This is a genomic window from Lactobacillus sp. M0403, assembly GCF_016101265.1.
GTDB classification, from domain to species: domain Bacteria; phylum Bacillota; class Bacilli; order Lactobacillales; family Lactobacillaceae; genus Lactobacillus; species Lactobacillus apis.
The window spans coordinates 66,828-182,170 of the sequence record NZ_JACFQV010000001.1 but is presented as its reverse complement, the minus strand read 5'-3'; the positions used below and the strand labels follow the sequence as shown (position 1 = coordinate 182,170).

The 115,343-nt window shown below is 36.9% G+C and carries 96 protein-coding genes, 2 tRNA genes and 1 riboswitch (2 of these 99 cut by a window edge); of the genes, 85 read left to right on the top strand and 13 right to left on the bottom strand.

From position 1 onward, the window contains the following. From H3T48_RS00760 to H3T48_RS00700, 13 genes are all read left to right on the top strand, one after another. Positions 1-859, top strand: the 3' portion of a protein-coding gene (locus H3T48_RS00760) for an ROK family protein (RefSeq protein WP_198187762.1). It extends 26 nt beyond the left edge of the window; only the last 859 of its 885 coding nucleotides appear in the window; its start codon lies beyond the left edge, outside the window; it ends in the stop codon at positions 857-859. Further along, positions 846-1,829 carry a LacI family DNA-binding transcriptional regulator gene (locus H3T48_RS00755; protein ID WP_187158374.1) on the top strand — a complete coding sequence of 328 codons (984 nt, stop codon included), beginning with the start codon at positions 846-848 and terminating at the stop codon, positions 1,827-1,829. The genes H3T48_RS00760 and H3T48_RS00755 overlap by 14 nt, the downstream gene beginning before the upstream one ends. Further along, complete coding sequence (locus H3T48_RS00750; RefSeq protein WP_198187759.1) at positions 1,822-3,147, top strand: alpha-L-fucosidase; 1,326 nt, start codon at positions 1,822-1,824, stop codon at positions 3,145-3,147. The genes H3T48_RS00755 and H3T48_RS00750 overlap by 8 nt, the downstream gene beginning before the upstream one ends. Before the next feature lie 138 nt (positions 3,148-3,285). Beyond that, the gene (locus H3T48_RS00745) at positions 3,286-4,614 is read left to right on the top strand and encodes a PTS sugar transporter subunit IIC (protein ID WP_198187757.1); all 1,329 of its coding nucleotides are present in this window, start codon (positions 3,286-3,288) and stop codon (positions 4,612-4,614) included. Between the two features lie 301 nt (positions 4,615-4,915). Continuing rightward, positions 4,916-6,271 (top strand): PTS sugar transporter subunit IIC, encoded by a 1,356-nt coding sequence (locus H3T48_RS00740; protein ID WP_074425821.1) that lies wholly within the window; start codon positions 4,916-4,918, stop codon positions 6,269-6,271. Positions 6,272-6,297: 26 nt separating this feature from the next. Then, the gene (locus tag H3T48_RS00735) at positions 6,298-7,398 is read left to right on the top strand and encodes a DUF871 domain-containing protein (protein WP_198187755.1); all 1,101 of its coding nucleotides are present in this window, start codon (positions 6,298-6,300) and stop codon (positions 7,396-7,398) included. 118 nt (positions 7,399-7,516) lie between these two features. Next, a complete protein-coding gene (locus H3T48_RS00730) occupies positions 7,517-8,566 on the top strand; it encodes a MupG family TIM beta-alpha barrel fold protein (protein WP_198187753.1) in 1,050 nt (349 codons plus the stop codon). A 100-nt stretch (positions 8,567-8,666) separates the two neighbouring features. After that, a complete protein-coding gene (locus tag H3T48_RS00725; protein ID WP_074425818.1) occupies positions 8,667-9,140 on the top strand; it encodes an isochorismatase family cysteine hydrolase in 474 nt (157 codons plus the stop codon). A gap of 108 nt (positions 9,141-9,248) precedes the next feature. Continuing rightward, positions 9,249-11,222: a glucose PTS transporter subunit IIA gene (locus tag H3T48_RS00720; RefSeq protein WP_198187750.1), complete on the top strand. Its 1,974-nt coding sequence runs from the start codon at positions 9,249-9,251 to the stop codon at positions 11,220-11,222. Positions 11,223-11,231: 9 nt separating this feature from the next. After that, a complete protein-coding gene (murQ, locus tag H3T48_RS00715; RefSeq protein ID WP_198187748.1) occupies positions 11,232-12,128 on the top strand; it encodes an N-acetylmuramic acid 6-phosphate etherase in 897 nt (298 codons plus the stop codon). 164 nt (positions 12,129-12,292) lie between these two features. Next, positions 12,293-13,264 (top strand): ribose-phosphate diphosphokinase, encoded by a 972-nt coding sequence (locus H3T48_RS00710; RefSeq protein WP_046307695.1) that lies wholly within the window; start codon positions 12,293-12,295, stop codon positions 13,262-13,264. Between the two features lie 188 nt (positions 13,265-13,452). Then, a complete protein-coding gene (locus H3T48_RS00705) occupies positions 13,453-15,042 on the top strand; it encodes an ABC transporter ATP-binding protein (protein ID WP_198187746.1) in 1,590 nt (529 codons plus the stop codon). Between the two features lie 2 nt (positions 15,043-15,044). Further along, entirely contained in the window at positions 15,045-16,637 is a 1,593-nt protein-coding gene (locus H3T48_RS00700) for an ABC transporter ATP-binding protein (protein ID WP_198187744.1), read from the top strand. A gap of 51 nt (positions 16,638-16,688) precedes the next feature. On the opposite strand, the gene H3T48_RS08925 is transcribed toward H3T48_RS00700, so the two are convergent. Further along, positions 16,689-17,396, bottom strand: a complete 708-nt coding sequence (locus tag H3T48_RS08925) for a GntR family transcriptional regulator (protein ID WP_122035921.1) — start codon at positions 17,394-17,396, stop codon at positions 16,689-16,691. 344 nt (positions 17,397-17,740) lie between these two features. Here H3T48_RS08925 and H3T48_RS00690 point away from each other — a divergent pair, with 344 nt between their 5' ends. Genes H3T48_RS00690 through H3T48_RS00665 form a run of 6 tightly spaced genes read left to right on the top strand, consistent with a single transcriptional unit; the run spans position 17,741 to position 21,976 of the window. Further along, the gene (locus H3T48_RS00690) at positions 17,741-18,145 is read left to right on the top strand and encodes a PTS sugar transporter subunit IIA (RefSeq protein WP_187158384.1); all 405 of its coding nucleotides are present in this window, start codon (positions 17,741-17,743) and stop codon (positions 18,143-18,145) included. Continuing rightward, positions 18,142-18,630, top strand: coding sequence for a PTS sugar transporter subunit IIB (locus tag H3T48_RS00685; RefSeq protein ID WP_198187742.1), 489 nt, complete (start codon positions 18,142-18,144; stop codon positions 18,628-18,630). Before H3T48_RS00690 ends, H3T48_RS00685 begins: the two co-directional genes overlap by 4 nt. 18 nt (positions 18,631-18,648) lie before the next feature. Then, positions 18,649-19,395 (top strand): PTS sugar transporter subunit IIC, encoded by a 747-nt coding sequence (locus tag H3T48_RS00680; protein ID WP_122035915.1) that lies wholly within the window; start codon positions 18,649-18,651, stop codon positions 19,393-19,395. Then, positions 19,395-20,225, top strand: coding sequence for a PTS system mannose/fructose/sorbose family transporter subunit IID (locus H3T48_RS00675; protein WP_122035913.1), 831 nt, complete (start codon positions 19,395-19,397; stop codon positions 20,223-20,225). Before H3T48_RS00680 ends, H3T48_RS00675 begins: the two co-directional genes overlap by 1 nt. A gap of 13 nt (positions 20,226-20,238) precedes the next feature. After that, entirely contained in the window at positions 20,239-20,910 is a 672-nt protein-coding gene (locus H3T48_RS00670; protein ID WP_187158387.1) for a hypothetical protein, read from the top strand. Beyond that, entirely contained in the window at positions 20,879-21,976 is a 1,098-nt protein-coding gene (locus H3T48_RS00665) for an SIS domain-containing protein (protein WP_198187740.1), read from the top strand. The genes H3T48_RS00670 and H3T48_RS00665 overlap by 32 nt, the downstream gene beginning before the upstream one ends. A gap of 56 nt (positions 21,977-22,032) precedes the next feature. On the opposite strand, the gene H3T48_RS00660 is transcribed toward H3T48_RS00665, so the two are convergent. Beyond that, positions 22,033-23,400: an HD domain-containing protein gene (locus H3T48_RS00660; protein WP_109715811.1), complete on the bottom strand. Its 1,368-nt coding sequence runs from the start codon at positions 23,398-23,400 to the stop codon at positions 22,033-22,035. Positions 23,401-23,582: 182 nt separating this feature from the next. On the opposite strand from H3T48_RS00660, the gene H3T48_RS00655 reads away from it, so the two are divergent. From H3T48_RS00655 to H3T48_RS00635, 5 genes are all read left to right on the top strand, one after another. Continuing rightward, positions 23,583-24,422, top strand: a complete 840-nt coding sequence (locus tag H3T48_RS00655; RefSeq protein WP_198187738.1) for a helix-turn-helix domain-containing protein — start codon at positions 23,583-23,585, stop codon at positions 24,420-24,422. A 512-nt stretch (positions 24,423-24,934) separates the two neighbouring features. After that, a complete protein-coding gene (locus H3T48_RS00650; protein WP_198187736.1) occupies positions 24,935-25,339 on the top strand; it encodes a DUF1934 domain-containing protein in 405 nt (134 codons plus the stop codon). Between the two features lie 46 nt (positions 25,340-25,385). After that, the gene (rpoE, locus tag H3T48_RS00645; protein WP_198187734.1) at positions 25,386-25,931 is read left to right on the top strand and encodes a DNA-directed RNA polymerase subunit delta; all 546 of its coding nucleotides are present in this window, start codon (positions 25,386-25,388) and stop codon (positions 25,929-25,931) included. A gap of 118 nt (positions 25,932-26,049) precedes the next feature. Further along, positions 26,050-27,669, top strand: a complete 1,620-nt coding sequence (locus H3T48_RS00640) for a CTP synthase (protein ID WP_198187732.1) — start codon at positions 26,050-26,052, stop codon at positions 27,667-27,669. Between the two features lie 130 nt (positions 27,670-27,799). After that, complete coding sequence (locus H3T48_RS00635; protein WP_074425808.1) at positions 27,800-29,074, top strand: UDP-N-acetylglucosamine 1-carboxyvinyltransferase; 1,275 nt, start codon at positions 27,800-27,802, stop codon at positions 29,072-29,074. 495 nt (positions 29,075-29,569) lie between these two features. Here the strand turns inward: H3T48_RS00635 and H3T48_RS00630 are convergent, their stop codons facing one another. Continuing rightward, positions 29,570-30,475, bottom strand: coding sequence for a peptidylprolyl isomerase PrsA (locus tag H3T48_RS00630; protein WP_198187730.1), 906 nt, complete (start codon positions 30,473-30,475; stop codon positions 29,570-29,572). Positions 30,476-30,767: 292 nt separating this feature from the next. Here H3T48_RS00630 and H3T48_RS00625 point away from each other — a divergent pair, with 292 nt between their 5' ends. From H3T48_RS00625 to scrK, 11 genes are all read left to right on the top strand, one after another. Then, the gene (locus H3T48_RS00625; protein ID WP_198187728.1) at positions 30,768-36,743 is read left to right on the top strand and encodes a S8 family serine peptidase; all 5,976 of its coding nucleotides are present in this window, start codon (positions 30,768-30,770) and stop codon (positions 36,741-36,743) included. A gap of 217 nt (positions 36,744-36,960) precedes the next feature. After that, positions 36,961-37,251 carry a type II toxin-antitoxin system MqsR family toxin gene (locus tag H3T48_RS00620; RefSeq protein WP_045927268.1) on the top strand — a complete coding sequence of 97 codons (291 nt, stop codon included), beginning with the start codon at positions 36,961-36,963 and terminating at the stop codon, positions 37,249-37,251. 13 nt (positions 37,252-37,264) lie between these two features. Next, positions 37,265-38,188 carry a type II toxin-antitoxin system antitoxin SocA domain-containing protein gene (locus tag H3T48_RS00615; RefSeq protein ID WP_198187726.1) on the top strand — a complete coding sequence of 308 codons (924 nt, stop codon included), beginning with the start codon at positions 37,265-37,267 and terminating at the stop codon, positions 38,186-38,188. A 559-nt stretch (positions 38,189-38,747) separates the two neighbouring features. Further along, positions 38,748-39,134 (top strand): hypothetical protein, encoded by a 387-nt coding sequence (locus tag H3T48_RS00610; RefSeq protein WP_198187724.1) that lies wholly within the window; start codon positions 38,748-38,750, stop codon positions 39,132-39,134. 391 nt (positions 39,135-39,525) lie between these two features. Further along, positions 39,526-42,261: a sigma 54-interacting transcriptional regulator gene (locus tag H3T48_RS00605; RefSeq protein ID WP_198187722.1), complete on the top strand. Its 2,736-nt coding sequence runs from the start codon at positions 39,526-39,528 to the stop codon at positions 42,259-42,261. A gap of 153 nt (positions 42,262-42,414) precedes the next feature. Next, positions 42,415-43,191, top strand: a complete 777-nt coding sequence (locus H3T48_RS00600; protein WP_122035892.1) for a PTS sugar transporter subunit IIC — start codon at positions 42,415-42,417, stop codon at positions 43,189-43,191. Next, entirely contained in the window at positions 43,178-43,978 is an 801-nt protein-coding gene (locus H3T48_RS00595; protein WP_122035890.1) for a PTS system mannose/fructose/sorbose family transporter subunit IID, read from the top strand. The genes H3T48_RS00600 and H3T48_RS00595 overlap by 14 nt, the downstream gene beginning before the upstream one ends. Before the next feature lie 26 nt (positions 43,979-44,004). Beyond that, positions 44,005-44,481 carry a PTS sugar transporter subunit IIB gene (locus tag H3T48_RS00590; protein ID WP_122035888.1) on the top strand — a complete coding sequence of 159 codons (477 nt, stop codon included), beginning with the start codon at positions 44,005-44,007 and terminating at the stop codon, positions 44,479-44,481. Positions 44,482-44,500: 19 nt separating this feature from the next. Next, entirely contained in the window at positions 44,501-44,917 is a 417-nt protein-coding gene (locus tag H3T48_RS00585; RefSeq protein WP_122035887.1) for a PTS sugar transporter subunit IIA, read from the top strand. A 60-nt stretch (positions 44,918-44,977) separates the two neighbouring features. Next, positions 44,978-46,336, top strand: coding sequence for a hypothetical protein (locus H3T48_RS00580; protein ID WP_198187720.1), 1,359 nt, complete (start codon positions 44,978-44,980; stop codon positions 46,334-46,336). A gap of 14 nt (positions 46,337-46,350) precedes the next feature. Then, a complete protein-coding gene (scrK, locus tag H3T48_RS00575) occupies positions 46,351-47,223 on the top strand; it encodes a fructokinase ScrK (RefSeq protein ID WP_198187718.1) in 873 nt (290 codons plus the stop codon). A gap of 127 nt (positions 47,224-47,350) precedes the next feature. Here the strand turns inward: scrK and H3T48_RS00570 are convergent, their stop codons facing one another. Continuing rightward, positions 47,351-48,766, bottom strand: coding sequence for a C69 family dipeptidase (locus tag H3T48_RS00570; protein ID WP_074425793.1), 1,416 nt, complete (start codon positions 48,764-48,766; stop codon positions 47,351-47,353). A gap of 147 nt (positions 48,767-48,913) precedes the next feature. Here H3T48_RS00570 and H3T48_RS08920 point away from each other — a divergent pair, with 147 nt between their 5' ends. Further along, positions 48,914-49,234 carry a helix-turn-helix transcriptional regulator gene (locus H3T48_RS08920; RefSeq protein WP_370567498.1) on the top strand — a complete coding sequence of 107 codons (321 nt, stop codon included), beginning with the start codon at positions 48,914-48,916 and terminating at the stop codon, positions 49,232-49,234. A gap of 70 nt (positions 49,235-49,304) precedes the next feature. Continuing rightward, positions 49,305-50,183: a phosphotransferase gene (locus tag H3T48_RS00560; RefSeq protein WP_198187714.1), complete on the top strand. Its 879-nt coding sequence runs from the start codon at positions 49,305-49,307 to the stop codon at positions 50,181-50,183. A 119-nt stretch (positions 50,184-50,302) separates the two neighbouring features. On the opposite strand, the gene H3T48_RS00555 is transcribed toward H3T48_RS00560, so the two are convergent. After that, complete coding sequence (locus H3T48_RS00555; protein WP_198187712.1) at positions 50,303-51,589, bottom strand: nucleobase:cation symporter-2 family protein; 1,287 nt, start codon at positions 51,587-51,589, stop codon at positions 50,303-50,305. Then, on the bottom strand, positions 51,589-52,167 hold the full coding sequence (locus H3T48_RS00550; RefSeq protein WP_122035869.1) for a xanthine phosphoribosyltransferase: 579 nt from the start codon (positions 52,165-52,167) through the stop codon (positions 51,589-51,591). The genes H3T48_RS00555 and H3T48_RS00550 overlap by 1 nt, the downstream gene beginning before the upstream one ends. A gap of 80 nt (positions 52,168-52,247) precedes the next feature. After that, a riboswitch (purine riboswitch) is annotated at positions 52,248-52,345 on the bottom strand. Positions 52,346-52,513: 168 nt separating this feature from the next. Here H3T48_RS00550 and guaA point away from each other — a divergent pair. The 3 genes from guaA (at position 52,514) to budA (ending at position 55,911) form a co-directional block, all read left to right on the top strand. Beyond that, positions 52,514-54,070 carry a glutamine-hydrolyzing GMP synthase gene (gene guaA, locus H3T48_RS00545; RefSeq protein ID WP_370567511.1) on the top strand — a complete coding sequence of 519 codons (1,557 nt, stop codon included), beginning with the start codon at positions 52,514-52,516 and terminating at the stop codon, positions 54,068-54,070. 156 nt (positions 54,071-54,226) lie between these two features. Next, a complete protein-coding gene (locus H3T48_RS00540) occupies positions 54,227-55,171 on the top strand; it encodes a hypothetical protein (RefSeq protein WP_198187710.1) in 945 nt (314 codons plus the stop codon). Positions 55,172-55,200: 29 nt separating this feature from the next. Then, entirely contained in the window at positions 55,201-55,911 is a 711-nt protein-coding gene (budA, locus tag H3T48_RS00535; protein WP_198187707.1) for an acetolactate decarboxylase, read from the top strand. 216 nt (positions 55,912-56,127) lie between these two features. Here the strand turns inward: budA and H3T48_RS00530 are convergent, their stop codons facing one another. Beyond that, complete coding sequence (locus H3T48_RS00530) at positions 56,128-57,207, bottom strand: GntR family transcriptional regulator (protein WP_198187705.1); 1,080 nt, start codon at positions 57,205-57,207, stop codon at positions 56,128-56,130. A gap of 378 nt (positions 57,208-57,585) precedes the next feature. Between H3T48_RS00530 and H3T48_RS00525 the strand changes: the two genes are divergently transcribed. From H3T48_RS00525 to H3T48_RS00475, 11 genes are all read left to right on the top strand, one after another. Next, positions 57,586-59,190 carry a xylulokinase gene (locus H3T48_RS00525; RefSeq protein ID WP_198187702.1) on the top strand — a complete coding sequence of 535 codons (1,605 nt, stop codon included), beginning with the start codon at positions 57,586-57,588 and terminating at the stop codon, positions 59,188-59,190. Further along, positions 59,191-59,919, top strand: coding sequence for an L-ribulose-5-phosphate 4-epimerase (locus tag H3T48_RS00520; RefSeq protein WP_198187700.1), 729 nt, complete (start codon positions 59,191-59,193; stop codon positions 59,917-59,919). Positions 59,920-59,943: 24 nt separating this feature from the next. Beyond that, positions 59,944-60,915, top strand: a complete 972-nt coding sequence (locus tag H3T48_RS00515) for a family 43 glycosylhydrolase (RefSeq protein ID WP_198187698.1) — start codon at positions 59,944-59,946, stop codon at positions 60,913-60,915. Positions 60,916-60,929: 14 nt separating this feature from the next. Beyond that, a complete protein-coding gene (locus tag H3T48_RS00510) occupies positions 60,930-62,216 on the top strand; it encodes an oligosaccharide MFS transporter (RefSeq protein ID WP_198187696.1) in 1,287 nt (428 codons plus the stop codon). Between the two features lie 8 nt (positions 62,217-62,224). Continuing rightward, positions 62,225-63,373 (top strand): sialidase family protein, encoded by a 1,149-nt coding sequence (locus H3T48_RS00505; RefSeq protein ID WP_198187694.1) that lies wholly within the window; start codon positions 62,225-62,227, stop codon positions 63,371-63,373. Positions 63,374-63,415: 42 nt separating this feature from the next. Then, positions 63,416-64,840 (top strand): L-arabinose isomerase, encoded by a 1,425-nt coding sequence (gene araA, locus H3T48_RS00500; RefSeq protein ID WP_198187692.1) that lies wholly within the window; start codon positions 63,416-63,418, stop codon positions 64,838-64,840. A 131-nt stretch (positions 64,841-64,971) separates the two neighbouring features. Further along, positions 64,972-66,009 carry an aldose epimerase family protein gene (locus H3T48_RS00495; protein ID WP_198187690.1) on the top strand — a complete coding sequence of 346 codons (1,038 nt, stop codon included), beginning with the start codon at positions 64,972-64,974 and terminating at the stop codon, positions 66,007-66,009. 380 nt (positions 66,010-66,389) lie between these two features. Then, positions 66,390-67,244: an ABC transporter ATP-binding protein gene (locus tag H3T48_RS00490; protein ID WP_198187688.1), complete on the top strand. Its 855-nt coding sequence runs from the start codon at positions 66,390-66,392 to the stop codon at positions 67,242-67,244. After that, entirely contained in the window at positions 67,245-68,090 is an 846-nt protein-coding gene (locus H3T48_RS00485) for an ABC transporter permease (protein ID WP_198187686.1), read from the top strand. A gap of 31 nt (positions 68,091-68,121) precedes the next feature. After that, the gene (locus H3T48_RS00480) at positions 68,122-68,544 is read left to right on the top strand and encodes a LytTR family DNA-binding domain-containing protein (protein ID WP_232349825.1); all 423 of its coding nucleotides are present in this window, start codon (positions 68,122-68,124) and stop codon (positions 68,542-68,544) included. Between the two features lies 1 nt (position 68,545). Further along, a complete protein-coding gene (locus H3T48_RS00475) occupies positions 68,546-68,938 on the top strand; it encodes a DUF3021 family protein (RefSeq protein WP_198187682.1) in 393 nt (130 codons plus the stop codon). A gap of 85 nt (positions 68,939-69,023) precedes the next feature. Here the strand turns inward: H3T48_RS00475 and H3T48_RS00470 are convergent, their stop codons facing one another. Continuing rightward, a complete protein-coding gene (locus H3T48_RS00470; RefSeq protein ID WP_198187680.1) occupies positions 69,024-70,478 on the bottom strand; it encodes an FAD-dependent oxidoreductase in 1,455 nt (484 codons plus the stop codon). A 107-nt stretch (positions 70,479-70,585) separates the two neighbouring features. On the opposite strand from H3T48_RS00470, the gene H3T48_RS00465 reads away from it, so the two are divergent. After that, positions 70,586-71,506, top strand: a complete 921-nt coding sequence (locus tag H3T48_RS00465; protein WP_198187678.1) for a LysR family transcriptional regulator — start codon at positions 70,586-70,588, stop codon at positions 71,504-71,506. 29 nt (positions 71,507-71,535) lie between these two features. Here H3T48_RS00465 and H3T48_RS00460 read toward each other — a convergent pair whose 3' ends face one another. Next, positions 71,536-72,843: an APC family permease gene (locus H3T48_RS00460; RefSeq protein WP_198187676.1), complete on the bottom strand. Its 1,308-nt coding sequence runs from the start codon at positions 72,841-72,843 to the stop codon at positions 71,536-71,538. 231 nt (positions 72,844-73,074) lie between these two features. Here H3T48_RS00460 and rbsK point away from each other — a divergent pair, with 231 nt between their 5' ends. From rbsK to alr, 11 genes are all read left to right on the top strand, one after another. Further along, the gene (gene rbsK / locus H3T48_RS00455) at positions 73,075-73,989 is read left to right on the top strand and encodes a ribokinase (RefSeq protein WP_198187674.1); all 915 of its coding nucleotides are present in this window, start codon (positions 73,075-73,077) and stop codon (positions 73,987-73,989) included. 119 nt (positions 73,990-74,108) lie between these two features. After that, positions 74,109-75,017 carry an L-lactate dehydrogenase gene (locus H3T48_RS00450; RefSeq protein WP_198187672.1) on the top strand — a complete coding sequence of 303 codons (909 nt, stop codon included), beginning with the start codon at positions 74,109-74,111 and terminating at the stop codon, positions 75,015-75,017. A gap of 387 nt (positions 75,018-75,404) precedes the next feature. Next, the gene (locus H3T48_RS00445; protein WP_109715778.1) at positions 75,405-76,064 is read left to right on the top strand and encodes an amino acid ABC transporter permease; all 660 of its coding nucleotides are present in this window, start codon (positions 75,405-75,407) and stop codon (positions 76,062-76,064) included. Continuing rightward, positions 76,045-76,722, top strand: a complete 678-nt coding sequence (locus H3T48_RS00440; RefSeq protein WP_122035837.1) for an amino acid ABC transporter permease — start codon at positions 76,045-76,047, stop codon at positions 76,720-76,722. The genes H3T48_RS00445 and H3T48_RS00440 overlap by 20 nt, the downstream gene beginning before the upstream one ends. 5 nt (positions 76,723-76,727) lie before the next feature. Then, positions 76,728-77,468: an amino acid ABC transporter ATP-binding protein gene (locus H3T48_RS00435; RefSeq protein ID WP_198187670.1), complete on the top strand. Its 741-nt coding sequence runs from the start codon at positions 76,728-76,730 to the stop codon at positions 77,466-77,468. A 9-nt stretch (positions 77,469-77,477) separates the two neighbouring features. After that, a complete protein-coding gene (locus H3T48_RS00430) occupies positions 77,478-78,323 on the top strand; it encodes a transporter substrate-binding domain-containing protein (RefSeq protein ID WP_198187668.1) in 846 nt (281 codons plus the stop codon). 115 nt (positions 78,324-78,438) lie between these two features. Continuing rightward, positions 78,439-78,684 carry a type B 50S ribosomal protein L31 gene (locus H3T48_RS00425; RefSeq protein WP_046307648.1) on the top strand — a complete coding sequence of 82 codons (246 nt, stop codon included), beginning with the start codon at positions 78,439-78,441 and terminating at the stop codon, positions 78,682-78,684. 130 nt (positions 78,685-78,814) lie between these two features. Continuing rightward, the gene (gene murF / locus H3T48_RS00420) at positions 78,815-80,182 is read left to right on the top strand and encodes a UDP-N-acetylmuramoyl-tripeptide--D-alanyl-D-alanine ligase (RefSeq protein ID WP_187158419.1); all 1,368 of its coding nucleotides are present in this window, start codon (positions 78,815-78,817) and stop codon (positions 80,180-80,182) included. Positions 80,183-80,192: 10 nt separating this feature from the next. Next, positions 80,193-81,725 (top strand): DEAD/DEAH box helicase, encoded by a 1,533-nt coding sequence (locus H3T48_RS00415; protein ID WP_198187666.1) that lies wholly within the window; start codon positions 80,193-80,195, stop codon positions 81,723-81,725. A 78-nt stretch (positions 81,726-81,803) separates the two neighbouring features. Beyond that, complete coding sequence (acpS, locus tag H3T48_RS00410) at positions 81,804-82,157, top strand: holo-ACP synthase (protein WP_074425773.1); 354 nt, start codon at positions 81,804-81,806, stop codon at positions 82,155-82,157. 2 nt (positions 82,158-82,159) lie between these two features. After that, positions 82,160-83,290, top strand: a complete 1,131-nt coding sequence (gene alr / locus H3T48_RS00405; protein ID WP_198187664.1) for an alanine racemase — start codon at positions 82,160-82,162, stop codon at positions 83,288-83,290. A gap of 55 nt (positions 83,291-83,345) precedes the next feature. Here the strand turns inward: alr and cbpA are convergent, their stop codons facing one another. Next, a complete protein-coding gene (gene cbpA, locus H3T48_RS00400) occupies positions 83,346-84,053 on the bottom strand; it encodes a cyclic di-AMP binding protein CbpA (protein WP_046307639.1) in 708 nt (235 codons plus the stop codon). Positions 84,054-84,276: 223 nt separating this feature from the next. On the opposite strand from cbpA, the gene pth reads away from it, so the two are divergent. The 11 genes from pth to lysS all read left to right on the top strand — a co-directional run bounded on the left by pth (position 84,277) and on the right by lysS (position 97,325). Next, positions 84,277-84,843 (top strand): aminoacyl-tRNA hydrolase, encoded by a 567-nt coding sequence (gene pth, locus H3T48_RS00395; protein WP_046307637.1) that lies wholly within the window; start codon positions 84,277-84,279, stop codon positions 84,841-84,843. A gap of 1 nt (position 84,844) precedes the next feature. Then, entirely contained in the window at positions 84,845-88,336 is a 3,492-nt protein-coding gene (gene mfd, locus H3T48_RS00390; protein WP_198187662.1) for a transcription-repair coupling factor, read from the top strand. 11 nt (positions 88,337-88,347) lie between these two features. Next, the gene (locus tag H3T48_RS00385) at positions 88,348-88,590 is read left to right on the top strand and encodes an RNA-binding S4 domain-containing protein (RefSeq protein ID WP_046307633.1); all 243 of its coding nucleotides are present in this window, start codon (positions 88,348-88,350) and stop codon (positions 88,588-88,590) included. A 76-nt stretch (positions 88,591-88,666) separates the two neighbouring features. Next, positions 88,667-89,044: a septum formation initiator family protein gene (locus H3T48_RS00380; RefSeq protein ID WP_101138680.1), complete on the top strand. Its 378-nt coding sequence runs from the start codon at positions 88,667-88,669 to the stop codon at positions 89,042-89,044. Then, entirely contained in the window at positions 89,041-89,409 is a 369-nt protein-coding gene (locus tag H3T48_RS00375; protein WP_198187660.1) for a S1 RNA-binding domain-containing protein, read from the top strand. Before H3T48_RS00380 ends, H3T48_RS00375 begins: the two co-directional genes overlap by 4 nt. After that, a complete protein-coding gene (tilS, locus tag H3T48_RS00370; protein WP_198187658.1) occupies positions 89,399-90,658 on the top strand; it encodes a tRNA lysidine(34) synthetase TilS in 1,260 nt (419 codons plus the stop codon). Before H3T48_RS00375 ends, tilS begins: the two co-directional genes overlap by 11 nt. Positions 90,659-90,745: 87 nt before the next feature. Then, positions 90,746-92,974 (top strand): ATP-dependent zinc metalloprotease FtsH, encoded by a 2,229-nt coding sequence (gene ftsH, locus H3T48_RS00365; protein ID WP_198187656.1) that lies wholly within the window; start codon positions 90,746-90,748, stop codon positions 92,972-92,974. A gap of 48 nt (positions 92,975-93,022) precedes the next feature. Beyond that, the gene (hslO, locus tag H3T48_RS00360) at positions 93,023-93,895 is read left to right on the top strand and encodes an Hsp33 family molecular chaperone HslO (RefSeq protein WP_187158430.1); all 873 of its coding nucleotides are present in this window, start codon (positions 93,023-93,025) and stop codon (positions 93,893-93,895) included. Between the two features lie 113 nt (positions 93,896-94,008). Then, the gene (locus H3T48_RS00355) at positions 94,009-94,641 is read left to right on the top strand and encodes a histidine phosphatase family protein (protein ID WP_187158431.1); all 633 of its coding nucleotides are present in this window, start codon (positions 94,009-94,011) and stop codon (positions 94,639-94,641) included. Between the two features lie 99 nt (positions 94,642-94,740). Continuing rightward, positions 94,741-95,751, top strand: coding sequence for a tRNA dihydrouridine synthase DusB (gene dusB, locus H3T48_RS00350; RefSeq protein ID WP_198187654.1), 1,011 nt, complete (start codon positions 94,741-94,743; stop codon positions 95,749-95,751). 26 nt (positions 95,752-95,777) lie between these two features. Further along, entirely contained in the window at positions 95,778-97,325 is a 1,548-nt protein-coding gene (gene lysS / locus H3T48_RS00345) for a lysine--tRNA ligase (RefSeq protein ID WP_122035804.1), read from the top strand. Between the two features lie 81 nt (positions 97,326-97,406). On the opposite strand, the gene H3T48_RS00340 is transcribed toward lysS, so the two are convergent. Then, the gene (locus H3T48_RS00340; protein WP_198187652.1) at positions 97,407-98,228 is read right to left on the bottom strand and encodes a DUF2785 domain-containing protein; all 822 of its coding nucleotides are present in this window, start codon (positions 98,226-98,228) and stop codon (positions 97,407-97,409) included. A gap of 127 nt (positions 98,229-98,355) precedes the next feature. Between H3T48_RS00340 and H3T48_RS00335 the strand changes: the two genes are divergently transcribed. The 6 genes from H3T48_RS00335 (at position 98,356) to rpoC (ending at position 109,838) form a co-directional block, all read left to right on the top strand. Then, positions 98,356-98,430: transfer RNA gene (locus tag H3T48_RS00335), tRNA-Gly, on the top strand. A gap of 46 nt (positions 98,431-98,476) precedes the next feature. Next, a tRNA-Pro gene (locus H3T48_RS00330) sits at positions 98,477-98,550 on the top strand. Positions 98,551-98,850: 300 nt separating this feature from the next. Then, on the top strand, positions 98,851-99,435 hold the full coding sequence (locus H3T48_RS00325; RefSeq protein ID WP_198187651.1) for a hypothetical protein: 585 nt from the start codon (positions 98,851-98,853) through the stop codon (positions 99,433-99,435). Positions 99,436-99,813: 378 nt separating this feature from the next. Further along, positions 99,814-102,318, top strand: a complete 2,505-nt coding sequence (locus H3T48_RS00320) for an ATP-dependent Clp protease ATP-binding subunit (RefSeq protein ID WP_198187650.1) — start codon at positions 99,814-99,816, stop codon at positions 102,316-102,318. Between the two features lie 211 nt (positions 102,319-102,529). Next, positions 102,530-106,162, top strand: coding sequence for a DNA-directed RNA polymerase subunit beta (rpoB, locus tag H3T48_RS00315; protein ID WP_122035770.1), 3,633 nt, complete (start codon positions 102,530-102,532; stop codon positions 106,160-106,162). Between the two features lie 16 nt (positions 106,163-106,178). Further along, positions 106,179-109,838, top strand: coding sequence for a DNA-directed RNA polymerase subunit beta' (rpoC, locus tag H3T48_RS00310; protein ID WP_198187649.1), 3,660 nt, complete (start codon positions 106,179-106,181; stop codon positions 109,836-109,838). Positions 109,839-109,907: 69 nt separating this feature from the next. Here the strand turns inward: rpoC and H3T48_RS00305 are convergent, their stop codons facing one another. Beyond that, positions 109,908-110,279, bottom strand: a complete 372-nt coding sequence (locus H3T48_RS00305; RefSeq protein WP_232349824.1) for a DUF3021 family protein — start codon at positions 110,277-110,279, stop codon at positions 109,908-109,910. Between the two features lie 141 nt (positions 110,280-110,420). Next, positions 110,421-111,110: an A24 family peptidase gene (locus tag H3T48_RS00300; RefSeq protein ID WP_198187648.1), complete on the bottom strand. Its 690-nt coding sequence runs from the start codon at positions 111,108-111,110 to the stop codon at positions 110,421-110,423. A 180-nt stretch (positions 111,111-111,290) separates the two neighbouring features. Here H3T48_RS00300 and rpsL point away from each other — a divergent pair, with 180 nt between their 5' ends. The 5 genes from rpsL to rplC form a co-directional block, all read left to right on the top strand. Beyond that, on the top strand, positions 111,291-111,698 hold the full coding sequence (rpsL, locus tag H3T48_RS00295; RefSeq protein WP_046307589.1) for a 30S ribosomal protein S12: 408 nt from the start codon (positions 111,291-111,293) through the stop codon (positions 111,696-111,698). A 15-nt stretch (positions 111,699-111,713) separates the two neighbouring features. Further along, on the top strand, positions 111,714-112,184 hold the full coding sequence (gene rpsG / locus H3T48_RS00290; RefSeq protein ID WP_046307588.1) for a 30S ribosomal protein S7: 471 nt from the start codon (positions 111,714-111,716) through the stop codon (positions 112,182-112,184). A 23-nt stretch (positions 112,185-112,207) separates the two neighbouring features. Then, positions 112,208-114,310, top strand: a complete 2,103-nt coding sequence (gene fusA, locus H3T48_RS00285; RefSeq protein ID WP_074425752.1) for an elongation factor G — start codon at positions 112,208-112,210, stop codon at positions 114,308-114,310. 388 nt (positions 114,311-114,698) lie between these two features. Then, entirely contained in the window at positions 114,699-115,007 is a 309-nt protein-coding gene (gene rpsJ / locus H3T48_RS00280; RefSeq protein WP_046307586.1) for a 30S ribosomal protein S10, read from the top strand. Positions 115,008-115,032: 25 nt separating this feature from the next. Continuing rightward, positions 115,033-115,343, top strand: the 5' end (the start) of a protein-coding gene (gene rplC, locus H3T48_RS00275) for a 50S ribosomal protein L3 (RefSeq protein WP_046307583.1). Its footprint extends 319 nt past the window's final position; only the first 311 of its 630 coding nucleotides appear in the window; the start codon lies at positions 115,033-115,035; the stop codon falls past the right edge of the window.

Here is a 115,343-nt window from a genome sequence, read left to right as displayed (position 1 = left end):
TGGCACCAATCTTAAATGTGGATATTTCGGTGACGATTATAACATTACGTGTCAAAAAAAGTATGAAACACCTAAAACATTCAAAGGACTGGTAAAACAGATGCATCGCTATCTTGATACACTACTGGATATAGATGGGATTGCTATCAGTGCTCCAGGAGCAGTTGATGACACAAAGGGTGAAATTGATGGTATCAGTTCAGTACCCTATATTCATAATCGGCCAATTTTTCATGAGCTTGAAGCAGAATTTGGGCTGCCAGTAACTATTGAGAATGATGCTAATTGTGCTGGCATCTGCGAAGTTAATATTGGTGCAGGTAAAAACTTTACCAATGTAGCTTTTGTTGTAGTTGGTACTGGAGTCGGTGGTGCAGTTTTTATAAACAGAAAATTATACAAAGGTAGTCATCTGTTTGGAGGCGAGTTTGGTTTAATGTCGACTGCCGATGGCTCAATCTTGAGTATGCAAGCGACAATTGTTAAGGCAGCAGCCAAGTATGTTGCTCAAACAGAAGCCGATGATGTAGACGGAGAAAAACTGTTTTTATTAGCTGATCAAGGTGATAAGTTGGCAAATGAGCTGATTGACGAAGTGTATGATTGTTTAGCTATGGGACTTTATAACATTCAAGTTTCGTTCGATTTTGATGCAATTATTATCGGTGGTGGTGTTTCAGCGCGTAGCAGTTTTAGTGCTGAAGTAGCCAAGCGTCTAGAGGCACAACTTGTGGAAAAGAAAGTTGAAAAGATCATGCCTGTTGTTGAAACGTGTCAATACCATAATGACGCTAATTTATATGGTGCAGCCTATAATTTTATTGAAAAACAAAAAAGAGGTAAAAATGGTCACGATTAAAGATATTGCCAATAAGTCAGGTGTGTCTGTTGGGTCTATTTCACGCTATTTGAATGGTGTTCATTTAAAAAAAGCAAATGAGGAAAAGATTCAGCAAGCAATCAAAGAACTGCATTATATCCCAAATCAAACGGCAAAAGCGCTGAAGATGAATAAATCATTTTCAATTGGGATCTTAGTTGATAATATGGATAACTTTTATAGCTCTCAGCTGCTGGCAGCATTAGAACAACTATTTGATCAAGCTGGTTACTTTTTGCTTTTAACTAGTCACCGAAACGACAAGGAAACTTTTGAATACAAGCTGAAAAAACTGATTGAACGGTCAGTAGATGCATTAATTATTTTGAAAGCTGAAACTAAGTGGGATGCATTTCAAGAAGTAGGACAGGTTGGGATTCCTGTAATCTCAGTTGAAGCATCTTTGGCAGACAAATCAGTTCCAGAAATATTGAGTGCCGATCAACAAGCGTCTCAAGAAGTTGTGGAACGAATGTTGAAAAAGCGAAAGAAAACAGCATTCATCATTCCAACTGAAAGCGATTATGTACTTCAACAACGATTAGCAGGAATTAATGCGGCATGTAAAAAAATGTCAGTTGAAATTTCATCTGATCAAATAATTTATGTTGACTATGGAACTACTGAAGCGTATGAAGCTGTATCTGAACTAATAAAAAACGGCTTTGATTCAATTTTTGTTACCAATTATACGAATGCAATTCAGGTTGTAGAAGGAATTCGTGATGCTGGTATGGAAGTTGGAACACAGATTGCAGTTGCTGGATTTGGTTACTCTCACCTACTCCAAAACATGAAGTTACCGATTACATTGATTAAGCAGCCTGTGGATAAAATTGCGGAAAAAGTGGCAGACTCAACTTTAAAACTTCTCGACAATCAAGAAGTGGATAAGCAAGTATTTATTCAGGATAAGATTTTTTGGCAAAAGGAGCTAGAAAATGAGTGAAAACAAGAAACGACAGGATATTATTGAAAACAAAGCAGCTCAGCAAGAAGCATATCAGGATTTGCCAACTGAAATTATTGATAAGCTTGAGTGGTTCCAAGATCAAAAGCTTGGCATTATTTTTCACTGGGGCCTATATTCACAAGCAGGAATAGTTGAGTCGTGGCAATTATCTAAAGAAGATGACTGGGCTCGCAAGCATGGTGCTTGGAGATCAGATTTAACCACATTAAGGCATGACTACTGGAATTTGAATAGGGAATTCAATCCAGTTAAATTTAATCCGAATGATTGGGCAAAAGCAGCTAAAGATGCGGGTTTTAAGTATATGTTATTTACAACTAAGCACCACGATGGCTTTAATATGTACGACACAAGCTATAGTGACTACAAAATAACGGCAGCAGATTCTGTGTTTCATACTAATCCACAAGCCGATCTTTTAAAGTATGTGAATAATGCGTTTCGCAAAGAAGGGATTGCGACAGGTGCATATTATTCCAAGGCTGACTGGCATAGTCCTTTTTATTGGGAGCCTAACTCAGACCCGCAAGGTCGATATGCTAGTTACGACCCTGAAGAGAAACCAGAATTGTGGCATCAATTTCAGCAGTTCGTTGAAAATCAGCTATTAGAAATTTGTCAAAATTATGGTCCAATTGATATTTTATGGCTTGATGCTGGTTGGGTTAATAGTATGCATCATGAGCAACTACCAATGGATGAAATTGCACAAAAGATTTTGCAGATTAAGCCAGATACTTTAATTGTTGATCGAACAATTGGTGGGAAATATGAAAATTATGTTACCCCGGAGCAAAAAATTCCAACAGTACCACCGAAAAAAGTTTGGGAAAGCAATCTTACTTTGGCCAAAAACTGGGGCTATGTTCCTAACGACCAGTATAAGAGCTTTGACGAAATTTTAAGTAGTATCGTAAAGATTATTAGCTTAGGCGGGAATGTGATTTTAGGTGTTGGGCCTAAGCCAGATGGGACCTTACCAGAACCCGCACTAGCTCTAATGAAGCAACTGGGTGAATGGCTAAAAGTGTTTGGGGAAGCGGTCTATAGTACACGTGGTTGTCCCGATTATGCAAAAAATCAGCTATATCTAACTAAGAAAGATGGTAATCATTATCTGTTTTACGAGCAACAACAGGGTGGTGAACAAAAATCTCTTGCTAATTTAGCTTTTTCTTATAAATCTATTGAGAACTTAGAAACAAACGAAAACATCCAGCCTGCTGGTTCTAAGATTAGTTTGCCAGAAACTGCATTTCCTTTTGGGGTACTAAAATTTAAAGCGGATAAGTAATTAAACTAAGGTAATCTGTAAAAGCTTTCATTTTTATATTGAAACGTTTCCAAAAACATTGTATAATACTATTATTGAAACGTTTCAATAATTGAATCCTTTAAGTTAGAAATTTCAAAAATAGTTAAGGGAGTAAAAATGAATATTTCTGAAAAAATTAATAAGCTTGTTTTACCTTTAGCAAATAAAATTGGTAATCAGCGACATTTAGTGGCTATTCGAGATGCCTTTGTTGACATTACGCCAATAATTATGGTTAACTCGCTTTTCCTATTATTAAACTCGCTAGTTCTAAATCAACCTGCGGTTTTAAAGGCATTTCCTTATGCAGCTAAATTGACTGAAATGGGAACGATGGTAAACAACGGTACTATGGGCTTTATGACCATATTTGTAACGTTTATAATTGGCTACCGGTTGCTTAATTCTTATATTGCTGACGGTAGAATTGGTACGAACGATATTAGTCCAATTCATGCGGGAATCTTAAGTGTAGCTACTGCCTTAATTATGTTTCCGTTGAATAATCCTGCAATGATAACTGGTACGGTCAAAACAGTCACAGTTGCTGGGGTCTACGCACAATCTCTAACTTCATCTGGTGGGATGTTTGTGGGCCTGATTGCGGCAGTTCTAAGCACAGAACTATTGTTGTTTTTCTACAAAGCGAAAAAGTTAAGAATTAAAATGCCAGACGGGGTACCGCCTGCAGTTGCGCAGTCTTTTAATTCGCTGATACCTGAGTCACTTGTAGTTATCGTTTTTGCGGTTATTACTTTTGCTTATGTCCAAATTTTCCACCAAGGAATAACCGACTTAGTTCAAGCAGTAATTTCCCAACCTTTGCAAGCAGCAATGGAGTCATGGATTGGTTGCTTCGTTATTCAGTTTGTGACACAGTTCTTGTGGTTCTTTGGTTTGCACGGACAGAATATCGTTGCATCAGTAACTTCGCCACCAATGATAGCAGCAATTCAGCAAAATATGGCTGCCTTTGCTGCCCACAAAGCCGTTCCGAATATCGTTACAAATCCTTGGATTGGTATGTACACTTTGTTTGGCGGAACTGGTGCGATTTTGCCGTTCTTAATAGCAATCTTTATTGCTTCCAAACGTAAGGAATATCGTGATGTAGCCAAATTAGGCTTGCTTCCAAGTATCTTTAATGTTTCTGAACCAATTATGTTTGGGATTCCAATTGTAATGAATCCTTACTTTGTAATTCCATTTATCTTTGTTCCACTGATTAACCTTGCAATTGCATATCCGCTAACCTTATTAGGGGTAGTGGCAAAAAGCGTTGTTATTCCTGCTTGGACAATTCCTCCTATTTTAACTACATGGGTGACAACCGCAGGAGATATACCGGCAACGCTCCTCTCACTCCTACTGTTCATTTTGGATATTTTCCTATATTTACCATTTGTTTTGGCAAGTAATAAAGGTGCCAAGTTAGAAGAAAAATAAAGCTAGTAACAGTTATGAAAATAACTAAAGGACTAATTTTTAATTAGTCCTTTTTTGGTATTATTAAAAATTATGAAAGGCAAAAAATGATAATGTTTTTCGTATAATACTGTTATTTAATAATTCTGAATAAGCTGTTTTCCGAAATTAAAAGCTAGTATTTATGGTTTTATACATCTAAAACTATACATAAACCCTATTAAATACTATTATTTAATGCGTTTTTTTCACTTTTTCTAAAGCGATTTCATCTACTATGGTATAATACAAGTGTAGTTAAAAATAGTAGGAGGAAATTAAAATGAATGCTTTAATTAACTGGTTAAATAAGCATGTCGTTCCCGTTGCTGCAAAGATAGGTTCGGTTCGCTGGCTTGTAGCCTTGCGTGATGCTTTCATTTCTATCATGCCATTGATTATGGCAGGTTCTGTAGCTAATGTTATTAATGCGTTAGTAAGAGATCTACCAAATCAATTCGGCTGGACCGGCTTTGTAAATTCAATGCAATGGCTAATTGCCATTAATGCATTAGTCTGGACAGGTACAACCGCTGTTCTAGGTTTGCTATTTGCATTTACATTTGGTTACCAAATGTGTGTTCAATACAAAGTTGAACCAATTGCTGGTGGTTTAGTTACCTTAGGTACTTTTATCATGGGACTGCCACAGAGCTTCTCACTTGATTTAAAAGCTGCTTTAACAAAGGGAGATGTTAAAGCTATCACTGACGCTGGTGCAGCTGTAGCTGGTAAAAACGTTAGTGCATGGGGTTACTTCAACTTTAACAAGTACTTTGGTGCTTACGGTTTCTTCACAGTAATGATCATGGGCGGTATTGCTATTGCCGTATACATCATGTTGATGAAGAAACATATTACAATCAAGATGCCTGCTAGTGTTCCACCAGCAGTTTCTAACGCATTTACTGGAATTATTCCTGCTGTTGCAGGTTTGTATGTTGTCGGTATTATTAACTATCTATTCCAACTCAACAACACAACTGTTATTGACTTTATCTCAAAGACAATTCAAGAGCCTTTGATGAAAGTCAGTCAAGGTTACTGGTCAGTATTATTGATTACCTTCTTGGTTCAATTATTCTGGTTCTTCGGTATTCACGGTACCAACGTTCTTGCACCAGTTACCGAAAGTATTTGGACTACTGCGTTGATTGCTAACGTTAATGCCTACCACAACGGTAAAACATTACCTTACATGTGGACAAGAACAGATTTTGACCTTTATGTTTGGATTGGTGGTGCAGGTTCTACCTTACTATTGCTATTAGCAATCTTGATTTTCTCAAAACGTGAAGATCAACGTGCTGTTGCAAAAGTTTCATTAGTTCCTGGTATCTTCAACATTAACGAACCTGTAATGTTTGGTATGCCTGTTGTTTTGAATCCAATCTACTTCATTCCATTTGTTCTTGCACCATTAGTTATGGTTTCAATTTCATATGCTGCTTTGAAGTTTGGCTTGGTTAACCCAGTTAGAGCACAAATAACTTGGGCAATGCCACCATTCCTCAACGCATTTTTAGGAACAATGGATTGGCGTTCAATTGTGTTACAGGCTGTTAACATGGTTATAGGTTTCTTTATCTATGTACCATTCGTTATCGCTGCTAACAATATGAAACCTGAAGCAGAATAGTCCTAGTTTAAGGAGTAATAAAAATTATGAAGCAATTAGGTATATCACTTTATCCAGAGCAAAGTACTTTTGAACAAGATCAAAAGTATATGGATTTGGCTCATAAATATGGTTATAAGCGCATTTTTACATCGCTATTACAATTAAAAAGCGATGATGGCGAAGATTTATTAGCTAAGTTGAAAAAAGATGTTGCTTATGCAAATAAGCTAGGCTTTACGACCGTTGTTGATATTAATCCAGGCTTATTCAAGGAATTAAACATTGACTACAATAATTTAGTCTTTTTCCATGACTTAGGCGTTTGGGGCCTGCGCTTAGACGAAGGCTTCAGCGGGATGGAAGAAGCAGCAATGACTCATAATCCATACGGATTAAAGATTGAGCTAAATATGAGTCGTGGTACGAATTACCTTGATAGCATTATGTCTTATGATCCAGAGCCTGATAACTTAATTGGGTGTCATAATTTCTATCCACAGGAATATACTGGTTTGAGTGAAGACATTTTTATGGAATATTCACTTAAATATCGTGAGTATGGTTTACACACCGCTGCATTTATTTCTTCAAAGAATGCACAATTTGGTCCATGGCCTGTTCATGAAGGCTTACCAACAATGGAAAGTGATCGTCAAAGAAACATTGCTAGCCAAGTGACACACTTACGCTTAAGCAAAATGATTGATGACATTATCATTGGTAATGCGTTTGCTAGTGAGGAAGAACTTGCCGCAGCTGCTGAAGCCTTCAATAGTCCATTTCCAGTTTTAGGAATTGATTTTGAAGAAGGTGTTCTACCAATTGAACAAACAATTTGTTTAAAAGATAAACATCTATACCGTGGTGACGCTTCTGAATACTTATTACGTGACACAATGCCACGTGTGGTTTATTCCGATGAGGACATTCCTGCTCATAATAATGAAAAGTCTACCTTTGATTTTGGCGATGTTGTAGTTGTAAATGACAAGTATCCTCGCTATAAGGGCGAGTTACAAATTGTTTTAACTCCATTTAAAAATGATGGTAGGCGTAATCTGGTTGGCCACTTGAGAGAGGATGATCTTGATTTACTTGATCTAGTGGAACCATGGAGTACATTTGTACTTGAAGAAAATAACTAAAACTAGTTTTCTGCAAAAGAAAAGGCTATAGGTAAAACTATAGCCTTTTTTATTTTGATATCGCTTTCAAAAAAATAGTATAATAGAAATAACAGTTTTTAGTGAAGGAAAGAGAAAAATGCTTGGATTTTCAATTTATCTGGATCATGACCTAACAGCCGCTGATTATAACTACTTATTGGCAATGCGTAATGCTGGTTTAACGACAATTTTTACTTCTCTAAATATTCCTGAAGATGATGATAAACTAGTTTTAAAGCGCTTGGGGGAATTAACTAAGTGGTGTAGTAATCTGGATATAGATTTAATTGCGGATGTTTCTAAGGCTGGCTTAGAGAAATTAGGTGTAGCAATTACCGATATTGATCAGGTTAAAAAGTTGCATTTAACAGGATTAAGGATAGATTCAGGAGTTGATTACAGCACAATTGCAAAGCTATCAAAAGAGATGCCGATAGCACTAAATGCAAGCACGATTGAAAAAGAGGATGTTACTGCATTGCGAAGTTATTGTGCTGACTTTACCCATTTACAAGCTTGGCATAATTATTATCCACGACCAGAGACTGGTTTATCCACAAATTGGTTAGCTGCCAAAAATGCTTGGCTGCATGAAATGAACTTGCAGACGATGGCTTTTGTTGCGGGAGATGCAAAAAAGCGAGGACCAATTAATGAGGGCTTGCCGACAGTAGAACAGCAACGAAAAGAAAATCCATTGGCAGCGATGCTTGAATTGAAAGAGCTTGGCTGTGATCATGTTTTTATCGGTGACGCAGACTTATCTCAGGCATCGCTGCGAAGCTTTAAAAACTACATTAAAGAGAATGCAATTACGTTGCGAATAAACAAAGATGTACCAGAGCTATTTAGTTGCGAATGGCACAATCGAAGGGATTGTGCAGAAAAAGTTATTCGTTTAGCTGAAGGACGTGAACGGCAGCTCTTTGGAACAACTCCTAATAGCGAAGTTCTGGCACGTCCTAAAGGAACGATTACCTGTGATAATAGCTTATATATGCGCTATCAAGGTGAGTTACAAATCACAAAATGTGATTTGCCAGCTGATAAACGGGTTAACGTTTTAGCGCAGGTGATACAGGAAGATTTGCCATTATTAAATCAAATAGAAGCGGGTAAAAAGCTACTCTTTACATCGGATGAGTAATTTATCTTACAGCGAGTAATAAAGTTTAGGTTGAATATCAACAATATAGCGTTATAATAAAAACGGTTTCAAAGAAATATTTTTAGTTGAGAGGATAATTATGTCAGCCGATAATTTATTGTTAGTAGTTGATGTTCAGGAACAAGCGATGCACTTTTCGAGCAAGAAGACAAAGTTGCTTGAACGGATTAACCGTGTCATTAAAAAGTTTGAAGAAAATAATGATCCAGTTATTTACGTCAAGCAGGAAAACCTTGGTGACTTTTCTTCTAAGTTGAAGGTCGAGAGCTCGGCACCAGTTTTCACTAAGAACGAACCAAGTCCGTTTACGCAAACAAACTTTGCTCAGAAGGTACATGATCTTAATCCTAAAAATGTTGTTGTGGTAGGGTTAATGAATCATACCTGTGTTCAGGCAACAGTAAAGAGTGCATTGAGTCGCGACTACTCAGTTACATTAATTTCGGACGGATATGATTCTTCTATTAAACCAGTAACGAATCATTATAATCACTTATTAACTAAATTAGGTGCTCATCGGTTAACGACGGATGAATTTTTATTAGTTCAATAATTTATGTGAGCCACGGATATACTGAAAAAGTATCTCCGTGGTTTTTGTGTTCTAAAAGCAGTAATATTTTGGTAACTAGCAAGTTATTTTTTTAGCAGGGAGGCTTAAATGAGTATAGACAAGTATACAGATTTGGGACAAAAAATTTATGACCAGATCGGTGGAATCGAAAATGTTAAATCGTTGTATCATTGCATGACAAGGGTACGAATTTCAATAAGAGACAGAAATAAGGTTGACTTAGCCGGACTTAAGAAAATAGACGGTGTCATTGGAGTTGTTGACGGTGAAACTTTAGAAATTGTTTTAGGCCCAGGGGTGAATACTAAAGTCGCTCAAAGCATGGTTGATGCTGCCGGTGTAAAAGAGAATGATCCTTTCCCAGCTACCGCACCAAGTTCGTCAAGTACCGAGACATATCAACAAGATAAATCAGAGGTAATACAAAAAGCAAAAACGGTTCATGATGCGCAAAAAGCTGGTTTAAAGCAAACCTGGTGGAGAGCAATTTTACAACATATTTCTGCTATCTTCATTCCACTTATACCAGCCTTTGTTGGTGCCGGACTGATTTCTGGTGTGGCTGGGATGCTGAGGAACTTGATGACAGCTAAAATATTGCCACCAAGCTGGAATCTGGGCATAACTGTTTTAGGTGTAATTTCTTCTGGTTTATTTGCCTATCTAAACATTTATGTTGGTATTAATGCTGCCAAAGAATTTGGTGCTACACCAGGTTTAGGAGGCATTATTGGTGGAATTATTATGTTGCCAAATGTATTACCGCCAGTTACTATTCCGAACGTGTTTGACGGCAAACCACTTGCTGCAGGACAGGGTGGTATCATTGGAGTTTTAATATCTGTATGGCTACTTTCTTACGTAGAAAAGTTTTTCCACAAGCATATAGCCGATTCTGTGGATATTATTTTCACACCATTTTTAACGCTCTTAATAATGGGTTTAGCTACTATCTTTATTGTCATGCCTTTTGCGGGTTGGATCTCAAATTCACTAGTTAACAGTATTAATTGGGTACTTAAAGTTGGTGGTCCAATTGCCGGTTTTATTTTAGGTGCAGTATTTTTACCAATGGTTCTTTTTGGAATCCACCAAATTTTGACGCCGATTCATATTCAAATGATTCAAAAAATGGGCTATACTCCACTTCTACCGATTTTAGCTATGGCTGGTGCAGGCCAAGTGGGTGCGGCAATAGCTTTATGGATTAAATGCCGCAAAAATAAAGCGTTAACTAAGTTAATAAAAGGGGCATTGCCAGTTGGAATTTTAGGTGTTGGTGAGCCCTTGATTTATGGGGTTTCGCTCCCGCTTGGACGCCCATTCATTACTGCCTGTCTTGGCGGTGGTATTGGTGGTGCAGTCTTAGGTGCTTTTGGTAATGTAGGATCAACGGCAATTGGTACCTCAGGAGTTGCGCTGATACCATTAATTGCGAATAACAAGGCTCTATATTACTGCATTGGCTTATTAGCAGCTTACCTTGGTGGATTTGTTTTAACTTATTTATGGGGCGTTCCTCAAGATGCAATGTTAGCCAAAAATGAAGATGGCACTTTAGCAAACCAAGTTGAGGAAACAAATGAAGTGAAAAATAGTGTTTCAGTATCTTTAGCTAGTCCAGTTAGTGGTCAACTTGAAGCGTTAACTGCCGTACCTGATGATGTGTTTTCGCAAAAAATGTTGGGTGATGGTTTTGCTGTTATTCCAGATAGTGATGAGATTGTTGCACCAGTTGATGGGCGAATTTTAACAATAATGGATACCAAACATGCGATTACGATGGAGTCAGCAGAAGGACCACTCGAAATAGTTCTGCATTTTGGAATAGATACGGTTGAACTTAAAGGTGAGCCATTTGAAATTAATGTAAAAAGTGGTCAGCATGTAAAACAAGGAGACTTAATTGCCAAAATGGATGTTGCAGCAGTTAAAGCGGCCAATAAGCCTACAGATGTGATGACCATTGTTAATAATATGGACGATGTAGCTCAAATTAGTCCTATTTCTACTAAACAGGTGAAGGCTGACCAAATTGTTACAACTGTTACAACAAAGTAGAGGATCAAAATGGAAATTAAAGAGTTAAAAACTGAAGAGCGTAATCCTGCAACTAGTGAAATTGATAGAATGTCAACACTAGAAATGGTTAAGACGATTAATCAAGAAGATCAGAAAGTTGCTCAAGCAGTGAGACAGGAAAATGAGCAAATTGCCCATGCAATTGATGCAGCAGCTAAAAATTATTCTAATGGCGGTCGTTTAATCTATCTTGGTGCTGGAACTAGTGGACGGCTTGGCGTATTAGATGCTGCAGAGCTAGTGCCGACTTATGGCATTAAGCCCGAAAGAGCAGTTGGACTAATTGCTGGCGGAAAAAGTGCAATGTTTTCAGCTGTAGAAGGCGCCGAAGATTCGGCAGAACTGGGTGAAAAGGACATAAGTGATTTGGCTTTAACTCAAAATGATGTTGTACTTGGCTTAGCTGCAAGTGGCCGAACACCATATGTGATTGGCGGATTAGACTATGCCAAAAAGCAAGGTGCTTTAACAATTGCAATTGCCTGTGTAGCAGATTCTGTTATTGGTCAGCATGCAGATATTGCTATTGAAGCGGTGGTTGGTCCTGAAGTAGTCACTGGTTCAACTAGGATGAAGGCCGGCACAGCTCAAAAAATGATTTTAAATATGATTTCCACAGGCGTGATGATTAAGCAGGGAAAAGTATATTCAAATATGATGATTGATGTACAGCCGACTAATGAAAAGTTGGTTGATCGAGCATGTCGCATCATTAGTGCAACTGCCGATATTGACACTAAAAAGGCACTACAGCTCTTAGAAAAGGCCAACAAAAATGTGGCTCAAGCAATTGTGATGGCTAAAACTGGAAAGACTGAACATGAAGCTGCCGCAGTACTAAAGAAATATCATGGTAATATTCGTAGTGTCTTAGATCATGAATAAAAATTTCTTTTAAAATAAGTGGAAAACTTACGCATTATCTGTGCATTCTAGCATTCGGGGCTTGAATGTCGTCCGCTAAAGTTGAATAATAGTATAGGAAAAAGCTTTTTCGGACAACTTTTGGTAAAATAATAAGTTGTTAACATTTTAATACGGAGGAAATTATGTCTTATAAAGACAATATGATGTTGTTTGCCCTCAATTCGAATTTGCCGCTAGCACAAAAAATTGCGGACCGCGTTGGGATTCCACTTAGTGAATCTAGTGTACAACGCTTTAGCGATGGGGAAATTCAAATTAATATAGACGAATCTGTTCGTGGTAAGGACGTATATTTAATTCAATCAACGAGTGTACCAGTCAATGATAATTTGATGGAATTGTTGATTATGATTGATGCTGTTCGCCGCGCAAGTGCACAGACGATAAATATTGTAATTCCATATTATGGCTATGCTCGTCAGGATCGCAAGACTCGTCCACGTGAACCAATTACAGCCAAATTAGTTGCTGATATGTTGCAAGAAGCAGGTGCCACTAGACTATTATCACTAGATTTACATGCACCTCAAATTCAAGGCTTCTTCGATATACCTGTAGATAATTTAATGGGTGCACCATTACTTGCAGATTACTTCTTAAGAAATAATCTGGAAAAGGATGCAGTTGTAGTTTCACCAGATCATGGTGGTGTTACTCGTGCTAGAAAGCTTGCAGAATTCCTAGGCACTTCAATTGCGATTGTTGATAAGCGTCGACCACGTGCTAATGTTGCCGAGGTAATGAACATCATTGGTGACGTTAAAGGTAAGCGAGCAATCATTATTGATGATATGATCGACACTGCTGGAACTATCACATTAGCTGCACAAGCATTGATTGATGCAGGTGCAACTGAAGTTTATGCCAGTGCTACACATGCTGTTTTATCTGGTCCAGCCATTAAACGTTTAAATGATTCTCCGATTAAAAGCTTGGTATTAACAGATTCAATTAACCAGCCTGCAGAGAAGAAGTTGGATAAGACTTCACTTGTTTCAGTGGGACCGTTAATTGGGGATGCAATTAAGTGTATTCAAAAGAATGAACCACTTAGTCCTTTGTTTAATACCAGATATGAAAAAGATAAGCATTAAAATTTAAAATGACACGTAATAAAACCCTGAAACCAAACTGATTTCAGGGTTTTTCTATGTACTAAATTATCTTACTAATAAAATATGTGTCACTTAGTTGGAAAAAATGACCACTTAATTGAATCATATTGAATTTAAAATAAAATTAGACTTTAATAAGAAATATGAATTAAGGAGGCTTGAGACCATTGACACTAAAGCAATTATTAAAGACTAGCATACCAAGAACAATTTTAATTTTATTAGTTTTCTTGGCTTATGCATTAAGTGGTACTGCAACAACATATTTTTTCAAATACATAACTAATGATCTTAGTAATGGAAACTGGAGCGGGTTTGCTTTTTGGATAGTTTTAGAACTTATCATTTCAATTTTTACTATTCTTCTACTACCACTAGGAACATTTTTGTTTAACAAGCAGATTCAAGAATATTTGCACGAAATTCGCGCCAAAATAATGAAACACTATTATGCCGCCGAACCAACTAAGGTTGCAGATATGCAGAATCAATTGGGAAATAATCTCAAAGTTTTGTCCGACGATTATGCGACACCATGGATAAAAATCTGGATTAATTTATTAAGCATCATTATGGCAATAGGAACACTATTAACATTGCATTGGTCATTAATTTTGATTGTGACCGTAGTAACGATTATTGTTCTTTGCTTACCTCAAATCATGACCAAAAAATTGTCCAGTTCAACTGCTAAAGCAGCTCAGAAGAATGCGCAATTTTTAAATACAATTGAGAACTGGTTTTCTGGTCTAGGAGAATTACGACGTTATGGTGCTGGTGGCCGTTTAGCCAAAGCGCTTGGTCAAGATAACCAGAAACTTACAGATGCCAATGTAAATAGTAATAAAATGAAGTCTATTGCAATTGCAATTAATGGCGTGGGCAACTCAATCGGTCAAGTGGGAACAGGTCTCTGGGCTGGTCTACTATTTTTCAGACATATAATATCTCTGGGTGACTGGGCCATCGCTGGTGGTTTTGCTTCAACTATTTTTAATGGCTTATGGGAAATCATTAGTGCAATTACCCAAATTCGTTCAACAAAGGAATTGCGTGCTGATGTTACTAAACTCATTCAGCCGTTACCTGAAAGAAAGCCTAAGACTGCAGTATATGGTTTAAAATGTTGCAACCTAGAGGTTCAATATCAAAATGGCGAAAGTATCACTTATCCTGATTTCACTATTAATCAAGGCGATAAAGTTCTACTAACAGGTGATTCTGGCACTGGAAAGTCAACACTTTTCAAGGTCCTATTGGGTAAAATTGAGCCCCAAAACGGTGAGGTCTATTTTATTGATCAAGCTGGTAACAAATTGCTACCTAAGCAAGCTGAATTAGGTTATGTGGCTCAAGACGCTACGCTTTTCCCAGATACGGTTGCTAATAATATTACGATGTTTAACCAAAAACTAAGTTCTAGATTAAGTGGAGCCGTTCAAAATGTACAGCTAGCTTCAGACATAGCAAGCTTTCCACAACAAATTGACACTAATGTTGATTTAGATCAAGAAAACTTATCTGGAGGGCAAAGACAGAAAGTTGTTTTAGCAAGAGCTGAAATACATGACAAACCATTTCTTTTATTGGATGAGGCAACAAGTGCAGTTGATAGCAAGACAACTAATAAAATCATTAGTGAACTGCTGCAAACAGATAAAACAGTCTTGCTAATTGCACATAATTTTAGTCCTGATTTAATGGAAAAATTTGATTATCAAATCTGCTTAAAAGCAAAGAAAAAGGAGGTCAAGTAGAAATGACTATTAAAGGTTTTTTTAAGCAAAACCCATTACGCTTTGTAGTGATAATGGTAGTGCTAATTAGCTTTTATGCACTTATGATTGTTAACTCATTAATTGTAATGATTGAAACTACAGCAATTCAGCAAGGTAATTTTAGAACTTTCATGGTTATGGTTCTTGCTAGTTTTGTATGCATCCTGATCGATTATTTATTGCAAGGACTGCTAGGTTATCTTCAATCTAAACAAGAGGAACAATATAAATCTGTTATTCGTCAAAAAACAATTGACCATTTTTATAAAGATCAAAAGGAGCACCCTGTAGCCCAGGTCCAGAATGGATTAACTAATGACTTAGTTCAAAGCCAAGAAAATTACTTAGAACCCTTTTTCAATTTGCTCGGTGGTGTAGCAATTATCGTGTCTGTTGTTGCGTTATTAATTTCATTACACTGGAGTTTACTTTTAGTGGTCACTTTGATGGTGATTATTTCGTTAACTGTGCCTAAGTTGCTTGAAAAACCGTTACAGCAAGCAATAACTCACATTTCTGAAAGCAATCAAAAGTATTTGGATTGCTTAGACAAGTGGCTTAGTGGCTTAGAAGAAATACAACGCTATTTTGCCGGTGAAAAGTTATTTGCGATAACAGATAAGGCAGCCAAAGACTTAGAGGATGCAAATGTTAAACAAAATGGGGTCATGCAACTGCTGTCTATTGTTAATGGGTTAATTTCAGTTTGCTTTCAAACAATCTTATTTTTATTAGCTGGCTACTTATTTCAGCAAAAACTAGTTGCTTTTGGTGTCATTATCGGTGTTGGAAACTGTCAATATTATCTAAGAATGGGCGTTGAAGAAATCATTAATTCATACGGCCAGATGAAGGGTGCCCAAGCTTTAAATAAAAAAATTGCTGAGGAAACTAAAAGTGTTGAACAGCCTAAACTAGAACAAGTCTCAGCACCTGCGGAACTGAGTGTTCGTGACCTTAGCCTACAATTTCCAAATGGTGAGAGTCTAAAATTCCCTGATATTGATATTAAAGCAGGTGAAAAAATACTATTAACTGGGGATTCAGGTGCAGGTAAATCAACTTTATTTAAACTTATTCTAGAACAGCTTAAGCCGACTACGGGAAAAATTGTTTTCAAGAATAAAAATGGCGCGCCAATTAATCCTGATATGGAGAAAATTGGTTATATCCCTCAAGATCCTGTTCTCTTTCCAGCAAGTATCGCTGACAATATGACGATGTTTGCTGATAAACTAAAAAGTGCTTTACCTTCGCTTGTAGAAAAAGTTCAGCTTAATGGAGATATTGCTAAGTTTGACCAAGGACTGAATCAGCAAATCGATTTGAATAAGTTAAATATTTCTGGCGGACAAAGGCAAAAAATTGTTTTAGTACGTGCATTAGTTCATCACAGTGAATTGATTCTAATTGATGAGGGAACTAGTGCAATTGATCAACAAGCTACGATGGAAATTTTGCGTGAAGTAACTGCAACCTCTGCATCGGTAATCTTTATAGCTCATAACTTTAATGAACAAATGAAGCAGTTATTTGATCGTGAAATTCATATAGTTAAAAATACAACAAAATAAGTAAATAAAAAGCACTCAATCTCATAGTATCAAGAGATTGGGTGTTTTTTACTAAGATTCGTTAAATCTGTAGGTGTAAAGATCTGGGTTGTAATAAGAAACAAATACACCTAATGGGACACGCTGATTATCAGAGGTTATGGTATCAGTGTTTGCCAAGGTCATTAACAAAAAATCTACGTCTAATTTGAGTGCTTTTTGCTGTTCCTTAGTTGCTTTAACAGCCTTAATTTCAACGAAATTTTGGATGACAGGCAATTTTAACTTTTTTAGGTAGGAATAAAGAGATGTTGTTAACAAATTAAAATCAATCTTTTTAATTAGTTTGGCACTTATATAGTCTTCAGTTAATGCGATCGGATTACCGTCTCCAGTCCTGAGCCTTTTCGTGTGATGGAATTTCTCAATTGGAGAGGAGAATTCATTGGCTGAAGGTACTTCATTTTGATTTTCTAAATTATAAGAAATCAGAGTTGAGCCTGGGGTCATTCTCTGTTGCTTAATAATATCGGTAAAACTGATATTGTCGGTTAGTAACCGTAGCACACTTTTTTCTTTTACAAAGGTGCCTCGTCCTGCAATTCTAGTTACATATCCTTGTTTTTCTAAATTTTTCATTGCCTTATTGACAGTCATACGGCTGTAACCGTATTTTTCACTAATTTGAATTTCGGGCGGCAGTTGATCACCTGCTTTAAGTACACCCTTGTTAATTTTTTCAATAAAGTAATCTTCTACTTTTTCATATTTAGCTTTCACTTGCGTATTCCTTAAATGATTTTATTTGTTGTCGTTGTTTTGATAACTGTTTCTTTATTAATTATAAATAATTTGTTGTGTGTTAAGCAAAAAATTATTTCCCTATGTTTCTTCATATAAAATGTATATACCATATATTTATAATAAGATAAAAAAGATAAAAATCAATTTTAGATTCCTAATAATTGCTTTAAAAATAGTATTTGTTGCCAAAATAAAATACAAGATATCATTTTTTATTCTTGCTAAAATGTATATACAGTAGTATATTTAACTTAGATTTAATGTTTACGCTAACATTTTAATCAAACGAACTGTAGAAACTAGTGAAAGGAAGTTATTCAATGAGTCAATTTATCATCGCTACGCACAGCTACTTAGCTGACGGATATAAGAATTCAATCAATTTTTTTAACGGCGCTACCAATAATGTTCATTTCATTAATGCATATGTCGACGATCAAAAGAATTTTGTTGAAGAGTTAAACGGGTTATTGGAAAAATTCAAAACTGACCAAATAGTAATTTTAACTGATATGCCTGGTGGAAGTGTTAATAAGGAAGCAGTTAATTTAATTAAAGATTACGACTGTAAAGTTATCAGCGGCATTAATCTCTCATTGGTATTGGAACTAATAATGAATCCAGACGACAAGTTGTCTGATGAAGCAATTCGCCTTGCTGTTAATGAAGCGCGTAAACAAATTATTTATGTAAATGATTTACTGAAGGAGGAAGATTTAGAATGATTAGTTTATTAAGAGCAGATGATCGACTTGTCCACGGCTTGGTTGCAGTGTCATGGACAAACCAATTAAACCCTGACATTTTATTAGTTGCTAATGATCATGCGGCAACTGACTCAATGACTAAAATGACAATGAAATTAGCTAAACCAGCAGGTGTTACTCTGGGAATAAAGAGTCTTAAAGATGCAGCACAAATCTTAAACAGTCCTAAATATGCAAATAAGAAAATTTTTGTAGTAACGATTAATGTTAAGGATGCTTTAGCTTTAAAACATGATGTGGCAGGAATCGATAAGGTGAATGTAGGAACTGCAGGAATTCACTATGAAAACGGAGTTTCTGTTTTGCCACAAATTAAGATGACTGAAGAAGAGTTTGCCAGTGCCAAAGAGTTACACGACCAAGGTGTAGAAGTTTTTGCTCAGGTAACACCAACCGCTGAAAGCTTGAATTTTGCTGGTATTGAAAAAGCATTTAAGAAATAAATAAGAAGGAGATAAATTATGTTACAAGCATTCTTAGTTGCTCTCGTGGGAGCGGGAGCATACATGGAAAGTCGACTTGGCGGGCAGCACATGCTTGATCGACCAATCATCATTGGTCCTATAGTTGGTTTAGTAATGGGCGATTTTACTACTGGACTAATTTTGGGTGGACAACTTGAATTAGTGTGGATGGGTTTAGTTGGTATAGGAACAACTACTCCCCCAGATGTTGTTGTTGGTTCAGCTCTTGCGACTGCTTTGGCAATCAAGACAGGTACAAATTGGCAAACAACACTGACTTTGGCTATTCCAATTGCTTTAATTGCTCAAATTATTGCGATTGCAATTGGTAGCTTTAATGCGATTTTTACCCACTATGCTGATCGTCAAATTGAAAAGAAAAACTGGAAAGGAATTGCAATTGGACAATGGTCTGGAACAGTAATGCTATTCTTAGCAAAATTTGTTCCAATCATGGTTGGATATTTAGTCGGTGCACCAGTAATTAAAGTTATTATTAAGGCAATTCCAAAGGTTATTCAGGATGGATTAACTCAGTCTGGTAACTTGTTACCTGCATTGGGAATCGCAATGTTAATGCAGTTAACTTACGATAAAAAATACGCACCATTTCTCTTTTTAGGATTTGGTTTGGTAGCCTTTTTGAAGGTTCCAATGATAGGAGTAGCTGTGTTTGGCCTAATCATTGCTTACATTTACTACGAATTTAAACCAGCAGAAAATAACGAGGAGGACTTACTATAATGGCAGACGCAGCAACACAAAAATCAACTAAGAAGCTAACCAAAAAAGACCTGCGTAGTGTAATGTGGAGACACTACCAATTATTAGGTTCCTTTAATTATGAACGGCAAATGTCTCTTGGTTATGCATGGGCAATGACTCCAGTGATTAAACGCCTTTATGGTGATAATGATGATGAAATGCAAAAAGGATTTCAGCGTCATTTGGAATTTTTTAACTGTTCAGCATCTACTTCACCAATAATTTTGGGAATTAGTTGTGCAATGGAAGAACAAAACGCCAATTCAGAAGATTTTGACGCTAGTTCAATTAACTCTGTAAAAACGGCCTTAATGGGACCTCTTGCAGGAATCGGTGACTCAATGTTTTGGGGAACTCTACGTGTAATTGGTGTCGGGGTTGGAGCCCCACTGGCTGTTAAAGGAAGTATCTTAGGGCCAATTCTTTACTTTTTAATTAACGTTATTCCTAGTGAGCTGTTACGCTGGTTTGGTTTTAAACTAGGCTATCAAGGTGGAAACAAGTTTCTTGCTGAAGCAAGTGAAAGTGGGACACTACAAAAGCTTACGGAAGCTGCTAAAATTTTAGGATTAGTGGTGGTTGGAGCAATGATTGCGTCCATGGTAATTATTAAGGTGCCGTTAGTTATGAAATTAGGTGGAACAAAGGTCAGTTTGCAACAGACTTTAGACTCACTAATGCCTAATTTATTACCATTACTTTTGACTTTTGGCTGCTATGGACTATTACAAAAGAAGGTTAACGGCACAGTAATTCTGATTGGCTTGATTATACTTGGAATTTTAGCAGTTGCAGTTGGTCTACTATAGGGATTGAAGATTTATGCAATCAGCATTACTAGTAGTCTTGTTACTTTTGGCCTTTGGCCTTAGCTGGGTTGCAGAAGTTAAGCTAAGAAAAAAGCTACTGACACAGTTATTAACTTCTCAGAAAAATGGTGATCAAAAGCGATATTTTCAACTACTAAAATCACCGGTTGCAGTAGTTTGCTTATCTGCTAAAGCACGGGAATTTTTATCTTTAGACTATTACTTAGCATACGAGGACTATGACCAAGTTTGTCATATTGTCGCTCATCTAACTGAAAAGCCAGTAGATTTAACTAAAGAAAAAGAACAAGATTTACTGATTCGTCTGATGAGGTGCTATCTCTTTTATCTCGATAGTAACCATTCAGATAAAGCAATCAAGTTAGAAGAATATTTGCTTAATAACTGTAAACTTCCTGAAGTTCGCGCAGAAGTTCAGGAACTACATCAAGTTTATCTAGCACCAGATAGGGAAGTGTTAGCTAAATTAAAAGAGCAGTTGGATACGACCGAGGAGCCACAGCAGCAACTTATTATTTATCAAAGGTTAGTTAAAGTAACCGAAGAGTTGGGCTTAAAAAAGCAAGCAAAAGAGTATTTAGAAAAAATGCGCGAACTTGCGCAAACAACAATTAAAATGGAGGAATTTAAAGATGACAAAACTAACAATGATGGGACACATTGAGGACACAGATCGGGTATTGCAAAGAGCAATTGATGAACGAAATGATTATGGTAAGGAGTTTATTTCTTTCTGGTTAAACAATGACTTTAAAAAGGTTATTTTTACTGGTTCGGGTACTTCATATAATGCAATGCGTGTAATACGCAATATGTTTGTCAAATTACTAAATGTGGAAGGCGTTGCAATTGAACCAACTGTTTTTACTAACTCAGAGAGCATTAATCCAAGCAGCTGTTTTAGAGATGATCAAATTTTAGTGGTAGGTTTATCCCAACATGGCGATAGCATTTCTACTTGTGAGGCTTTGCAACATGCACAAAAGTGTGGATACTCAACTTTAGGCATTTCAGAACAATTGGGATCAGCAATTACTAAAATTGCTGATCACTATGTTCACCTAGTTTGTGAAGAAGAACAGATTGGGCCAGAGACTCGTGGCTATACTGAGACTTTGTTACAATTCTATTTACTTGCTGTTGAAATTGCTCATCAATCTCAACTAATTGGTAAGGAAAAATATGACCAATTAATCAAGGATGCACAAGACTTAGTTGATAATTTCCCAACTGTTGTTAAAGAAAGTACTGCATGGTATGAAAAGCAGCAAGATGAACTAGTTGAAATGCAAAAAGCTTCAATTGCAGGTTATGGTTATAACTTCCCAACTGCACTTGAAGCTAGATTGAAGTTCTTTGAAACCTTTGGCCGTCCAACTAGTGCATATGAACAAGAAGAGCAATTGCATGGACCACTTCGCGCATATCATGACGACAACTTCATTTTCTTAATCGGTGGTAATAAAGGTTCAGAATTTGACCGCATGGTTGATGTAGCAGCATATTACCGTCGTGCTTATACTGAACATGTTTTTGTGGTTTCTGGTGAAGACTTTGAAGCAACTGACAGAGATTTAAAACTAAGTGTAAAAACTACCCCAATACTTTCTCCTATTTTTTATGTTGTTCCATTCCAAATTTTGTCAGCTAAACTATCTGAGAAAGTTGGCATTGATACCAGTGTCAGTCCTGTAACTGATACTTCAATTTCAGGACACATGAACGTATAAACTAACAAACAGCTCCCCAAACAAAAAAGATCGAATTCAATCAGAATTCGGTCTTTTTATTTTTTACTAGTTTTTGGTTTACGCAAATAGCGCAGCTTACCATTTTTGACATAACGTTGGAATTGTTGGTAAAGCGGGTCAAAAATTTGTGGTTCATCGCTATTGGACATCATGATTTTAGGGAAGAAGAACCGCTCGTCGCCCTGAATTGTTCCGTTAAGTGCACGAACTAACGGACTTAACTGTGACAGTTCAATTAGCTGACCGTCAGCTTGCATAATTTCGATTTGACTATTAGCGTTTTTCCCGCTTGGCTTATACGCATCATAAGGTTCATCAAAAGCGGAATTGGTGTCTGTATAATAGAGCGGATCAAACCCAGCTTGCTTAATTAGGTCCTTTAATTTAGGTAATAAGCTTTTAGTTTCGTCATCGATGCAAATACTTGCTAGCGGTTTTCGGTACAGATAGCAATTTGCTAAATCAGCTAAAATTGGGTCGCTTGCCTTTGTCCACATGGAGAAGTTTGTTTCCATGACTCCATCGTCTAATTCAAGGTAGTCGCTAAGCGTCCAGTCGCCAGCTAAAAACTTGGCTAAACTTGGTGTAACTTGCAGAGTACCTTGCTCATAAACAACTTTTGCTCGTTCAAGTAAATGCTGCAAAATAACTTCCATTGAACGGCCTACACGGTGAAAGTACACTTGCTGATACATTTGATAGCGCGAAACGATATAGTCCTCAACTGCATGCATTCCGGCCATTGTGAAGCAAATGCCACCTTGATAAGGTCTTATTTCTTGCAAAATTCGCGACAAATCAAATTCGCCGTATGTAACGCCAGTGAAGTATGCATCACGTTTAAGATAATCCATTCGGTCAGCATCAGCCTGACTGGAAATCATTTTAACGACTTGAGGATTAGGATAAGTTTTGTCAATAACGCTAGCCACTAATTCAGGAAAGTTTGGCGCAACTTCGCGCAAAACATGGTTAATTTCTGTATTAGGGTCAGTAATAATCTTTTGGCCAATCTTTTCGTGGTTTGTACCAAATAGATGCTCAAAAGTATGTGAGTACGGTCCATGTCCGATATCGTGGAGTAAACCGGCACATTCAACTAATAAGCGGTTATTGTCGTCCCAGAGGCCATCACCCGAATTATGAGATGGGTACTTTTCTGCAAAAATATTACAGATTTTTCTAGTTAACTCGTATACACCTAGATTATGCTCGAAACGGGTATGAGTTGCTCCAGGGAAAACATATGAAAGAGGCCCGAGTTGTTTGATACGGCGCATTCTTTGGAATTCTTCTGTTTTTAAAATGTCCAATATGACTTGATCTTCAATGTGAATGTAGTCATGAACAGGATCACGTAAAACAACTTCTTTAGTTAATTTTTTACTTTGAAATTTTGGCATAAATATTCCTCGAAGTTAGTTTATAATGTAAGATTAAAAATTGATTATTTACTTGATTATAGCAAATTTGCAATTTATAGGGCACTTTGAATATTCAAAAGGATCAATTTGTTAAAAACAAATAATATTTTTGAATGTTTTTCTGATTAGTGACCATAATATTTTATATGAAATAAAAAGGGATGATAATTATGAATCGTATTGGGAGCAAATTAAAAAAGTTACGTCATGATTTAGGTTTAACCCAAAAGGAGATGGCTGCTGATGTGATTTCTGTTTCGTTTTATTCAAAGGTTGAACGTGGCTTTCATGATATCGGAGCAGAAGAGTTGATCCAAATTCTTGAAAAACATGGGGTTAGTTTTCAGGAGTTTTTTTCTGAAACAGAAAATGGCAATTCTAATGACAATAAAATTAATTATTTAAAAATTCAACTTGCAAAGGCTGCTAATGAAGATAATGACACTGAAATTGGCAATATTATTACTCAGTTTGAACAGATTGTTCCCCAAACTGGATTAACAGAATTTCTTACTCTGCAAGCAAAAATAATCTCCAACACACACGATGATGATGCTCTTAGCAAATTGAGTGAAGAAGAAAAGAAAAAAATTAAGCAAGTTGTTTTTCAAAAGGAGATGGGTGAAGATGGATACTTAAGAATTGTATTGATTAGTAACATAATGGAGCTTTACACTGTAGATGAAGCAACTTTTCTAGTCCATAACATGATCAGAAGATATCAAAATGCTTCTAATATTGAGAAAAAAGTTTTAGTAGCATTGAGTGTATTAATGATTAATTATGTAGATCTTTGCTTACAGAATAATAAAACTAATTTATGCAGTGAGCCACTAAACTTCTTGAGAAAATTGCCTAACACTATAGAATTGGCTTTCACTAAAATATTGGGTAAGTACTATGAAAATGTAATTAATGGAAATCAAGATGAAGCTAATCAAATAAAAAAAGTACTGATTATCTCCGGCTATGAAGTAAACGTGGATAGAATAAAAAAGTGATTTTTCAAATATGAAAATTGTATTGTAAATAAAGTAACAGGATGTATTATATCTATAAAAACAAGAGTTTATATATAGGAGAAGAAAAATGACATTAGCATTATTTAAACCAGTAATTATTATTGTGGCTGATTAATCATTAATTTTAGTAAAGTAATATAGTATAAATTAAAGTAAAAAAGAGCTAGTTCAAGTTTCATACTTGGCTAGCTTTTTTTGATTTTGTTCTCCCTCACTTCTGAAGTTAAATTCATTTTTTAGACTTTAACCAAAATTCAAGTTGGTTAAGTTATACTTACGCCTTCAATCTCTTAATACCAGCATAAGATGGCTCCCAGTTCTCTGAATGTGTAACTTGAATTGCTCGCCAATACCACCGAAAAAGGAATTGGAGTAATTACTGGTATAAAAAAATAATTTGTTTTATAATGTTTTCTGCTAAAATTAAGAAGGATATTAAGAGTTATTGCTAATCTTGATGGTTAGCTTTTTTATTGCAAAGAATCAAATATATGACTAAAGTAAAAATTGATTTTACTAGTAAAATTGTTCAAGAAAAGGAAAGCGAGACTTTCCATAAAACTGGGCAGGGTGAACTAATCGAAAATGGAGACGTAACTAGGGTTTCTTACTTAGAAGATGACAAAGTTCCAGTTAAGCTGCTAATTAAAGAAAATGATGTAATCATCAAGCGTGGCAATACTAACGATGATTATTCGCAACTTCATTTTACGGTTGGACAAAAAAAGGACTGCCGCTATGTTGCATCTGGCTACCAAATGGACCTGAAGAGTTCCACTAAATTAATTAAATTTTTCCCTAAAATTGACGGTTCAAAGCAACTTCAGATTGAATATGACCTCTTTAGTGGACTATACTTAGTAGGAAGTTACACAGTTACGTTGATTTTTACTTGAGCGCCTAGTAAAATAAAAAGGATTGTTAAAAGAGAGGAATACAATTGTGGGATTAAACGACTTTAAAGACAAAAATCGCAATGAACTATCAATGATTGAAGTTGCTCGTGCAATATTGGAAGATAACAATAAAAGAATGGGTTTTGCCGATATTGTTAATGCCGTACAAAAGTACTTGGGAGAGAGTGACGAGGAAATTAGGGAACGTTTACCCCAATTTTACACGGACTTGAATACCAACGGTGAATTCATTTCAATGGGTGAAAATGTTTGGGCTTTACGTTCATGGTTTCCTTATGAATCAGTTGACGAAGAAGTTAACCATCCAGAAGATGATGACGAAGATGACAGTCGTGCACATCACAAGAAAGTTAATGCTTTCTTAGCAAGTGCTACTGGAAGCGACGACATTATTGACTACGATAATGACGATCCAGAAGATGAAGATTTAGATGCGACAGCTGATGATGAAGCAGATGACTTTGTCGAAGATGAAGATTTCGTTGATACTGATGATGACGATGATGAAGATTTGCCAGATGGCATTGAAGGTCAATTGTCAGAATTAGATGATGACGAAGATGATGAATAATTCTCTTGACTTAATGACGCAAAATAGATAGTATTTTAATTGGGCACCCTTATGTGCGTTTATGCTCCCTTTTTGGGAGCTTTTTTATTTTTATTTTTTGCAAAAAGGAGTTTGGCTAATGACAAAATATATTTTCGTTACGGGCGGCGTTGTTTCTTCACTAGGCAAGGGGATTACTGCTTCAAGTCTTGGTCGGTTATTAAAAAATCGTGGTTTGAAAGTAACCATGCAAAAGTTTGATCCATATATCAACATTGACCCAGGTACAATGAACCCATATCAACACGGTGAGGTTTTTGTAACTGATGATGGAACAGAAGCAGACCTTGATTTAGGCCACTACGAGCGAATTGTAGATGTGCGTACCAGTAAATACTCAAATGTAACTACTGGTAAAATTTACAAAGAAGTTTTGGAAAAAGAACGTCGTGGAGATTACCATGGTGCTACTGTCCAAGTTATTCCTCATATTACAGATATGATTAAGCAAAAAATCATGCGTGCAGGCTTAACCACTGACTCTGATGTGGTTATTTCTGAAATCGGTGGTACTGTCGGTGACATTGAGTCTACTCCTTTTATGGAAGCAATTAGACAAATGCGTCGTGAAGTCGGTGAAGAAAATGTGATGTACATTCACTGTACTTTAGTACCATATTTACACGCTGCTAAAGAAATGAAAACTAAGCCAACCCAGCATTCTGTTGCTGAATTGCGCAACATTGGTATTCAACCAAATATGCTAGTTTTACGTGCAGAAATGCCAATCAACCAAGAACATAAGGATAAGATTTCTAACTTTACTGATGTTCCAGTTGATCGAATTATTGAATCAATTGATGCGCCATCACTTTTCGACTTACCATTAGCCTTCCAAGAACAAGGTATGGATCAAAAAGTTTGTGACTTTTTACATATTAAGAGTCCAAAAGATGAAGCTGATATGGCTGAATGGACCCGTCTTGACGAAAGAGTTAAGAACTTAAAGTACAAGACCAAGATCACTTTAGTTGGTAAATATGTTGAACTTGAAGATGCTTATATTTCTGTTACTGACGCACTTAAGCATGCTGGTTATTCTTATAATACTGATGTTGAAATTAACAAGGTACAAGCAGAAGATATAACTGAAGATAATATTGCAGACTTCATGAAAGGTTCCGATGGATTGATTGTTCCTGGAGGATTTGGTTCCCGCGGTTTTGAAGGCATGATTACTGCAATTAAATATGCCCGTGAAAATGATATTCCATTCCTTGGAGTATGTTTGGGTATGCAAATGGCAACTATTGAATTTGCACGTGACGTTTTAGGATATAAAGATGCAAATACTGCCGAAGCCGATCCTAATACCAAGCACAATGTAATCGATATTATGGCTGACAAACGTGATGAAGAAAACATTGGTGGTACTTTACGTTTAGGTCTTTATCCAGCAGCATTAAAGCCTGGTACTAAGACCGCAGTTGCTTATGACAATCAAGATGTTATTCAAGAACGTCACCGTCATCGTTACGAATTTAACAATGAATACCGTGAAGCATTTGAAAAGGCTGGAATGACCTTTGCAGGTGTCTCACCAGATAACCATTTAGTCGAAGTAATCGAACTTACAAAGAACAAGTTTTTCATTGCTGCACAATATCACCCTGAATTTTTGAGTAGGCCACAAAGACCAGAAGGACTATATAAGGCCTTTATCGGTGCTGCTTCTGGTTTAGAGGAAGAAAAACTATAAAGAGTGAAATTGAATAATACAAAAATCTTTATTTTTAAGCAGGGAAGACGAAGGTCTTCCCTTGTTTTTTCCGGTAAATTCCTTTAACATAATTATGACTAATCGAAAATAGAAAAGGATTTTTTCGCCAATGAAGCAAATGATAATTCATGGTGGAAAGCCCCTACAGGGTGATGTCTGGATTGGTGGCGCAAAGAACTCAACCGTTGCACTAATTCCGGCATCAATTTTGTCGCGTACACCGGTAACTTTGGAAGGCGTTCCAAGGATTGCAGATGTTGACAACTTAATGGATTTACTGAGTGAGATGGACGTCGTTTGTTCTTTTGAAAAGACAACTTTACAAATCAATCCAGAGAACATTAAGATGAGCCCATTGCCAAGTGGTAAGATCAAGAGTTTACGAGCTTCCTATTACTTTATGGGTGCTCTTCTTGGCCGTTTTGGTAAGGCTGTTGTGGGCTTCCCTGGCGGGGATGATATTGGACCCCGCCCCATTGACCAACATATCAAAGGTTTTGAAGCCTTAGGTGCATGTGTAACAAATGAAAATGACCAAATAACAATTACTGCTCCCGATGAAGGACTGCAAGGAGCGACTATTCACCTAGAAATGCCATCCGTAGGCGCGACAATGAATATTATCATGGCTTCAGTTACCGCAAATGGGCAAACTGTTATTGATAACGCTGCTAAAGAACCTGAAATAATTGACTTAGCAACTTTCCTTAATAATATGGGTGCAGTTATTCGAGGAGCAGGAACCGATTCAATCCGAATCGAAGGTGTTGAAAAGTTAGAAGCTCGAGCTCCGCATACGATTATTCCTGATCGAATTGAAGCTGGAACGTACATTTCTCTTGCTGGCTGTATTGGTAACGGTATCTGCATTCATAACATTATTGAAGAACACCTGGATTCTTACCTTGCGAAGGTAGAAGAAATGGGACTCGTCATTGATGCAGATGAGGACTCACTTTACGTTTATCCTGCTGGCGACTTGAAAATGACGCAGATTAAAACTGGTGCATACCCAGGTTTCGCTACTGATTTGCAACAGCCTGTAACTCCTTTGCTGTTATCTGCTAAGTCTGGTGAAGGTGTAATAATTGATCGCATTTACCCTAAACGAATTGGTCATATTGAGCAATTGCGTAAGATGGGTGCTGACATCAAAGTAGAGGATAATATTATTCTTGTTCATCCGACTGAAAAGCTGCATGGGGCAACTGTTGCTGCTGGAGAAATCAGAGCTGGTGCATGTTTGATGATTGCGGGCCTAATGGCAAAAGGTGACACAATTATCAATAATGCTGGTAATATTCTTCGTGGTTATGATCGCGTCCAAGAAAAATTACGCTTGCTGGGTGCTGACGTTACAATCAAAGACGTTCCAGATAAGTAGCTAAAAATAGTGCAATTAAAGACATTTAAGTAAACGACTAATCTTTTGATTAGTCGTTTTTTACTATTTTCATTAATACTCATTACTAGTATTCTTTATTATTTTATTAAATCTGTTTTTTGTAGTTCTATTTGATTGTTTAATACAACATGCTGATTTTCGGAAGATGAAAAATAATTAGATATTAGAGTTTATAATATATTGCTGCTCGAGTGAAAAATAAAGAATAAAGAATAATACTTTTAATTAACAAAATAGAAGGCAAGTCTCAACTTTAGAGAGTTGCCTTCTATTAGTTTGTAATCTTATGGACAATATTATCGTTATGAGTGCATTTAATACCTTTTGCAATTCAGACTGTTTGGTAGATATTCCTGACATGTTGTCGCAAGTTGCATAATGAAAGTAGATTATAAATGATTTGTGATTGATTAGATATTTAAAAGTTTTGAATAGTTAGTAAGTGTTCAACATGATTTTATAAGCAACTAAACGCTAATTTAGCCCTGACTTTGTAGATCCTTTGTATTGATCCAAGGCAGATTTTAAATCTTTGTCTGTAATTTTGACGTTTTGATCTTTCAAAACTTGACTGATTACATTTCTCATAACAGCAGAATTTGCAGCCCATTTGTCATAAAGATTATTTGTTAGTTCTGCTTTATTGTTCTCAAAGCTCCCTTTCGCTGGATGGTTAATCATTTTTATTATCTCATAGCCATTAGTAACTTTTACTGGGGCGTCGGTATATTCACCATTTTTAAGCTTATATGCAGCATTTTTGAAAGTAGAATCCAAATTTTTATTTTCTTGATTAAAGGGTGCTAATTTTCCGCCATTAGTGCTGGTAGAACTATCCACAGAATATTCTTTTGCTAAACTTGAAAAACTTTTTCCCTTATCCAACTGATTGATAATTTTTTCAGCTGTTGATTGACTCGTTACTAAAATATGCTGAACAGTAATTTTTGGTTGATACGTTTTCCATTCTGCTCTTAATTGCTTATCTGTTGGCTTGATTTGAGAACGCAATGCAATTTCACTAAGTAGGTTAATTTGAATCATTCTCTTAAATGATGACTTAGTGTATAAATTTTGTGCTAAAAACTCATCAAATTGTGAACCATAGCGTTCTTTATAATTATTGTATTCTTGAGTAACTTCTTTAGAATTCAGTTTTTCCCCATATTGGGCTTTTAGAGCGTCATAAATTAACAAATTAGCTAAAACACTTTTACTCGAAGGAGCTGACTTAAGTTCCTTATAAAACTCTTGTTGCGTAATTTTTTTGTCTTTTCCATATTGAGCAACTTCTGCATTATTTGACTTTGAACAGCCTGCTAAGCTTAGTAAAGAAATACCAGTTACGGCAGTTATTATACCTTTTAATAATTTGTCCATTTTATCTCCTCCAATGAAGATTTCTTATCTAATTATTAAAAACATTAAAGCAGATTGCAACTTTTTATTTAATAAAATTACAAAAAATAACAAGTAATAAACAGGCACTCATCACGGTTGAAGCTAAAAAAGCCATGTATTACAGTAAAATGTAAATAAAAACCAATAGCTAGCATTACTAAAATATTGTTGATTTTTTAATTTATTACTATATAATTTTTAATTAAATTGGTAACATTATTAATTTAATCAGGCAAAAACACTTTTATTAATTAGGCTTGGGGGACTAACCATGAAAAAAAATAAGTATGTGGGAGTGCTAGTTTGTGCGGCTGCACTTTCTGTATTCTCTAATGCTGAACTGCAAGTTAAAGCCAGTGTTGACAGTCAAACAAAAACTGTTGCAAAAAGCTCTAAAGTAACAGAATCAGCTACAGTGGGCGTGACAAACAAAGCAATTGAAGCACAATTAGCTGCAAAGGGAGTTAATCTTAAGCATTTAACTTCTAGCGAAAAGCAAGATGTATATGTTGATGTAATTGTTCAATTGTCTGCTGCACCTGCAGCTGCAAATGGTTCAGTAAACACAAATTCAAGTAGTGCAGAAATTGAGCGGGCTACAAAACAAGTAATTGCCCAACAGGCTTCAGTTAAAGCAAATATAAAGGCAATTACCAATCAAGCAATTGGCCAAAGCTATGGTTATGTAGTTAACGGTTTTGCTACTAAAGCAAAGGTTAAAGATATTCAAAAATTAAGAGCTATTCCAGGTGTTAAATCTGTAACTTTGGCAAAGGTTTACTATGCCAATGATTCTTCAGCTGATGATATGGCTAATGTTTCAACGGTTTGGAATAATTATAAATACAAAGGTGAAGGCACTGTAGTTTCTATCATCGATACAGGTATAGATCCTAATCATAAAGATCTACGTTTGAGTGATGAATCTAAAGCAAAATTAACTAGAGAAAAGGTTGCTGCTTTCACTAAAGAAGCAGGTTATGGTCGCTACTTTACTGAAAAGGTCCCATATGGACATAACTATTCAGATAACAATGATAATATTACTGACAATAGTTCTAGTACTCAACACGGTATGCACGTTTCAGGTATCGTAGGTGCCAATGGTACTTCAGATTCTGTTAATTCAGTTGTAGGTGTTGCTCCAGAAGCTCAGTTATTAGCAATGAAGGCATTCTCTAATTCAGCTAGTTCTGCTTCTACTGATTCTACTAGCGTTATTGGGGCAATTGATGATTCAGCTAAACTTGGTGCTGATGTTTTGAACATGTCCTTAGGTTCAGTTTCTGGTCAGCAAACTGATGATGATCCAGAAATTGCTGCTGTTGAACGTGCTACTAAGACAGGTACTGCTGCTGTAATTTCTGCTGGTAACTCCGGGACCTCAAACTCAAAAGCTGATGGCAACAACAAGGCATATTATGGCAATCCAGATATGGAAACCATAGGTAGTCCGGGTACTGCCAGAACTGCCACAACGGTTGCATCGGCAGAGAATAATAAAGTTACTACTGATGGTATAACTTTTACTTCAGCTGATGGTAAAACTGTAGTAGCAGGCCCAGAAGCTACTCAACTTTCAGAAGGTACCGATCGTTCATTCTTTAATGACAGGCAATTTTATGTTGTTAAAGATAAAAACGGACAATTAGGTATAGGCTCTGCAAATCAATATACATCTGATGTTAAGGGGAAAATTGCCATTGTTAAACGTGGGGCTCTTGCTTTTACAGATAAACAAAAATTTGCACAAGAAGCAGGGGCTGCTGGTTTAATCATTGTTAATAATCAAGCCGGTGCATTAACTAACATGCAACTTAATGCCGGGTTTCCAACTGTTGGATTATCAGGGGCTGCTGGAAGCAAGTTAGTAGAATACGTTGCAAAAAATCCTGATGAAGCATTAAAGGTAAGTATTGCTGTGCAGCCATTAGATAATTCAGCGCTCAAGACAGATTTAATGTCTGACTTTACTTCATATGGTCCTGTTTCTAATTTGGCCTTTAAACCAGATATTTCAGCACCTGGTGGAAATATTTGGTCAACGCAAAACAATAATGGCTATACTAACATGTCAGGTACTTCTATGGCGTCTCCATTTATTGCTGGTACGCAAGCACTTGTTAGTCAAGCAATGAATGATAAAACTGGTTCTTTCTATGAAATTTATCAAAAGATGAGTCCAGATGAAAGAACAGCATTTATTAAGGCTTTGGAAATGAATACTGCAAGTATTCAACCTGATATTAGTCATGATAATGTAATTGTTTCACCTCGTAGACAGGGTGCTGGATTTATCAATGCACAAGCTACTATTCAGGCATTAGCTAAAAATCCTTCGACCGTTGTTAGTAGCAATGACTATCCAGGTGTTGAACTTAAGAGCTTCACAGATAGAACGCACAAGTTCCAAGTTAAGTTTGTTAATAGAACGGATAAGACTTTAACTTATAAGTTAACTAATAATGGTAAAGAATCAGATGTTTATACTTCTGCTATTGATAGTAGTTCAGTTTTATACGACAAGAAGATTGATGGTGCTTCAGTTCAAGCTGATGGTGATGTAGCTGTTCCTGCAAATTCAACTAAGGAATTAACTATTACATTAGCACTGCCATCTGATTTTAAGGAAAACCAGTTTGTTGAAGGATTCCTGACCTTTAATGGATCAGATAGTTCACAATTGCGTTTACCATACATGGGATTCTTTGGCGACTGGGCAAGTTCAGATTTGCCAATCTTTGCTGGCTTAAATGATCCAGACGTGTTCCACCCTGAGAATAACATCTTGGGTACCATTGTAACTGTGGGTAATGACTCTATTAATGCTAACCCGGGCTTAGACATTGATGATGAAGGTAATTATGTATTTGATTCCTCGAAATTCGCAATTTCTACTGCAGATAATGCTCAATTCCAATGGTTTAAACCGACATATTACTTATACAGAAATGCGAATAATGTTAAGGCTCAAATTTTGGATAAAGATGGCAAAGTAATTAATACTTTAGCTTCATTGAGTAATGCCACTAAGTCATACTACTATGCACCAGCTCAAACATACAATTACTTTGATGAAGCTCCCGAGTGGCATGGTACATACTTTGACCAACAAGCTAACAAGACAGTTAAAGTGCCTGATGGAACATACACTTACAGAATTTCTGCTACTGTTGATGGCACAAACGCGGAGCAGCACTACGATATGCCAGTTAAGGTAGACAGTGTTAAACCTGTATTAAAGAATCTCAAGTTAGAATCAAGTACAGAAAAGGGTGCTGACGGCCAAGAAAAGACTCGTTACTACTTGTCTGTCGAAGCTAAGGACGACCTTAGTGGTTTGAGTGGTGACGCGAATGTTTCTATAAATGGTATCTTCAGTCAGTTAGCATATAATCCAACTGCTAAGGCAGATGAGGATGGTTTCCAAAAGGTTGAAATCGACTTATCTCCTGAACAGGTAAAAGCTTTACAAGCAGGTACTAATGACTTTGCTGTAGCTTTATTTGATAATGCTTCAAATGCGGGAACTGCTTCAGGTAAAGGCAATAAACCTGGTGAAACTGACTTTGGCTTAGTTCTTAGAGATGGTGGCTTACCAGATAAGATTTCTTCAAAGACTAAGAATTACGATCCTGACACTGAATCCTTTGTCTTCTCAGGTAGTTATCCAAGCAAGGTATATGGTACTTATACTGATAAGCATGGTGAGATTCATGACTTAGATATCGAAAGTGACGATGACAATACATTTGCTGCTGCGCTTCCACTTACTAAGGACGATTATAAGACAAAGGTTACCCTTTATGCCGATGCTGACCATAAGACAGTCCTTAAAGAAAAAGAAATTACAGTTAGTCTTGTACCAGCTAAGGTTGAAAATTTAACCGTTGATAAGACTGATACTTACGATGCAAGCAAGGATTCATCAGCTAAACTGGCCCAAACCTCTGAAGCTACTGTTAAGCTTTCAGGTAAGGTAAGTGATGATACTAAGTCATTAGTAATTAAGCAAGATGGCGAAGATGACATATCAGTTGATTTGAACGATGATCATACTTTCTCCATTGAATTACCAGTAAGCTTTGGTGAAAACAACTTTAATCTTGTGGCAACTGATGAAGATGGTAATTCATCCAGTGTTGAACAAAAGGTTAAGTCTAGTGACCGCGGTAAAACAACTGTAAAAAGCAGTGACGTTACATTCGATAACGGCATCAAGTGGGGCACCAGCACCGTTAGCGCTAATACCAAAAACTATGACCCTAAAACTGGTCAGTTGACTATTACTGGTAAGGTAAGAAGACCAACTACTACTTTGCAAATTGATGGTAAGGACGTGAAGATTAATTCTGATCAAACATTTGAAGTAACTCTAAATGTTGGTACTCACGGTGCTAAGATTATAAATGCTTTGATTGGTGATTCAACTGTTAGAGAAACTACTCAAGAGAGGCTAACTTTCTATGTAGATGCAGAATCACCTGTTTTAACCCTGGATGATGATGGTCCTGTTTACATTAACAAGGATAAATATACTATTTCTGGTACTGTCACTGATGACTACAATTACTATGGACTATCAATCAACGGTAATAGTATTGAATCTGCCTGGGGGGATGTAGATTACAACAGCAAGGAAGGTGTCAAGAAGGACTTTAAGTATGAAGTTGAATTGAAGAAGGGTAAGAATACTTTTAATATTAAAGTAACTGATGCCCAAGGCAATGAAACTACTCAAGCTTTAGTTGTTTACTATGAACCAGAAAAGACCTTAGATGAGCCTGATGTAAAGCAAACTGTGGCAGAAGATGCTGAGTCTGCTCTCCTTGAAGCTACTACTAAGGAGCCTGATGCAAAGGTGGTTTACAGTGTTGATGGCGGCAAGATATTCAAGGATATGCCAGCCGACGGACTCAAAGTCACTGAAAATGGTACCGTTGAATTTAAGGCTGTTGATAAGTATGGCAATGAATCTGATGTTAAATCTGTAGAGGTTAAGGATCTTAATGAGAAAACTAATCCTAGTGCAGATGACGAAAAATTATCCAAGGCTAAAGAAAAGCTTCAAGCTATTGTTGATGCTGGCGAAAAGAAAGACTTGAGTGGCTACACTGATGATTCTAAGAAGGCTTATGAAGAAGCTTTAAACAAGGCAAAAGATGTCTTGGCAGACAAAGATGCTACATTGGAAGATGTTCAGGCTGCAACTGATGCATTAGATAAAGCAGAAAAGGCATTGGCTGATAAAGAAAATGGTACTTCAGATGACGAGTTGTCTAAGGCAAAGAAGGAACTTCAAGCCAAGGTTGACGCCGGTGCTAAGAAGGACTTGAGTGGCTACACTGATGATTCCAAGAAGGCTTATGAAGAAGCTTTAGACAAGGCAAAAGAAGTCTTGGCAGACAAAGATGCTACATTGGAAGATATTCAGACTGCAACTGCTGCATTAGATAAAGCAGACAAGGGATTGACTGATAAAGAAAAAGATGCTTCAGATGACGAATTGCCTAAGGCAAAGAAGGAACTTCAAGCTAAGGTTGACGCTGGCACCAAGAAGGATTTGGGTAAATACACTGATGAATCCAAGAAGACTTATGAAAAAGCTTTAGACAAGGCAAAAGAAGTCTTGGCAAACAAAGACGCTACATTGGAAGACGTCAAGGCTGCAACTGAGGTATTGGATAAAGCAGAAAAAGATTTAACTGTTAAGAGTACTGAACCATCTATTCCATGGACCAATACCACTCCAAGTTCCATTGAATCTACTTCACAAGCAAGTGCAGATGTAACTGCTTCAGATAAGAACAAGGATAATGCTGAAAATAAGGATACCAAAGAAGAGGGTAAATTAACTAAGGTAATGTTCAAGTCTGTTCTTTACACTAAGGAGATCAAGAAGACTTCTAAGACTGCCAAGGCATATAGCTTCCTTAATCTTGTAGTTGAAAAGGATAAGTTAAAGGTTTATACATTTAATGGTCTACATTTCTACAAGGTAGTAGATAAAGACGAATATGTTCGTGTAAGAAACATTACTGGCACCAAGGCTAAATTGAAGAGAAATTCTTACGTATACAAGTCTAATGGTAAGAAGGTATCACGCCAGCTTCTCAAGAAGGGTGCCACTGTAACCATCTACGGTGATCAATATAAGGCTTTAGAGAAATTCAAGAAGACATATAGAATTGGCGAAGGCAAATACATCAAGAGCGTAAACTTCTATGAAGTTCATCTTGTAAAATAGCTTCTAGATTTTAAAAGATGATCAAATACGGCTCTTTGTTAAAACCTGTTGATAAAGATTAAATGAAAAGAAGCAAGCATCAAAAAATGCTTGCTTCTTTTTTCTTTTACCTTGTTTCTGCCAATCTGTATAGAACTACAAAGTATAATATTTGCTAATTGCTACTGATTAGTAGTAGATGCTATAATAATGTAGAAATGATACTTGGAGGTTTGTAATGGAAGTTGCTGAGGCATTAGCGAGGCTAAAATTCTTGGTGAAGCATGATCATTTTCAAATGGTTCAAAGAAGAGACAAAATGGCAATGCCAGTTTCAGTAACTTTGGCGAAAGAAATAGTTAAGCAGTTGTCAATCAGTGATTTTGTCAAACATGAACCGAATAGAAGTAATCCATTACAATTTGTCTGGGTATTTAAAACAAGCGATGGCCAAACTTACTACATTAAATTCGTATTTACTGAAGATAATCAAAAAGTAGTATTTATTAGTTTCCATCTTGATTATTAAAGGAGGGGTTTATATGGCTTACCAAAAGGATTTCACTACTATTTATACTATTAATGGACATAAGTATACAGTAACAGCACCAGCTCTTTTTGACAGTAAAACCAATGAACTGATTCCAGATAAGGCATTAGATGATCAAGCTGCTGAAATTGCCCGTCAAAAATATCGTGACGAAATGGGTCTATTGTCACCAAAAGAAATAAAACAATATCGAGCTAAAGTTGGATTAACACAACGTAATTTAGCAGAATTAACCGGATTAAGTCCAAATACGATTGCTCTTTACGAAGCAGGTGCATTTCCAACAAAGGCCAATAATAGGTTGTTAAAAGCTCTCATAAAAAGCGATAATGTACTTGAACAATATATTTCTGATGAAAAGAATAAATATTCTGATGAACTGATAGCAAAAGTTAATTCCTATTTGAACCATAGTGATAGTGTTGTGGAATCACAACCTGAGCAACCTAAGTTCACTGCTGTGCAGTTAGCCAATTGGTTTCGAGTTGAGAATTACTTTGAGCGGGATAATGATTTGAATATTGATCCATTAACGCAAATGAAAGCCAATAAGCTTCTCTATTTTGCATATGGTAGATTTTTAGCTAAAACTAGAAGTAGGCTGTTTTCTTCCCCTATTATTCATTTACAATACGGTCCAGTAATAACTGAAGTACATAAAAAGTTTAATGGTAAGCGTGTTTTAGATATTGATAAACCAGACAAAGAGGCCATGAATGACTATAACTTGGTTTCTAAAGATGGTGAAATTGCCGACTTACTAGATAAGGTTAATGATGATTACATTAATTACAATGCTGCTCGATTAAGTAAGCAGACTCATCGGTCCGGTTCACCATGGGATTTAACTCCGGATAGAGAAATAATTAAAGATCAGTTGATTTTTGATTCGTTTAATCGAGGAGTAGAAGAATAGTTTGAGAAAGAATAAATAATAAGTGTCCTAATGTGGGTCTTAATAAATTTATTGAGGTGAAGGCTCAGTCTTTTGCTTAATCCTATAACAGAGCTAACTGCCTTTAAAGCAGTTGCTTGAAATTTAGAGAAGAAGTCTTGTTTACAAGGCTTCTTTTTTTATATCTAGGCTATAACTTAGATAAATTAATCTTTTGCAAGAAATTGCTGAAAATGGTAATTATAATTGGGGCAGCAATTATTGAAGTAGTATTGAGCACACTCATGGTTGAAGATAAAATTTCTTGATCAACTTTATTATCAAGCCATTTGAGTTAAATTTGGGCTTGCAGTACAATATAGGTTAAGTGTACAAATTGTGTAAATGAATAGCATTAATCGATGATATGTGGAAATAAAAATGGCGGATCTGTTGGATTATTATCAGTTCTTATTAGTAATTTTAGAAGAATGCCACTGCATTTAGTGAGTGAATATATAGCTTGCTTAAGATAAGTTTTTATAAAAATTAAGCTAATGAACAATTCTAAAAATAAATCTTTTTTCTTTAGGAGTAGATTATGAAAATGAAGCTTAGAAAAATTTTTTCTATTTCAATAGGTATTATATTGATAATAATTGCGATAAAAGATTTTTCTCCTTGGCGTAGTACAGGGGAAATAATAACAGGACTAATAACATTGGCAGTGGCATTATTTTCCAAAAGTAAAGACCAAGAATCAACTTCTTCTGAAATAGATCACTTAGTTGACCACAAAGTTGTAATTTATTCGGAACGCATTTATTTGGCGATGTTTTTCGTCTTTCTAATTTTATATTACTTAGATGGGAAAAATGTTATACTCGGCGTTATATCTATTTATTCGTTATTGCTTTGGTATATTCAACTGGTAATGCAATTAATAATAAGTGTTTTAGAGATAGTAAAAAGCAATAAAAATAAATAATTTTTAAACCTTTTACTTGTTGTTTGAATGTTGAAAAAGTAGCTGAAACACTAGTATTGCTGATTCGTTGCTATCCAAGAAATGTAGTAGAAAAATAATTTAATTTAAACAAAAATGAGTTTTAAAAGACTTGAAGACAATAGCTTCAAGTCTTTTTTGTTTTCACACTGATATAAATTTTTCACACAAATGCTTTTTAAATTAATAAAAAGTGTGTGCGCCAAAGAGAAAAAACGCTATAACAAGAACGAATTAGATGAAAAAATCTTTTTCTGCCAGCCAGATTCACAGTTTGCTACAGTGAAAAAAGCTCAGATTTGTTAATAAAGTTAATGTAAAATGACTTTGAAAGCGGTTTTAAGTTGAGACGATATTTAAAAAAGAGGTCATTATGCTAAAAGACGAGATTTTACATTACTTGGATAAAGAAACGAAAACAGTCAATTTGGAGGAATTAGATGACAAATTTACGGCTGGTGGAATTGCTAAAGCTTTAAACGCAAAGCGTAATACCGTCAGCTTGTATTTAAATCAACTGACTAATGAAGAGAAATTGGTAAAAATTGAAACTAGACCTGTGCATTTTCTTCACCGCTCAAGCTTTGAAAAAGAGAACTACAAACTGAAAAAAAGTGTCTATCAATCTGTTACAAAATTAGAACAGGAAAATAGCAACCAAGATTTGCTAAAACGATTCGTCCAAATTAATCCTAGCTTGAAGGAGAGCATTGAGCGAGTCAGGGCCGCAGTTCTATATCCTAACGGCGGCTTGCCTTTACTGATTAATGGAGAAAGTGGTACAGGAAAAAGTTATTTGGTCAGCTTGATCAATCGTTTTTGCCGCACACATAAATTAATTAAAAAGTCTGCGCCCTTTATAACAATCAACTGTGCGCAGTACGCTGACAATCCAGAACTATTAACTAGCAATCTTTTTGGCTATAAAAAAGGTGCTTTTACTGGTGCTGATGAAGATCATGAGGGTGCATTTGTGGAAGCAGATGGTGGAATTCTCTTTTTGGATGAAGTTCACCGACTTGGTCCTAAAGGGCAAGAAAAGCTGTTTACTTATTTAGATCAGGGGATAGTTTATCCAGTTGGTGAAACGAAAAAAGGAAAAAGGGTCCATGTGAGATTGTGTTTTGCCACAACTGAGGATCTGGATACCAGTTTTTTAACTACTTTTACACGTCGTATTCCCGTAAAAATCACTTTACCTCCGCTTAGTCAACGGAGTAAGGAAGAGCGCTTGAATTTGGTTTATACGCTTTTTAACAATGAGCAAAAAAAGATTGCTAAACCACTTTCTATTAGCGATCAAGTTTTAGACATGTTGGCCAACTATCAGCCAACCGGCAATATAGGAGACTTGAAAAATGCAATTAAGTTAACAATTGCTCGCGCTAATGCTGATCAAAAAGACAACGAGACAATTACTTTGACGGCATATAACTTACCACTAGACGTTTTGAGTAAAAGCAAAGTGGAGGTCTATCATCCTTCTTCTAAGCCAATTATGATTACAAATGAAACAGAAGTAGATGATTTAATTGAACGAAATTTTCCCGAAAAGAAAATTTTTCTTAACAGCTTAAATAAGTTACTCAAAGTCTATGAGCAAAGTGATGATAATTTGGCTGAATGTGAATCTAAGTTAAAACAAATAGTGTACCAGCTATTTGATTCCTTGCTTTTTGAAAAAAATAATAGCGATCATATTCCATTGCTTTCGTATGTGATCGATGGCGTTAACCATTTGTTTGAGCAAATGAAAACAGCTTATCAGCTAAAGATTAGTAATAATGCAGTATATGCAGTTAGTTACTATTTATTTGAGCGCCAAAAGTTTCAATGGAGCAGTGAGGAAATAAAGAATCAAAAGGCTTTGATGAAGCTCAACAAAGATGTTCGCCAACGCTATCTTGACATTTATGTTTATGTGACCAAGTTAATTAATTTGATTAAGACAAATTTGGATATTGAACTTAATGAAGTAGATTATATCTTTCTAACTATTTATCTAAACAAGTTGGAGATTATTACCAAGACTGGTTTGATTAAAGCAATTGTGATTGCTCATGGTTATGCCACAGCTGGGAGTATAGCAAATGTAGTTAACCGGCTTTTGGGTGCACATACACTTGATGCATTTGATATGCCAATTAATGTTAGTACGCAAGAAATTGCCGACAAAATAATTGATTATACTGAAAATAATGATGTGACACATGGCCTAATTATTCTAGTTGATATGGGATCATTGAAAGAGATTGAAACACTTTTTCCACGCCAGATTAATGCACCGATTTTATTAATTAACAATGTTTCCACATTATTAGCCTTAACGGTGGGTGAAAGCATTCTAAAGAAACGTAATTTTCGGAAAATTAGTCAATTAGTAAAACAAACAGGAGAGATTGAAATCAAATTAACCTACCCGGAAACCAGTAAGCAAAAGGTGATTCTAACAACTTGTTATTCTGGAATTGGAACCGCAACGCATGTTGCAAGACTTTTGGAGCGTTGCTTGCCGAATAAAAAAATTAAGATTGTACCGTATGATTTTCAAGCTTTGAAAGATACTCATGAAGTGGGCATTATTAAAAAAATGTATGAGGTTGTTGGCATCATTGGAACTGAGAACCCAAGCATTAACGGAATTGATTTTATTTATCTTGAACAAATTTTATCTGACAAAGATACAGCTAAGTTAAGTGACTGGCTAAAAACAGCATTTTCGAATCAAGAAATAGAAACGATTCTCAATAACTTAGTTAAGAACTTTTCCTTAGAGCAAACCATTAATATGGTTACTATTCTTGATGCACCCAAAGTCATTGAAAACATTACTATTTTTATTCAAGAGCTTGAGCGTCGATTTTCAATTACCCTGTCTAGTCAAAAGAAGTTTACCCTTTATGTTCATGTCAGCTACTTAATTGAGCGTTTAATTAGGAAGGAAGCTAATAATATAAATCCAGAATTCGAAGAAAGATTTGCTCAAAAATATCAACGAGAATTAGATGAAATTGATGTCGCATTTAATGTGATAAAAGAAAACTATAGTGTGAAAATTCCCAAATCAGAGTTAATTTACATAGATCAAATTATTTTTAATCGGCAATGAAATTTCTGTTAAATCAGCGTTTAGTAGAGGAAAATTAATATTTGAAATGAACTTGGCACGTAAATTGCTATTAGATTTTTGAAAAGAAAACTGTTTTCCAAGTGAGATTATAAAAAATTGGAAACTGGCTAGTGTTTATTAGGAGGATTTATAGTGAATGTACAATTTTGGCAAATTGCATTAATAGTCTTATACGGCTTCTTTATTAATTATGATAAAAATGGTTCAATGCTGGGAACCTCGCAACCAGTAGTTGCAGGTTTCCTAGTTGGCTTAATTCTAGGAGATATACCTACAGGTCTTTATATTGGTGGTACGCTTCAGTTAATGACATTGGGTATTTCAAGTTTTGGTGGTGCTTCAGTTCCTGACTATCAAACAGCTGCACTTATCGGAACATACATAGCTATTACGACTGGTCAAAAAGCTGCAATTGGTATAACTTTGGCTATTCCAGTTGCAATGTTAATGGTTGAACTGGATGTTTTAAAATGGACAGTTAATATTTACTTCCAAAATAAAGCTGAAAAATATGCAGATGAAGAGCAGTACGGCAAAATTGAAGTAATGCAGATATGTGGTGTATTAACTACCATGATGGTTTCAGGATTACCTGTTTTATTGACCGTAATAGCAGGACCATCTTTAGTAAAATCAATTATTGCCTTTATTCCTCAATGGGTCACAGGTGGTTTGACAGTTGCAGGAAACTTGCTACCAGCTTTAGGTATTGGTTTATTGTTACGCTACCTCCCTGTAAAAAGTTACTTTGGCTACTTGATTATTGGGTTTGTTGCAGCAGTTTATCTAAAAATGACAATTTTAGGTATTGCTTTAGCTGGTGCAGCCGTAGCCTTAATTCTATATAAGAGAAATAGTGAAGAACAAAATAATGTTCAAAGTGCTGGAGGAATGAATGATGACGAATAAAGAAGTAAGTAATAAGACAAAAAACCGCGTTTTATTTAGATGGATTTTAAATGGCGGGGCATCATTAAACTATGAAAAAATGATGGGCTTGGCATACACATATTCGATGCTTCCTTTCCTTAAGGAGAACTACAAGGATAATCCCAAAGGTTTAAAAGAATCAGTAAAAACACACTTACAATTTTTTAACACTAATCCTTATTTAGCTCCATATGTATTGGGGATGAATATTGAAATTGAAGAAAAGGAAAAAGATAGCAGTCTAAAGACAGTAATGGGTTTGAAGACAGGCTTAATGGGTCCTTTGGCAGGACTAGGAGATAGTGTCTTTGTTGTTATCCCTTGGACTATCTTTGGTGCAATTGCAGCAAATATGGCATTGAGCGGTAGTCCTGTAGGTATATTTCTTTGGTTTATCGTTACTTGGCTTCTTCGTGCTTTAGGAATTCCTTTGTTTAAAGCCGGTATGAAATCAGGAACCAGCCTGTTAACATCAATTGAAACAAAGATGAAGTTAATAACTGAAAGTGTTTCTATTTTAGGATTAATGGTAGTCGGCGGATTAATTCCAACAGTGGTAAAAACAAACTTAGCTTTAAAATTTAAGCAAGGTTCATTATCAATGACTGGAAACCAAATTCTTGATCAAATTATGCCTGGTCTTTTACCAGCAGCCTTAGTTTTTGGTGTCTATTATTTATTAAGCAAGAAGGTTAAGCCAATATATATCATTTTAATTATTATTGCCTTATCGATTGTTCTGTACTTACTTGGAATTATGAAATAGTTTATTGAGAAAAGAGATTTAAAATTATGGAAGGTATAATTCACATCAGAATTGATGATCGACTGATCCATGGTCAGGTTGCAACACTATGGACTAATGAACTGGGCGCTACTAGAATAATGGTCATTAACGATGAAGTAGCCAATAACGAAATTCAGAAAACAATGCTTAGAATGGCCGCACCATCAAATGTATCTACATCGTTGATAACCGAAGAAAAGGCTGTCAATAATATTAATAATGGTAATTATAAAGGACAAAAAGTATTAGTTATCGTTAAAAATCCAGAGACAGTTGTCAGATTAATGGATCAAGGATTGGATATTAAAAAAATAAATGTGGGCAACATGTCTACTAGAGAAAACACTCATCATATAAAGCCCAGTGTTAGCATTACGCCTGAAGAAGAACAAGCATTTCGCGTTCTTTTGGACCGTGGAGTTGAAATTACTGCAGTAATGGTACCAACAGATAAAATGGTCTATTTAAAAGATTTAATTTGATAAAAAGGAGAGAAAAGAATTGTTTAATATTGTTATTGCTTCGCATGGGCCGTTGGCTGAAGCTATGAAAAAGTCGGTAAAGCTTTTCTTTCCTGAAGAAAATAAAATTACTACAGCTAGTATAGATGAAAAAGGCTTAGAAATTTTTCAAGCAAATTTGGACGAGATTATGGCAACCGTTAAAGATAAAAGTGTACTATTTCTAGTCGATTTATCATATGGCACGCCCTTTAACGAAATTGCCAAAAGAATGTCAATGGTTAGTGACGATTCTGAAATTTTGTCAGGAGTAAATATGCCGACATTAATTGAAGCAATAAATTTACGAAATCAAGGTTATTCTTTAAAGGAAGTTGTACCGAAACTTATAGAGGTAAGCAAATTGCAATCATACTCTGAAAGAATAAAAACAATTAATAATCCAGATAATGAATAGCATTGAAAAAGTAGTAAGAAAAATGATCTTACTACTTTTATTTATTTAGGAAGTACAAAAATGAACTTAATTGATGAGGCTAATCAAACACTAAGAATCCAAAACTATAGGTATAGATACCATCTTTCTCCTAATTCGGGCTGGTCAAATGACCCAAATGGCTTAGTTTTTTATCAAGGAAAGTACCATGTTTTTTTGCAAAATGATCCTTTTAATTCTAGTTCTAACAGGATTTTTTGGGCACATTTTATATCAACAGACTTGATAAAATGGAAACAGATTGACTTTGCATTAGCACCGGACAGCTTTTATGATATTGACGGTTGCTATTCAGGTAGTGCGATCGTTGAAGAAAATAAATTATTTTTGGTATATGCTGGACATAAGAATAAACAAAATTCATATGTCGAATCAATTTGCGTTGCCGAAAGCAGTGATGGAATCCATTTTGAAAAATGGAATAATAATCCAATAATTACTAGAGATCCTAATATAAATACTAAAAGATTTAGAGATCCTAAAATTTTTAAAAAGGACAATTATTTTTTTATTCTAGTAGGTGGAGAAAGTAACGAAGGCTGCGGACAACTTTTGCTTTATCAAAGTAAAAGTATATATGGTGAATGGCATTATGTCGGAAAAACTTTAAACAAAGCGAAAGGGCTAGGCAATATGATAGAATGTCCTGATTATTTCAGTCTTAATGGAGAAAACATTCTTTTAGGATCGCCAAAGGGGATTGAAACAAATGAAAAGCATGGGTTCGATTCCTGTTACTACTTATGTGATCCCAAGTTTGCTGGCGAAAGATTACCTCAGGGTAAAACATTGGACTATGGCTGGGACTTTTATGCTCCTCAAACTATGTATGATCCAATTAAAAAGCGAAGATTACTTTTTGGTTGGCTAGGTTTACCAATAGAGCAAGAGAAAGAAAGTGTAGCTAATTACCAAAATATTGGTGCGTTGACTATACCTAGAGAACTAGTGCTAAAAAATGATAAGATTTTAGTGTTTCCTGTTTCTGAGTACGAAAAGCTAAGAGATGGAGCTGGTTCACGTATCCAAGAAAAAATAGATTATTCAAGCTCTTCTGAGTTTGTTTTCAGTAATATCCCAAGTAACTTTGAATTCCACATTTCTTCTAAAAGAGGATCTTATGGCATTTTAGTTAAGGAACACTCTTTAATTGTAAAAATACATGACCAAATTCGAGCACATCAAGTTACAATAGATAATGTATACGGAATAGAAAGCTTATCACTTTATATTGATAATGGTCTTACAGAACTTTTTATAAACAATGGAGAATATGTTTGCACCAATAAATGCGAATTTGAATCTAATAATGTAAAGGTAGATTTTGAAAACGACGATAAAGTGGTAGGATTTAATTATAAAATTAACTCAATATTTTAGTTAAAGGAGCAAATATGTTATTAGGATCAATTGAAGCTGGTGGAACAAAGTTTGTTTGCGCCGTCGGTAACGAAAATTACCAGATTAAAGATCAAACTACTTTCCCAACCACAACTCCAGAGGAAACACTTCGCAAAACAGTCGACTACTTCAAAAAGTTTGATATTGATGCGATTGGAATTGCCTCTTTTGGACCAATCGAAGTACGTAAGACTGCATCGAATTATGGCTACATTACTGACACACCTAAGGCAGGCTGGAGTAATACTGACTTTGTTGGTTATTTGAAAAAAGAGATTGATGTACCAATGTACTTCACAACTGATGTAAATGGATCAGCGTATGGTGAGTATGTGATGTCACAATTATCTAATGAAGACATTGACTCTCTTGTTTATTACACTATTGGCACCGGTGTTGGTGGTGGAGCAATTATTAACGGCAAGTTAGTTGGTTCACTTGGTCACCCTGAAATGGGCCATGTTAAGCTTAAGCGTCATCCTGATGATCTTGATTTTGCAGGTGTTTGTCCTTTCCACAAAGATTGTCTGGAAGGTTTAGTATCTGGTCCAACTTTTGATGCTCGTTTGAATAAGCCAGGCAAGGATGTTCCACTATCAGATCCTGTTTGGGACATCATGAGTTACTACGTTGCTCAAGCTGCTTTGCAAGTTACACTGATTTTGCGCCCTGATAAAATTGTTTTTGGCGGCGGTGTTACTAGTGAAAAGTTTTTAGAAAAAGTAAGACGTGATTTTGCCAAACTGTTGAATGATTATGTTCATGTACCTGAACTTAATCAATACATTGTTATGCCTGAAATTGAAAATAATGGTTCAGCAACTGTAGGTGATTTTGCACTTGCAAAACGATTATTAAGAGAATAATCTATCCAGCATATTAAGCAAGAATTTCAGGAAAGATATAAAAAATCAATAATACTAAAAAAGCCAATGGCATCTATTTGATGTCATTGGCTTTTTGTTGTGTCTATTTAGTAAGGCACCGGTAGTCTTAGTCTAATAAGTCAAACTTAAGTGTAGCTAAGTTATGACCTTCATTAACCATGTTGCTGAGCAATTCAATTGTATTGTTGTAAACTTGGTCGGCCATCTTTTGGTTAGCTTCAGTTAACAAGTCTTCAGCTTCTTTACCTGTAAGACCTGCGGCCTTCTTATCAGTTTCGTGTTGAATAAAGTGGCATTGTGATAATGATTTTTGTTCAAAGTCACTTTCAAGCTCGCCATATACCTTAAAATTAGTGTCTCCAAGTTGTGCAGTTAGCTTGTTTAACCAGAAAATCTTGTTGAGATCAAATTTTGGACCAGTTTGGAAGCTTGCAGGAGTGTCATTAACATTGGTATAGAAAGGAACAAAGCTGTTAAAAGTGTTTGGACCGAAGCAAAGCCATTGAACACCAGCGATTTCTTCTGGAACATCATTTCTAACTTGGAGAATATGAGTTTCGAAGTTACGGTTAAGTGCAATTGGACGATAAGTCTTCTTTTGCTCAGGAGTACCAAGGTCGCCGTATGGGTCAAATGGTGTATCTTGGTAGTGTGAACTTTCTACAAAACAAATGTCTTCAATACTAATCTTACGGTTAGCGTGGCAAATGAATGGTTGGTCCTGATCAGTTGGTTTGCCACCAAATTCTGGATCAAAGTAATTGTGTACAAACCAAGCACGAGGGTTGTTGTAGTGCGCATCTTTAACAGTTGAACTACCAAAAATGTGACGCATGTTGTAGCCTTCACGATCAGGGTTTAAGTGGTATTCTTCGATTAAACCTTCCAAAGTATCGTCAGCTAAAAAGCCGTCTTCACCAAAGTGGAATTCATCAATGTTCAAACGGTTAGGAGCAACAACATAAGCGTCATCAGGGATGCGACGAGCGATCCAGTGATGACCACCGATTGTTTCAAGGTACCAAATTTCATCATGGTCAGCAAAAGCCATACCATTCATTTCATAAGTACCATACTTTTCAAGTAAGTAACCCATCCGTTTAACACCGTCAAGAGCGCTGTGGATATAAGGCAATGTCAAAGTAACAAAGTCTTCTTCACCAAGTCCACCTTCAGTTACTAGTGGGTCGATTCCTTGGATGCGGGAATTCGTAGTGATTGTTTCAGTTGCAGTCATTGCAATGTTTTCGGAGTTAATTCCGGCTGCTGCCCAAATACCACTTTCACCTGATACGTCTGGTGCACTAGTGTAGCGTAAAGGAGTATCTGCTAAGTCCTCATCATCAATTTTTTGGTGACTAATAACACTTTCATAGTGCTTAGGTTGCTTTTCTGGTGTAATGAGTTCGAAACCTTCGGGAATAATTTCACGTCCACCGTCTTCACTTCTGGCAATCATTGCTGAGCCATCAATTGAAGCATTTTTACCGACAAGAATAGTTGTACATTCTGCTTTTTTCATTTAATCTGTCCTTTCAAAATAACTTAATCTATATTGTATTAAAAAGGACAGCTATAATGCAAAGAAATACGCAAACTTAACCTGAAATTATTTATTTGATTGTTGGAGTTGAGAAAAAAGTGAAGGAAAATATTTCTTGATTAGATATTGCTTAAATATGTAAAACATGATATGCTTAAATTACGTAAGAAACAGCGCTATTCACAGGCTCAATTAGCAGAAGAAGCCAATGTTAGTCGCCAAACGATTAATAGAATTGAAAATGACAAATATGATCCCTCACTAGGTTTGGCTTTTCAACTGGCAGATATATTAGGGGTTACAGTTGACGAATTGTTTATTAATAAGTTGCCAGTGCAATCAATTGAGACGCCTACTTCAGTTTCTGCTATGGGTATTATTGAGTTTAGCAATCTAATCATTATAAGTCAGTGGGCTTTTGCCTTTGCGGATTTCTACCTTGATTAGTAAGAAAATCGTGTGAACTAATTTGAATTAAAAATCATAAAAAACTATAGAGACTAAAAGAGATATACATATGGAAACTAGAAAAATTTTACAGGAAAAATTAAAGGCAACATTAACCCAAATAACGCATGAGTCACTAAACAGCACTTTTGTTGGGTATAGTGAGCTTTATAAACAAGTGATTTTTGTCAAAGTTTTTTCTCAAGAAGGTAAATTTTTAACCGAAAAAACTGTTAATGAACAACTTAATTCACGCGTATTAGGCTTTTTTACGATTGAAAATCCGCAGCGCTTCATATTAATAATGAAGGATTGTGACCCGATAGACTTAAAACTACCGCTTACAGCCGAATTGGCTTTTGAAATGGGACAAGAGTTGTCAACCTTTCATCAAAATGTAAAACCATTTGAGGGCATTTATCTTAATGAACAGCTTTTTAAAAAGATTGAGATGGATGTTAGCAGTCTAAAAAACATTGCGATCAAGGACAGACTTGAAGAACTATTAAAAGCATTTAATCCAATTAAAGCCAAAATTGAACATGATTTATGTGCTTATTCCACGGTAGTACTTCATGGTGATGTTGGTGTGCGCAATTACAAACTTGTCAATGGAAAACTGCGTTTAATCGACTTTGAGCGAGCAAGAAAAGGTGTAAACTATCAAGACTTCATCAAACTGTTTTATCAAGATTTTAATTTAAACAGAAATCTGATTAGCTCGTTTATTGAAGGATATAGGACAAAAGGTGATAAGGTTGAGATTTTGCCTGAAACACAAGTTTTTCTAATTTTTATTACAGCAGTTGGAATTATGAAGTACGTGGAAAAAATAGAAGATCAACCGTTTGAAAAGATAGGCGAATTGATGTTAGAAACTTGCACGCAATATTTCAATATGGATTCTGGAAATGAGTCCAAACCGAAATTGAATGCAATAATTGAATAAAGCGTGAGCTATTTTGGTAATTAGAAAAGGCATCTTCGACTTAGAAGATGCCTTTTGGCGCGAACAAAATAATTTTAAGGGAAAATAATTGTTCACATGATATTTGCAGTTTGATTTTTCTATTTTTCCTTTGACTCACCTCCCTTCAATAAAAGATTTAGAAGTGTAGCGGATAAACTGGTGATAACAATTCCGTTACTTAAAAACAATTGAACTGTTGCAGGTAAGTTCTTGAAAAATTGTGGATAAATAGTGACGCCAAGTCCTAAGCCAACTGAAATTGCGATGATTAGGATATTATTATTGTCACTCAAATCTACTTTTACAAGTGTTTTAATTCCTTGAACGGCAATCATGGTAAACATTACCAGCATTGCGCCACCTAAAACAGGAGTAGGAATAATAGTAACTAGTGCACCAATTTTTGGTAACAGTCCCATAGCCATTAACAGGCCAGCTGCCCAATAAATTGGTCTTTTTGTTTTAATACCTGACAGTTGAAGTAGTCCAACGTTCTGGGAGAAGGTAGTGTACGGAAAAGCATTAAACAAACCACCAAAGATTTGTGCTAATCCTTCTGCACGATACCCCTTTTTTAAATCCTCTTCAGTTACATCATGGCCGATTAGGTCGCCTGTAGCAAAGAAGACGCCGGTAGACTCAATCATTGAAACTAATGCGATAATCATCATGGTCAAACTGGATGACCATTCGAATTTCGGAACACCAAAGTAGAATAATTGTGGTAAATGAAACCAAGAAGCTTCTAAAACTGGTGTTAAGGAAACTCGTCCCATCAAAGATGCAATTACGGTCCCGGCAACTAAGCCGATAAGAACCGAGATTGACCGCAAGAAGCCTTTAGTCCAGATTTCTAATGCCAAGATAATGAACATTGTACTGAAAGCCAATATCAGGTTTTGGCTGCTACCAAAGTCTTTGGCATTAGCATTGCCACCACCCATATTTTGAACGGCAACAGGGACCAATGTAAGACCAATAGTAGTGATTAGAGTTCCTGTAACCACTGGTGGAAAGTACTTCTTGATTTTGGCAAAAACGCCAGAAATCAAGATGACAAAGATCCCCGCAATGATAATGGCACCATACATATCGTTAATCGAAAACTTTTGACCGATCATTTGTAAAGGTGCAACCGCTTGGATGGCACAACCCAAGATTACTGGAAAACCAATACCAAAGTATTTGTTTCGCATGAGTTGTAGTAGTGTTGCAAGCCCACACATAAAGATGTCAATTGAGACAAGATAAGTCATTTGTTCTGCGTTGAACTTTAACGCTGTTCCAATTAATAATGGTACAGCAACTGCACCAGAGTACATCGCCAATAGGTGCTGTAGACCTAAAATAGCTGCTTTTTGGTGACTAACTTCTTCTTGCTTCATTATTTTTCGTCCGCAAATTGAACTTCACCATTAGCTAAACTAGCGATATTTGCTAAGGATTCTAGACGATAGCCGTGTTCTTTAATCCAGCTGCTACCACCTTGGAAAGTTTTCGCAACCACGATACCGATTCCAGCAACATTAGCATTGGCTTGATTAGCTATGTTAATCATTCCCTTGACTGCTTCGCCGTTAGCCAAAAAGTCATCGATAATCAATAAGTTGTCGTCTTCATGTAAAAATTTTTGTTCTACACAAATTTGATTTGTGGTTTTCTTGGTGTAGGAATATACGTCAGCCCAGTAAACCGCATCATTAAGTGTTGATGGTTTTTTCTTGCGGGCAAAAACCATTGGCACATGAAGCTCGTATGCTGCCATTACTCCGGGAGCAATACCAGAAGCCTCACAGGTTAATACTTTTGTAACTCCGCTTTGATCAAACAGACGAGCAAACTCCTTGCCCACAGCCATCATCAGCTCTGGATCAACCTGATGATTCAGAAAAGAATTAATTTTTAGTACATCACCAGGTAGAACCTCACTGTCTTGACGGATCCGATCTTCTAAAAGCTTCACAATTTCCTCCTTGAAAAATAAAAGGGCCTTCTCTACCAAAACTATGGTAAAAAAGACCCTTAAGGCAGCTTGCGCTGAATTAATTGTTATTGTTTATCCATAGTTCAGAATTTACGGTTCTGAGTAGAGACTGTCGACCACATTACGACAATATATAGATTAATATTTACTTGTTGAGTGAATTCTAACAAACCAAACTAAGTTGTGCAAGGTGAAGTTGGAATTCAGAATTTTAAACAGCATCGATCAAATATAGTTAAATTGTACAAGTGAAAAAAGTAGTTGACCAAAGAGACAATTCTTAGTACAGTTTAAATAAATTCATGTTTTTAGAAGAGGAGCTCGGATATCTGTGAAAAAAGACATTCACGATTTTGATGAAATTATCGTTTTAGATTTTGGTAGTCAATATAATCAATTGATTACCAGGCGCTTGCGCGATTTTGGGGTTTATTCTGAGCTCCTACCGCATGACATCAGTATGGAGAGAATCAAAGAAATTAATCCAAAGGGGATTATTTTTTCTGGTGGGCCAAATAGTATCTACGGTGAAAATGCACTTAAGGTTGACCCGGCAATTTTTGACTTAGGGATTCCAATCTTAGGTATCTGCTACGGAATGCAATTAATGTCGTACTATCTGGATGGTAAAGTTGAAAAAGCTGACAATTCAGAATACGGTCGTGCAGAAATTGAAGTTGAAGATTCTAGCAACGTTTTATTCAGTGACTTACCAAAAGAGCAATATGTGTGGATGAGTCATGGGGACCTAGTAACTGGGGCTCCTAAAGGCTTTGAAGTCGTTGCTTCAAGTAAAAACTGTCCGATTGCTGCGATTGCAAACGATCAAGCCAAAATGTATGGTATTCAATTCCATGCCGAAGTGCGCAACACACAATATGGTCTAGACATTTTACGTAATTTTGCTTTTAAAGTATGTGGTGCCAAAAATGATTGGTCAATGACCGACTTTATTGACTTACAAGTTGCAGAAATCAGAAAAACGGTTGGTGACAAAAAAGTCATTCTTGGTTTATCCGGTGGGGTAGACTCTAGTGTGACCGCAACACTTTTACATAAAGCGATCGGAGATCAATTGACTGCAATTTTCGTTGATCACGGGATGCTGCGTAAAAATGAGGGTGACGAAGTAATGGCAGCCTTAAATCGTGATTTGGGTGTGAACATTATTCGTGTGAACGCCCAAGAACGGTTTTTAAATAAACTAAAAGGTGTCACTGATCCAGAACAAAAACGTAAAATAATTGGTAAGGAATTCATCGAAGTATTTGCTGATGAAGCTAAGAAAATTAAGGATGTTGATTTCTTGGCTCAAGGTACCCTTTACACTGATGTAATTGAAAGTGGAACTAACACAGCACAGACAATTAAGTCGCACCACAATGTAGGTGGTCTTCCTAAGGACTTAAACTTCAAGTTAATTGAGCCATTGCGTAAGCTGTTTAAAGATGAAGTGCGCGAATTGGGCGAGAAACTAGGTATTCCACACGATTTGGTTTGGCGTCAACCATTCCCTGGACCTGGTCTTGGTATTAGAGTTCTGGGCGAAGTAACCGAAGACAAGCTAAAGATTGTACGTGATAGTGATGCTATTTTACGTGACGAAATTAAAAAGGCAGGACTGCAAGAAGACGTATGGCAATACTTTACTGTTTTACCCGGAATTAAATCCGTTGGTGTTATGGGTGATGGCCGTACTTATGACTACACCATTGGTATTCGAGCAGTTACCTCAATTGATGGGATGACAGCAGATTTTGCCCGTCTGCCATGGGATGTTTTGCAAAAAATCTCGACTAGAATTGTCGATGAAGTGCCAAACATTAATCGCGTCGTCTACGATGTAACGAGTAAGCCACCTTCAACAATTGAATGGGAATAAGGAGGCAGTTAACTTAAATGGTGAATCTATAGTGTTTTTGAGCCCCAATCCCATTACAAGTTAATCAAAATAGATAAGATTGTATGCCAAATAAAAGAAGCTCTTAGCTATTGCTAAGGGTCTTTTTTGTCTAAAAGTATGGAGTAATATTAATTTATGAACAGTAAGGAAAAAGATATAGATGAAATACCAATTGGAGCAGTTGAAAAAGAATTAAGAAAATATAGATCACAATTATTAAAAAATGGGAAGCTAGATTCTGCTGCAGAGGCACGTATTAGTAAATTTGGTGGAGTAATGAAAGGAGTAATTCCAAAAGGAAATATTTTTGTTAATGTTAAAGAACATGAAACTTTAAATTATAGAAAAGCCATCGGAGCTTTTAGTAAACAAGCATCAATTGAACAAAATTTTGGAAGAATTAGTTCTGTAGTTGATGAATTAAATCAATTCGCACATAAAATTTTAGGTGATCATGACGAAAACCTCAAAGTAGCTAAAGTGTTGATGGAACATGACTGGGTTACTTCAGAATTTTTTTATAATGATATTTTAAAAATGAATTATAATAAATCAGAAGAAGATATTTTAAAATACATTAAAAATTTTTATTCAGAAAACAATTATGAAAAGTTTTTTAGGATATTTGACCTAATAATTGATTCATTTCAAGATTTGAAAATGAATGAAGGTTACAGGCTTCAACTTATTAAAATGAGAAACATAGTTAGTCAGGATTTTAATAATTATGATCTTCTGATTAGTAACTTGTTTTCAATTGCAGAATATGTTTGTGCATTTCAATTTGATTTACTTTCCAACAACGACTATATTAATAAAGAATCAATAAAAAATAATAGAAAAAAGTACGCTGATGAAAATGGTCAACTAACAGCAATTGATATGTTAAGTTTTTTTACGGTCCTAAAAAAATGGTGGGCTAAGGCTGACTTTAAAGTAGGGCTGGAAAAAACAAAATTTAATAGAAATACTGTAGAACATGGTAGATTTGATCCAAGAAGATTTACCGAGATAGATTTTATTAAGATAATAGCTTTTATTTTTAATGCAGTTATGTCACCAACATTAAGAAATAACTAGTTTGCAAAGAAATATCTGAAGGAGAAAAAATGAGTAGAAATACTTTATATCAACACGGTACAATGCAAATGTTAGTTGAAGGTTTATTGGATGGCACAATGCCGATTGAAGATTTATTGACACATGGAAGTATTGGCATCGGCACTGGTGATGGTGTGGATGGTGAACTTGTCATTTTAAGCGACATTGGCTATAAAATCGATACGAGTGGTAAAGCAGTTGAATTACCAAAAGATTTTAAAGTAACCTATGCAGATGTTTGCAATGATAATTTTCATGAATTTAATCAATATCAAAATGTTGAATTAGAGCAAATGCTTAATGATGTTCTTGATGCTAATAATGGCCAAAATCAGTTTTTTGCTTTTTTGACTAAAGGAGTTTTCCAAAAAATTAGAACCAGATCATCTAAAAAGTCGCAAAAGCCCTATCCATCTTTAGGAACGATTGCACAAAATCAGGTTGAATTTGAGGCAGAAGATATTGCAGGGACAATGATTACTTTCTACACTCCGAAAGTTTTTCAAGGTGTGGGAGTTTCAGGCTTTCATAATCACTTTTTAGCTGATAACCTATCATTTGGTGGACATGTTTTAGCCGCAACGATGAAGGATGTCACTGTCGGCATTCAACCAATAGAAAATTTCGAATTACATTTACCAGTAAATAGTCAGGAGTATTTACAAGCTGACTTGAACGATACGAGTAGTCTGGATAATGTAATCTCAAAGTCAGAATAAGCACAAATAAAGTAAAAAGTTATTACTAGTTGGGTTAGTGACTATAGCCTATAAAATAAACAGTATTTATACTAGTTAAAGCAGATTTTTTATTTTAAACAGTGCAATTAAATAGTAAAAGACCACCGAGTTCCGGTGGTCTTTTTTGATGAAAACTAATAAATGATTTAGCGTCAGAGCCTATGCCAAACTCAGGCGTCTCTTAGTATTGTTTTTTTATTTTTCAATTTGTACTACAGAATCACGCAGTTTTAATTGAGGATGATGAACAATTGAATTGAATTTTTTCCCATTAATTAGGGTGAGAATTCCTTTACCCGCTTCTTGTCCAACAGAAGTTCTTTGATAATTCACTGTTGTTAAGCTTGGATTCAAAAAGGCGGCAGCGTCGTAGTTATCAAAGCCAACTATAGAAACATCTTGTGGTATTTTGAAGTGCTGCTTTTTAAGCTTGTCAATTACTAAAACTGCAAGCTCGTCATTGTAACACGCTATTGCAGTTGGAGGCTGATCGCTTTTTAAATAAACATCAATTTTTTTACTAATGATAGAGAAAGAATCATGTGAACCGAACATGATTAAGTTGCTGTTGGCTAAGTTAGCATCATTATCTTGATATGCCTGAATGAAACCATTCATTCGCTCAACTCCTTGTAAATCATCAGTTTGAAAAATCCCTAGTATTCGCTCATGACCCATATGGAGAAGATAGTTAATTAACTCTTTTTCTGATTGTCGATCCGCATTGGTGATAGCTGGAAAATCAAATTCAGTATATTCAGCATTAATAAATAAAAGAGGAATTTTGCTTTTAGCAATCCGATGGTAGATATCTGCATTTTGGCAAGGCTTAGCACTTTCACTCGGCTCAACTATTAGTCCTGCAATTTGTGAATCTAGCATTTTGATTAAGTTAGAGCGCTCTTTGTCTGGGAAATTATGCGTGTTTGCCAATAGCAGGGAGTAGCCTTCTGGCTCAATAACTGCATCGATTTGCGAAATGATTTTCGGAAAAATGTAGTCTGCAATGTGTGTGCAAATTAATCCAATAGTTTTACTGCGAGGATTAATTTGCCATTTTTTATTCCAATCTTGGATAAACATGCCGCTACCCTGAACTTTGTAAATCAAATGTTCGTTTTGTAGTTCAGTTAATGCCTTACGTACTGCGTAACGTGTCGCATGAAATCGCTCTATGAGCTCATTTTCAGTTGGTAATTGTTGATTAATCTTAAAATGTCCAAATGTTATTTCATTTTTAAGCGTTTCAACAATTGCAAGATAATCGTGCTTCATTTTGACACCTCCAAAATTTATTTGAATAAATTATCACTTAAAGTTTTTTGATTTCTGTTCTTTGATGAAAATAATAACACAGTTAAATCCAGGAAAGAAAATAATCCTAATTTTTGCTGAGAGGATAGGTAAGTTTTGCTACTTAGTATCAAAAAGATTTTCAATAAATTTTACTGAAAATCTGCAAATAAAAACAAATATTTTTTTATAAAAGTAAAAAACTGTGATTTAGTAGGTGACTAAGTAAATCTATATTCAAAAAATTATTCGAATGAATTTTTAGTGCTATTGAATTATTCAAATGAAAAATATATGATGTAAGTGCTTTCTTGAGAAGGTTGAAAAAGCAAGGTTATTCCATAGAAAAGAGGCGGATACATGAGCATTACAAAAATTGCTCAGTTAATTAAAAGGGGGCAAACAGCTCTAGGAATAGAATTTGGTTCAACGCAAATTAAAGCGGTATTGATTACAACTGATTTTCGTCCAATCGCTTCAGGTAGCTATTCCTGGGAGAACGATCTGCAAGAAGGAATATGGACCTATTCACAAGAAGAAATCTTTACCGGTTTACAACAAAGCTATGCTCAACTAGCAGCGAATGTTAGTAGCAAGTATCACGTTAAGATTGAGCGAATTGGTTCAATTGGAATTAGTGCAATGATGCATGGTTACCTAGTGTTTAATCATAATGATGAATTGCTAGTACCATTTAGAACTTGGCGTAATACAATCACAGGTGATGCGGCAGATGAACTAACCAAATTATTTAACTTTAATATCCCTTTACGTTGGAGTATTGCACATCTTTATCATGCCATTTTACAAAAAGAAGATCATGTTAAAGATATAGCTTACATGACGACGTTAGCAGGATACGTACATTGGCAGCTATCTGATCAAAAGGTTATTGGAGTTGGTGATGCTTCAGGTATGTTTCCAATTGATCAAAATGGTCAATTTGACAGAGAGTGCTTAGAAAAATTTGATAATTTACCAAAGGTACAAGAATTTTCTTGGAAAATTGCAAGCCTCTTGCCACAAGTCTTAAAAGCTGGGCAAGTTGCTGGTTATTTGACAAAAAAAGGGGCCAAATTGCTTGATCCAACAGGAACACTAGAGGCAGGAAGTGTTATGGCTCCGCCAGAAGGTGATGCAGGAACGGGAATGATCAGTACAAATAGTATAAGGCAGCGTACAGGTAATATTTCTGTTGGTACTTCTGAATTTTCGATGGTTGTTCTGGATAAACCATTGAAGAAAGTTCATCGCGATATTGACATTGTAACTACACCAACTGGTTTACCGGTTGCAATGGTTCATATTAATAACTGCTCGTCCGATATTAATGCCTGGGCACAGATTTTTCAAGAATTTACTGGAAGACTAGGAAAAAATATAACAGCAGATGAACTATTTAGCACACTATTTCTTGATACAACCAAGGCTGATCCAGATGCCGGTGGAATTGTTAATTACAGCTATTTTTCTGGTGAACCAGTGACCAAAACGCAGGAAGGACGGCCGCTATTAATTAGAACGCCAAACAGTAAGTTTACTTTGGCTAATCTAATGCTTGCACAGTTATACTCCGCTTTTGCACCACTAAAAATTGGTATGGACATTCTAACGAATGAAGAAGAAGTCACAACAGACGTAATGATTGCACAAGGAGGTCTTTTTAAGACCCCAGTGGTAGGGCAACAGGTTTTATGCAATGTACTTAATTTACCGATTTCCGTGATGACTAACGCAAGTGTTGGCGGACCATGGGGCATGGCAGTGCTAGCACAATATGTGGCTTCCGGAGCAATAGAAAATTTAGAAGACTATCTAGACACGAAAGTTTTTGTTGATTCAGAAATAATGACTTTAAGTCCAGAGCAAAAAGGTGTGAAGGGTGCTGCAAAATATCTTTCACGTTATCGTGCAGCACTAACTTTAGAAAACCAAGCATCTGTTTTAAAAGATGAGGAGAACTAAATGCTCGAGCAATTAAAAGAAGAAGTGTATGAAGCCAACATGCAATTGCCCAAATTGGGTTTAGTAACTTTTACTTGGGGTAATGTTTCAGGAATTGATCGTGATCAAGGACTGTTTGTTATTAAGCCATCTGGGGTTGACTATGACCAATTAAAGCCAGAGGACATGGTAGTAGTAGATTTGACAGGCAAAGTCGTTGAAGGAAAATTAAATCCGTCTAGTGACACACCTACTCACACCTATCTTTACAATCATTTTCCTAAAATTGGTGGCATTGTACATACACATTCGCCATGGGCTGTTTCATTTGCTGCAGCAAATATGGATGTGCCAGCGCTTAATACGACGCATGCAGATACTTTCTATACAGATGTGCCAGCAGCAGATGCATTAACCCAGGAGGAAATTGAAGAAGATTATGAAGGTAACACCGGTAAAACTATTGTACGTACTTTTAAGGAACGTAATTTAGATTATGAGGCAACGCCAGCAGCATTAGTTAGCCAGCACGGACCGTTTGCTTGGGGACAAACGCCAAATAAAGCAGTTTATAACGCTAAAGTATTAGAAGTTGTTGCTGAAGAGGACTTCCATACTTTGGAGTTGACCCGCTCAAATAGCCGATTGCCGCAGTACTTATTAGACAAGCATTATTATCGCAAGCATGGTAAAGATGCTTACTATGGTCAAAACAATGCGCAATCAAAAACGCATGCAAAAAGAAAATAATTTTTGAATTTTAGGAGAAAAATTATGAAAACAGATGAATATACCAACCCATTGATTATCCAGAGAGCTGATCCATTTATTTATAAACACACAGATGGTTACTACTACTTTACAGCTTCCGTTCCCTCATACAATCGAATTGAACTAAGACGAGCACGGACACTTGAAGGTTTAGCACATGCTGCACCTAGAACTATTTGGCGCAAGCATGACACTGGCGAAATGAGCCAATTGATTTGGGCACCGGAAATTCATTACATCGATGGCAAATGGTTTATCTATTTTGCTGCTGCCGAAACTGATGAGCTTGATGAAAATGGCATGTTTCAACATCGTATGTTTTGTATTGAATGCGATGAAGCAAATCCAATAACTAAAGAGGAAAATTGGATCGAGCGTGGGCAAATCAAAACAGGTATGGATAGTTTTTCCTTAGATGCGACTAGCTTTGAATATCAAAATGTTCTGTATTATGTTTGGGCACAAAAAGATCCTGATATTAAAGGAAATTCAAACATTTACATTGCAGAAATGGAAAATCCATGGACTTTAAAGACTAAGCCGGTAATGTTAACCAAGCCTGAATATGATTGGGAAACCAAAATCTTTTGGGTTAATGAAGGTCCTGCCGTAATTCATCACGGTGATAAGTTCTTCTTAACTTATTCTGCAAGTGCTACTGACGAAAACTATTGTATGGGAATGCTAGTAGCTTCTGACAAAGATGATCTATTAGATCCCGCTAGTTGGCATAAGAGTACGAAACCAGTCTTTCAAAGTGATTTAGCTCATCAACAATATGGGCCAGGTCATAATTCATTTACTAAAGCAGAGGATGATGAAACTGATATTTTGGTATATCACTGCCGTGATTATACTGAAATCAAAGGCGATCCATTATATGATCCAAACCGTCATACAAAGATACAAGCATTTACATGGGACAGTGACGGTATGCCTGTCTTTGGTAAACCAGTTCCATATAACTATAAATAATGGAGGAGTGAAAAATGAATAGTGAAGAAAAAAAGAAGAATAAGCATTTTTGGGGCTTTCCATTTACCCACTTTACTTATTTCTTTATTTGGGCAACTGTAAATGGTTACCTTACCTTATGGATGGAACAAGTTGGTCATTTGAATGGAGCCCAATCTGGACTTGTCTTCTCAATGATGGCAGGTATTTCATTGATTTTCCAACCATTCTTTGGTGTTATTTCAGATAAATTGCTTTTTAGAAAAGATTTAATTATTACGATTGGTGTTGTTGGTATTTTCATTGGGCCATATTTCCAATGGTTATTCCTTCCACTTATGCGAATTAACTCATTTTTAGTAGCAGTTGTTACCGGTGTTTTTCTTAGTTTTGTATTAAACGGTGGTGTTAGTGTTGTTGAACAATATGTTCAACGTGCAAGTTTAGCTAATGGATTTGAATATTCACACTCACGTTTAGGTGGATCATTAGCAGGTATTGTAGCTTCCCTTGTTGCAGGTCGACTATTCCTCTGGAAGCCAAACTCAATTTTCTGGATTTGTTCACTTGCAGCCATTGTGTTTGTAGGACTCTTGTTATTCAGTGACAAAATTAACTTGGAAAATGCTTCTGCAGCAGGTGATACATCTAATTCATTGAATATGAAAATTGTTGGTTCCGTGTTTAAAAACAAGAACTTTTGGGTGTTATCAATTTTTTACATGGGTGCTTCAGCAATCTTTGATGTTTTTGATCAACAATTTATTATCTTCTTCAAAACATTCTTTGAGACAGCAGCGCAAGGTACTTTAGTTTATAGTTACATGTCATCAGCACAGACATTGATTGAATTTATTCTAATGTTCCCAATGCCATGGATTATTAACAAAATTGGTGCTAGAAACGGTTTGATTGCTTACGGCTTCTTAACAGCTGTTCGTATCCTAGGATCAGCCCTATCTCCAACCTGGGGCTGGATCGTAGTCTTTAGATTATTGGCTGGACTAGAAATGCCACTGTTATTGACTTCAATCATGAAGTACATTGCAGGTGCATTTGATATTAGACTATATGCTACAGTTTATGCATTAGCATCAAACTTTGCTAAACAGATATCGGTCTTTATCTTCTCCTCTGTCGCGGGGCAAATGTATGATGGCTTTGGTTACCAACATACATACGTAATGATGGGCGTCTTTGTCTTCGTTATTACCTTGTTTGCAGCATTTACTTTGAAGAAAGAAAACCGTGTTCAAGCTGGTGAAGTTAATGCAGAAGAAGTTGCTAATGAAGCAACAGCTAGTTCTACTGATCAGGAGTAATAGTAACAATGAAAAATAACAAAAAAAGAGGCTTACTAGTTTCATTAACAGCTGTTGCCTTAGGTCTTTCATTGTTGGGTAGCAATAGACAAACTGTTGATGCTGATACTATTGGACCAACTACAGTTATTGCTAATAATAAAGTGCCAGATACAAAAAGTCCTAGTTTCCTTTATGGCAGAGGGATGGTTACTTTACATACTGATAAAGCACATAAGGGTAGATTATATGCAACCTCAGAGCATTATGTAAATGGTACGCCAACATTTTTAATTTTTGAAAGCCTAAACAATGCTAAAAGTTGGAAAAAAGTAAGTGAAGTTAAGGATAAACACAATTTTTTACCTAATGGCAAAAGATGGGGCAATCGATATCAACCATTTTTATATGAATTGCCTGAGCGAATTGGCAAGATGCCAGCAGGCACAATTATTTGTGCCGGAAATTCAATTCCAAGAGATTTAAGTAAAACTTCAATTGACTTATATTACAGTAAAGATCATGCACGAAGTTGGAAATACTTGAGTACTATTGCAGTTGGTGGACATGCTGATGTTAATACTACGAGTGATGGGCCAGTTTGGGAACCGTTTGTACAAGTAGTTGATCATCAATTAGTTTGCTACTTTTCCGACGAGCGAGATAAACCAGCACATAGCCAAAAGTTATCACATCGTGTTTCAAAAGATGGTGTTAACTGGGGAAATGAAGTCGATGACGTAGCATTTAAAGAACCTGAGGCACGTCCTGGAATGGTCACAGTTGCTCAAATGGCAAATGGTAAATATATCATGACTTATGAAGTCGTTAACTCAGGTGAATGGCGAACAAACTATAAAATATCTGATGATGGTTTGAATTGGAATGCCAATGACGAAGGCACTAGGCTAGCATATGGTGGTGCTCCTTATGTTGCAGTAATGCATAATGGTGATATTGTAGCAAACACTGATGGTAGCGATGACTTTTACATTAATCGACAAAATGGGAAAGCTGACGCTTGGGAAGATGTTAAAACCTATATTCCTTTAGCTTACTCACGGTCCATAACAGTTTTACCAAATGATGATTTGCTGATTGTTAGTGGGGGACCACTTAAAGCACCAACAGATCCTAATAGTAATGAACTGACGTCAACAATTTATAGTTTTAAATAAAAGTAGCTATTTTAACTATTTTTCTATAAAAGGAGAAGAATAATGATAGAAGTACCAAAATATGAATTTTGGTTTGCAGTTGGTAGCCAGCATCTATACGGCGAAAAAACACTTGAAGAAGTTGCTGAAGACGCGAAAAAGATTGTAGCTGGCTTAAATGAAAAGGGTAATTTACCTTATAAAATTGTATTCAAACAAGTTTTAACAACGGCTGATGAAATCACTAAATTCATGAAAGAAGCCAATTATCAAGATCAGGTTGCAGGTGTTATTACTTGGATGCATACCTTCTCACCTGCTAAAAATTGGATTCGTGGAACAAAGCTTTTGCAAAAGCCACTACTTCATTTTGCAACACAATATTTGGATTACATCCCTTATGACACAATCGATTTTGATTATATGAATTTAAATCAAAGTGCTCACGGTGATCGTGAATATGGATATATCAATGCTCGCTTAAAAAAGCATAACAAGGTAATTTATGGCTATTGGCAGGATCCGGCTGTGATGAAACAAATTGTAGATTGGGAAAATGTTGCAGTTGCGTATGATGAGTCCTTTAAATTAAAGGTTTGTCGTTTTGGCGACACAATGAGAGATGTTGCGGTAACCGAAGGTGACAAAGTTCAAGCACAAATTCAATTAGGCTGGACAGTTGACTACTATGGTGTAGGTGACCTAGTTGATGAAATGGAAAAAGTTAAGGAATCAGAAATTGATGATGAATATGCTGATTTAAAGTCAAGGTACATTTTAGTACAAGGGACAATGAGCAAAGATGAGTTTGAAAAAACAGTTCGTTATCAATTAAAACAGTATATTGCAATGAAGCACTTTTTGGAACGTGGCGGATATACTGCCGTTACAAGTAATTTTGAAGACTTGCATGGTTTGGAGCAATTACAAGGATTGTCAGCTCAACTGTTAATGCGTGATGGGTATGGTTTTGCTGGTGAAGGTGATTGGAAGACAGCAGCTCTTTTAAGAACGTTTAAGATTATGACCCATAATCAGAAGACTGCATTTATGGAAGATTACACTCTTGACTTGCGGCCAGGTCATCAAGCAATTTTAGGTTCACACATGCTTGAAGTTGATCCTTCAATTGCTTCTGAAAAGCCACGCGTTGAAATTCATCCACTGGATATTGGTGGAAAAGCAGATCCTGCTCGACTTGTCTTTTCAGGCTCTGAAGGAGATGCAATTGATGTAACACTTGCTGACTTTAGAGATGGCTTCAAACTTGTTACATATGCAGTAGATGCTCATAAAGCTGAAAAAGAGACTCCCTATTTACCTGTTGCTAAGCAAATGTGGACACCAAAAGTTGGTTTAGAAAAGGGTGCCACAGAATGGATTAAAGCTGGTGGTGGTCACCATACTGTCTTTTCCTTTGCAGCAACAGAAGAACAAGTCCAAGATTTAGCGACTATGTATGGAATTGACTTATGTGATATTAAATAAGCCTACTAAATTAACTTACCCCCTTTTAGTTTAGTTCATGGAATACAAATAAATATTTATTACACGTAGACACTATTTCAATGATCTAATTGGAATAGTGTTTTTTTATAGAAAAAATGATTGGAGAAATAATGAAAATTATTGAAGAGCCGTTTGAGACTTATCAAGGTGAGGATGTAACTAAAGTTACTTTAACTAATGATTGTGATGTAAGCATTTCTTGCTTAACACTAGGTGCTACATGGTATGAATTTCTTGTTCCAGATAAACATAAATCAAAAAAGAACATAATTATGAATTTTACTCATTATGCAGATTACTATTCGAATGGCTTATGTTGTAGTCAGTCAATAGGTCGTGTAGCTGGCCGAATTAAGGATGGACGCTTTGAGTTAAATGATCAAAAGGTACAGTTGTCGACTAATGAAAACGGCAATACACTGCATGGTGGTAATAATGGCTTTCGGTTTTTAAATTGGAAAGTAACTACTTCAAAAACAGAAGATGCAGTAAGCGCAGTTTTTACTAATGAAATCAAAGCAGACGTTGATAGTTTTCCAGGTAACCTCGCTGCAACAATTGTCTACACATTGGATAACCAAAATAGAGTAACAATTTCTTATCAGGCAGAAAATGGACCTGAGGCAACCCTATTCAATCCAACTTGTCACGTCTATTTTAATTTAAGTGATCAGTCAAATTTGAACTCTCATGAACTCAAGATAAATAGTTCTAAGTATTTACAACTTGATTCTGAATTAATTCCAACAGGTAAAATGATATCAGTTGAAAATACGCCATATGATTTTCGAGATTTTGAAAATTTAGGTGATGCAATCCAGAAAAACGCAGGATTTGATGACGCATTTGTGATTAACGGAGAAACAAATGAAGAGAAGTCAGTTGCAGTTTTACGCGAAAAAAGCAGTGGTCGACAGGTAACAATTACCAGTGAAAGTAATTGCTTGGTCGTATACACTATGTCCCAAGAGCAGCCAGGAGTTAGGTTTGTTCGGGACCACGGTGAATTAGCAAAACCGAGTGAAGCAGTTGCCCTAGAAGCTCAGATATTGCCAGATGCGATTAATCATTCGAATTTTGGTAACATTGTCTTACCAGCTAATACTAAAGGGATGCATAAAATCACTTTTTCGTTTAAGCAAAAGTAAAGTAATGGAAAAAATAATTACGGAAATATTTCCAATAGTTAAAAAGATAGTTTTTTGAAATATCTCGCCCAAATTTTGGTGGCTAACTTGATAGCTAAATCATCTAAGAAAGATAAAATTGAAATCTACCAGTTCTTGCATGATTATGGGGTTTATGCGCTTGATAAGGTTACTACTAGAATAATTATCTGACACGAGCTTCATTTAAGTAAATAAATTGATTTTAAGTATTAAAGGTGCTGACCAAAAATTTGGCTAGCACTTTTTTCATGCCTTAATTTTAGCTTCTTGTGATTACTATTTCGCCTCTTATTACCAAATGCGCTACAAATTTCTTTTTCGCTAGTATGCTTAATTTAAATTGAAGAAGAGGTGTCGCTATGTTAATTGAAACGCAGGAGTTAACTAAAAAATTTGGTGATAAAATTGCCGTTAACAAAGCTAATATTCAAATCAAGCGAGGACAATTAGTGGCGTATTTGGGAACAAATGGCGCAGGCAAATCTACCACAATAAATATGTTAACAGGACTATTAAAACCAACTTCGGGAATCATTTCAAAAGCTTCAAATCTTAAAATAGGGGTAGTTTTCCAAAATAGTGTTTTAGATAATGCTTTAACAGTCAAAGATAACCTTTATTTAAGAGCTCAGATGTATCGCAATTATTCGCCAGATTGGCTTGAACATCTAATTGCTTTGATGGATATCAAAGAATTTTCAAATCAAAAATTTGGCACTTTATCAGGTGGACAAAAAAGGAGGGTAGACATTGCTCGAGCACTGATTTGTAAACCGGACTTGCTCTTTTTAGATGAACCAACTACAGGGCTTGATATTCAAACCAGAATTGTTATTTGGAACTTATTGACCAAATTGCAACAACAGCAAAACCTAACTATATTTTTGACAACTCATTATTTAGAAGAGGCAGAAAATGCTGATCAAATGTATATTTTGGAAAATGGTCAAATTCTTGCAAGTGGTTCTGCAGCAGAAATTAAGACGGAATTTGCCCCTAATAAACTAATTCTTACAGTGAATGACACCGAAATTTTACAGGCTAAACAAAAAGTCATTCAGTTCAGTCACAATCAGGTTGAAATTGATTCATTATCTCCTCAAGAAGCAATTGGAATTTTAAAAACTAATCAAGAAAATATTACTGATTTCTCGTACCGCAAAGGAACAATCAATGATGCCTTCCTTCAAATTACCGGAAAGGAGATACATTAAATGTTTGCTTTATTTCGTAGAAATTTGAAAATTTATTTCTCTAACATTCCTGGTGTATTCATGTCATGCCTAGGTGCACTGATTTCCTTCTTTATCTATATTGGCTTTTTGCAAAATAATTTAAAAAGCAATTGGCAGCAATTACCTCATGTGACTAAGATGTTGGATTTATGGATGATAGCAGGTATCGTTGCAGTTTCTGGCATTACTACGGCTTTTCAAGCTTTGGGTCAACAAGTAAGTGATCGCGAAACTCGAGCTGAGGACGATTTTGAACTGACAGGAATATCACGCTTTGCAGAAAATTTTGCATATATTTTATCCGGTATAGTAGTCAGCTTTTTTATGCAAATCATCACTTTTGTTGTGATGGCAATGTACTTTTCATTAGTTGATCATATTACGATTCCTCAATCAGCCTATTTACCAGGACTTTTGTATATCTTGGTAGGTGCGATTGCAGCGACTTTATTAGATGAAATAATCGTGCTTTTCATGCATTCCAGCACTACTTTTAGCAGACTTTCCGCTGTTTTAGGAGCTGCTGCTGGTTTTGCTGTAGCGACTTATTTGCCATACGGTATATTGGTCTCCCAAGCACAAAGTTTGGTAAAATTAATACCAAGTAGTTATGAAGCAGCTGCTTTAAGAGACTTTTTACTTAAACAGACATTGGCAGATCTTCCAAATCGTGTAAAAAGTCATCTTGTTTATTATTTGGGAATACAATTTAAAATGGATAGTTATCGACTAAATAATATGCTTGTTTTGCTATTAATGATTGCAATACTAATTTTGGTAATTGGATTGCTTTCTTTTATCACTGATAGAAGGCGCAATAAGTAAAGTGAAAATTGAATTTAAAACAGATTCGACTTTGGACGAACAAGAAATTGAAGTTGAAATTAAAGCAGCTCAAAAAAGTGAAGCAGTTAATAATTTAATTAGCTATTTGCATAAATTTGGCAAAAAAAGATATGATCTTTTACCAATTAAAGTGGAAGACTGTATAGTAACAATTAAGCGTACAGAAATTATTAAAGTAGAAATTCAAGCAACAGATATTACGTTTTATACTACTGAAAATATAATAAAAACAACTGGTCGATTATATCAGGTACTAGAAAAACTGGGTGATGAGTTTATTCAGGTTTCAAAACACGGCATTATTAATATTAATTTTCTGGAATCGATAGAAGTAGGTTTTTCAGGAAATATGATTGCACTTTTAAAAAACAATCTAAAAGCTGACGTTTCTAGACTGTATTTGCCTGCATTAAAAAGAGAGTTAGGTCTTTAAAATGAGAAAATTAAGTAATTTCATTAACTATTTCTTTACTGGTATGGGCTTTGGTGCAATTGCTTATTTGATAATACTTACCTTTGCTTTTCCAGGTGTTCCTAGTAGTCCCTTAGGTGTTATTTCTGTTTTCATTATTTCTGGGTTAATAGGTATTTTATCTATGATTTTTGTAATGGATATACCGCTTGTTATGGCCTTTAGCGTTCATTTGCTAGGAACACTGTTATTGGTTTTAATAATGATCTGGATAAATAAGTGGCCGATTAATTTTTGGTTGATTGGTGTCTTTGTATTAGTTTATATTGTCGTTTGGCTAATCGTTATTTTGTCACAGACGCAGACTGTAAAAGAAATTAATTCCAGTATTAAAAAAAGAAATTCAAAAAAATAAAATTTACTTTTGATATATAAAAGCCAGAATCTTTTAGTGAAGAATTCTGGCTTTTTAAATTTACATATTTTGTTTTTTAAATAGATTATCCTTTGAGTTGATCATAAATAATATTTGCAACATGTTTGCCGGAGTAAAAGACAAAGCCTGCTTCAGTACCTGGCATGTTAGGACCATAAGTATCACCAATTAGCATCCCCGCAGCGTCGTTGCCTGCAGCGTACAATCCATTAATTGGTTTACCAGCTTTATCAAGTACTTCATGTTCAGTGTTAGTCTTCAAACCGCCCATCGTACAGAAGGCACCGACACCTAACTCAATTGCATAGAAAGGACCATTTTCTACTGGAATCAAGAAATCAGCCTTTTTACCAAAATCGGTATCTTTACCAGAATGTGCTAATTCGTTATAGTGCTCAATTGTTTTTTCAAGATCCTCTAGTCCTACCTTTTCTGCTAATTCATGAATTGAGTCAGCTTTAGTTAAATAAGGAGCCTTTTCATCAAATGCCTTTTGCATTTCTTCTTTAAGATGAGGCAATTTAGTGTCGTGGTAATCCCAAGTTCCCATTTGTTTGTACAACTGATCGTCTGTTAAATGATCAATTGTGCTCTGATCAACAATTGTAAAAACTTTACCCTGGGTGCATAGTGCATTGCCAGCTAAAGCAAAGTTATCAACAACTTCTTCATTAACAAAACGATCACCATTTTCATTAACCCATAGAAGTGATTGCTGATCGGCTGCACCGTTAAGTTCGGAATAACGGTAAACGTAGCCAGGCTTAGTGTGATCTTTTAAATAGCCACCGAATAACATTGCTGTCCCCATAGCGTATTTTTGAGCGCCAGCGTCCCAAGCAAGTTTAAGACCATCACCAGTATTTTTCTCTGAGTTAACAGGGATAATCTGTTCTGCATCATAATGGGTATCGTTCTTAATCATGTCTTCGTTGTTTAAGTAGCCACCGGTAGCCAAAACAACAGCTTTAGTTGCAACAGTCTTTTTCTCGTGATTGCTTAAATCTTCTAGTTCAACGCCACTTACATTGCCATTATTATCTAAATTAACTTTAGTAACTGTGGTTGAGGTAATAACATCAGTCCCTTGTTCCTTAGCCTTTGGCTCTAAAACATCATGAATGACTGATTTGCCTAGTCCTTTGAATAAGTGCCATGTGCGGTATCCGCTACCTAAAGGAGCAACATCTAAGTACTCAACACCAAGGTCTTTTAACCACTTAATAATATCTGCTGAAGCATCAATATATTCTTTCCAAACTTGAGTATCAGCACGATAATGAGAATATTCAAGTTCTTCGTTTAAAACATCTTCTTTAGTTAAAGCAACATTGTGTTCTTTTTGTAAGTAAGAATCAACTGCAAAAGCACCCTCAATGTATTCACCACTACCACCAGTATTACGGCCTTTTTCTACGACCAAAGTTGAAAGGCCGCGATGACTAGCTTGGTAGGCAGCAGTAAAACCTGCAGCACCACCACCAACGATAACGACATCATATTGTTCATTAGTTTTCATTATTAAATCTCCTTTTTCTTTACACAAAAAGTATAACCGCTTACAGAAGTAATGTGGTATAGTGAATTTAGTCACGAGTAGGACATAAAAGTACGGGTGATAATAAAATGGATAATGAACAATTAAAGGTATTTTTAGCGGTAGTTCAACAAGGAAGCTTTGGTAGGGTAGCTGAGCAAAAGTTTGTGACACAACGAGCAGTATCGCGCCAAATTTCACGTCTTGAAACTGAAATTGGAGTAAAATTGTTTAAGCGATCGAATAATCATATTACTTTAACTCCTGCTGGAAAGTACTTTGCAGAGCGTGCTCAGGAGTACTTGAATAATTTTGATTCCATCGTATCAGAATTGAAAAATATTGCTAAGTCAGTTGAAGAAACCCTTTATATTGGCTATTTTTCCATTTTTGATGCTTTTATTATGGAAAAGGAAATTATTAACTACCAAAAATCAAAATCACAACCACCAATCAGTTTTTTTACGACAGAAGAAAGCGTTGAGCACAGTTTAGCTGACCTTGCTCTGAATAAATTAGATTGTGCGTACATTAATCACTACGGTAGTTACGATATTCCACAAGCCGATTTGTATGAATATGTGCCTGTTTATTCAAATGAAATGGTTTTGGGAATTAGTAAGCAGAACAAGCTGAGTGAAAAAGAGTATCTTGATGAAGACGACTTAGTGGGACAGACCCTGTGCTATTACAGCATTGAAAATTCCGACTTCATGCGTAAGACCTTTGCAGCAACGGTTGATGAAAAAATACGAAATTATCAAATTGAGCGTGTGTCTTCAATTGAGCAGTTGATGACAAGTACGGCGCTAAACCAAAGCATTGCATACATTCCCCGCGGTTTAATCGATCAGATTATGCAGCCTGATCCTGAAATCGTATATCGTCACTTCCGATCAAAGCAAAAGAATCAGAAATACTCAATGCAGTTAATTTATTTAAAAACCAATAAATCGAAGGCGCTCAAAAGTTTCGTCCATTCTATCAAGAACTTTAATCTACAAAAATAAAAGGCTTTGTCATATAAGACAAAACCTTTTTAATTTGCTTTTTGGCGGTGAACATAGAGATAAACAGGCCAGCCGCTCAAAGTGAGTAGAATGCCAATTGCTGACAAGACGGGCTGCGTTAGCGTGGTAGTAACCACTATAAAGAGAGCGCCGCAAATTGCTAGCAGTGGTGGCAGTGGGTACCAGGGAATCTTATAAGGACGCTCCAGTTCCGGCTGCCTTTTTCTTAAAATCAATACACCAACAAATAACAGGATTGAAAAGATCCAAGAAACGTAAACAAGCATATTGGTCAGTGAATCGAATGTTCCCGAGAAAATCATCACGGTCGCAATAGCACATTCAAAGAGCATACTATTTGTTGGCACCATCGTTTTACTATTTAGTGAACCAAAGAAGTTAGCAGCAGGTAGTTGATGTTCTTTACCCAAAACGTAGGGCATTCTAGAACCTAAAAGCGTGTGACCGTTGATGGCACCGAAAACAGAAACCAAAATACCGATTGCAATGATAATACTGCCGAAGTGTCCGAAAAGCTTTTGTGCGGTCAATAGTGCAGTCGTTTGATTGCCAACAACTTTAGACCAAGGAATGATTTTTACATAGCTCCAATTGAGTAGTGTGTAAAAGATAGTTACGCCGAATAGTCCCCAGATAATTGCTTTGGCTAAAGTCTTAGCCGGATTCTTGATTTCACTGGCTAAGTTACCGATGCTGAGCCAACCGTCATAGGCAAATAAAACTGCCAATAGCGCTTGGCCAAAGTTTGCCGCTCCAGCACCTGATGTTAAATGAGGAGCTGGAGCTCCAGCCAATTGATTTGGTCCCTGGTAAAAGAGAGCAAAAATGATAATTGCTGCGATTGGCAATAACTTGATGACCAGCGTAATTTTTTGAACTTGACCACTTAGTCTGGAGCCAAGCCAGTTAATTAACAAAACAACTAGCATAACAATCAATGCGATAATCGTTGTCGAGAAGTTTTTAAATTGAGGAATCTCTTTTAACTGTGTTGCAAAAACAATTGAAAGTGCGGCGATGTTGGCTGGGTAATAAATAATAATAAGTGACCAGCCAAACAGAAATGAAACTTTGGGACCGTAAATTTCGTCAAGGTATCTGACTGGTCCACCGTCTTCAGGAAAAACGGATGCCAGCTCAGCGATACTGAGTCCCGCCATTAGGGTAATGAAGCCCGCCAGGGGCCAAACTAAAATGCTTAACCACGCGTTGTGGGTTAATGATGAAATATTAGCTATTTTGAAAAAAGCTCCGCCACCAATCATGGTTCCCATAACAGTGGCAAGGGCAGCGAAGAAATTGAGTTGTCTTTTCATAATAATTACCCTATAACAAGAACGAAAAATAAATTTAATAAATATTATATGCTAGGATTATGAAAATAAAAAGAAAGTCGTTGAACTAATAACAAAATTTAAGTAAAGTTCTTCTTTGCCTACTTGAATTTGAAGTATGGTTTTTGCTAAATTGAAAGCAATTACAGCTTACAAGCTTTTTTGAATAACAAAAGATGATTTAACTTTCTTTTGATTTGATAAGGAGAAAAAATGAACAAAGTTACAGTAATAGGAAGTATTAACTTAGATACCAATTTACGTGTTGCGCAGATGGCTAAACCGGGTGAGACAATCCATGCCAAAGAGCACTATTCGGCAGCTGGTGGAAAAGGTGCCAACCAAGCAGTAGCTGCTGCGCGTTCTGGTTGTGCTGTTAGTTTTGTTGGTGCCGTTGGCGATGACGCACCGGGTAAGGAAATGCTTGCTTTATTAAAAAAGGAAAACATTAACCTTGATGGTGTTAAAGAAGTTGCTGATGAGTCAACAGGTCAAGCTTTTATTACGGTAGATGATTCTGGTCAAAACTCAATTACCATTTATTCTGGGGCTAACTATGCTTTTGACCAAGACGATATCAAGCAAAATAGTGATCTAATTGCTGCAAGTGACTTTGTTGTTGCGCAGTTTGAAACACCAATTGAGGCAACAATTCAAGGATTCAAAATTGCGCATCAGAATAATGCAAAAACAATCTTAAATCCAGCACCAGCAATTACTGAAATTCCAGCTGAATTATTGCAAGTGACGGATATTATTATCCCTAACGAAACCGAAGCTGCCACTATTACAGGAGTCGAAGTTGTTGATGAAAAAAGTGCTAAAAAGGCAGCGGACAAACTTCATGAATTAGGTGTCTCCGCCGTCATAATTACAATTGGTGATAAGGGTGCATTTTACGATTTTCAAGATAAACAAGGTCTGATTCCTGCATTCAAAGTAAAAGCAGTTGATACTACAGCAGCTGGTGATACCTTTATTGGTGCGATGACCAGCATCTTAAAACCAGATTTCTCTAATTTAAGTGACGCGATTACATTTGCTAACAAGGCTTCTTCTTTAACAGTTCAAGGTTATGGTGCACAGCCTTCAATACCAACTAAGGCAGAGGTTGAGCAGGTTAAGTAAACTTTCTCGATAAATTTAGGTGGTAAAAAGTTTAATTTGGGCTGAAGAAAAACTATAATTAGCTTTATAAAGATATATCGCAAAAAGCGATAATAATAAACTAAGAAAGGTTAAAAATTATGTCTACTAAAATTGGAATTATCGGTGATGGCCATGTCGGCTGCACGATTGCACATGAATTAATTATTTCGGGCTTAGTTGATGATTTGGTAATGATTGATGTCAACGAGGGCAAGGTTAATGCCGATGCAGTTGACTTTGAAGATGCTATGGCCAATTTGCCATATCACACAAATATAGTAGTTAATGATTATGATGCTCTTAAAGATGCAGAAGTTCTTATTAGTACACTAGGAAAGATTTCGCTTGAAACTAAGGGTGACCGTTTCCAAGAGCTTGAATACAATAAGAAGCAGTTGCAACCAATTACTGAGTCAATTAAAAAGAGTGGTTTTAACGGTATTTTGCTAGTAATTTCCAATCCAGTTGATGCAATTACCAACCTTTATCAACAATTAACAGGTTTACCTAAAGAACATGTTTTGGGAACAGGAACACTTTTGGATACAGCTAGAATGAAGAAAGTTGTAGCTGAAAAATTCAACGTTGATCCAAGATCAATCAGTGGTTTTGCATTGGGTGAGCACGGTAACTCTCAATTTACTGCTTGGTCAACCGTCAAAGTTTTGGAGCAACCAATTACCGAGCTGGCAAAATCAGCTTCGTGGAGTCTTGATGACCTTGAAGATGAAATTAAGACAGGTGGGCAAACGGTATTTATGGGTAAGCACTATACTAATTATGGTGTTTCCGCAGCTGCAGTCAGAATTGTACGTGCAATTTTAACTGATTCACATACTGAACTTCCGGTTTCAAGTTACCAAGAAAAATATGGCACTTATATGTCTTATCCAACAATTGTTGGACGTAACGGAATTGAAGCTAAAATTGAGTTAGCGTTAACTCCTGAAGAAGAAGAGTTACTAGAGCAATCAGCACAGGCAATTAAAGAAAAGTCACAAGCTTAAAATTAAGCTAATCAAAAGGCATCCCGTTAGGGGTGTCTTTTTTGCTCTCTGAAGTAACTGATTGATAAAAAATAATTAAAAATGAATGATGCAAATCTGTTGACAAAAAGTAAGCATAAGCATAGCATGTGAAGAATAACAGTTATTACAGAAAAGGAGTACAAACCATGTTTAAACTTGGTGTAAGTAAAACGCAATGTCAAAAAATCTGTTTTGTTAAAAACAATGTGGACAATCTTTTGGCATGCGGATTCTTAAAGTTAATAACTGCTTAATTAAAGAATCGACGTGCCGGCGCGGCTCGTGGTTTTTGTTATTGGAATTAGACAAGACCTATGAAGTCCATGTGGATAAATAGGTCTTTTTTATTTAGAAATGGGGATAGAAATGAACTGGCAAGTTATTAGTCACAGTTTACCAATCTTTGCCCAAGCTTTTAAGCTAACTTTATGGCTTTCGCTTGTTGGTATCTTAGGCTCGCTAATTGTTGGTGCGCTAAGCAGCCTGATACAGTATTTTAAAGTGCCAATTTTAAGTCAGCTATTTACAGCTTATGTTGAACTGGCAAGAAATACACCATTATTAATTCAATTATTTTTCCTGTATTATGCTTTTCCTGTTATTGGCTTGAAAATGTCTGCTACAACTTGTGGCATTATTGGACTGATTTTTCTGGGCGGTGCTTATATGGCAGAAGGTTTCACCGGTGGTTTTAGCGGTGTAAACCAGACTCAAATTGATAACGGTAAGGCGCTGGGGATGAATAATTTACAATTAGCGCGATATGTGGTTTTTCCACAAGGTTTTGCACTGAGTATGCCTGCACTAGCTGCTAACGTCATATTTTTGATTAAGGAAACTTCAATCTTTTCTGTAATTGCTATCCCAGAATTAACAAATACAGCACTTGATTTAATTGGTATGTATTACCGCTCTAATGAATACTTGTTTGTTCTCGTTGTTGCGTATGCAATCATCCTCATTCCAATTATTTTGCTCTTGAATTTGCTTGAAAGGAGAGTGCGCTATGGAACATTCGGTGATTAATGTCCTTTTTGCAGGAAACAATTTTGCCAGAATCATGCAGGGATTGTGGACATCTGTGTGGATTTCCGTTGATAGTCTAGCTGCTGGTTTAGTCCTGGGGACACTTTTGGGAATTCTAAGAACACTACCTAATAAGCCACTACGCTTTATTCTAAGGCTTTACCTTGAGTTCTTTAGAATTGTGCCAACAATTGTCCTGCTTTATTTGGTTTATTACATTTTGCCACGCAGTTTCAACATTAACTGGCCGGCTAGTTGGATGGCGATTCTCGCCTTTGCATTGTGGGTGGCCGCTGAATTTAGTGATATTGTCCGTGGAGCTATCGAATCAGTACCAGTAACGCAAAAAGAATCTGGTTTGGCATTAGGCTTAAGTAAAACGCAGCTTTTCCGCTATGTGTTATTACCACAGGCAGTTAAGTTGGAATTGCCTGCAACGATTAACCTCGCTACGCGGGTAATTAAAACAACTTCGCTCTTAATGATGATTAGTATTATGGATGTAATTGCAATTGGTCAACAAATTATTGAAGCTAATAACCAAAAATATCCGACTGCAGTTTTTTGGATTTATGGTCTGATTTTTATTTTGTACTTTATCATCGATTATCCATTGTCACTTTGGTCTAAAAAGTTGGCAGCTAAAGAGAATAGGTAAGAAAAATGACAGAAGAAATTTTACGAGTAGAAAATTTAAACAAGTTTTATGGTGATCGCCATATTTTACACGATATTAATTTTACGTTGCATCAAGGTGAGGTTCTAACTCTACTTGGTCCGTCGGGCTCAGGAAAAAGCACTTTAATCAGATGCCTTAATGGATTGGAAGATTTTAGTAGCGGTGCGGTTTATTTTAAAGGTGAAAAAATCAAGCCAACCGATAAAAATTGGCAAGAGATACGACAAAAAATCGGTATGGTCTTTCAAAGTTATGATTTATTTCCTAACTTAACTGTCATGGAAAACATTTTATTAGCTCCTACTAAGGTACAGAAGCGTGCAAAAGATCAGGTGGCTCAAGAAGCAGAAGGATTATTAAAAGACGTTGGGCTTGAGAAGTATGCGGATTCGTATCCTCGAGAATTGTCTGGGGGACAAAAGCAAAGAATCGCTATTGTGCGCGCCTTAATCATGCACCCAGAGGTAATGCTGTTTGATGAAGTAACTGCTTCACTTGATCCAGAAATGGTGCGCGGCATTTTGCAGATAATGACTAAGTTATCAAAAAAGCACCATATGACCATGATTATTGTGACGCATGAAATGGGCTTTGCGGAACAAATAGCGGACCAAGTCTTATTCCTAGAAGATGGGCATATTTTAGAGAATACGCCAGGAAAAACTTTCTTTGCCCAACCCAAAACTGAACGTGCACGCGACTTTTTAGAGAGTATGGATTTTTAAGGAGTTATAATGAAGAAAAACAAACTTAAAAAGCGTATAGCAATTTGGTCAGTTGTAATTGTTGTCTTATTAGTTACCTTTTTTGGCTTCAGGTCTTCATTAAATGACAGTACCGGGGGAAGCGACAGCAGTGTAGTCGCAATAAAAAAACGTGGCGTTTTGCGCGTAGCGGTTTTTGGCGATTTGCCACCATACGGTTGGGTAGATGAACATGGTAACCGGCGTGGCTATGACTTACGCTTGGCCCGCAGAATGGCCAAAGATCTTGGCGTAAAAGCAAAGTTTACACAGGTCAACGCAAACAATCGGGTTGACACACTGAATTCTGATAAAGCTGATATTGTTTTGGCCAACTTTACAGTGACACCAGAACGTAAGCAAGTGGCTGATTTTGCTAGACCCTATATGAAGGTATCGGTTGGTGTGATTTCACCCAAAAATGCACCAATTACTAATGAGCGTCAATTGAAAAACAAAACGGTTATTGTAAATAAGGGGACTACTGCTGAGAATTATTTTACTGAAAAAGGCGGAGTTCACCTGTTAAAATTTGATTCAAAAACACAACAGTTTAATGCAATTAAGAATAAACGAGCTGCTGCATTAGCGGATGACAATTCATATTTGTACGCGTGGGTTAAACGAAATCCAAGTTATACAGTTGGAATTAAAAACATTGGTCCTAATCAATACATTGCGCCGGCAGTTAAAAAGGGCAATAAATCTCTACTTGATTGGACTAACCAAGAAATCACTAAACTAACAAATCAAGGATTTTTTGTGACAGATTACAATAAAGAACTGAAGCCTTATTTTGGCAAGGAAGTAAAGCCGAGCGATATTGTTCTTAATTAATAAAAAGCTAGTTTAGTAATATATCTTGAAATTGACTCAAAAAAATGTTATTGTAATAAACGTTAATCGATTAATCTATGGCTTGAAAGAGAGTCATGGCAAAGGAGTAATAAACATGAAACAAGGCATTCACCCAGATTACCAAGAAGTTGTCTTTATGGATTCCGCAACAGGTGCAAAATTTGTTGCTGGTTCAACCTTAAAGTCAAAAGAAACAGTAGATTACGAAGGTAAGACTTACCCATTGATTCGAGTTGAAATTACTTCAGATTCTCACCCATTCTACACAGGCAAGCAAAAGTTTGCTCAAGCAGATGGACGAATCGAAAAGTTCAACAAGAAATATGGTGTCAACAAGTAATATCTTTAATCTGGTGGAAGCAGTCCCATTGGGGCTGCTTTTTTATGTAAGACGTAATTATTATGTTGTAACAATTATGCAGACATAATGTTGGGTTGAGCAAAATTTCTTTTAGGTAGGAGAGTATTAGATGAAAATGCAACTGGCAGAAATTGCCAAAGCAATTAATTCGACTTGTGAAGGTAACGACCAAACTGTTATTACTTCTGTTGCCTTCGACTCAAGAAAAATCTCTGAAGGCGGACTATTCGTGCCGCTAAAAGGCGAACGTGATGGCCATGATTTTATCAATAGTGCAATTAGTAATGGCGCTAGTGCAACTTTGTGGCAAAAAGACCGTCCTAATAAACCTGAAAACATTGCTGTTTTAGAGGTTGACGATCCACTTTTGAGTATGCAACAACTAGCGCAATATTACCTTAACAAGGTAAATCCTACAGTAGTAGCAATTACTGGTTCTAATGGTAAAACTACTACTAAAGATATGACTGCAGCGGTTTTAGCTAAGCGTTTTAATGTCCACAAGACTGACGCCAACTTCAACAATGAAATTGGTGTTCCAATGACTATTTTGGACATGAAACCTAATACAGAGATTTTAGTTCTGGAAATGGGAATGGATCATGCTGGTCAATTACACCAGTTGAGTGAACTAACCCATCCGGATGTAACTGTTATTACCATGATTGGTGAAGCACATATTGAATATTTAGGTTCGCGTGAAGGCATCGCTGATGCCAAAATGGAGATTACCGATTTCTTGCGTGAAGATGGCGAGCTTATCTATAATGGGGATGAACCACTTTTACGTGAGCGTGCTGAAAAGCTTGAGCAAGCTAAAATTACGTTTGGCTTTGACCAAACTGATAGCGTTTATGCAACTGGTTATCGTAGCTATAAGCATCATGCAACATTTACGGTCAATGACTCTGACAGCCAATTTACTATCCCAATGATTGGTAAACATAATGTTTCAAATGCTCTTTCGGCGCTATGCGTTGGTCGTCATTTTGGTGAAAGTGATGAAGAAATTGCTACCGCATTAGCAAGCTTTACCCCAACAGCTGATCGCATGGAATGGGAAAAAGGCGATGTGGGCGAAGACATCATGAGCGATGTCTATAACTCAAACCCGACAGCGGTTCGCGCAGTTATTTCCAGCTTTGGTCAAATTCAGGTCCCTGAAGGCAGTCGCAGAATTGCCGTTTTAGGTGATATGCTTGAATTAGGCGAAAGATCGGCTGCTTTACATGCTGGACTTGCTGATTGCCTTGATCCGCAAGTGATTAACGAAGTATATTTATTTGGTTCAGAAATGGAAAATTTAGCTGATGTTCTAAAGAACACATATGAGCCAGAGAATTTACATTATTATAAAGAAGATCAGATGCAGCGATTGATAGCTGATCTGAGAAATGATATTAAGCCGCACGACATTGTTGTTCTGAAGGGATCACATGGGATGCACCTTGAAAAAGTAGTAAAGCGGCTTAGATAAGGAGAACTTAGTGAAATTTTCAGAATTAGGATTAAATGACGAGCTTTTAAAAGCAATTAAACGTTCAGGCTTTGAAGAAGCAACGCCAATCCAGGAACAGACAATTCCTCTTGCCTTAGCGGGTAAAGACGTAATTGGTCAAGCGCAAACAGGTACAGGTAAAACTGCAGCATTTGCTTTGCCAATTTTACAAAATTTAGATAAACACAATAAAACTATTCAAGCGTTGATTATCGAACCAACACGTGAATTAGCTATTCAAACCCAGGAGGAGCTTTTCCGCTTGGGTCGTGATGAAAAAGCACGTGTTCAAGTAGTTTATGGTGGTGCAGACATTGGCCGCCAAATTCGCTCACTTAAGAACCATGTACCAGCAATTTTGGTTGGTACACCAGGTCGTTTACTTGACCACTTAAAGCGTAAGACAATCAACTTGGAAGGTGTCAACACAATTGTACTTGATGAAGCTGACGAAATGCTAGACATGGGCTTCATTCAAGATATTGAAAGCATTTTGAGTTATGTGAAGAATCGCAGTCAAACTTTGCTTTTCAGTGCCACAATGCCAAAACCAATTTTGCGCATTAGTGAGAAGTTCATGCATGATCCAGAGATTGTACGGATTAAGACAAAAGAATTAACTGCTGATTTAATTGATCAATACTACGTTCGTTGTAAGGACGCAGAAAAATTCAACATCATGTGTCGGTTAATTGACGTTGAAAGCCCAGATTTGGCGGTTATCTTTGTTCGAACTAAGAGAAGAGTTGACGAAGTTACTCGCGGTTTGCAAGCACGTGGCTATAATGCTGCCGGCATTCACGGTGACTTGTCACAAGCACGTCGAATCAGTGTCTTGAAGCGATTCCGTGCAGGAAAATTAGATATTTTAGTTGCTACCGATGTTGCAGCACGTGGGCTTGATATCTCAGGTGTTACTCACGTTTACAACTATGATATCCCTCAAGATCCAGATTCATATGTTCACCGTATTGGGCGTACAGGTCGTGCTGGTCAAAATGGTAGTTCAATTACTTTTGTTACTCCAAACGAACTTGGCTACATGCGCACAATTGAGCAATTAACTAAGAAAAAGATGACTCCACTTCGTCCACCTTCAGATGATCAAGCGCTTCGTGGTCAATTAAAGATCGCTAAGACTAAGATTGAAGACTTGATGAAGGAAGATTTGAGTAAGTACACTGATGACGCTAGTGAGTTACTTGAAAGCTATTCAGCCATCGACCTAGTTTCCGCATTTTTAAAGAACCTTTCAAAAGATTCTTCTGATGTTGAAGTAACTATTAGTTCCGAAAAGCCATTGCCATATAAAGGTGGTAACGGTGGTGGTCGCCGCAATGGTGGCGGCAGAGGCCGTGGACATTATGGTCGTGGCGGCGGTCGCGGTGGTAATAGCCGTGGCGGTCACGGTAATTATCGCGGTGGCGATCGTAATCACGGTGGTCATAGCAGTTACCGCGGTGGCCGTTCAAACCGCTCAGGTAGTGGTCATGATTTTGTAATTAAAAACAAAAAAGATTAACGTTTTTGCTAAAAAGAGGGTTGTGGTTAAGTGCAACTCTTTTTTTGTATTATAATTTTGGCTTAAGAGGTGAGCAAATTGATTTATGGTGTTGGTATTGATGCAGTAGAAGTAGAACGTGTAGCAAAAATAGTTGCCAAAGGTGATGGCTTTGCCAAAAAGGCATTAACACCAAATGAATTTGCCCAGTATCAAAAAATGTCTGGTAAGCGTAAGGTTGAATACTTAGGTGGTCGCTTTTCAATTAAGGAATCATTTTCCAAGGCAATGGGAACTGGTTTAGGAAAAGACCTTGGCTTACAAGATGTCGAAACACTTTGGGATGAAATTGGTCATCCGATAACAACTTCAACTAAGTTTGAAGGCAAAATTTGGTCAAGTATTACTCATGATAATCATGAAATAGTTACTTTAGTTGTATTGGAGAAATAAAAATGATACCTGGAATACATCGTCCAGCCGCAGTTTATGTCAATTTAGCAGCGATTAAGCACAATTTAAAAGAAGAACAACAGCAACTCAAACCGGGACAAAAACTATTTGCAGTAATCAAAGCTAATGCATACGGCCATGGAGCAGTTAAAGTGGCTCAAGCTGCAATTGAGGTTGGCGTTGACGGCTTTTGTGTGGCAATCTTAGATGAAGCGCTGGAATTGCGTCAGGCGGGCATTAAGGCTCCAATTTTAGTTCTGGGTGTCACACCTACGCAATACGTTTCACTGGCCGTTTCCCATGATATCTCTTTGACTGTTCCGGATTTAGCTTGGCTAAAAGAGGCCAATAAAGAACTTACAGATGAAGATGGTGAGCTGAAAATTCATCTTGCAGTTGATACAGGTATGGGACGCATTGGCTTTAGCGAAGATCAGGATTTTCTTGCAGCCAACGATTTTCTTTTGGACAATCATCACTTTAATGTCGAGGGAATGTATACCCATTTTGCATCAGCAGATAGTAGCGATGATTCGTATTTTACAAAGCAGGTTGAGTGCTTTAATCATTTTAAAGGCCTACTTAAGCTTAAACCTAAGTGGATTCACGCAGATAATACAGCTGCAAGTCAGTTCCACCAACAAGTTGAAAGTGATCTTGTTCGTTTTGGAATAGGAACCTATGGCCTGAATCCATCGTCTAATCCCGCAAGTCAAGATTTGCCTGTGCGTTTTAAGCTAGAACCAGCTTTATCTTTTGAAAGTGAATTAGTTCAGGTACATACGGTTCATAAAAACCAGGGCATCAGCTATGGCTCAACTTATGTTACCGATAGTGACCAAATTATTGGTACTGTTCCTGTCGGTTATGCCGACGGTTTTATTAGAAAGTTTCAGGGCTTTACGGTAAAAGTGGGAGATGAGTACTGTCCAATTGTTGGCCGGATTTGTATGGATCAGCTGATGGTACGTTTGCCGCATGAAATGCCAGTAGGAACAAAAGTAATTTTAATTTCAAATAATCCGCAAGCGCCTAATGACATTAAGGCTGCGGCTGATTACGTGGACACAATCCATTATGAGGTCGCTTGTTTACTTGATGACCGTTTACCTCGGATTTATTATGAAAAATAAAGGCACTAAAAAAGCACTGCAATTAAGTAGCAGTGCTTTTTATCTTGGTTAAAAATTAATCTTCAGTTGGTTCGCTTAAGAAGACACCAGGATTTTCATCACTCATGATGGTCATTCCGGCTTGTAAGTCTTCAATTTCTGCAACTACATATCCTTTGGCTTCAAGTTTGGCAACAATGGTCTTCATTGTGTCATCTGTTACACCAGCGGGTAGGGTGAAGAGAATTCGTCTAACAAAGTTATCATTAATTGTGTTTGGTGATGAATCCAAGCTCATAACACCAGCAATTTCTGAATATTTACTAATCACTTTTGACATTTTAACTAAATTACCACGAGAATTGTCGGTTAAAACAGTTAATACATAAGAACCAGTTTTAACATTCCAGGCAGCTGACAACATGTCGAGCAGACGAGAGTGTGTCAAGATACCATAGAACTTGTTGTCTTCGTCTAAGACACTGATGTAAGGTAAATCCTTAATCGTGAAGAAAACTTTGAAAAATGGCGAGTTAACTTTGATAGTTTTTGTAGCATTTTTCAGTAAGTAGGTAACTGGCAGGTTCATGTCCTTACCTTCAGACTTGTGACGATAAATATGCATGCGGTAAATATTACCGCGGAAGATTGTACCGGTATCATCTAAAATCGGTACACACCGAAAACCAGACTCCTCTAAAGTCTTTAGTGCTTCTTCAAGCGTTGCGTGTTCGTTAACTGTTGTAAGATAATCTTTTTTTCTAACTAAAGATTTGATGAGCATGAAACTGCCTCCGTTTTTAAAAATAATCTAATCAATTATACCATATGATTTTTGATTAAATAAAAATTAAAATAGTTTTTTCGAATAAATAGAGTTTAGCACGTGTGAGCTAAATAAAAAAGTAATTTTGTTCACTGAAACTAAAGTGTAATAGTCTGAGAGAAACTGAGTAGGGTTGAATGTGCTATCATTAAATACGATTATTTAATTAAGGGGAAATATGATGAAACTAATTGCGGGTCTGGGAAATCCAGGTAAAAAGTATGACGGAACTAAGCACAATACAGGTTTTATGGCACTTGATCAGTATTTAGCTAAAAATTCTTTGGTTCTTGAACGGGAAAAGTTTGAGGGTAAGTATACTAAACAAAAAATTAAAGGTGAAGACGTAATTTTGCTTGAGCCACAAACATATATGAATGATTCTGGGCGCTCTATTGCGCAATTTGCGCACTTCTTTAAGATTGACCCACAAGACATTTTAGTCATTCATGATGATATGGATATGCCGTTAAGTAAAATCCGCATTCGTGCAAATGGTAAGTCAGGCGGTCATAATGGTATTAAGAGTATTATCCGTGACTTGGGTTCAAGTAATTTTAACCGGTTAAAAATAGGTATTAGACATCCCGACAACGTGACAGAATCTAGTGTTATTTCATGGGTTTTATCGCAATTTGACAGCCAGCAACAGAAATTAATGGATGCTGCATTCGATACTAGCTGCGAAATAATCGACGATTTTATTGCTGGCAAGGGCAGTCAATTTTTGATGAATAAATATAATTAAAATGCGCTTAACAGAGTTAATTAAAGAAGATAAAGAACTAACAGATTTCATTAATAAGACAGCTAAAGTAAAAAATTCACTAATCACTGGCGCTAATGCCGGTGCTTTTGGTCTGCTCTTATGTCAGATTGTGACTTCGCTTAACCGTCCACTATTATTAATAGAAGAAAACGAAAATAAGGCACAGAAGCGGTATAGTGAATTAAATGCAATTATGCCTGATGGAAGTGTTCAGATTTTTCCAGTTGATGCCACAATTGCCACCCAAACTGCTGTTAGTTCGCCAGATGAATTAAGTAGCCGAATTCAGGCGCTTAATTTTTTATTGACTGGACAAATGGGGATTGTTGTAACCACACCGCAAGGGTTGCAGTATAAATTATCTGCCCCCGAGCAATATAGCGCTACAAAGCGTGACTTTGAAACGGGAAAAGAATTTGATCTTGCCCAATTGACAAGCTGGTTGGTGGCAGCAGGCTATCGCCGTGAAAATTTGGTTGCACGAGTTGGAGAGTTTGCTTTGCGTGGGGATATTTTGGATATCTACCCACTTGATCGCGAAAATCCGGTCAGAATCGAATTTTTTGGTGATGAAATTGACACAATAAAAGAATTTGATTTGTCCAGCCAGCGTAGTAAAGATGTAATCGACAAGGTTACAATTGGTCCTGCACAAGACCGTGTTTTTACGGAAGCAGACTTTCAACGGTCTGTGACTAAAATAACTAAGGCAATGGGGGATGCGCCTGCTCCAGAAGAAGCAGTGAAGGATCACTTTACCCAAACTCTGGATGAGCTAAATAGTGCTACTTTGCCCTCAAATTATGCTTTTTTGGTTGATTTTTTACTCGAAAAACCAAGTAACTTACTCAAATATTTAAGTGCAGACGGCTTAATCATGCTCGATGACTGGCCGCTAATTGATCAAGCTGTTAAAACAGTTGATCAGCAAAATGCCGGTTTTATTGACGACGAACTGAAAACTGGTGCAATTTTACCTGGTCAAGAGCTGAGAGCTGATTTTAATCGCGTTTGGACTAAAGATGATCATCATCACCTTTATTTTTCACTATTCCAACGATCAATTGGGCGGATTCGGCTTGATCAGTTATTTGACTGGCAAACACGTGAGCCGCAACAATTTTTCAGCCAGATGCCTTTGATAAAAACAGAAATCGAATCGTATCAAAAAAATAAGCAAACAGTTATTTTGCAGGCTGACAATCAAAAGCGAGCACGCCAAATCAGCCAAACAATGATTGAATTTGGCATGTCGATTCCAATTGTTGCTAAAGATGATCTTGTTGAAGGACAAACACAAATCATTGTTGATTCTTTTGCCAGCGGCTTTACATTACCGAAAAACAACCTAGTTTATCTGACAGAGCATGAGCTGTTTAATAAAACGAGCCATCACCGTCGACGTGTCAAGACTTTGGAAAATGCACAACGTTTGCGTAATTATAATGAACTCAAACCAGGTGATTATGTAGTTCACGTTAACCACGGTATTGGCCGGTTCGAAGGAATCAAAACACTAGAAAACAACGGTGTTAAACGCGACTACATTACGATTACCTATCAGCATGGTGATCAATTATTTGTGCCGGCTGATCAATTGAAATTAGTGCAAAAATATGTGGCTTCGGAAGGTAAGACGCCTCATGTTAATAAGCTGGGTGGCAGTGAATGGGCTAAAACTAAGCGCAAGGTTGCGGCTAAAGTTGAGGATATTGCTGATGACTTGATTGACCTTTACGCTAAGCGTGAATCAGAAAAGGGTTTTGCCTTTTCAAAGGATGATGAATTGCAACGAGAGTTTGAAGATTCGTTTCCTTACGTTGAAACGGCAGACCAGTTGCGTTCAATTAAAGAAATTAAGCATGATATGGAACAACCCAAACCAATGGATCGGCTACTTGTGGGTGACGTTGGTTTCGGTAAAACTGAGGTGGCTTTGCGTGCGGCTTTTAAAGCAGTACAGGATAATAAGCAGGTAGCCTTTTTAGTACCAACTACCATTTTGGCGCAACAGCACTTTGAAACGATCCAAGACCGGTTCAAAAATTTTCCGGTTAACTACGCGGTTTTGTCACGCTTCCAGACCGCAGCAGAATCAAAGAAAATCACAGAAGGATTGAAAAGCGGTAAAATTGATTTAGTAGTTGGTACGCACCGATTGCTATCCAAAGACGTCCAGTTTAAAGACTTGGGCTTGTTAATTGTTGACGAAGAGCAGCGCTTTGGTGTTAAGCATAAAGAGCGTCTTAAGGAATTGAAGGCTAACATTGATGTCCTAACCTTAACGGCCACACCAATTCCCCGAACCTTGCATATGTCAATGGTTGGTGTGCGTGACTTATCTGTTATGGAAACTCCGCCATCCAATCGTTATCCAATTCAAACATATGTAATGGAACAAATTCCAAGTGTAGTTAAAGATGCCTGTTTGCGTGAAATGCAACGTGGTGGGCAAGTCTTTTATTTGCATAATCGAATTGACGACATTGATGATGTTGTAAGTGAGTTGGAGGACTTGATACCAACGGCACGAATTATTAGTGTCCACGGACGAATAAGCAAGAATATGATGGAGGATATTCTCTATCGTTTTCTAAATCGTGAGTTTGACATTCTGGTTACCACAACAATTATTGAAACGGGAATTGACATGCCAAATGTCAATACAATGATTATCGAAAATGCAGATCACTATGGCCTGAGCCAACTTTACCAGCTTCGTGGTAGAATTGGTCGAAGTGCACGGCTTGCCTACGCTTACTTCCTATACCAGCCAAACAAGGTCTTAACAGAAATTGGTGAAAAACGATTAGAAGCAATCCGCGATTTCACCGAACTTGGATCAGGCTTTAAGATTGCCATGCGCGATTTATCGATTCGAGGGGCAGGCAATATGCTTGGCGCCCAACAGCACGGCTTCATCGATAGTGTTGGATACGACCTTTATTCACAAATGCTTTCTGATGCAATTAAAAGCCGTAAAGGCAAGAAAAAGGTCGATAAGAGTAACGCTGAGATTGACCTTGGACTGGAAGCCTATATTCCTGAAAGCTATATTGCGGATCAAGAAGAAAAGATTGAGTTTTATAAGAAGATCAAAGCGGCTAATGCTGATGACATTGAGCAAATTCAAGATGAATTAATTGACCGCTTTGGTGATTATCCCGAACCTGTTGAAAATCTATTGGCAATTTCAAAACTAAAAGCTGAAGCTGATTTGGCGCAAGTGCTTAACATTACCCAAATTAAGCAGCAGGTGAAAGTTGAATTTAATAATAGTGCAAGTAAAGAACTGAAGGGGCCTAACATTTTTAAGGCACTCGAGCATGTTTCGTTCAAGGCTAAAATTAATCTGTCACCGCAACAACGCCTTGTTGTTTTATTAGACATACCAACTGATATTCATCATCGGCAACTTTTTAATGAATTGACAACATTTATGACAGCAGCAAGTGACATTATTCAAAGATAACGAGGTAAAAAATGCGCATTGATAAATTTTTGAAAATTTCAAGATTAGTTAAAAGAAGACCCGTGGCCAAGGAGATGGCAGATCAAGGTCGAATCAAAGTAAATGACAAGGTTGTTAAGTCAAGTTATGACGTAAAAATCGGTGACGTTATTGAAGTAGGTTATGGCTCAAGACAGGTTAAGGCCAAAGTCTGTGACATCCGCGAGACAACCAAAAAAGCAGAGGCCAGTGAACTTTATGAATTAATCGAATGATAACTTTGTTATTTAATGACTTTTATGAATGGTCTTGTTATAATTAAATAGTATTTTAGAATTACAGAGGACAAAAATTATGAAAGGACCACGTATCTATAATTCGCTTAGTCCAGAAGAGCGAATTGCACGCCTAAAGCGTAAGCAAGAAAAACGGGAAAAAGAAGTACACCGAATTCGACGCAATCGTATTATTGCCGTCTTTTTAGTCTTGTTTGCACTTTTGGGGATTCAGCTTACGGTTACGCGTGTACAAACACAGCGCATCAATGAGCAAGTTCAAACCCAGAAAAAATCGCTCAGCCAAATCGATAAGCAAAAACGTGCTTTGACAGCTAAGCGCGATGACTTAAAAGATCCTGATTACGTGGCCAAGCTTGTCCGCTTTAAGTTTTTATATTCTAAACCAAATGAGACAATTTATAATTTACCTGAGGGCAAAGACGATAATTGATGAAATTTCAAGTAGGACAACGTGTTACAGGTACAATTAACAACATCACCGATTTGGGTATTTTTGTTACCCTTCCTAAGCATACGTCGGGACTTATTCACCATAGTGATTTTGGTGAAAACTGGGTGCGCGAACGTGCTAATTATCAGATTGGTGATTCTATTCGTGTAGTTGTAATTAATAATTTTAAAGGTAAAATCGGTCTTTCAAGAATGCGGTTAAATGATCCGAATTTAATTGACCATACTAATGAATTTTCTGATGTAAAAAAAGAGCAGTTTTTAACTGTTTTAACCAAAACAATCACTGATTCTGAGCAAGAAATCAAAAAACTGCAGCAAGAATTGAACAATTATGCTGATTGATGACTTCTTTAAAGCAAACAGTTTGCCGTTAGAGGGTAAAACACTTGTTGTAGCGACAAGTGGTGGACCAGATTCGATGGCACTTCTTGACATGGTTAATGAAGCTAAGGCGCAATATCATTTTAAGTTAATTGCGGCTCATTTTAACCACCAATTGCGTGCTGATTCCAATTGCGAAGATAGAGCAATCAGTAATTACTGTCAAACAAAGCAAATTGAAGTTGTTACTGGAAAGTGGTCGAAACAGTTGCAACCACAAAGAGGAATTGAAGCAGCCGCGCGCCAAGTTCGCTATCAGTTTTTGACTGAAGTAATGAAGAATAAAGCTGGCGACTATTTGTTAACGGCACATCACAGTGATGATTTGCTGGAAAATATTTTGCTTAAATTTATCCGTTCTGGTAATCCAAGTGAAATGAACAGTTTGCAACCAGTTAGCAAAATGAATGACCAGATTTTGTTACGACCACTGCTAACAGTTGAAAAGGCAGAGCTATTAACTTATGTAGAGAAACGTCAAATTCCTTTTGTGATTGATCAAACCAATAATGAGGATGACGCTTTACGTAATCGGATAAGACATAAAATTGTGCCTCTCTTGAAGGCTGAAAACCCAGAAATAAAGCGCAGCGCTTGGCGTTTTAGCGAGCAAATGAACTTAATGACATCGCTAATTACTGGTGACTTTGAGCAGATAGAGCAGCCCAGTGAATATCTCGGTTTTTTCTATCGGCTAAAAAAAGAAAATCTGACTTCTCTAACTGAAAAGCAGAAAGTACTGTATTGGCAAAACTTTATTTGGAAAACCTGGCATGTGCGCGTTAATGATAATCTAGGCAATTTTGAATTACTGCCTTATCAAGATTATTTTTATCTGATTGAAAAACCATTGCCAGACATTGAGCAAAAACAGCAAGTTGAACTAGGACAAAATTTTAAATTTGGCAGTAGGGAATTTGTCATTACTGATAAGTTGAATGCTAATGGCAACTTGATTGCTAAGATTAGCATTCCAGAAGGCGCTAGAATATATGCTGGACCACTTGAGTCTGGTGCTAAACTTAGTCTAAAAAATGGCCAGCACGTCAAAAGTAAGAAAAAGTTTGCTCAAAGCGGCATTCCTAATGTGCTACGGCCATATTGCTTGGCTATTCTTGCGGATAGCGAAGTGGTCTTCATTGAGGATACTTATTCAAGTCAAAAAAAGGTAGAACATAAACGTCATTTTTATCTATATGGCAATATTTGATAAGAAATTTTAAAATAATAGAGTGATACTGAAATATGTGTTAAACTTTTATTCGTATATCTCTAGGAACTTTTGTGGAGGATTTTTATGAAAAATAACCGGAATCGGCTGTTTTCAAATGGCTTGTTCTATATAGTTGTTTTCCTTTTATTATTAGGAGGAATCAACTGGGCACTTGGTGGCACCGATAATTCCGGTGGTAGTGAGAACATCAGCTACTCGGAATTTGTCAAAGATTTGAATGACGGCAAGGTCAAGAACTTTAACGTTCAGCCTGCCAACGGTGTTTACACTGTATCAGGCAGTTACAAAGAGGCCCAAGATACTAAAAGCCAATCAAGTAACAGTCTTGACTTCTTTAATGGTAGCTCTGGATCAAAAGTGAAGCGTTTCTCAACAACTATGCTTCAAAATGATTCGAGTGTGTCGAATGTTCAGAACTTAGCTGAAAAGAGTGGCACAAAAATGACCACTCAAGGCGAATCGCAGTCTGGCAACTGGATCTCAACCATTGTAATGCTGGTGCCAACTATTCTGTTCATTGTCATGCTTTGGATGATGATTAGTCAAAGTAGTGGCGGTGGCGGCCGTGGTGGTAACGGCGGTATTATGAACTTTGGTCGTTCTCACGTTAAGCCAGAAGATCCAAAGAAGAATAAGGTTCGTTTTTCTGACGTTGCCGGTGAAGAAGAAGAAAAGCAGGAACTTGTTGAAGTTGTTGAATTCTTAAAGAATCCAGCTAAATTCACTAAGTTAGGTGCGAAAATCCCATCTGGGGTTTTACTCGAGGGTCCTCCGGGAACTGGTAAGACTTTGCTTGCTCGTGCTGTTGCTGGTGAAGCAAACGTACCATTCTTCTCAATTTCAGGTTCTGACTTCGTTGAAATGTTCGTCGGTGTTGGTGCCAGTCGTGTACGTGATTTGTTCACTAACGCTAAGAAGAATGCGCCAAGTATCATCTTCATTGATGAAATTGATGCCATTGGTCGTCGTCGTGGCGGTAATGCTAGCGGTGGCGGTAACGATGAACGTGAACAAACCTTAAACCAGTTGTTAGTTGAAATGGATGGGTTTGAAGGTAACGAAGGTGTTATCGTCATTGCCGCAACTAACCGTTCTGATGTTTTGGATCCAGCTTTGCTTCGTCCTGGTCGTTTTGACCGTAAAGTTCTAGTTGGTTCGCCAGACGTTCGTGGTCGTGAAGCTATCCTGCGTGTACATGCCAAGAACATGCCATTGGCAGATGACGTTGACTTAAAGGAAATTGCTCGTCAAACTCCAGGTTTCGTTGGTGCTGATTTAGCTAACTTGCTAAACGAAGCTGCATTATTGGCTGCTCGTCGTAATGGCAATGAAATTACTGCTAATGACTTAGATGAAGCAGAAGATCGAGTAATTGCTGGACCAGCTAAGCGTGACAGCATGATCTCAAAGAAAGAGCGCCAAAGAGTTGCCTTTCACGAGGCAGGACACTCAATCTGTGGTTTGGTTCTAAGTGATTCACGGACAGTTCGTAAGGTTACAATTGTTCCTCACGGTCGTACAGGTGGATATAACTTAATGCTACCTAAGGATGATCAGTTCTTACTAACTAAGAAGCAATTAATGGAGCAAATCGTCGGCTTAATGGGTGGACGTGCTGGTGAAGAAGTTGTGGTTGGTGACCAATCAACTGGTGCCTCCAACGACTTTGAACAAGCAACACAAATTGCTCATAGTATGGTTGTCAACTACGGTATGACTGATTCGCTAGGAATGGTTGAACTCGAAAAAGAGGGCGAAACTAATCCTTACGGCTTTAAACCATATAGTGAAGCAACTTCTGCCAAAATTGATGAAGCTGTCAAGCAAATTCTTGACGAGGCCCATGAACAAGCAGTTGAAATCGTTAAGAATAACCGTGAAAAGCACCGTATTATTGCGGAAGCATTGCTTAAGTATGAAACTCTAGATGAAAAGCAGATTATGTCGCTTTACACTACTGGAAAAATGCCTGAAAAGACAGTTGAAGAATACCCAAGTGAATCTAAGGCTTCTACTTATGAAGAAGCTAAGGCTGCTGCTGAAAAGAGAGAAAATCAAAAGGCAGTTGCTAATTCTGATGAAACTGGTGTAGAAGGACAAGAAAAAGCTTCTGAAGAAGAAAAATCTGAATCTCCATTACAAAAGAATCAGGAAACTGAAAAGCGTAATCCAGAAAATCCAGAGAAACTTGAATTTCCAGAAGAACAAAATTCTTCACAGACTACAGAAGATAAAGCTGATCATGATTTAAATGAAACTGATCATTCATCTGATGATCATCCTCAAGATTAATAATTAATAGGGCCTGTTTAAAGGCTCTATTTTTTTAGGAGAATTAAAATGAACGATTATTTAATTAAAGCAATCGATAAAACTAAAAACTTACGTTTATTGACAATTAATGCCCATGATTTAGTTCAAGAAGCACAAACTAGGCATGACACTTGGTCAGCTTCTTCTGCTGTTTTGGGAAGAACATTAGTTGCTGGTGTCCTATTAGCAGGCGCTGAACTAACTGACAAAGAAGAGTTAACGATCCGTCTATTAGGTGATGGTCCAGTGGGCCCAACAATCGTAACAGCCAAATCTGATTTGACGGTTAAGGGCTATGTTAAAAACCCTCATATTGCTTTGCCACCTAAGGAAAATGGTCATATTGATGTTAAAAAGGCCGTTGGTAAAGGTTGGCTTGAAGTGACTAAGGATTTAGGACTAAAGGAACCTTATACTGGTCAAGTTCCGATTGTTTCCGGTGAAATCGCTGAAGATATTGCTTACTATTTAACTAAGTCTGAGCAAATTCCTTCTGCTGTTGGTCTTTCCGTTTTTGTTAATCCAAACAACACAATTGGCGCAGCAGGCGGCTTTATGCTTCAGGCATTGCCAGGTGCAAGTGATAGTCTAATTGATCAAACGATTGAACGGATTAACAATTTACCTGCACTCTCCAGTTCATTTTTAGACGGCATGACTCCTGAAGAATTGGCTAAGAATATTTTGGGCGATGACTGCAAGATTTTGGAAAAAGATGATGTTGCATTCAAATGTGACTGTTCAAAAGAAAAATACGGTGACATTTTAACAACTCTGAAAAATAGTCAGTTAAAGGAAATGATTGAAAAAGATCATGGTGCTGAATTGACTTGTAACTTTTGTGGTGAAAAATACGATTTTTCTGAAGATGAGTTAAAGGCGATTTTAGCAAAAAAATAAGTTGAAATAGATTTGTAGATTAATCACACGTATTATTAAATTTTGGTGCGGTAATTAGCATTTTTGATTATAATGAAGAAGTTGAATTAAATGAAATTAAAGGAGTGTAACTAATGCTAAACGTGTATATCGTTCGCCACGGTCAAACTGATACTAACAAAACCCTTGCAATTAACGGCTCGGGTACCAACTTGCCATTAAACGAAACAGGAATTAAGCAGGCTGAAGCTTTACGTGACAGTTTTGACATTGATCGAATCGATTATGTTTATGCTAGTCCTTTGACCCGTGCAAAACAGACTGCAGAAATACTGGATCAAGGAAAGCATAAAATTATTTACGATGACCGCTTAAAGGAAATGAACTACGGTAATTGGGATGGTAAACCTGCAGCTGAAATTCATGCAAAATATCCGCAAGCTTTTGATGATTTAGGCTATTTTACTGAAAATTATAGTGATTATTGTACTGGTGAAACATATCGTCAATTAGCTGATCGATTAATGGACTTTTGGCACGATCTCGTGAATAAACACGTAAACGAATCTGTAGTATTAGTTTTCCATGGGACTGCTTCACGCTCATTAGTACAAAATATTTTGGAGAGCACAGGAATTTCCAAAATTGGTGAAATGCAAAATGCTGGTGTAACCAATATTTCTGTTGATGATACAAGCAAAAAAGCATTTTTGCGTTACTATAATCGTTCAGCCCCTTGTGACTTCTTTCTTGAACCAAAGAGCTGATGAATAAGTTTCTACAATTTTTTTCTTAATAAAAAGGTTGAAGTTTTGCTTATGAGGCCCTTTTTGTTATGATGTTAAGGTATTTGAAAGGATGATTAGGTGGATAATAGCTGGAAAATTCGCGAAATAACCATCCCTAATCGGGTTGTTGTTGCTCCAATGGCTGGAGTATCAAACTCTGCATTTCGAATGATTTGTAAAGAATATGGTGCAGGCTTAGTTGTGTGCGAAATGATTTCCGATCACGGAATTATTTATCGTAATAAAAAGACAATGTCAATGATGAAAGTGGATCCGCGTGAGCACCCCATGAGTATTCAAATCTTTGGTGGGACAGAGGAGACTCTTCTTGAGGGAGCGCAGTATATCGATCAACATACTGATGCTGATATCATTGATATTAATATGGGTTGCCCCGTTCCTAAAATCACTAAGACTGATGCAGGTTCAAAATGGCTTTTGGACTCAAATAAGATCTACCAAATGGTTCATAAGGTAGTTCAGAATGTTTCTAAGCCCGTTTCAGTTAAGATGCGGATTGGCTGGGATCGAAAACATATTTTTGCAGTTGAAAATGCTCTAGCTGCACAAGAAGCTGGTGCAAGTATGATTGCAATGCACGGTCGAACCCGTAAGCAGATGTATGCTGGTGAAGCAGACTGGGAAACACTTCATGATGTTGCTCAAGTGCTTGATATTCCGTTTTTGGCTAATGGTGATATTGCTACGCCAGAGCTTGCCCAAAAGGCACTAGATGAAATTGGATGTACTGGTGTCATGATTGGCCGAGCTGCTTTGGGTAATCCTTGGATGGTCAAAGATATGGTTCATTACTTGGAAACAGGTGAAAAATTACCGCCTCAAACAGTTCGTGAACGTGTAGCAACTGCTGAGCATCAACTCCAAGGCTTAGTTGAGCTTAAAGGTGAAAAGATTGCTGTGCCGGAATTTCGCCAACAAGCTGCATATTATTTAAAAGGAATTCCCCGTTCAGCACGGACTCGTGCTAAAATAAATGAAGTTTGGACTGCACAAGAAGTCTACGATTTACTTGACAATTTTGTTGATGAGTATGAAAAGAGACAGGCACAAAAGGTCGCAAGAAATTAAAGTGAAAGATAATGGAGGAAAAATAATTGGCTAAAAGTGAAATGAATGACCAATTAATCGTTCGTCGCCAAAAGATGGAAGAACTTCGTGAAAACGGAATTGAACCATTTGGCATGAGAAAATTCGACCGTCAAGATTTGGCTCGTACTTTAAATGAAAAGTACACTAAAGAAGACAAAGACGAATTAAACAGTGAGTTACCTAAAACTAAGGTTGCTGGTAGAATGCTCGCTAAAAGAGGTAAGGGTAAAGTTGGCTTCGCTGACTTATATGACCGCACTGGCAAAATCCAGATTTATGTTCGTAAGGATATTGTTGGTGAAGAAAACTACCAAATTTTCAAAAAATCAGATATTGGTGACTTCTTAGGAATTGACGGTGAAGTCATGAAAACTGATACTGGCGAATTAACAATTCGTGCAACTCATGTAACCTTCTTATCTAAGGCCTTGCGTCCACTTCCTGATAAGTATCATGGTTTAAAAGATGTTGAACAAATTTATCGCCAACGTTACCTTGACTTAATTACTAATCATGAAAGTTATGAGCGTTTTGTTAATCGGACTAAGATTATCCAAGCAATTCGTGACTTCTTAAACAACAAGGACTTTTTAGAAGTTGAAACACCAGTTTTGCACAACATCCCTGGTGGTGCAGAAGCACGTCCATTTATTTCTCACCACAACGCCCTTGATATTGACCTTTACATGAGAATTGCTTTGGAATTACCTCTGAAGCGTTTAATTGTTGGTGATATGGAACGCGTTTATGAAATTGGTCGAGTTTTCAGAAATGAAGGTCTTGATACCCACCATAACCCTGAATTTACTGAGCTTGAAACTTATGCCGCATACTGGGACTTCCATGATGTTATGGATGAAGCCGAAGGAATTATTCGTGCTGCCGCAAATGTTGTTACTGACGACGGTAAAGTCACATACCAAGGCACTGAAATTGACTTAGGCAAACCATTCCGTCGTGTACACATGGTTGACTTAATTAAGGAAAAGACCGGTGTTGATTTCTGGCAAGAGATGAGCGTTGAAGAAGCAACCAAAATTGCTGAAGACCATGATATTAAAGTTGAAAGCTTTTGGAAGGTTGGTCATATTATCAATGCCTTCTTTGAAAAGTACTGTGAAGAAACAATTGTTGACCCAACCTTTGTATATGGTCATCCAGTTGAAATTTCACCACTTGCTAAGAAGAACGCTGATGATCCACGCTTTACTGATCGTTTTGAAATTTACATTATGGGTGAAGAGTACGGTAACGCCTTTTCAGAACTAAACGACCCAGATGACCAACGTGAGCGTTTTGAAGCACAAATGGCAGAACGTGAAGCTGGAAATGATGAAGCTGATATGATTGATGAAGATTACTTACGTGCTATGGAATATGGTATGCCACCAACAGGTGGATTGGGAATTGGAATTGACCGTCTTGTAATGCTTTTGACTGATGCGCCTGCAATTAGGGATGTTTTACTATTCCCAACAATGCGCCCAGAGCGAATTGAAGATATTGAGCGCGAAGTCGAAGAAGACATGAAGAAAAAAGAAAATAATAAATAATCGTTTTGCTAGCACTATAGTAAGCTAGCTAATGACACTACTAAAAAAGAATCCTTTTTTAAGGATTCTTTTTTAGTTTGCCTACAATGCAAAACCCATTTTTTCATTATAGGCAGTTATTTTCGAAAGTAGATTATCTTGAACTTCCTTATTGGTAGAAAAATAAAAATACCAATTTTGTAATAACCTAAACCACGAACTAAAGCAATACCAGTCAACACGATCATCGTGTAAAAGCTGCTGATAAATTTTCTTATCGAAGTCGTCAACAAATGAATTAAAGTCAGCTGAAGCTATCTTTTGGAAATGAACGCCTTGAAAAAAAGCAAATGCTATTCGTTGCTCTTCATCATCAACAAATGGATTTTTTAAATTTTGGAAAATGCTCGTAATTACTTCAAATATTGCACTTACACTCTTAGGCTTGAAATCATGGTGATTCAAAGTAGCACCCAGAAAATCACTCCCATGTGCGACACTGTGTGCCCAACCCTTGTTTGTCACATAGCCACGAAAATCTTTTTCTTCTTTTAGATACCTAATGCTCCAGTCAAAAAGTAATTGACGGTCACTATCTGTTAAGATCGGTTTATCATTATCTGATTCTAAAATGAGTGCGCCAAGTAGGGCACTGAAAGTTCTTAGAAAAACGGCATCGTTTTCTGGTTGATTAATTTGTCTAAAAAGATCTCTGTTCTGAATAAAACTGTCGATAATTACCTGAATCTGTTTTTGGTTAAATGCATTTTCTGAAAAGCCACGTGCAAAGAGGGTGTAGACAAGGTTATCTCTAATATGTGGATTCAAATTGCCAATATTGTCTAATAAGAATTGAATCTGCTCATTAGTAAAAACGAGCTTTCCTTCTGGCAAAGCAACTAATTGCTCCAATTCATTTTGCATAATTTTTCCTTTAAATCTATAAGTGTATTTTAGCTATAATTATATAATAATTGGAGATTTTTTGGTGATTTTTTTAAAAAAAGGGGTTGAAAAAGATAACTGATTTGCTATAATAATATTTGTTCTTGCGGAAGTAGTTCAGTGGTAGAACATCACCTTGCCATGGTGGGGGTCGCGGGTTCGAATCCCGTCTTCCGCTCCAAGAGAAACAGAAAAAACTCACCGCTTTGGTGAGTTTTTTTGTTAACCGGGAAATAGCTCAGCTTGGTAGAGCGCTACGTTCGGGACGTAGAGGTCGCAGGTTCAAATCCTGTTTTCCCGATAAATGAGATTTTGCCTTTATGTCAAATGGTTTAAACGCTGGTATAAAGGCATTTTTGTTTTCTCGAATTTTCTGAAATTAGCTCAAAATGGGTTAAACTATTTTAGGCAAAGCCAGCAAGTGTTATAACTGTAATGGTTATAAAGCCAGGACAACACTACCATTCTTGTTACTTTGTATTTAAAGATTATAAAATCCATCAGTCTAAGGCGAAAAAAACAGATATCAATATGGGCAATCTAGGAAATGTAAACCTGAAAAGAAAAAAACTTGAAGCATAGCAAATAAAGGAGATTTTGCATGATAATCAACAAAAAAGATTGGAATAACTACCTTAATAAAAGGGAGTTAGTGAAAATTTATGGAAAATCACAAGATAGTTATATATTTGCAGTAGGATATATGATTGCCGATCTAGGACAATACTATATCTTTGAAGTTGTAGACGATGTTGGCAGTTTAGATAGTTATGTTTTATATAAAAAGACAGAAATTGAAAAATTAGTATGTAATGATAGTCATACAAGAATGTTTGATTTCTATATTGACTACCTAAAAAAACAAGATGAATATGATAGATTAAACTTACAAAAAGTATATAATGATATTCCACATAATGATATCATTACTTTATTAAATTATTGTTGTAATTACGGCTTTTATGTCACCATAGCTGAATCTGAAGATGAATATGAGGAAACTGTAAAAATAATTTCTGTTGACACGCAAAAGGTATTAATTGATCAAACAGAATATTGTAAAGACCATAATTTGATGGACGAGGTTAGATCTGAGTCAATCAAAATCGCTGATATCCTGACACTAGATATTATTAGTAAAGAGAATTTTTTGTATGAGCAATATCTTAAACAAAGAAATATCTAGTTAAATTTATTTGTACAAAAAAGCAACTTTTTAGGTTGCTTTTTATTGTACACAAATTTAATTATAAATAAGGTTAATTGAGTACATACGATTTCTGAAATCGATTAGTAAGTGAATAGAAATTTATATTACTCGTACCTAAACTAATCTACTTATATAGTGAATCTTTGGCTACAATCAAGGTATTTTGTTTAACGAAAATAAAACATTTGTAAAAGCACTTATATTGAGAAAACAGAAATTAGCATCATTAGCTAGTCTTTGCTATAATGGTGGCAATGTTTTTACGCTAAAAGCACTTTACTTGAAACAAAATATTTTACAATTCAGCCAAAAAGTTTATAGTGGATACACATCGTTTTTAAAGGTGGTGCTATGATGAAAAAATCCTATACCAAAAGTGCAAATCAAGTTTTAGAAATTGCACGTGAACAGGCACAGAGCTTTCATCATCGTTTAATCGGTACGGAACACGTACTGCTTGCGATGGTAATCGAATCTGATGGTGAAGCTGGTAAAAACTTGCGTGCATGGGGCGCAACGCCAACGGCTATCCGTGAAGAAATTGAACGCTATACCGGCTATGGCTCGGCAGGTAAATCTACTTATATGGAAATGTCACCTCGGTTGAGTATGGCGTTATCTTATGCAGGAGTCTTAGCTGAACGTGAAGGTTCAGCTCAAATTAAAACCAGTCATATTTTGCTTGGTTTGATTCTCAATGAACAGATTCTTGCTTCTGTAATTTTACGAAATTTGAACATAGATCTTCCTGGTTTGCGCAATGATTTATTACACTCGCTAGGTGAAGATATCGATAATATTGATGATAATGATCAATCTGATAATAGTGGTTGGTCAAGTTTTAATGGTGCGGATTATAGTAATTCCACTAATTCGCAAAGCAAAACGCCAACTCTTGATCAAGTGTCAGTTAACTTAAATGAACGAGCAGAAAATGGCAAAATCGACCCAGTGATTGGGCGAGATAAAGAAGTCGCTCGTGTGATTGAAATTTTATCAAGGCGTAATAAGAATAATCCAGTTCTAATCGGTGAACCGGGAGTCGGTAAGACGGCTGTTGCTGAAGCGATTGCGACAGCAATAGTTAATAAAAAAGTGCCACATGACCTAATGGACAAAAAAGTCATCTCACTTGATTTGGGAGGTCTTGTTGCTGGTACTAAATACCGTGGTGAGTTTGAAGACCGACTGAAGAAAATCATCAAAGAAATTGTTGATGACGGAACAATTATTTTGTTTGTTGACGAAATGCATACCTTAATTGGTGCTGGTGGAGCCGAAGGATCAATTGATGCAGCTAATATTTTGAAGCCATCACTTGCACGTGGTGACATTCAAATGATAGGTGCAACAACTTTTGACGAGTACCAAAAGTATGTTGAAAAAGATCAAGCACTAGCACGTAGATTTCAAATAGTGCGTCTAAATGAACCTTCTAAGGAAGAGACACTAGCTATTTTAAGTGGCTTGAAACCAAAATATGAGAAGTTTCACCATGTCACAATTACTGATGCGGCCCTTGAGAATGCAATTGACTTATCAAGTCGCTATATTTCTAACCGTTATTTGCCGGATAAAGCAATTGACTTAATTGATGAAGCTAGTGCAGCTGTCAAAATCAAGTCTGGTAAGGGCTCAAATAACCAGCTGGTTCAACTTAATGAACAAATTAAAAAAGTTATAGAGCAAAAAAATCAAGCTGCGATTAATCAGAATTTTGTCAAAGCGGCTCAGCTTCAAGATAGACAAAATAGTTTGCAATTACGCCAAGATAAGTTAAACGCTAAATTGGAAAGTGCGACTAGTAAAAAGTCTACAGTGCAACCAGAAGATATTGCTAAGGTAGTTTCAAACTGGACAGGCGTACCTGTTACTCAAATGAATCGTGATGAATCAAAGCATCTGGCTAATCTGGAGGCAGATTTGCATAAGCGTATTATCGGACAAGAGGATGCAGTTCGTGCAGTTAGTCGCGCAGTTCGTCGTAGTAGGAGTGGAATTAAGGATGAAAATCGTCCAATCGGTTCATTTCTATTCTTAGGCCCAACAGGTGTTGGTAAGACAGAACTAGCCAAAGCAATTGCAGCTTCAATCTTTGGTTCAGAGAATAACTTAATCAGAATTGATATGTCTGAATACATGGATCAAATTGCTAATAGTAAGCTGATTGGCTCAGCTCCAGGCTATGTTGGCTATGATGAAGGTGGACAGTTATCCGAACAGGTTCGTCGCCACCCATATTCTGTAGTTTTGCTCGATGAAGTTGAAAAAGCCCATCCTGATGTTTTTAACCTGCTATTGCAAGTACTTGACGATGGCTTTTTGACTGATTCAAAAGGACGCAAAGTAGACTTTAAGAATACAATTATTATTATGACTTCCAACTTAGGTTCGCGTTCTTTATTTGATACCAAAGAAGTCGGCTTTAATGCTGACAATTCAAGCCAAGTTGAAATGCGTAAAAATCGTGTTCGTCAAGCGCTTAAACAGTTTTTCCGTCCAGAATTTTTAAACCGAGTTGATGAAACAATCATCTTTGATGAGCTTAACCAGCAACAATTACGTCAAATTGTCACTCTACTTACTCATAAGTTGATTGTCCGTTTGCAAAAGCAAGGCGTGCAATTGAAAATTTCACGTGCTGCTTTGGATAAAATTGCTAAAGATGGCTATAATCCTGAGATGGGTGCAAGACCTTTGCGCCGCGCAATTCAAAAGGATATTGAAGACGAAATTGCCTCAAAACTAATTACTGGTGAACTTGGTGATGGCGATCTTCTCAAAATTGGTTGTAACCATGACAAATTAAAATTTGAAATAGTTAAAGCAGAACCAAAAAATCTAGTTGGCTCTAAGTAAAACAATTGACAAATCAGTTATCATTTGCTATATTAGTGCGTGATTAAAAAGGCTGATTTTCAGGATTTTGCTGATATATTGTCCAGCAGAATAATAAAGGACAAAAACGACAAAGGTTGTTTTTGTCTTTTTTATGCTTAAAAATCCCGCTTTTTGAAATTGTAACCAAAATGTAATATTAGCTTTCTCTGACAGAAAGGATGTTTTCTCCTTGTTAAATGGACACGTAGTGAACTTCGGTAAGCATCGAACAAGACGTAGTTTTTCACGTATTAAAGAAGTACTGAAGCTACCTAACTTGACAGATGTTCAAACCGAATCGTACCAAAACTTTTTGGATGAAGGTATTAAGGAAGTCTTCGACGACATTATGCCGATTAGTGACTTTTCAGGTAAGCTTTCGCTTGAGTACGTTGGCTATAAACTGCAAAAGCCAAAGTATACTGTTGATGAAGCACGTGATCACGATGCAACTTACGCTGCACCAATGCACGTTACCTTAAAACTGACTAACCAAAAAACTGGTGAAATTAAGACCCAAGATGTTTTCTTCGGCGATTTACCTTTAATGACTGAATCTGGTTCATTCATTATCAATGGTGCCGAAAGAGTTATTGTTTCCCAATTAGTTAGATCACCAAGTGTCTACTATTCTGGCGACTATGATAAGAATGGTCGAGAGATCTTCGGCACAACTGTTATTCCTAACCGTGGTGCATGGCTAGAATATGAAACAGATGCTAAGAATGTTTCTTATGTACGTGTTGATCGTACTCGTAAACTGCCTTTGACTGTTTTAATTAGAGCTTTAGGAATTGGCTCAGATGACGAAATTATTGATATCTTTGGTGAAAGTGATACTTTGCAATTCACTTTGGATAAAGATGTACACAAGAATCCAGCAGATTCACGTGTCGCTGAAGCCTTAAAGGATATCTATGAGCGTCTACGCCCAGGTGAACCAAAGACAACTGATTCTTCACGGTCCCTCTTATATGCTCGTTTCTTTGACCCACGTCGCTACGATTTAGCCCCTGTTGGTCGATACAAGGTTAATAAGAAGTTATCATTAAAGAACCGTCTCTACGGTCAAACTTTAGCAGAAACTTTAGCTGACCCAGATACTGGTGAAATTATTGCTAAGAAGGGTACTGTTGTTACTCATGAAGTAATGGACGGCTTAGAAGAGTATCTTGACCGTGATGACTTCAAGATGGTTACTTATGAACCTTCAAAAGAAGGTGTCCTACCTGACCCAATTGTTGTTCAAGAAGTTAAGGTATATTCAAAGGCTAACCCTGAACGTGTTGTTAAGTTGATTTCTAATGGTCACATCGATAAGGACGTTAAATACTTAACTCCTGCAGATATTTTGGCATCAATTAACTACTTCTTCTTATTACAAGATGGTATTGGTGACACTGATGACATCGATCACTTAGGTAACCGTCGTATTCGTCGTGTTGGTGAATTGTTACAAAATCAATTTAGAATTGGTTTGGCAAGAATGGAACGTGTTGTTCGTGAAAGAATGTCAATTCAGGATCCTTCAACTGTTACACCACAACAATTAATCAACATTAGACCTATTGTTGCCAGCATCAAAGAATTCTTTGGTTCATCACAACTTTCACAGTTCATGGACCAACATAACCCGCTTGGCGAATTAACGCACAAGCGTCGTATGTCTGCTTTAGGGCCTGGTGGTTTAACTCGTGACCGTGCTGGATATGAAGTTCGTGACGTTCACTATACCCAATATGGTCGTCTTTGCCCGATTGAAACTCCTGAAGGACCAAACATCGGGTTAATTAACTCTCTTGCATCATACGCAGTTATTAACAAATACGGTTTCATTGAAACACCATATCGTCGCGTTTCATGGAAGACTCATAAAGTTACTGATAGGATTGATTATCTAACAGCTGACGTAGAAGATAACTTCATTATTGCCGGAGCAAACACCAAATTAAATCCAGATGGTTCTTTCAAGGACGATTTAATTTTGGCTCGTCATAAGGAAGATAACGTCGAAGTTAGTCCTGATAAGATTGACTACATGGACGTTATTCCTAAGCAAGTTGTTTCGGTTGCGTCTGCATGTATTCCTTTCCTTGAAAACGATGACTCTAACCGTGCATTGATGGGTGCTAACCAGCAACGTCAGGCTGCTCCATTGATTGATCCACATAGTTGTCTTGTTGGTACTGGTATGGAATACCGTGCTGCGCATGACTCTGGTGCTGCAATTGTTGCTAAGGCAGCAGGAACTGTTGAATACGTTGATGCTAATACAGTTAGAATTAGACGCGCTGATGGCACTTTAGATAAATATGTGCTTGAAAAATACCGTCGTTCTAACAACTCCAAGTCATATAACCAAACACCAAATGTTAGATTAGGTGATCAGGTTGAAGAAGGCGAAGTAATCGTTAATGGTCCAACAATGGATCATGGTGAACTTGCTTTGGGTCAAAACCCAGTAATTGCCTTCATGACATGGAACATGTACAACTATGAAGATGCCATCATGCTTTCAGAACGTTTAGTTAAGGATGATGTCTACACTTCAATTAGTATTGAAGACTATGAATCAGAAGCTCGTGATACTAAACTTGGTCCCGAGGAAATTACACGCGAATTACCTAATGTTGGTGAGGATGCACTTAAAGACCTCGATGGTCAAGGAATCGTTCGCATTGGTGCTGAGGTTCATGACGGTGACATTTTAGTAGGTAAGGTTACACCAAAGGGTGTGACTGAACTATCCGCTGAAGAACGTTTGCTTCACGCTATCTTTGGTGAAAAAGCACGTGAAGTACGTGATACATCATTACGTGTACCTCACGGTGGTGGCGGAATTGTTCGCGATGTTAAAGTATATACTCGTGAAAACGGCGATGAACTTTCCCCAGGTGTAAATACCTTAGTACGTGTTTACATTGCACAAAAGAGAAAGATTCAAGTCGGAGATAAGATGTCTGGTCGTCACGGTAACAAAGGTACTGTTGCTGCAGTTGTTCCTGAAGAAGATATGCCATACTTACCAGATGGTACTCCAGTTGATATTTGTTTGAACCCAATGGGTGTTCCTTCACGTATGAACATCGGACAGTTACTTGAATTGCACTTGGGCTGGGCTGCTAATAGTCTAGGTATCCATGTTGCAACCCCAGTATTTGATGGTGCGAGTGAAAATGATGTTTGGGATACTGTTCATAAAGCTGGTATCGACAAAGATGGTAAGACTGTTTTATATGATGGTCGTACTGGAGAGCCGTTCCATAACCGTGTTTCTGTCGGAATTATGCACTATCTGAAATTAACCCACATGGTTGATGATAAGATTCATGCACGTTCCATTGGGCCTTACTCGTTAGTAACCCAACAACCTCTTGGTGGTAAAGCACAATTTGGTGGACAGCGTTTTGGTGAAATGGAAGTTTGGGCACTTGAAGCTTATGGTGCTGCATACACATTACAAGAAATTTTGACTTACAAATCTGATGACGTTGTTGGTCGTGTAAAGGCATACGAAGCAATTGTTAAGGGTGACAGAATTCCTAAACCAGGTGTTCCTGAATCATTCCGTGTTCTTGTTAAAGAATTACAATCCCTAGGATTAGATATTCGTGTTCTTGACATGGATCACAATGAAATCGAACTTCGTGACATGGATGATGATTCAAATGAACATTTGAATATTGATACCTTGTCGAAGATGGCCGAAGAGCAACAAAAGAAGAAGTTAGCCGAAGAAACCGCAAAATCAGAAGATGAAGAATCAGCCGAGATTGAAGCTCCAGTTGATGAGTCTGACGATGATAACAAGATTTCTAAATAAGTAGGGGGTTAAACTTTTGATCGACGTAAATAAATTTGAAAGCATGCAAATTGGCCTTGCTTCTCCAAATAAAATTCGGAGCTGGTCGTATGGTGAAGTAAAAAAGCCTGAAACGATCAACTACCGTACTTTAAAACCGGAAAAAGATGGTCTGTTTGATGAAAGAATCTTTGGACCAACCAAGGATTGGGCATGTGCATGTGGCAAATATAAAGGTGTGAGATACCGCGGCATCGTTTGTGATCGTTGTGGTGTTGAAGTTACCTCTTCTAAAGTTAGAAGGGAACGGATGGGTCACATCGAATTAGCAGCCCCAGTAACCCACATTTGGTACTTCAAGGGTATTCCATCTCGAATGGGATTGATTCTTGATATGTCACCAAGATTATTGGAAGAAGTTATCTATTTTGCGGCATACATTGTCATTGATCCAGGTGACACTGAACTTGAATTCAAGCAGCTTTTAACTGAAGCAGAATACCGTGAAGAAAAAGCTAAGTACGGTAACCGTTTTGAAGCAAAAATGGGTGCAGAAGCAATTCGCGACTTGTTACGTAAAGTTGACCTAGAAAAAGAAGTTACTGATTTAAAGAAAGAATTAGAAACTGCTACTGGTCAAAAACGTACACGTGCAATCAGAAGATTAGATATTCTTGATGCATTCAAAGATTCTGGTAACAAGCCTGAATGGATGGTCATTGATGCGGTACCAGTTATTCCACCGGACTTGCGTCCAATGGTTCAATTAGAAGGTGGTCGTTTTGCTACTTCTGATTTGAATGACTTGTATCGTCGTGTAATTAACCGTAACAACCGGTTAAAGAGACTGCTCGACTTAAATGCACCAAATATCATTGTTCAAAATGAAAAGCGGATGTTACAAGAAGCCGTAGATGCACTGATTGATAATGGTCGTCGTGGTCGTTCTGTTGTTGGACCTGGTAACCGTCCACTTAAGTCACTTTCACACATGCTTAAGGGTAAGCAAGGTCGTTTCCGTCAGAACTTACTTGGTAAGCGTGTTGACTATTCCGGTCGTTCAGTTATCGATGTTTCACCAAAATTGAAATTCTATCAATGTGGTGTTCCTCGTCCAATGGCACTTGAATTATTCAAGCCATTTGTAATGCACGAATTAGTTAAGCGCAAGATTGCTTCTAACATTAAGAGTGCAAAACGTAAGATTGACCGTGAAGACGATGATGTATGGGATGTACTAGAAGATGTTATCAAGGAAAGAACTGTTTTACTAAACCGTGCGCCAACTTTGCACCGTTTGAGTATTCAGGCCTTTGAACCAGTTTTGGTACCAGGTAAGTCAATTCGTTTGCATCCACTTGCATGTGAAGCCTACAATGCCGACTTTGATGGTGACCAGATGGCCATTCACGTTCCTTTATCTGACGAAGCTGTTGCAGAATCACGTTTGTTAATGCTTGCAGCTCACCATATTTTGGCACCTAAGGATGGTAAGCCAATTGTTACACCATCTCAGGATATCGTTTTAGGTAACTACTGGTTGACTCAAGCCGAAAAGGGTCGTGAAGGTGAAGGAATGATTTTCAATTCACCTGATGAAGCAACAGTTGCATATAATAATGGTGATATTCACTATCACACTATTATTGGTATGTCCGCTGATTCAATGCCTAAGAAGTCATGGCCTAAAGGCTACGAACATGGTATTTTTGTTACCACTTACGGTAGAATCATTTTCAACCAAATTTTCCCAGAAGATTACTTCTACATTAATGAACCAACTGAAGAAAACTTGAACCACCCATTAAGCGCTAAGTACTTCTTAGAGCCTGGTGAGGATATTCATGAAAAGATTGATGATGTTGCTGGTGATTTAATCTCAACTCCATTTAAGAAATCTTTCTTATCTGATTCAATCGCAACTATTTACAAGTACTACAAGGTTCAAAGAACTTCTGAATACCTTGATGACTTAAAGACGCTTGGTTACACTAGTTCAACTACTTCTGGTATTACAATCGGTATGACCGACGTTCCTGAAATTGATGATAAGGATGAAAAGGTTGCTAAGGCGCACAAGCAAGTTGATGTCGTATCTAAGCAATTTAGACGAGGTTTAATTACTGAACAAGAGCGTCACGATCGTGTTATCAGCATTTGGAATGACTGTAAGGATCAGGTTCAGGACGAAATTGCCCAAATTTATGATCCTCGTAACCCAATTACAATCATGGCCGACTCTGGTGCTCGTGGTAACATTTCCAACTTTACTCAGTTAGCTGGTATGCGTGGATTGATGGCCACTCCTAACGGTGGATTGTTCGAAATTCCTGTTACTTCAAACTTCAAGGAAGGTCTATCAGTTCTAGAACTATTCATGTCCACTCACGGTGCTCGTAAGGGAATGACTGATACAGCCTTGAAGACTGCCCAGTCAGGATACTTGACTCGTCGTCTAGTTGATGTTGCTCAAGATGTTATTATCCGTGAAGACGATTGTGGTACTGACCGTGGTATCAATGTTCATGCCATTATGGAAGGTGACGAATTAATTGAGCCATTATACGATCGTCTATTAGGACGCTTTACTGCTGAAACTGTTAAAGATCCTAAGACTGGCGAAGCTATTGTTGGACCAAATGTCATGCTTGATGAAGATTTATCACATAAAATTTGTGATGCTGGTGTGACAGATGTTAAGATTCGTTCTATTCTAACTTGTGATACTTCCCATGGTGTTTGCCGTAAGTGTTACGGTATGAACCTTGCTACTGGTGAAGAAGTTGAAGTTGGTGAAGCAGTTGGTACAGTTGCAGCTCAATCAATTGGTGAACCTGGTACTCAGCTTACTTTACGTACATTCCACAACGGTGGTGTTGCCGGTGCAGAAGATATTACTCAGGGTCTTCCTCGTGTTCAAGAATTGTTTGAAGCACGTAATCCAAAGGGACGTGCTATTATCTCTGAAGTAGATGGTATAATTGATTCAATTCAAGAAAACCCAGCAGAGCATACACGTGAGATTACTGTTAAAGGTAAGATTGATACTAGAAGCTACAGTGTGCCTTACACTGCATCAGTTGCAGTTAGTGAAGGTGATGAGGTTAGTCGTGGATCCAAGTTAACTCTCGGATCAATTGATCCAAAGGAACTCATCCAAGTTACTGATACCTTAACAACTGAAGAATACATCCTAGTTGAAGTTCAAAAAGCGTACCGGATGCAGGGTGTAGACATTTCTGATAAGCACGTCGAAGTTTTGACTAGACAAATGTTACAGAAAGTGCGTGTACTTGATCCAGGTGAAACGAACTTACTTCCGGGTGAGATCATGGATATTGGTGAATTCAAGGAACGTAACACTTCAGTTATTATTTCTGGTGGTATTCCTGCCACTGCACAGAGTGTTATTCTTGGTATTACTAAGGCTGCTCTTGAAACTAACAGTTTCTTATCAGCTGCTTCATTCCAGGAAACTACCCGTGTATTAACTGATGCCTCAATCAGAGGTAAAAATGATCCATTACTCGGTTTGAAGGAAAATGTTATCATTGGTAAGATTATTCCTGCCGGAACTGGTCTTCCAATTTACCGTGATATGGAACCTGAAGCTGATGTTCAAAAACCTAAATCTGTTTATTCAATAGCTGATATTGAAAAGAAGATGAAGGAAGCTGACCAAGCTACAGAATCATAAAAATAATATAAATAAAAACTGTTCTGTTAGAAGTTACTAACGGAACAGTTTTTTGTTTGCTCGAAATTATTACTTTAAAATCTTACCAAATAGAATATACGATATTGTCCATAAAATAATGCCAGCAATCAGAAAGAAGCCAAATATTTTTACTAAGTCTAATATTGATTTAGTCGAAAACCAGCCACTGAATACTAAACAAGGATATACGGTAACCAGCATGATTAGAAAATGAACGATAGATTGTCTTGCTAATGTCCAACTTGTGACATCATAAATAACAGAGGTTGCTGCAACTGCAGTTATTATTAGTCCCGTAATAAATGTCGAGTTGACGCTATAATCATCGATATGTTGTAATTTCATAATTCCAGAAAGTGTACTCATAATGATAAATGGTATGGCGCCACGTATTCCTGCAGATAAAATATAGTGCATCATTTTTCCTCAATAAATTCTAAATGTTTTTATATAAAAGATTTTATCATAGGTTGAAACGCAAAAGAAAATAGGTGATAAAACTGGCTAAATAACAGTCTTTTGATTTTCATCTTTAATCGGAGATCTGACTTAAAAGGCTTTTTATTTGTACAAAAGTTGAGTGATTACACCAATATAAATAAATGGAATAAACGCAACAGAAGCTTTTCTATCCAGCTCATCAGTTTTAAAGAGAATAATTAAAATGAGTGATGCGACTAAAAAAGCTAAATTCGCAAATTGAGGACTAAAGTATAGGGCTAGAATTAAATAAACAAGTAGATCCCCGAAACCCAATTTATTTTTGAAGATTTCATAGACAAAAAGAGCAAAAATAGGAAAAAAGTGAATGAGATCAACAGAACTGATTTTTTTGAAATTTACTAGTAAGTGTATAGTTGTAATAATGAAAGCCGGAACAATGAATGCAACATCAAACTCTTTACTTTGATAGTCGCTAATAGCTGCAAGTAGTAGGCTAAATAGTACAAGTGCAGTATTCATGCCACTAATACTACTGAAATCAATTTTACAAAAGGCAAAGCCACCCAAAAATTCTATTAAGAAATATTCACAGGGGATGTGCACTTTGCAATAGCGGCAGCGACCTTTGAGCATTAAATAAGAAACTAAGGGGATTTCATCAAGTAAGCTCAGTTGTTGTTTGCAATTAGTACATTTGGAACGAGTAAAAATAAAATCCTCTTTGCCTGCTCTTTCAGCAATTACACATGCGTGGGAAGCCAAACAAGTCCCAATCAAAAAATTAGTCAATTGATAAAGTAAATTCATTTTTCCACCTCACATATTTAAATACGCAGAAAACTAAATTTTGCTTTTTCAAAAAAGAAAATTGCATTTTGTTGAAAAGGTAGTACAATAGTCTTTGTGTATTTTGGAGATAACTCAGGTCTAAAAAAGAAACTCCTGGGTGTGTGAACAAGATAATCAAATTTTAGGAGGAAAAAGTTTATGCCAACCATAAACCAATTGGTAAGAAAAGGCCGTCACACTAAGACGACTAAATCAAAGTCACCAGCTTTAAGCTATGGCTACAACAGTATGAAGAAGGAATTAGTAAACAACCCTGCACCACAAATGCGTGGAGTTGCAACTCGTGTTGGTACTATGACACCAAAGAAGCCAAACTCAGCTTTACGTAAGTATGCTCGTGTTCGTCTTTCTAACTTAATCGAAGTTACTGCCTACATCCCAGGTGAAGGCCACAACTTGCAAGAACACTCGGTTGTTTTAATCCGTGGTGGACGTGTAAAGGACCTTCCTGGTGTACGTTACCATATTATTCGTGGTGCCCTTGATACTGCTGGTGTTGATGGCAGAAAACAAAGCCGTTCTAAATACGGTGCTAAGAAAGACTAAAGGAGGAGTTAAATAATGCCTAGAAAAGGACATATAGCTAAAAGAGATGTTTTGGCAGATCCAGTATACAACTCAAAGCTTGTTACTAAATTAATCAACCACTTAATGCTTGATGGTAAGAGAGCTAAGGCATCTTCAATCCTTTACGATGCTTTTGACATTATCAAAGATAAGACCGGTAAAGAACCACTTGAAGTATTTGAAGAAGCAATGAACAACATTATGCCAGTTTTGGAAGTTAAAGCTCGCCGTATCGGTGGTTCTAACTACCAAGTCCCAGTTGAAGTTCGTCCTGAAAGAAGAACAACTTTGGGCTTAAGATGGCTTGTTTCATACGCACGTTTACGTAATGAACACACAATGGATGAACGTCTAGCTAATGAAATCATTGATGCTTCAAACAACACTGGTTCAGCTGTTAAGAAACGTGAAGATGTACACCGTATGGCTGAAGCTAACCGTGCATTTGCACACTATCGTTTCTAATTTTATAAGGAGAGAATGAATTTATGGCTAATAAACGTGAGTTTCCATTAGAAAAAACACGTAATATTGGTATCATGGCCCACATTGATGCGGGTAAGACTACCACTACTGAGCGTATTCTTTATTACACTGGTAAGATTCATAAAATTGGTGAGACCCACGAAGGTGACTCACAAATGGACTGGATGGAAGAAGAAAAAGAACGTGGTATCACTATTACGTCTGCTGCTACTACAGCTCAATGGAATGACTACAGAATTAACATCATTGATACCCCAGGACACGTTGACTTCACTATCGAAGTTGAACGTTCCCTACGTGTTCTTGATGGTGCCGTAACTGTTCTTGATGGTCAAGCAGGTGTAGAACCACAAACCGAAAACGTTTGGCGTCAAGCTGAAACTTACGGTGTTCCTCGTATTGTTTTTGTTAACAAGATGGATAAAATTGGTGCAGATTTTGATAAGTCTGTTACTTCTTTACATGAACGTCTAAATGCTAACGCAATCGCTGTTCAAATGCCTATCGGTTCTGCTGATACTTTTGAAGGTGTCATCGACTTAATCAACATGGTTGCTGATGTTTATGATGAAGACAAACTTGGTTCTAAGTGGGACACTATTCCAGTTCCTGATGAATACAAGGAAGAAGCAGAAAGACGTCGTAACGAGTTAATTGAACAAGTTGCTGACGTTGACGATGCAGTTATGGAGAAGTACCTTAACGGTGAAGAAATTTCCGTTGATGAAATAAAGGCTGCTCTTCGTAAAGCAACTTTGGAATTAAAGGCTTTCCCTGTCTTTGCAGGTTCAGCATTTAAGAACAAGGGTGTTCAAATGATGCTTGATGGTGTTGTTGATTACTTACCATCACCATTAGACGTTAAGCCTTATATTGCTCATGATCCTAAGACTGACGAAGAAGTTCAATTGATTGCTGGTGACGATAAGCCATTCTCAGCTTTAGCATTCAAGATTGCTACTGACCCATTTGTTGGGCGTTTAACTTACATTCGTGTTTACACTGGTTCACTTGAATCAGGTTCATACGTTTTAAACGCATCAAAGAACAGTCGTGAACGTGTTGGTCGTCTATTGCAAATGCACGCTAACTCAAGAAGTGAAATTTCTGAAGTCTTCTCAGGTGATATCGCTGGTGCTATCGGTTTGAAGAACACTACTACTGGTGACTCTTTAACTGACCCAGATCATCCATTGATTTTGGAAAGTTTGGAAGTTCCAGACCCAGTTATCCAAGTGTCAATCGAACCTGAATCAAAGGCTGACCGTGATAAACTTGATGTTGCTTTACAAAAGTTAACTGAAGAAGACCCAACATTCAGAGCTGAAACTAACGCTGAAACTGGTCAAACCTTGATTTCAGGAATGGGTGAATTACACCTACAAATCATGGTTGAACGTATGAAGCGTGAATTCCACGTTGAAGCTAAGATTGGTGAACCACAAGTTGCCTACCGTGAAACCTTCACTAAAGAAGCTAAAGCACAAGGTAAGTTTGTTCGTCAATCAGGTGGTAAGGGTCAATACGGTGACGTTTGGATTGAATTTACTCCAAATGAAAGAGGTAAAGGCTACGAATTTGAAGATGCCATCGTCGGTGGTGTTGTTCCTCGTGAATTTATCCCATCAGTTGATGCTGGTTTGCAAGAATCAATGAAGAACGGTATCCTTGCAGGTTACCCACTGATCGATGTTAAGGCTAAGCTTTACGATGGTAGTTACCACGAAGTCGATTCATCAGAAGCTGCCTTCAAGGTTGCTGCATCTCTTGCTTTAAGAAATGCTGCTCCTAAGGCTGGTGCTGTAATTCTTGAACCAATTATGAAGGTACAAGTTATTACTCCTGAAGAATACTTGGGTGATGTAATGGGTTCAGTTACTGCTCGTCGTGGTACAATGGACAACATGGTAGACCGTGCTGGTGCCAAGGTATTGAATGCAATGGTTCCACTTGCTGAAATGTTTGGTTACGCAACTACTTTACGTTCATCAACTCAAGGTCGTGGTACATTTACTATGGTATTTGACCACTATGCTGCAACTCCTAAGTCAATTCAAGAAGAAATTATTAAGAGTCGTGGCGGTAACAACAATAACGCTGAATAATTTTAACTAAACAATTTGTTTAATCGAGCTATTGGTAAATCCAATAGCTCTTTTTTTGTTTAAAAATAAGCAATTTTCTTGCTATATCGAGCCATAGATAGTAACTTAGGCGCTGTTGAAAAATTTTAATTTTAATTTTTGAAAAAAGTATATTAATTAATTGGTCAAAATTGAGAAAAATATCCTAAAACCCTTGATATCTAGCCATAAAATCAGTATACTAGTCTTTGTGCGCTTAGGGCATACTATGCTCTAATGCACATATTTGTTGTAAAGCGTTGATGCAAAAGGTTGCGGCACACCAGGCTGCATTGCCACAGAGGCGGTGCCGGGAATTTTTGCGGAGGCTAGTCATCTTTTAAAAAGAAGACGTTGAGGAGGTAATTCAATGGCAAGTCAATCAATTCGTATTAGACTTAAGTCTTACGAACATGGTATTCTCGATGAATCGGCTGCTAAAATTGTAGAAACAGCTAAGAGAACTGGTGCTGAGATCTCAGGTCCAGTTCCACTACCAACAGAAAGGGTTTTGTTTACTGTTCTTCGTTCACCACACAAGAACAAGGACTCACGTGAACAATTTGAAATGCGTACGCACAAGCGTTTAATCGATATTTTAAGTCCTACACCTAAAACTGTTGATTCTTTAATGAAGCTTGATCTACCAAGCGGCGTTGACATCGAAATCAAATTATAATTTTTAAAAAGAAAGAGGTGTAATCATGACCAAAGGAATCTTAGGAAGAAAAGTCGGTATGACTCAAGTCTTCACCAAAGATGGCATCCTTGTTCCTGTAACTGTTGTCGAAGCAACTCCTAACGTTGTTATGCAAGTTAAGACTGTTGAATCAGACGGTTACGAAGCAGTTCAATTGGGATACCAAGACAAGCGTGAAGTTTTGAGCAACAAACCAGAAAAAGGTCATGCTGAAAAAGCAAAGACTTCGCCTAAGCGCTTCATACGTGAAATCCGCGGAGTTGAGCTTAAGGACTACGAAGTCGGCTCAGAAATTACTGTGGACACATTTAAGGA

Coding starts and splice junctions, on each gene's coding strand:
- H3T48_RS00755 (WP_187158374.1), top strand. CDS start 846: ATGGTCACGATTAAAGATATTGCCAATAAGTCAGGTGTGTCTGTTGGG.
- H3T48_RS00750 (WP_198187759.1), top strand. CDS start 1,822: ATGAGTGAAAACAAGAAACGACAGGATATTATTGAAAACAAAGCAGCT.
- H3T48_RS00745 (WP_198187757.1), top strand. CDS start 3,286: ATGAATATTTCTGAAAAAATTAATAAGCTTGTTTTACCTTTAGCAAAT.
- H3T48_RS00740 (WP_074425821.1), top strand. CDS start 4,916: ATGAATGCTTTAATTAACTGGTTAAATAAGCATGTCGTTCCCGTTGCT.
- H3T48_RS00735 (WP_198187755.1), top strand. CDS start 6,298: ATGAAGCAATTAGGTATATCACTTTATCCAGAGCAAAGTACTTTTGAA.
- H3T48_RS00730 (WP_198187753.1), top strand. CDS start 7,517: ATGCTTGGATTTTCAATTTATCTGGATCATGACCTAACAGCCGCTGAT.
- H3T48_RS00725 (WP_074425818.1), top strand. CDS start 8,667: ATGTCAGCCGATAATTTATTGTTAGTAGTTGATGTTCAGGAACAAGCG.
- H3T48_RS00720 (WP_198187750.1), top strand. CDS start 9,249: ATGAGTATAGACAAGTATACAGATTTGGGACAAAAAATTTATGACCAG.
- murQ (WP_198187748.1), top strand. CDS start 11,232: ATGGAAATTAAAGAGTTAAAAACTGAAGAGCGTAATCCTGCAACTAGT.
- H3T48_RS00710 (WP_046307695.1), top strand. CDS start 12,293: ATGTCTTATAAAGACAATATGATGTTGTTTGCCCTCAATTCGAATTTG.
- H3T48_RS00700 (WP_198187744.1), top strand. CDS start 15,045: ATGACTATTAAAGGTTTTTTTAAGCAAAACCCATTACGCTTTGTAGTG.
- H3T48_RS00690 (WP_187158384.1), top strand. CDS start 17,741: ATGAGTCAATTTATCATCGCTACGCACAGCTACTTAGCTGACGGATAT.
- H3T48_RS00685 (WP_198187742.1), top strand. CDS start 18,142: ATGATTAGTTTATTAAGAGCAGATGATCGACTTGTCCACGGCTTGGTT.
- H3T48_RS00680 (WP_122035915.1), top strand. CDS start 18,649: ATGTTACAAGCATTCTTAGTTGCTCTCGTGGGAGCGGGAGCATACATG.
- H3T48_RS00675 (WP_122035913.1), top strand. CDS start 19,395: ATGGCAGACGCAGCAACACAAAAATCAACTAAGAAGCTAACCAAAAAA.
- H3T48_RS00670 (WP_187158387.1), top strand. CDS start 20,239: ATGCAATCAGCATTACTAGTAGTCTTGTTACTTTTGGCCTTTGGCCTT.
- H3T48_RS00665 (WP_198187740.1), top strand. CDS start 20,879: ATGACAAAACTAACAATGATGGGACACATTGAGGACACAGATCGGGTA.
- H3T48_RS00660 (WP_109715811.1), bottom strand. CDS start 23,400: ATGCCAAAATTTCAAAGTAAAAAATTAACTAAAGAAGTTGTTTTACGT.
- H3T48_RS00655 (WP_198187738.1), top strand. CDS start 23,583: ATGATAATTATGAATCGTATTGGGAGCAAATTAAAAAAGTTACGTCAT.
- H3T48_RS00650 (WP_198187736.1), top strand. CDS start 24,935: ATGACTAAAGTAAAAATTGATTTTACTAGTAAAATTGTTCAAGAAAAG.
- H3T48_RS00640 (WP_198187732.1), top strand. CDS start 26,050: ATGACAAAATATATTTTCGTTACGGGCGGCGTTGTTTCTTCACTAGGC.
- H3T48_RS00635 (WP_074425808.1), top strand. CDS start 27,800: ATGAAGCAAATGATAATTCATGGTGGAAAGCCCCTACAGGGTGATGTC.
- H3T48_RS00630 (WP_198187730.1), bottom strand. CDS start 30,475: ATGGACAAATTATTAAAAGGTATAATAACTGCCGTAACTGGTATTTCT.
- H3T48_RS00625 (WP_198187728.1), top strand. CDS start 30,768: ATGAAAAAAAATAAGTATGTGGGAGTGCTAGTTTGTGCGGCTGCACTT.
- H3T48_RS00620 (WP_045927268.1), top strand. CDS start 36,961: ATGGAAGTTGCTGAGGCATTAGCGAGGCTAAAATTCTTGGTGAAGCAT.
- H3T48_RS00615 (WP_198187726.1), top strand. CDS start 37,265: ATGGCTTACCAAAAGGATTTCACTACTATTTATACTATTAATGGACAT.
- H3T48_RS00610 (WP_198187724.1), top strand. CDS start 38,748: ATGAAAATGAAGCTTAGAAAAATTTTTTCTATTTCAATAGGTATTATA.
- H3T48_RS00605 (WP_198187722.1), top strand. CDS start 39,526: ATGCTAAAAGACGAGATTTTACATTACTTGGATAAAGAAACGAAAACA.
- H3T48_RS00595 (WP_122035890.1), top strand. CDS start 43,178: ATGATGACGAATAAAGAAGTAAGTAATAAGACAAAAAACCGCGTTTTA.
- H3T48_RS00590 (WP_122035888.1), top strand. CDS start 44,005: ATGGAAGGTATAATTCACATCAGAATTGATGATCGACTGATCCATGGT.
- H3T48_RS00580 (WP_198187720.1), top strand. CDS start 44,978: ATGAACTTAATTGATGAGGCTAATCAAACACTAAGAATCCAAAACTAT.
- scrK (WP_198187718.1), top strand. CDS start 46,351: ATGTTATTAGGATCAATTGAAGCTGGTGGAACAAAGTTTGTTTGCGCC.
- H3T48_RS00570 (WP_074425793.1), bottom strand. CDS start 48,766: ATGAAAAAAGCAGAATGTACAACTATTCTTGTCGGTAAAAATGCTTCA.
- H3T48_RS00560 (WP_198187714.1), top strand. CDS start 49,305: ATGGAAACTAGAAAAATTTTACAGGAAAAATTAAAGGCAACATTAACC.
- H3T48_RS00555 (WP_198187712.1), bottom strand. CDS start 51,589: ATGAAGCAAGAAGAAGTTAGTCACCAAAAAGCAGCTATTTTAGGTCTA.
- H3T48_RS00540 (WP_198187710.1), top strand. CDS start 54,227: ATGAACAGTAAGGAAAAAGATATAGATGAAATACCAATTGGAGCAGTT.
- budA (WP_198187707.1), top strand. CDS start 55,201: ATGAGTAGAAATACTTTATATCAACACGGTACAATGCAAATGTTAGTT.
- H3T48_RS00530 (WP_198187705.1), bottom strand. CDS start 57,207: ATGAAGCACGATTATCTTGCAATTGTTGAAACGCTTAAAAATGAAATA.
- H3T48_RS00525 (WP_198187702.1), top strand. CDS start 57,586: ATGAGCATTACAAAAATTGCTCAGTTAATTAAAAGGGGGCAAACAGCT.
- H3T48_RS00520 (WP_198187700.1), top strand. CDS start 59,191: ATGCTCGAGCAATTAAAAGAAGAAGTGTATGAAGCCAACATGCAATTG.
- H3T48_RS00515 (WP_198187698.1), top strand. CDS start 59,944: ATGAAAACAGATGAATATACCAACCCATTGATTATCCAGAGAGCTGAT.
- H3T48_RS00510 (WP_198187696.1), top strand. CDS start 60,930: ATGAATAGTGAAGAAAAAAAGAAGAATAAGCATTTTTGGGGCTTTCCA.
- H3T48_RS00505 (WP_198187694.1), top strand. CDS start 62,225: ATGAAAAATAACAAAAAAAGAGGCTTACTAGTTTCATTAACAGCTGTT.
- araA (WP_198187692.1), top strand. CDS start 63,416: ATGATAGAAGTACCAAAATATGAATTTTGGTTTGCAGTTGGTAGCCAG.
- H3T48_RS00495 (WP_198187690.1), top strand. CDS start 64,972: ATGAAAATTATTGAAGAGCCGTTTGAGACTTATCAAGGTGAGGATGTA.
- H3T48_RS00490 (WP_198187688.1), top strand. CDS start 66,390: ATGTTAATTGAAACGCAGGAGTTAACTAAAAAATTTGGTGATAAAATT.
- H3T48_RS00485 (WP_198187686.1), top strand. CDS start 67,245: ATGTTTGCTTTATTTCGTAGAAATTTGAAAATTTATTTCTCTAACATT.
- H3T48_RS00475 (WP_198187682.1), top strand. CDS start 68,546: ATGAGAAAATTAAGTAATTTCATTAACTATTTCTTTACTGGTATGGGC.
- H3T48_RS00470 (WP_198187680.1), bottom strand. CDS start 70,478: ATGAAAACTAATGAACAATATGATGTCGTTATCGTTGGTGGTGGTGCT.
- H3T48_RS00465 (WP_198187678.1), top strand. CDS start 70,586: ATGGATAATGAACAATTAAAGGTATTTTTAGCGGTAGTTCAACAAGGA.
- H3T48_RS00460 (WP_198187676.1), bottom strand. CDS start 72,843: ATGAAAAGACAACTCAATTTCTTCGCTGCCCTTGCCACTGTTATGGGA.
- rbsK (WP_198187674.1), top strand. CDS start 73,075: ATGAACAAAGTTACAGTAATAGGAAGTATTAACTTAGATACCAATTTA.
- H3T48_RS00450 (WP_198187672.1), top strand. CDS start 74,109: ATGTCTACTAAAATTGGAATTATCGGTGATGGCCATGTCGGCTGCACG.
- H3T48_RS00445 (WP_109715778.1), top strand. CDS start 75,405: ATGAACTGGCAAGTTATTAGTCACAGTTTACCAATCTTTGCCCAAGCT.
- H3T48_RS00440 (WP_122035837.1), top strand. CDS start 76,045: ATGGAACATTCGGTGATTAATGTCCTTTTTGCAGGAAACAATTTTGCC.
- H3T48_RS00435 (WP_198187670.1), top strand. CDS start 76,728: ATGACAGAAGAAATTTTACGAGTAGAAAATTTAAACAAGTTTTATGGT.
- H3T48_RS00430 (WP_198187668.1), top strand. CDS start 77,478: ATGAAGAAAAACAAACTTAAAAAGCGTATAGCAATTTGGTCAGTTGTA.
- H3T48_RS00425 (WP_046307648.1), top strand. CDS start 78,439: ATGAAACAAGGCATTCACCCAGATTACCAAGAAGTTGTCTTTATGGAT.
- murF (WP_187158419.1), top strand. CDS start 78,815: ATGAAAATGCAACTGGCAGAAATTGCCAAAGCAATTAATTCGACTTGT.
- alr (WP_198187664.1), top strand. CDS start 82,160: ATGATACCTGGAATACATCGTCCAGCCGCAGTTTATGTCAATTTAGCA.
- cbpA (WP_046307639.1), bottom strand. CDS start 84,053: ATGCTCATCAAATCTTTAGTTAGAAAAAAAGATTATCTTACAACAGTT.
- pth (WP_046307637.1), top strand. CDS start 84,277: ATGAAACTAATTGCGGGTCTGGGAAATCCAGGTAAAAAGTATGACGGA.
- mfd (WP_198187662.1), top strand. CDS start 84,845: ATGCGCTTAACAGAGTTAATTAAAGAAGATAAAGAACTAACAGATTTC.
- H3T48_RS00385 (WP_046307633.1), top strand. CDS start 88,348: ATGCGCATTGATAAATTTTTGAAAATTTCAAGATTAGTTAAAAGAAGA.
- tilS (WP_198187658.1), top strand. CDS start 89,399: ATGCTGATTGATGACTTCTTTAAAGCAAACAGTTTGCCGTTAGAGGGT.
- ftsH (WP_198187656.1), top strand. CDS start 90,746: ATGAAAAATAACCGGAATCGGCTGTTTTCAAATGGCTTGTTCTATATA.
- hslO (WP_187158430.1), top strand. CDS start 93,023: ATGAACGATTATTTAATTAAAGCAATCGATAAAACTAAAAACTTACGT.
- H3T48_RS00355 (WP_187158431.1), top strand. CDS start 94,009: ATGCTAAACGTGTATATCGTTCGCCACGGTCAAACTGATACTAACAAA.
- H3T48_RS00340 (WP_198187652.1), bottom strand. CDS start 98,228: ATGCAAAATGAATTGGAGCAATTAGTTGCTTTGCCAGAAGGAAAGCTC.
- H3T48_RS00325 (WP_198187651.1), top strand. CDS start 98,851: ATGATAATCAACAAAAAAGATTGGAATAACTACCTTAATAAAAGGGAG.
- H3T48_RS00320 (WP_198187650.1), top strand. CDS start 99,814: ATGAAAAAATCCTATACCAAAAGTGCAAATCAAGTTTTAGAAATTGCA.
- H3T48_RS00305 (WP_232349824.1), bottom strand. CDS start 110,279: ATGATGCACTATATTTTATCTGCAGGAATACGTGGCGCCATACCATTT.
- H3T48_RS00300 (WP_198187648.1), bottom strand. CDS start 111,110: ATGAATTTACTTTATCAATTGACTAATTTTTTGATTGGGACTTGTTTG.
- rpsL (WP_046307589.1), top strand. CDS start 111,291: ATGCCAACCATAAACCAATTGGTAAGAAAAGGCCGTCACACTAAGACG.
- rpsG (WP_046307588.1), top strand. CDS start 111,714: ATGCCTAGAAAAGGACATATAGCTAAAAGAGATGTTTTGGCAGATCCA.
- fusA (WP_074425752.1), top strand. CDS start 112,208: ATGGCTAATAAACGTGAGTTTCCATTAGAAAAAACACGTAATATTGGT.
- rpsJ (WP_046307586.1), top strand. CDS start 114,699: ATGGCAAGTCAATCAATTCGTATTAGACTTAAGTCTTACGAACATGGT.